This window comes from Pseudohaliea sp., from assembly GCF_040217025.1.
Taxonomy (GTDB): Bacteria; Pseudomonadota; Gammaproteobacteria; order Pseudomonadales; family Halieaceae; genus Pseudohaliea.
On record NZ_JAVJOA010000012.1, the window covers coordinates 57140 to 172482 of the forward strand.

Here is a 115343-nt window from a genome sequence, read left to right on the forward strand (position 1 = left end):
TGGAACCGGTCTTCTCGGTGCCGATGTGAAGGACGGCGCGCACGGTTCAGGCCACCGGGCTGTTCGGGCGGCCGGCGTCAGGCAAGGTGTTCACTGGCGAAAGCTCTCATGCGGAAAAGACTTCCCGGGCGTAGTAGCCCTTGTCGAAGACCCACTGGTACTTGCGGTAGACGAGGGGCTCGAGGTCGGCGGTCAGGTAATCGCGATAGTCGTGGCGCTGCGTGGTGTTGACCGCCTCGGCCTGGAACGGTGAAGCAAAACAGCCCGCGCAGCCGAGCACGATGGACGGGCCCAGCGCCTCCTGGCGCACGACCAGGAGGTTGTCTGGGACGAAACCGTCGACGGTGTAGTAGTCACGGAAGTCGAACCACCAGCGGGATTCGGCCACGAAGGCGGGGAAGTCCCCGGCGAGGGCGAGTACCTGGGCGCGGCCGCTGTCCCAGGCGTGTCCCTTGCGCAGGTAGTGGTAGCGGGAGACCTCCATGGCGTAGGGGTTGCGCACCATCACCAGCACCCGGCGGAAACGCTCCACCCGGTGCGGCAGGCCCTGCTCTTCGAACCAGGCGTCCACCGTCGCGAGGTTCTGGTGCCGTCGCCCGGTGACCACCCGCACGCCGTCGCGCCCGGCGAGGTCACCCTCGTGACCCGCCTGCACCGCGTAGTAGACGGGCGCGCGGAGGCTCCGCGTCAGCGCCTCGCTGACCGCCATGCCCGCCGTTTTCGGGACATGAAGAAACAGCAGTTCATCGTTGAAAACCACGTCGCGGCAACCCCGGGAATCATTGAGCAGCGCCCGGCAGGCAGGCCCCCGGACAAGTCGCGAAGTGTACCACCGGCGCGGAAAGAGCGGCCAGCAGCGGGGACAGCGACGGGGGCGGCGAGTACACTGCGCTCATGGTCGAAGAAGATACCATCGCCGCGATCATCAGCGGTTTCACCACGGACAGGGACCGGTGGCGGGCGGTGCCTGCGTCGGCGTTCGCGGCCAACGGCATCACCGTGGAGGGGGTCCCGGAGCAGGTCGCGCTCTATCTTCGCGACGGCGTTCGCGATGCCCGCGTCACGCTGGTCCCGCCCCCGCCCGGTGAAGGGCGGGCCCGGGTTTTCATCGGCGACAACCTGCGCGGCACGCTGCGGGCGGCGCTGCGCTGCGATGGCAGCACGCTCTACCTGGGCGACAACTGCAGCTTCAACGAACTGACAATCCGCGCGCGCCAGCCCGGCGACCTGGTTGCCTGTGGCAATGACGTCGCGGTGACCGGGCCGGGCACCTGGATTTCCGGCCTGGAAGCGGCCCCGGGGCGGCCGGCCCTGGTCGTCGGCGACTGCTGCCTGCTCGCCGCGGGCGTCACGCTGCGCAACAGCGACGGGCACCCGGTGCTGGACCGCGCAAGCGGCGAGATCACGAATGCCCCGGCCCGTGGGATCGTCATCGAGCCACACGCCTGGCTCGGCGAGCGCAGCGCGGTACTCAAGGACGTTACCATCGGCGCTTTCGCGCGGGTCGGCTTCGGCAGCGTTGTGACGCGGGACCTGCCCCGCTACGCCGTTGCCCAGGGTGTGCCGGCGACGTTCCGCGTGGACAGCGGCCGCTACTGGGCCTGGGACGCGACGGAAACCGGACGGGCGCGGGCCGCCGAATTCCTCGAGCGCTTCCCGCCCGCAGACGACGCACCGGCAGGCAGCTAGCCGACGGCGGCCTCGCGCAGCGGCGGCGGCAGGTCGCGGCGGAGCATGGCTTCCGCCTGCGCGCGGCTGAAATGGGTCGCCAGCCAGTCTCCGTAGTGCGCCATGCGCGGCTCGAGCGCTGCCGTGCACTCGATGATGCCGATGATGGCCTCGGCGACCGCCGGCGCGCTGTCCGCCACCCAGAGGACCTCGTGGGCATCGGGGATACCCTCGGCGCCGACAGGGGTCGTGACCAGCGGCACGTTGTGATGCACCGCCTCGATGACCTTGCCCTTCACTCCGGCACCGTAACGCAGGGGCACAACCGCCAGTCCCACCTGCCGGTAGAGCGCGGCCAGTTCCTCATCGCTCACGTAGCCGTGCACGGTGACCTGCGCCGAGGCCAGCGCCTGTACCTGTTCACCGGGGTTGGAGCCGACGAGATGGACGTGCACGTCCCGGCAGGCCGCGTTCACCAGCGGCAGCACCTCGGTCACCAGCCAGCGGGCGGCGTCCACGTTTGGTGGATGGTTGAAGCCGCCCACGAACAGCAGATGCCGGGGCAGCGACGGCGCATAGTCCGGTAGCGGCCGGTCCGGCAGCGCATAGAGCGGCACCGTGCGCAATACGGAGCCGGGCCGCTCGCGGGCGATCTCGGCGATCTCCACCTCCGAGAAGTAATAGATCCGGTCCACCTGCTCGAACACGGCATATTCGCGCTTGCGCCAGCTGGCGGCCGACTTCTCGAGTTCCGGGTCGGCGAGCACTGCCGCCTCGCGCTGGATGCGCAGGTAGTGCAGGTCGTGGCCGAAGAAGCTGACGGATGGCCGCGGGGACAGCTTCGCGAGGTGGGGCAGGAACTGCTCCGCCACGTGCGGCCGGTGCAGGAAAATCTCGTCGATGTAGGGCGCGTGCTCGGCGAACCAGCCGTCGAGGTTCCGGGCGATGGACTCACCCACCAGCACCTCGATCCCGAGCTGCTGCAGCGCCTGCGTGTACGGCTGGTGCGGGAAGAAGTTCGCGCCCATGAACTGCACCCGGTAGCCCAGGGCCAGCAGCAGCTGCAGGTAGAGGAAGGTCGAGCGCGAGCCGGCGTCCTTGTCGTGGTGCGGCACGTAGTGGTCGATGACCAGTACGCAGCGACGCCGCGACGAACGGTCCCGGGCCCAGGTGACGTGCTCGGCATTCTCGAAGTGCTCCGCGGCCAGCACGGCCTGCCACTTCTCGGCGAACACGGCCTGGTTGCGCACCTGGTGCCGCTTCACCCCGGCGGTGAGGTCCGTCCCGTTGCTCACACCTTCGAAATGGAAGATCCGCGAGGCCGGCTGGTAGACCACGCGATAGCCCGCGGCGCGGACCGCGAAGCACAGGTCAGCGTCCTCGTAGTAGGCGGGAACAAAGCGCTCGTCGAAGCCGCCCAGTTCCTCCCAGAGCGAACGGCGCACGGCCAGGCAGGCGCCGGAGACGTAGTCCACGTCCTTGCGGTAGCTGTAGGCGGGCTTGTCCGGGTCGTCGCCGCGGCCGAAATTCCAGCCGGAGGCGTCGCGCCAGAGAATGCCGCCCGCCTCCTGCAGCTTGCCGTCGCCGAAGAGCAGCATGGGGCCGGCCGCGCCGACGTCAGCCTCCTCGAACACCGCGAGCAGCGGCGCCAGCCAGCCGGCCGTGACGGCCGTATCGTTGTTGAGCAGGAGCACGATGTCGCCGCGGGCCTCCCGCGCCGCCCGGTCGCAATTGCGCAGGAAGCCGACGTTCTCCCCGCGCACCACCGTCACACCCTGCATCCGCTTTTCCAGCGTGGTGGTGAGGTCGGCGGAGCCGTCGTCCGCGACGATGATCTCGACGGGGGTATCGTCCAGGTGATCGTGCAGGGCCTTCAGGCAGTGCGCGGTCACCCGGTAGTCGTTGTACACGGGCACGATGATCGAGACGCGCGGCCGGTCGTGTTCCGGGAAGGCGAGCGTCAGCGTATCGAGGTCCGGGTCCAGGGCTTTCGGGTCGAAAACCAGCCGCTCGCCGGCCTGGTCCGGGAAACGCGCATGAATCCAGACGCGCAGGTCTTCCGGGGAGCTGCGGAAGAACACGCTGGCCGCGCGTTTCAGCCGCGGCCAGCTGAAGCTGCGGGCCGAACCGGCGGGGTTTCGCGCGACGTAGCGCAGCACGTCCGAGGCCATGGCCAGGCGGCTGGGCCGGGCCTCGGGCCCGGGCAGGTCGAAGTCCTGTGCGTGCCCCCGCGCGGCGATGAGCACGTTGTCGTAGCTGGTAGCGGTGCCGTGGCGGCCGGTCAGCAGCTTGTAAACGCGGGACAGCTGGCGCTGGATCCGTCCCAGCGGCGAGGCCTCGAAGGCCTGCAGGTTGCTGTAGGCCTCGCTGAGCGTATAGAACAGGTAATCGGCCTTCTCCTGCAGGGCGTCGTGCGCCGCCTGCAGCTCCGCCCGCTGCTGCTCCAGGGCCCGGTGCTGTCCGGCGAGGGTATCGTAGGCCTCGACCTGCGCGCGGTGCGCGCCCGCGAGGGCCTCGTGGTCGGCTTCCAGTGCCTCGTGCACACCCTGCAGCCGGGCATGGGCGTCGCGCTCCTTGTCGTGGGCGTCCACCAGCGCCGCATAGTCGCGTTCCGTTACCCGCAGCCGCTCCAGCGCGTTGTCCCGCTCGCCGGTGCGCTCCTCGACCAGCACCTCGGCCTCGCGGCGCGCGTTGCCGGTCTCGACGATCTCGGCCAGCGGAGCAAAGGCATCGGCATAGTCCCGGAGCCTGGGCAGCAGCGAAGGCGAGGACGGCGGCATGGCCGCGCGGGGGCCGCCGGCACAGAGGTTCTCGCAGTACTCGGCAAGCAGTGTTTGCTCGTAGGTCTGCAGGGCGCGCTCGGCGGCAGAGAACTGTTCACCGGAGGCCGCGTGCCGGAGCCCGGGCTGGAACAGGTCTTCCGAGGCGGGGGCAGCGAGCGGCACACCGAGCCCGGCGAGCCGCTCGAGCAGCCGCTCCAGCTCCGTGGGGTCGGCCGCGATGGCATCGTAGGAGATGCAGACGTGCGGCCGGTTGGCGAGGGCCTCCAGGGCACAGCGATTGTAGTGCTCCCAGAGCGCCAGGCCGTAGCCCAGCGGGAACGCGTTGCGCCGCCGCAGCGAATCCGCCACCGCGAGGGGGTTGCGGTACACGTAGAGGATAACCGTGTCACTGCCCGCCCAGGCGGGCCAGGTCAGGCAGAGCCGGGGGTCCTTGAGGAAGGCGCCTGCGCCGGCCTCCGCGGACGCCGCTAACGCGTCGTTCACCGCGGCCACCGACGGGCCGCCGCGACCGAGCGGCGCCTCCGGCGGCTGGAACCAGCTGGCGCCGGCCTCCTCGAGGAGCGCGTCGTTGGCCTCGACCAGGTCCCGCCGCTCGTAGAAGCCGAGGGGGTTGTCGGCCTGCGCCGCGAGCATGTCCTCACCACGGCCGGCGTGAAGGCCGGCCGCGTCGAGTACGCGGGCCACCAGCGATGTCCCCGACCGGTGCATGCCGAGGACCAGCACTTGGGGTTCAGTCATCGAGCGGCCCCACCCCTGTCACTGATAGGGCGCGAAGAGTTCCTCCAGCGCGTCGCCATCGACGAAGGCGTCGTCGGTGATGCCGAAGCTTGCCGAGACGGCCTTGGAGGCGAGCTTGCGGTGCTCGGCGATGAGGTCTTCCATGATCGCGCCGCGCACCTCCTCGTAGGGCTTGTAGCCCGACTCACGGATGCCGTCCAGGCGGATGATGTGCACGCCGAACTGCGAATCGGTGACCTCGGAATAACCGCCCACCTCGTCGATGGCGAAGAGCGCCTCCGAATAGGGCGGCGTAATGCCCGGATCGCCGAAGCGGATCCACCTGTCGAGGGACCCGCCGCGCTTCGATGAACCGGGATCACCGGAATACTCTTCCACGTAGTCCTCGAAATCCGCACCGGCGCGCAGTTCTTCCAAGAGGCGCTGCGCCTTCTCGCGCAGCTCCGTCCGGTCCGGGCCGGGCGCCTGGGCCAGCAGGATATGGCTGGAGGCCCGGGTCTCGGGAATGGTGGCGTACTCGTCCTTGTGCGTCTTGTAGCGCTCTTTGGCGAGGGCCTCCAGGTCGGGCAGTTCATAGTTCGCCAGGGCGCGCTTGAAGGCGAACTCCCGCTTGACCTTGTCGAGGCGCGACTGCAGGTCACGGTAGCCGGGATCGTCCGCGCCGACCTTTTCCGCCTCGGCAACCAGCTTGCGGTTGATGACCAGTTCGTTGATCAGGGCAAAGCGATCGCCGCGGTCGCGGGCCGCGGCGTTACGTATCTTGTCGGGCGTGCTCGCGAGGATCTCGGCGAGCTCGTCGTGGGTAATGGTCGCCGGACCGTCGGAGATTACCACCTCGTCGTCGGCGGCGGCGGCCAGGGGGGTGACCAGGGAGCTAATAAGAAGGGCCAGGCAGAAGGCGCCCAGCGTGCCAGGAATCTGCTTCAACATGGGTATCCAGGATCTGTGGTTAATTCAGGACAAAAAAAACCGGCGCCCCGGAAGGGGCGCCGGCTCGTTCACACGAACGTCTGGGCTTAGCTGCCGCTGACGAAGCTGTGTGCCACGATACGGCCGTAGGACGCATCGGGGTTGGCTGCGACGTTACGCTCCCAGGCTGCGAAGCCGATGATGGGCGTGTTGTCGTTGGTAAACGCCGACGAACAGGACATCTGCGCCAGGATCTCATCCGGATCCAGTGCACGCGGAGAACCGTCCGGAGCCGCGCCAGCGCCGACGCCGGTGTCCGTAGCGGGATTCCAGTTGCACAGCTCGCCACCAGCGCTAACCGCGAGAGACAGCCAGCCATAGGGCTGCGCCAGGTCAGCCGAGATGTCGGTGTCAGACGTACCCAGGACGCTGTTGCCGCCGAAGGTAATGACGTTGACTTCCTTGTTCAGGATAACCTGCGGCACCGAGCCGGGCGGGGACGGAGATACTACCAGGTTCTCGTCAGGATCTTCACCCTCAAACTCCTCGCGGTTCCAGGCAGAGATATCAGCCACGACCGGCAGGTCGCGGAAGTCACAGATTACGGGCACCGGCGGATCGCCAGCACTCCAACCGGTCAGGCCCGCCAGGATGTCAGCGCCCTGCGTGTTCGGGTCCAACGCACCGATCACGCTGTCCTTGACGCAAGCCAGGGAGTCAAGGCCGAGAGACGCGATGTAACCCGGGCGATGCAGCATGACGTACTGACCGGGCAGGGTGACAACCCAGTCGAGCGCCGCGCCGTTGGCTTCGTTGGCCGTCCACTCGTTGATCAGCGCAGATACGCCAAGCACGCCACCATCACGAAGTTCGTCAAAACGGCCGCGAACGCCATCTACCGGGGAACCACCATCCAGATCCGGGAAGTCGAACCCGTCAAGGTCGCCCGACAGGTAACCGAACTGCTGGTTGGTGATCGCCGCTTCCTCGAGGAAGCCCTGGATATGTACGGCATTGTCACCAAACTCCACGCCGGACGCGTTGTCGCGGATGAAGTAGGAAACTTTGAGGACGTCATCGGAATCCTCGTAGAAGGACGGCAGTTCGTCGGACGTGCTGTCGTCATCATCCAGATCGAGGATGTCGGTCGCCCACGTGGTCTCGAAGTCCGCCACACCCTGGCGGGTCGGGGTGCCGTCGGCAAAGAAGTTGCCGCGAACCATCTGGCACGACAGCGGCGTGAGGGCCGGGTCGCTGCCTGCACCACTGTGCTTGGCAGTGATAGCAATGGGCTGGGTTTCGCTGACCGTCTGGCCCATGGCGATGATTTCGACGTAACCGGTTTCCGCACCTTCACGGAAGATTTCCGGCATGGTCAGCTTGCCGCCGGAAGTGGCCGGAACCGTACAGGTGGTGTCGTCAGCCGCCCAGGAGATGGCGCCGTTCTCGTCGTCGGACAGGAAGCCCGCGTAGACGTCGTACGGGGACATGACGATGTTGAAGTCGAGGGCGTCCATCGAGTCGCCTGCACGACGGAAGCGGAACTTGACGACCTGCGTCTTGTCGCTGGTGTTGACGATGTGGATACCGGTGATCCAGTCGTCGGCAACCGTGTAGTACGGTACCAGCGCGAGATCGCCCAGCGCGTTGTTGGCAACGGCAGGCTGTGCCGATGCAACGTTAGAGTACCCGGCAGTTGCTGCTGCTACTGCAGCGGCGATGCCCAAGGGCTTAAAGTTGCTTTTCATGAGGAGACTCCTAATGTCTGAAACACACAACCATCTGGTTAATGCTAGCGCTATTATTGCTAGCTGCAGCCAGCTGTCAACCTAACAGCCAAAGCTACAAGTTAGCGCTGAACCACCACTCACCATCAACGTAGACCCACCGCTCATGGATGACTGAGGGCACAGCACCGATTGCTGCCGAAGCTGCCGAGGTATGTTTGACGGGTTTGGACATGACCCTTGCCGCCACACTCGCTACAGCTGCCCGGGCATCATAGGTAAGGAATTCGACACCTGTCAACTGCCAGTCCACCATGTAGGAAAACTTGTGGCGGTACAGGGCCTTGGGAAATACTTCTCGATAGGCGGGTGAAGTATAGGTCCAGGCGGTATCGAAGTCCCGCTGCTCCAGCGCGCGCCAGCGCGCCTCGGCCCGTTCTAGCAGCTGCGCCTTGCGCTCCTCGGTGAGCCGCGGGCCGCCGGCACAGGCGGCCAGGACAGCCACGAGCAGCGCCACGACTGCGCCGCGGAGAACGTTCCTGAGGTTACCTAACATACTAATATTCCTGGGATTTTTTAAAGGCGCGGAGTATACATGAGTCTCCGGCCCGAAGGAACGTCGGCCCGCTCCACAGTGATGCTGCGGGCGCCCATTGGCAGGCTCCATAGTGCCTTCAACGGGGTGGACCGCCCCCTGGCCCATTCCGGTATCGCCCGATCGGCGGCGATTTCCGGCAAAAAGCCACGCTGGGGCGTTTGAGCCTATGATTTATTCCAGCCGATCGGGCCGGGAATAGTACCGAAGATTCTGCGGCTATTTGCTGCCCGAGGAGACGGCAGCGGGCTGCTCTTCAATCAGTTCCATGAAGCGCACCGTGGCACGCATCTCCTCGCTGACCTGCCGCAGTTCGTCCTCGGTGTACAGCGCCCGCGGCGTAATGATGACCAGCAGTTCCGTGCGGCGGTTCTCTATCGACGTCGTGCCGAAGAGCGCACCCACTCCCGGAATATCCCTCAGCAGCGGCACACCGGACGCGCCGGAACTCGCGTTCTCGCGGATGAGTCCACCGAGCACGACCGATTCGGAAGAGCGAACGGCCACCCGGCTGCGGATGGAGCGCTCCAGGAAGGACCGCTGGTCGGTTGCCGAATCCACGGGGCCGACGTCGGTAACGGACTGCTGCACGTCCATGGTGACGAGGCCCCCGGCGTTGACGGACGGGGTCACGATAAGACTCACCCCCGTGTTCTTGAAGTTGATGTTCTGCACGGAGTTGCCGCCGTTGGTGATCGTCGTGCCCTGCAGCACCGGAATCTGGTCCCCCACCTGGATCTCCGCGGTGTGGTTGTCGAGCACCATGACCGATGGCGTGGAGATCACGTTGATCAGGGAATCCTCGCTGAGCGCATTGAGCACCGCGGTGATGTCCTTGGCGCTGTTGGTCACCGTGTAGGAGAAGCCCGGCGCCCGAGCCGTCGGCGCCCCGGACTCACCCACGAGCTGCCCGAAGCCCTCGTAGGCGGCATCCAGCCCCTTGCGGAAAGACCACTCGAGGCCATAGCGAAGCTCGTCCGTGAGCGTCACCTCGAGAATGCTGGCCTCGATGATCACCTGGGTGGCCACCACGTCGAGCTGCTTGAGCGCGGTCTCGATGATCTCGTACTGCTTGCCGGTCGCGTAGAGCATCAGCGCGTTGTTTTCCTCGTCGGCCACGACGCGCACGTTGGCGAGCACATCGTCGTCACCGCCGCCGAGGGCCGCGGCGACCATCTCGCTGGCCCGGTCGCCCCGGGTGCTGCCCGCGGCACTGCCGCTGCCCGAGGTCGTGCTGCCGCTACCGAAGCGGCTGTTGCCGGACCCCGTTCCGCCGATGCCACCGCTACCGCCGCTGCCGCCCCCGCTGCTGCCGCCGCTGATCGACTCCGGCGACATGCCCGGCGCGACGCTGCGGTCCGCTCCGCCGATGCCACCGCGTGTGCCCGCAGTACCCCCGCTGTCCATGACGCTGGTGCCGCTACCGCCAGCGTAGATGCCCTGCAGGAGCTTAGCGAGCCGGTCGGCCGTCGTGTTCTGTACCGGGTAAACGTACAGGCGGCGCTCGAAACGGGCGTCCGGGTTCACGTCCAGCCGCTCTATCCACTGGCCGACCCGCTCCAGGTACTCGGAGCGCGGCGTGACCACGAGGATGCTGTTCAGGCGCTCCACCGGCAGCACGCGCACCAGCCCGATGATGTCGCCCGCCTCGCCGCCGGCGGCAGCCATGAGGTCGTTGATCGCGCCGGCCGTCTCGACGACGTTGGCATTCTCCAGCGGGAAGATGCCCACGGACATGCCCGCCAGCATGTCGACGTCGAAGGTGGAGACGATGTCGAGCCAGCCGGTGAGCTGGGCGCGGGTCCCGGCCAGCATGATCAGGTTGCGCGCGTTGTCGACGCGCACGAAAGCGGACTGGTCCGCGACCGGGCGCAGGATATCCGCCATGGCGGAGGCGCTGATGTACTGCAGCGGCACGATGATGGTGCTGTAGCCGGCGAAATCATCCTGCGCGCTGGTGACCTGCGGCGACAGGCGCACCGCCTGCTGCGAGCCGGTGACCAGGTAGCGGCCGTCCTTGCCGCGGATGAGCAGCGCGTTGTGGGCCTTGAGCAGCGACTCGACGATGCCCAGCAGCTGGTCCCGCGGGATCGGCGTCCGCGTGCGCAGCGTCACCTTGCCCTGCACCGGGTGGTCGACGATGTAGTCGAGCTGGAGGATATCGCCCATGACGGCCTGCACCACTTCCGCGAGGGGCGCCTGCTCGAAGTTGAGGCTCACGTCCTCGCCCACGAAGCGCACCGGAGACTGCGGCTCGGGCAGCCTCACCTGCCGGTCGCTGCCTTTATAGAGCGTGGGCTCGCTGCGCGCCGCCGCGTCGCGCTTCTCCTCCGCCAGGGAACGGGCATCGGCCGACAGCGGTCGCTCGGCGGGACGCGCGGGCGTTTCGCCTGCACCGGCTGCCACGGAGGGCGTCCTGTCCATGCCCGCGCACCCTGCTAGCAGGGCAAAGCACAACACGCCGGGGATGATCTTCAACATGGTCTCTTCCCAATGGTTTGCCGGGACTCGCGTCCCGGCTTGTCATGGCACCTTCTCGAGGACGCCTTGTTCACGACCCGCCCAGGGTCAATCGCTCTTCACCGCCCGCGGCCGCGGGTTCGGGCTCGGCCTGCGCTGCGGCCTGCGCTGCGGGTTCGGTGGGCACCTCGATCACCGCCGGAACCAGCTCCCGGCGGTCGCGCACCCCACCGCTGACGAACGTCGCGCTGTTGCCGTTGACGCGCTCGAGACGCCAGCCCTCGATCTCTTCGCCGACCGCGAGGCGCAGTTCCCGGTTATTGCCGGTGAGGATCACGCCGCCGCTGTCGCCGGAGCCGTAGATACCGCGGACCGTCACATCTTTGAGCCGCGGCGCGGCCGCGCGATTCTCGGCCGCGTCCTGCGCCACGGCCTCGACCGGCGCCACCGCTTCAACCGGCCGGCGCTCCGCCCAGAACAGGGGCCGGCCGACAATGGCCTGCCGCTCCTCGGCGGGCAGGGCGCCGGCGCCCTGCAGCGCGGCCACGCGCACGCTGTCCGGCGCCGGGGCGACGGGCCGGATCGTCGTCGCCATGGCGATCCGCGCCGCAACGTAAACCACCGTCAGCAACAACAGCGCCGCCGTCGCCAGCAGCGCGAGCTCCACCCGCCGCTCCGACCGCAGGGGATCGACGTCTACCCGGTAGCGCGCCAGCAGCCGTATCACTGAAGCCTCCGCAGGGCGAGCACCTCGATCACGGCGGTGACCTCCTGGGGCGCCGGCTCCTTGTTCCCCCGCGCGCGGGTCCGCGATGGAAAGACATCAAGGGAGTCGACCAGGAGCATCGGCCGGAACGCACCCAGGCCGGCGAGGGCGGCATCGAGGGCGGGCATGGGGCCCTTCGCGGTAGCCTTGAGACCCACCAGGTCGAACACGTCATCCTGCCGCGCGGGCAGCACCTGGCTGTTCGACACCTCCAGCCCGGCCTCTGCAAGGACGCGCCGGACCTGCGCCTGGAGCTCCGCTGCGACCGCGGTAGTGTCCTCGGTAGGTGGATAGCCCAGTGCCGCCAGGCGCTGGGAAACCTCGCCAGCCGCGTCGCGCAGCGCCGCTTCGTGCTCGACCAGGCCCTGCAGCCGGGCAATGCGGGGGCGCAGGTCGTCAATGCGCTCGCCGTGGCCGATGCCGACCGCCACGAACTTGAACAGCAGCGACAGGTAGAGATAGACCGGGATCAGCAGCGTAGCGCCGATGATCAGGGTGCTGCGGCGGTTGCTTCGGAGCCAGTTCACGGCCCCTCCCCCGCAGCGATCCCCGCAGCCACGCCCTCGGCGATGCGCAGGTCGAGATAGAACTGGTCCTCGTCGCTGTTGCCCACCCGGCTGATGGCCTGCGGCGCGGTGACCTCGGCATAGGCCGGTTCGGCGGAAAGCGCCTGCATCACGCCCGCGGCATCGGCCGCGCGCCCGCGAATGCGGATCATGTCGCCGCTGGAAGAGAAGTGTGCCACCCAGGCCTCATCACCCAGGAGCCGGGTCAGCCGGGCCAGTTCCCGGTGCGGGCTCGGGTATTGAGCGGTGATCCCGCGGGCCGCGAGCAGCTGCCGGTTGGCATCGGCGATGGCCTCGCGCAGGTCCCGGACCTCGCCGGAGGCGCGCTCCGTCTCCGCGGCCAGCGCCTCGACGCGGGCGAGCTCGAGCTGCTTGCCGAGCGCGTAGCCCCCGGCGAGCAGCAGCAGGAGCACGAGCATCCCCGCGGCCATCAGGCCCACCCGGCGCAGCCGCTGCCGGTAGTGCGCCTCACGGCTCCCCTCGCCGAAGCCTTCCAGTACCACGACCCCCTCGGGGACGTCAGCCCAGATTTCGAGCGCAGCGCGATCCTCCGCTTCCGGCCGGCGCGCAAGCAGGCCGAGCACCGCACTGCGCGAGGCGATGGCCAGGTCGACGGCGAGCCCGCTCTCGCCGCGGCTGGCGAGCCGCCAGCCCCAGGCGGTGTCGTTGGCGGTGAACGGGCTGTGCGCGGCCACCTCCATCGCAAGGGCGGATTGAAGATCGGCTTCCGCCGCCAGGGGCAGCGTCAGGCGTTTGTGGAGCGTGAGCTCCGGCGGCAGGGAGAGAGCACGGCAGGCTGCGGAGGAAGCCTCCGCCGGATCGACCGGCGCACCGGCATGGTAGAGGGTCAGCGAGTCTTTGCGCTCGAGGAGGACGACCTCGTCGAAGCGACGACGCAGCGGCGAGTCCAGACCGAAGACGAGATCGCGCCACGCGGCAACCCAGTGGCGGCCGAGGTTGCGCATGTCGTAACCGAAGAGATACCACTGCTGGTCCGCGATCACGGTGCTACCCCGACCGCGCGTACCGCCTCGACCCGCTGCGTTGCCCAGGGAAAACCGCTGGAAGACCCTCCGCCAAGGGACAGCCAGCGGCGGCGCAGCCAGACGCGCTCACCGGCGGACACGAGCGCGTCGATCCGATAGCTGTTGGCCAGCGCGGGCAGCGCGCCGCGCCCCCCGGGGGCACCCGGGGGGGCGTCGCCCGCGGCGATGCGGCCAGGCGCCTGCGCGGCCACCCAGGCAAGGCCCGCGGCATTCGGCACGCCACCGCCCGCCACGGTGACGAGATCCCGGAGCGAATCGAGTAGCGACCTGGTTACCCCCGGTACCCGCAAAACATCCTCCACGGCATTGAAACCTGCTCCGCCCCCGGTACCCCGGCGGTCACGCTGGCGCCACTCTACCACAGCGCCGGCGAGGTCCTCGGCCTCGCTCCGGGGCAGTTCCCCGTAGCGCTGGAACAGCGCCGCGAGACTCCCCCGGGGGGCACTGGCGAGGTCGAGCAGCGCTGTCGCGGGCACCGCGACCACGGTGACCTCATGGTCACCGAGCCTATAGCTCGAGCGCAGGCCGCCGGCGGCCCGGTTGAAGCGTCCCTCGAGCAGTTCACCGAGGAACAGCCGTATCGCACCGTCGCCGGCGGCTTCCGCCTGTGCCCGGAACAGGTGCGCCTGGGCCAGCCGCGTATCGACGGTCGCCCGGGACACGATGCCCGCCACGAGCAGCGCCATGCCCGCAATGAACCAGACGACCACCGCCAGGGCAACGCCCCGCTCGCCCCGGCCGGCAACGGGCCTCACCGCGCGACCTCCATAACGAGGTCCGGCCAGTAGCGCCCCTGCACCTGCAGGCGAAGCCTGACCCACCCGGGTGGCCCGCGCTGGTCCCAGTCGGTCTGCCAGGGCCCGCCGGCCTCCCGCCGGTAGGCGACCTCGAAGCGATCCACGCCTGACACCAACGTGCGCGACGCCGCTTTATTCCAGCCCTTGAGCGGCGCCTCGCCGGTATCTTCGCGCCAGCGAAGCTCGAGATCGCTTCCTTTCCTGCCGAGGCGCACGAGGTACTGGCCGCCATAGGCCTCGCCGAAAAGCACCACCGCCTTCCAGATGAGGGCACCCTCGGGCGAGAGCTCGAAGACGGCCCGGTCCTGCATGCCACCGCCGAGGCTGAGGCCGCCGGTCGAGCTTCCCTTGACCGTCGATGCGAGGCTGTTGCGAAGAAAGCCGCTCACCGTACGCAGGTCGACCAGCCGGTCCACGCGGGTGTCGAGCGTGGCCTGGGTGTTGCCCAGCGTCCGCAGGCCCGAGACCGTCGCCAGCATGATCAGGGAGAGCACCGCGAGGGCGACCACCGCCTCGACCAGGGTGAAGCCCTGCCCGCGGCGACGGCTCACGGTGCGCGCGTGTCCATGCGCTGGCCCGCCACGACCGAAACCAGGTGCACGCGGCGACGCCGCGACCCCTCGGTCCAGCTCACCGCCACGTCGAGTTCCTGCAGGAGCCCCGGGGCGAGGCGGGAATCCCTCGCGCGCGGCAGCGGGCTCGCGTCCACTGTCCAGGCAAAACCGCCGGCGGTCTCACCGCGACGCCGCAGCCCCGTCTCCGGTACGACCGAGTTGTCGGCGACCAGCGAGCGCGCCAGCTCCACCGCGTAGGCATAGCGCTCGTCCGTGCGAACGTTGCGGGTCGCTGCGCTGCTCGCCTGGTAAAGGGCACCGAGCGCCAGCCCCAGGATCGCCATCGCCACGACCATTTCCAGCAGGGAGAATCCCCGCTGGGCACTGCGCTGAGGAGAATTCATCGTTCAGAAGAGTTCATGGCAACGAGGGATCATGAACTGACTGGGTCACCCGCCCGGTGAGCCAGTCGACCCCGATGGCGACCGTCGCCGAGCCCGGGTTGGCAATGTCGACGCCGCCGCCGCTGGTGCCGCCTTCCGGGTAGAAGCGGATCACGCCCGCGCGGTCGCGATTGACCTCGGCGGCACCGTGTACGGTTACCTGCAGGCCGCCGGGGAGGCGCCGCTCGGTCCCGCCGAGCGCGAGGCGGCGCTCTTCGGGCCAGACAAGCACGTCCCGGGGCTCACCGCTGGTGATCGCCTGCTGCCGTGCCGTCGCGAACAGGGTGACCACGTCGCGCACCGCCTCGCGGGTGCGCATGCCGTCGTAGAAGCGAAAGCCGGAGGGCACCGCCACGGCGAGCACCAGCCCGGCAATGGCCAGGGCCACCAGCAGCTCGACGAGGGTGAAACCCCGCGCGCGCAGGGCGGGGCCCCTATTGCCAGTTGCCGACGTCCGCATCCTCGCCATCGCCGCCGGGAGCGCCGTTCTGGCCGTAGGTGAAAATGTCCACCTCGCCGCGCTCACCGGGATACTTGTAGTGATAGTCCTGGCGCCACGGATCCTGGGGCACGTCGGACTTCAGGTAGGGGCCGTTCCAGCCGGCGGCATTGGCCGGCTTCTCGACCAGCGCGACCAGGCCCTCCCGCGTGCTCGGGTAATGCCCGACATCGAGCTTGTACATCTCCAGCGCCTGCTCGAGGTCGCGGATCTGGATGCGGGCCGTCTTGGTCTTCGCGCCGCCGAGCTGATTGAGCACCTGCGGGCCCACGAGGCTGATGAGCAGGCCGAGGATAGCCAGCACCACCAGCAGTTCCATGAGGGTGAAGCCGCGGGCGCGGCGACGGCCGCCGCGGCGGCGAAAGGCCTGGTTCATGTTGTGTTCCTTCGCTGAAAGATGACTGACAAATGGCATGGGAGTCCCGGGCGCTAGAGCGCGAGATTGTTGACCGAGAGAATGCCCATGAGGATGGCGATGATGATAACCGCAATCACGAACCCCATGAACAGGATGAGTACCGGCTCGAGCAGCGTCAGCGCCCGCTTGACGCTGGACTCCACGTGGTCGTCGAAGACACGCGCCAGCTCGAGCATCATGGCATCGAGGCGGCCGGACTCTTCACCGACCCGCGCCATCTGGATCACCAGCGGCGTGAACAGCGCGCTCTCCTCCAGCGAGGCGGAGACCCGCCTGCCCGACTTCACCGCCGGCGGCAGGGCTCGCAGGGCCTCGCGAACGACCCGGTTGTCGACCGTATCGATGGCAATACCCAGGCTCTGCAGCAGCGGCACACCGCTGCCGAGCAGCGTGCCCAGGGTGCGCGCGAACTTCGCCACCTCGAACTCGAACACCATGCCGCCGAAGAGCGGCAGGCCGAGCAGCCGGCGATGCAGGGCCTCCTCGCCTTCCGGGGTCCTCAGCCAGCGCCAGGCGGCAACGCCGCCAGCGCCGAGCAGGAGCAGGAGCAGCCAGCCCCAGGCGGCGACGAAGTCGGCGAGGCCGAGCACAACCCGGGTAAGCGCCGGCAGCGCCTCGCCCATGTCCTCAAAGAGGGTCTCGAACTGCGGCACGACGAAGACCAGCATCACGGCGATGGACAGCGTGGCCACGACCAGCAGGATCGCCGGGTAGATGAGCGCCGAGATAACGCTGTCGCGGTTGCGCCGGGCGTTTTCCAGCGTCTCGACCAGCCGGTCGAGCACCAGGGACAGCTCGCCGCTCGCTTCCCCGGAGCGCACCATGTTGATGTAGAAGTTGCCGAAGACATCGGCGTGCGGTGCCAGCGCGGCGGACAGGGACTTGCCGCCCTTGACGTCCTTCAGCAGCAGCTCCAGCAGGCCGCGCACCCCAGGCGAGGAGGCCATCTCCAGCAGCACCTTCAGTGCCCGGTCCAACGGCAGGCCGGCGCGCAGCAGCGTGGCCAGTTCGCTGGTCATCGCCAGCACTTCCTTGCGACCGGGGGGTTTGCCGGCGCGCTCACTGCCCGGCGCGGCGGCCCCGGGCTCGAGCTTCAGGAGCGTGAGGCCGCGCTCGCGCAGCTGCCGCGTGGCAAGCTCCGGCGCGTCCGCCTCGATGGTGCCCTCTGCCGCCCGGCCGTCGCGTCCGAGAGCCCTGTAATAGAACTGGGCCATGCGCCGCTCAGGCAGTCGCTGGCTGTTGCAGCGCCGCCGGGCCCGGCTCGGCCATGCTGTCGCCGCTCTGGTCCTGGGTGACCCGCATGACTTCCTCCAGCGAGGTCTGCCCGGCGACCACCTTGCGCAGGCCGTCCTCGTACAGGGTGATCATGCCCTGGCGCCGGGCCGCCGCGTGCAGGGTCGTGGCATCGGCACCGCCCATGATCACCTCGTGCAGCCTGTCGTCGAGGAGGAACAGTTCGTGGATCGCGGTGCGGCCGATATAGCCCGTGTCGCGGCAGTGTTCGCAGCCCCGGGCCTGGTAGACCGTGCGCTGCCCGTCGCGCAGGAAACGCCGCAGCCCGTAGCGCTCGATCGCCGCATCACCCAGCTCCACCGGCACGCGACAGCTCGAGCAAAGGGTACGTACGAGGCGCTGGGCGAGGACGCCATTCACCGAGGAGGTGATCAGGTAGCGCTCGACGCCCATGTCCTCGAGACGGGTGATGGCGCCGGCCGCCGTGTTGGTGTGCAGCGTGGACAGCACCAGGTGGCCGGTGAGCGCCGATTGCACGCCGATCTGCGCCGTTTCCGTGTCGCGCATCTCGCCGATCATGATGATGTCCGGGTCCTGGCGGAGGATCGAGCGCAGCGCGCGGGCAAAGGTGAGATCGATCTGCGACTGCACCTGGATCTGGTTGACGCTGTCGAGCTGGTACTCGACCGGGTCCTCCACGGTGATGATCTTCAGCTGCTCCGCGTCCAGGGAGGCCAGGGACGCATAGAGCGTGGTGGTCTTGCCCGAGCCGGTGGGGCCGGTGACCAGCAGCACGCCGTGGGGACGGGCGAGCAGCGACTGGTAGCGCTCCAGCGTATCCGCGGAAAAGCCCATGTCGGGCAGGCTGAGGCGGATACTCTCGCGGTCCAGCACCCGCATGACGATGCTCTCACCGTGCACCGTGGGGATGGTCGACACGCGCAGGTCCAGCTCGTGGCCCTTGACCCGCTTCATGATGCGGCCGTCCTGGGGCAGGCGGCGCTCGGCGATGTTCATGTGCGCCATCAGCTTGATGCGCGAGGCGATGGCCGGGGCGAGGCTCGCCGGCGGCGGGTCCACCATGTCCTGGAGCACGCCGTCCACCCGGTAACGCAGGTGCAGGCCGTCCTCGAAGGGCTCGATATGGATATCGGAGGCACCGAGGTCCAGGGCCCGGTGCATGAGCTGGTCCACGAGGCGGATTACCGGCGCTTCACTGGCCAGGTCCCGCAGGTGCTCGATGAACTCGTCATCGCTCTGCCCGGCGAAGCTGTCGAGCCCGCCGGCCTCCTCCTCGTCGGGCTCGTCACCGCGCAGGTAACGCTCCAGGGCCCGGGAGACGTCGGACTCCAGCCCCAGCGCCAGCTGTACCGGTCCGCCCAGGGCCATGGCCAGCGCGCGGGCAATGAACGGGTCCTGCGGCACCGCCGCGGCGAAGCGCACGCTGTCGCCCTCGCGGGCCACGGGAACGACCCCATTACTGGCCAGGAAGTCCGCGGACAGGCCATCGACGCGCAGCGGTTCTTCGGGATAGTCGCCCGCGGCCAGGAGGGGCACGTCGAGCTGCTCGGCGAGCGCCTGCGCGCAGTCGAGCTCCGACACCAGGCCGAGCTTGACCAGCACGCGGCCGAGAAGGTCGCCCATCTCGGCCTGTGCCAGCAGCGCGCGCTCGATATCGCGTTCCGATACCTTGCCGCGCTCTATGAGGATTTCGCCGATTTTCTTCATGGCACCAACGTGACGCTAGACGGGGCAACCGCGATGGCAGAACGGCTACTCCATGCCATGGCGATTGCCACCGGGTGTATTCGCCGCTTTACCCTTGGCTATTCACTGTATTGACGGGTGAGGCAGGCAAAACGTTCCCGCGAGTCTAACACAGGGCCCTGCCCGGCCCCGCGGGGCCGGGCGCAGTCAGCCGGGGAACTCGTAGTCCTTGAAGCGGTCGCGCAGGTCGACCTTCTGGATCTTGCCCGTGGCGCCGTGGGGCAGCTCGTCGACGAACTCCACGGCGTCGGGAATCCACCACTTGGCAATGCGGCCCTCGAACCAGCCGAGCATCTCCTCGGCGGTGAGATCCTCGCCCCCGGCCGCCTTGACCACGATCAGCAGCGGGCGCTCGCTCCACTTGGGGTGGTAGCGCCCGATCACCGCCGCTTCCGCGACCTTCGGGTGGTCCGTGGCCGCATTCTCGACATCGATGGAGGAAATCCACTCACCACCGGACTTGATCACGTCCTTGGTGCGATCGGTGATCGCCATGTAGCCCTCGGGATCGATGGTGGCGACATCGCCGGTTTCGAACCAGCCGTCCTCGGCATGCGCATCGGACCCGTCGAGCTTGAAGTAGCTCGAACAGATCCAGGGGCCGCGCACCTTGAGCGAGCCGTAGGCTTCGCCGTCCCAGGGCAGCTCCTTGCCGTCGTCGTCGACGATCTTCATCTCGACGCCGAAGATCGGCCGGCCGGCCTTCTGCCGCAAGCGGGCAAAGGCTTCCGGTTGATACGCCGAACGCGTATCCCAGGAGGCATTGGCGCTGCCGAGCGGGCTCATCTCGGTCATGCCCCAGCCGACGCGGGTCTCGACGCCGTGGCGCTCGAAGGCCTCCATGATCGAGAGCGGGCAGGCGGCGCCACCGACGATCACCTGCTTCAGCGACTCGACGGTCTTGCCGCTCTCGCGCAGGTAGGCGAGGAGGTTGAGCCACACCGTGGGAACCCCGGCGGAGCGCGTCACCTGCTCTTCGTTCATGAGCGTGGTCAGCGTCTCGCCATCACCCATCTTGCTGCCCGGGAAAACAATCTTCGCGCCCACCATCGGCGCCGCGTAGGGCAGGCCCCACGCATTGACGTGGAACATGGGCACGATGGGCAGTACCGCGTCGCTGCGCGACAGGCCCAGGGCATCTGGCATGAGCGTGGCGTAGGCGTGGAGCATCGTGGAGCGGTGCGAGTAGAGCACGCCCTTGGGGTTTCCGGTGGTACCCGAGGTGTAGCAGAGCGCGCAGGCCTGCTTCTCGTCGAGCTCGGGCCAGTCGAACTCGTCCGAGTGACCGTGTACGAGGCGCTCGTAGCAGATGGCACCGGGCAGCGAGGTCTCGGGCATGTGTGCCTCGTCCGTCAGCACGACCCAGTGCTCGACGCCCGGGCACTTGTCGGCGACGGCCTCGACCAGGGGCAGGAAGTCGGCATCGACGAAAACGGCACGGTCCTCGGCGTGGTTGATGATGTAGACGATCTGCTCCGGGAACAGGCGCGGGTTGATCGTGTGGCAGACATAGCCGCTGCAGGCCGCCGCGTAGTAGGTCTCGAAGTGCCGGTAGTCGTTCCACGCCAGGGTGGCGACCCGGTCGCCGCCGGCCAGGCCCCAGCCCGCGATCGCATTGGCGAGCTGGCGGGTGCGGCGGAAGGCGTCGCGGTAGCGGTAGCGATGCCGCGGGTTGTCGCGGGTGACGGAGACGATCTCGCTGTCGCCGTTGACGCGGTCGGCATGTTGCATGATCGAGGTGATCGTCAGCGGCACGTCCATCATCAATCCGTTCATGCTGTTCTCCTTAGTGACGGATGGGTGAGTTCACGGTTGCCCTGCCTCGCCGGCTGGCAGGAGCCGCCAGCGCTCGGCATCGTCCGCGCGGGCCGCGCGTCCCTCCTGCTCCAGTTTTATCAGGTGCGCAGCCATGGACAACTTCGCCCAGCGGTGCAGCGCGGGGTCGACGTCATCGTAGACCACCTTCACCAGCGCATCCGGGTCCGCCTCGCCGAGGCGCTCGAGGCCGCCGACGACCTTGGCCTCGCGCAGCAGCCGGTGGCGCACCAGCCGGTCCACTTCCCGCCGGCTGTCCTCGATCAGGGTGCCGTGCCCTGGCGCGATGACCTGTACCGGGTAGTCGAGCAGCAGCTTCAGCGAGCGGATGTAGGCCGCCATGTCGCCTCCGGGCGGAATGATCACCACCGTGGAGCCCTGCATGATGTGATCGCCGGCGAAGAGCATGCCCTCTTCTTCCAGCAGCAGGCAGAAATGGTTGCTCACGTGCCCCGGCGTATGCAGCGCCAGCAGCGACAGCTCCCCGGTCACCAGCCGCTGCTCGTGGGCGAGCTCGACATCGGGCCGGAAGCTCTCGTCCTGGTGATCGTCGCCGCAGGGCAGCGCGCCATGCACCTCGGCCCCGGTCGCCTCGGCCAGCGCCTGCCAGGCGGGTGAGTGGTCCGGGTGTGTGTGCGTGCAGACGATGTAGCGGATCGGCCCCTCGGCCGCAGCGAGAATAGCATCCACATGGGCCGGCAGCGCCGGGCCCGGGTCCACGACCACCACGGCCTCCCGCCCGAGCAGGTAGCTATTCGTCCCCGGGCCGGTCATGGGCCCGGGGTTCGGCGCGACCAGGCGGGTGACCAGCGGCGACAGGCGCTCCGGCTGTCCAGGCACCAGGGCCATGTCAGGCTTCCAGCAATCCGGGGATCGGCTGCACCGGGTCGACGTCGGCATCGTAGTCCACGCCCGGCACCTCGAAGCCGAAGAGGCGCAGGAACTCCTGCCGGTAGCCGGCGAAGTCCGAGAGCTCGTCCAGGCTGTCGCTGTCGATCCGTTCCCAGAGGTCGGCCACCTCGGCCTGCACGGCCGGGTCGAGCTCCAGCCGGTCGGCCCGCAGCCGGCCCTCGTCATCGAAGTAGGGGGAAGCGCCGTAGAGGGATTCGCTGAACAGGCGGTAGATCTGCTCGATGCAGCCCTCGTGCGTGCCGCGGGCTTTCATCACGCGGAACAGGATCGCGAGGTAGATCGGCATGGCAGGGATCGCCGCGCTGGCCTGCGTGACCACCGCCTTCAGCACGGAAACGCGGGCATCGCCGCCGCGGGGCGCGAGGCGTTCGCGCAGGGCCAGCACCCGCCGGTCGAGGTCCTTCTTGGCGGCGCCGATGGTGCCGTGCCAGTAGATGTCCCAGGTGATCTGCTCGCCGATATAGGTATAGGCCGTGGTCTTGCAGCCATCGGCCAGCACGCCGGCCTCATCGAGGGCCTCGATCCACAGCTGCCAGTCCTCGCCGCCCATGACCGCGACGGTGTTGTCGATCTCTTCCTGCGTGGCGGCCTCGAGGTGGAAGTCCTGGATCTTGCCCTTGTCGGTGTTGATGCCCTTCTGGGTGGTGTCCTTGCCGATGGGCTTCAGCGTGGAGGCGTGCAGTTCGCCGGTCACCGGGTGATTGCGGCGCGGGGCAGCCAGGCTGTAGACGACGAGATCGACGCTGCCGAGGTGCTCGCGGATCGCCGCAATGGCCTGTTCCTTGAGCTCGCTGGAGAAGGCATCGCCGTTGATGCTCCAGGCGCCCAGGCCCGCGGCCTCCGCCTCGGCGTGAAAGGCCGCCGAGTTGTACCAGCCCGCCGTGCCCGGTTTGCGCTCCGTGCCCGCCTTTTCGAAGAAGATCCCGAGCGTGGCCGCACCGGAGCCGAAGGCAGCCGTGACCCGGGAGGCGAGGCCGTAGCCGGTCGAGGCGCCGATGACCAGGACCCGCCTGGGGCCGCTCTCCAGCTGGCCCTGTGCCTCGACGTACTCGACCTGGGCGCGCACGTTGGCGGCGCAGCCGGCCGGGTGGGTAGTGGTGCAGAGAAAGCCCCGGACCTTCGGCTTGATGATCATGCTGTGCCCTCTTGTTCGCGATGGCCTGCGCTGTGACTCGCGCGATAGCTTGCGTGGTCGCAGCCGCAGTGAAATCGGCAAGAGTCTAGCACGCTGGCCGCTAGCGGTGGTCGGGCAGGTTGGTGATCCAGACTGTCTGGTAGGGGACGAGCACCAGCTGTTCCACCCGGGACTGGAAAGGCCGGCCGGAGAGGAGATCCTGCCAGGCGTCGGTGTCGATGAGGTTGATGTCGGCGAGGTTGAGGGTTTGCTCCAGCGCACTCACGTTGCTGATACAGAAAATGCTCTGCCGACGGTCCGCACTCTGGCGCCAGAAGCCGAACAGCTGGGCGCCGAGGTGCAGCGTGAACTGGGTGGCGTTGGGGTGGAAGGCGGCCTGGCGCTGGCGGATCTCCAGCAGTTCCATCAGCGCACGGTAGACCACGCCGTGCTCGCTCGCCGGGTCGGCGAGCGCCTCCTCCAGCGCGGCGAGGTTCCACTGGTGCCGGTTGATGGAGCGCGGGTGCCCGGTCTCTTCGACCCGCTCGTGGTCGTTGTGCGTGGCCAGCAGGCTGTGGATGTAGATCCCGGGGATACCCTCGAGACCGAGCATGATGGCGTGGGCACAGAGAAAACGCGGGATGTTGTGCTCGTCCGGCCCCTCCACGGTGCCCTGCAGCGCATCGAAGAGCGCGATGTTGATCTCGTAGGGCTTGCTCTCGCCGTCCGCCAGCCGGCGGTAGGACACGTGGCCGCCGAAGCGGCGCATGGTTCCGATCAGCGCCTGCAGTTCCTCCTCGGAAAGCAGTCCCTCGGCGGGTCGCAGCCCGATACCGTCGTGGGAGGCAATGAAATTGAAGTAGGCCGTGCCGTGCTGCGGCGGCGGCATGCTCATCATCCACTGCTTGAGGTAGGTGCAGTCGCCGGTAACCAGCGTGTTCAGCAGCAGCGGCGGCAGGGAGAAGTTGTAGACACAGTGCGCCTCGTTGCCGTTGCCGAAGTAGGACAGGTTTTCCTGGTTCGGGATATTGGTCTCGGTGATGAGCATCGCATCTGGACGGGCATGGGACACCAGCGTGCGCAGGAGGCGCACGACCTCGTGGGTTTCGTCGAGGTTCAGGCAGCTCGTGCCGGGCACCTTCCACAGGAAGGCGATGGCATCGAGGCGGAAGATACGCACGCCGTTGTCGAGGTAATGGCGCACGATGCGCACCATTTCGGCGAGCACCCGCGGGTTGCGGAAGTCGAGGTCCACCTGGTCCGGGCTGAAGGTACACCACACGTGCCTGGGGCCGTCCACGGCCTCGACCTCACGCAATAGCGGCGTGGTCCGCGGCCGTACCACCGCGTCCAGGTTGGTGCGAGGGTCCGCGGTGACGAAGAAGTCCCGCCCGGGGTCCCGGTTCTCCAGGAAGTTCCGGAACCACTCGCCGCCCGCCGAGCAGTGATTGATGACCAGGTCTGCCATCAGGTCGTACTTGTCGGCGATGGCCTGGATATCCTCCCAGCCGCCCAGCTCCCCGTTCACGCTCAGGTAGTCGAGCACGGAGAAACCGTCGTCGGAGCTGTAGGGGTAGAAGGGCAGAATGTGGACGCCGGATACGCGCCCCTGCAGGTAGCGGTCGAGGAAATGCTTGAGGGTGCGCAGCGGCGCCTCGTCCGGTGCGAGGATGGACCCGCCATAGCTGAGCACGAGGGCATCGCCCTGGTCCCACTGGTTGACGTGCGCCGGGGGCGCCGGCACGTCGGCCTCGAGGCGCATGATGGCGAGCAGTTCCTGCGCAAGCGCCGAGCAGTCGGGAGCCGGCTCGACCTCCCGGTAGATGAAGGCGAGGTGCTGGGCGACACGCTCGCTGAGCGTCAGCGCCTGGTCGAGACTGCCGGAGCGCATGTCAATGGCTCGCCACCTCCTGGTTATCCAGTTCCACCGCTTCGCTCAGCCGGTCGAGGATATCGGGCATGGCGCTGGTCACCCGGGACCAGCTCGGGATGAAGGGCCGCTCCTTGGGCCGGGCCAGGAAGGCCTCGCCGGCTTTCATGATGTTGTCGGCGAAAAGCTCCACGGCCTTCTCTTCCTGGTGGATGTCGAAATCGAGGCCGTTCATCAGTGCGTCGGTGTTGTAAGTCTCGACGAAGTCGAGGGCGATGCGGTAGTAGGTGGCCTTCACGGAGCGGAAGGTCTCCGGGCTCAGGATCACGCCGCGCGTGGCCAGCTTGCGGAACAGCGCCTTGCAGATATCGATGGACATGCGCGAGAGGCCGTCGCGGTCGTTGTTGGCGGACAGTGTCTGGTGCTTGTGGTCGTAGCTGTCGGCGATGTCCACCTGGCAGAGGCGGTTGTTGGCATAGTTGCGGTACATCTCCGACAGCACACCGATCTCCAGGCCCCAGTCGCTGGGAATGCGCAGGTCCCGGAGCACGTCCCGGCGGAAGGAGAACTCGCCGGCCAGGGGATAGCGGAAGCTGTCCATGTACTCGAGGTATTCGACCTCGCCCACGGTCTTCTTGAGGGCCCGGAGCAGCGGCGTGACCAGCAGCCGGCTGACGCGCCCGTTGATGCGTCCATCCGCGACCCGGGCGTAGAAGCCCTTGCAGAACTCGTAGTTGAACTGCGGGTGCGCCACCGGGTAGATGAGCCGCGCGAGCAGGTCGCGGTCGTAGGTGGTGATATCGCAATCGTGCAGGGCGATAGACTCGGCGCGGGCCGTGGCGAGAATGTAGCCCATGCAGTACCAGACATTGCGCCCCTTGCCCATCTCCCGGGGAGCGAGGTCGAGGGCGCGAAGTTCCTCGTCCAGGGCCATGAGCCGCGGACCGTCGTGCCAGAGAATCCGGTGCTCCTGCGGCAGGCAGGAAAAGAACCGGTGCGCGTGGCGGAACTGCTCCGCGTCGGCCCGGTCCAGGCCGATCACTATCTGGCTGAGATAGGGCACGGCGGCGAGATGCTCGACGATGCCCGGCAGCGCCTCCCCTTCCAGCTCCGAGAACAGCGACGGCAGCAGCAGGCCCAGGGGGCGCTTGCGGGAAAAGGCGAGCAACTCCGCCTCCAGGTCGGCAACCGGGCGCCGGGAGAGGTTGTGCAGGGTGGTGATGATGCCGTTCTGGTAGAAGTCGCCCATGGAGTCGCTAGCTGTCCTGTGTTACCAAACCGTTCTCACACAGCCACTGCGTGACGCCTTCGGCCCAGCCGGCGGGACCCACGGCATCGCTGCACAGAACTCCCTCGCCGCGCCGGACGGGCGGCAGGGGTCGATCCGGTGCCCGCACCAGGAGCGCCGTGGCGGCGCTCTCCAGCATCGGTACATCGTTGGCACCGTCGCCGGCGGCGAGATCCTTAATATGTCGGATGCCGCGGGCCATGGCAAATTGCGCCCGGAGCCAGCGCAGGGCTTCACCCTTGTCCGCCTCGCCGCCAAGACTGTAGAAGCGGCCGCCGCGGCTGACCCGCGCACCGCCGGCCGCGCAGGCCGCCAGGAAAGCCTCGAGCCCCGCCTCGTCGCCGCGCCACTGGACCGGCTCGCTGTATTCGCGGGCGTTGGCCAGCGCAGCCTGGGCCCGGGGCAGGCCGGTCATGGCGGCAATGCCGGCCTCACCAGCGCGGGCGAAATACTCGAACTGCTCCGGGAAGTCGTCCTCGAGGCCCTCGAGGAGCGCGACCCAGCGCGCCCGGGGCGCGGCCAGTTCACGGACCCAGTAGCCCTCGCGCGCGACCGTATCCGCCGGCTGCTCGGGAAAGTACCCCTCGGGGATAAAGACCGCGGCACCGTTTTCCACCACGAAGGGATGCCCATTGGCAAGCCGCCGGCGCAGGGCGACCATCTCGGCGCGGGTCTTGCTCGAGACCAGCAGCAGCGGAATTCCCAGCGCATCCAGCAGATCGATGGCCGGCTGCGCGGCGGCGTGGCTGTAGCTGTCGTGGTCCAGGAGCGTGCCGTCGAGATCCGAGAAGACCAGGAAGGCGCTGCCGTCGGCACGGCTGTCCCCCGCGCCGGACTCCGCGCGACCGGGGGTACGCGGGTGGGCGCGGCGGGGGACGCGATCGGAGACGCTGAAGCGGGTGCTATTCATGGTCGGTTACAGGCCCTCGACGTTGACGATGTGCCGGTCATTGTCGAGGGAGTAGATGACATCCATGCGGTCGGGCAGCTCGGCAAGGCAGTGACGGGTCAGGCGTTCGAAGTACTGCACGAAACGGGCCACCTCTTCATCGCTCATGACGGCCGCACCGGCACCCGCGCGGGCGCGGAGCTTGTGTTCCTGCTCCAGGCGCCAGCGATACACGCAGTCGAAGGAGGGCGCGCGCAGCATCACCCAGCGGTCCACGTCGTTGTAAAGCGGCAGGAAGGCATCCCTGAGCGCCGCGTTGACGTAGCGGCGCCAGCGCCCGTCCGCGTCCTCCGCCGCCTCCAGCGCATTCACGGGCGCCGACAGCGTTTCCGCGGCTTGTGGCCGTGCGCCGAGGCACCAGCCCTCCAGCAGGATCACCGCGACAGGGGCCTCGACGCGGTCCCAGCGCGCGGCCGGCGCGCGGTCATCGCTCGCCTTGTCGAAGCGCGGCACGTGAACCACCGTGGTGCCCCCCTGCCCCACCAGGTGGCTCACCGTCGCGCGAAGCAGATCGATATCGTGGGTGCCGGGGACACCGCGGGTCGCGAGGAGAGGATGAACCGACGCCGCCAGCGCAGCGCGCTCTGCACGGGTGAGATAGAAGTCATCCAGGGAAAGGGCCAGTGCGGACAGGCCGTGCTCCTCGCGCAGGGCCTGCACCAGCCAGGCGCAGCAGGTGCTCTTGCCAGAACCCTGGCTGCCGTTGACGCCGATAAGCAGCGGCCGGCCGCGCTCGCGATGCAGGGCGGCCAGCTGCACGGCCAGGGGCGCGAAATAGCGACCCGCCAGCCCGGCGTAGGCCGGCGGCAGGCGCTCGGCCGCGAGCCAGGCGCGCTCCCAGCCCGCAACGGGGCGATCAGTGGCTTTCACGGCTCCCCTTCCCTTGCCTGTTCTCCCCCCAATGCTACCGCGTCCGGAGACGGAAGCGGGCGGCAGCGCCGAGGAGAGCCCTGACGAAAAGGCTGACGAAAGCGCTACAGCAGAAGACGCCGGATATCGCCGAGCAGCCCCAGCAGCGTTTCCATGAAACGCCCGGCGTCGCCGCCGTTGATCACCCGGTGATCGTAGGACAGGCCCAGGGGCAGCAGGGTGCGCGGCTGGAACGCGCTGCCGTCCCAGACCGGCTGCACGCCGGCACGGCCGACGCCGAGGATACCCACCTCCGGCGTGTTGATGATCGGGGTGAAGCCACGGCCACCGATGCTGCCGAGGCTCGACACCGTGAAGCAACCGCCCTGCATGTCGGCGGGCTTCAGCTTGCGGTCCCGGGCCGCGCCGGCCATGGCGATGACCTCCTCGGCCAGGTCCCAGAGCGACTTGCGGTCGACGTCACGGATCACCGGCACCATCAGCCCCGCCGGCGTGTCCACGGCCATGCCGATGTGCACATAGTCCTTGACAGTCAGCGCATTGCCGCCATCGGAGAGGGAGGCGTTGAACTTCGGGTGGGCGCGCAGCGCCGTCGCACAGGCCTTGAGCAGGAACGGCAGCGGTGTGAGCCGCGTGCCCCGCTCCGCCGCCTCTTCCTTCAGGGACTTGCGGAAGGCTTCGAGCTCGGTGATGTCCGCATCGTCGAACTGGGTGACATGCGGCACGTTCAGCCAGCTGCGCTGCATGTTCGCGGCGGTGAGCTTGTCGAGCTTGCTGCGCTGCTCCACCGAGACCGGGCCAAAGGCCGCGAAATCCACTTCCGGTACAGGCGGCACGCCCGCGCCCGCCGCCGGTGCAGGGCCCTCCTTGAGGGCTTTCTGCACGTACCCCTGGATGTCCTCCTTGAGAATACGGCCCCTGGGGCCGCTGCCGCTCACCTGGCCAAGCTCGACACCGAATTCCCGGGCCAGCTTGCGCACCGCCGGGCCGGCGTAGACGTCCCGCTCCGGTGGCGCAACGGTCGCGGCGGGCGCCCGGGTGGCAGGCCCGTTGTCCTCGGCCTCCGGGGTCGCTGCGGGCTGTGGCCCGGTTTCCTCGTGCTGCCGCGCCTGCTTCTGCCCTTCCGGTTTCTCTTCCGGTTTCTCTATTGGTTTCTCCGCCGCTGATGCGGGTTCGGCCGCAGCGGCCGGCGCCGCGCTGCGCAGCTTCAGCAGCAAATCGCCCTCGCGGACCGTGACGCCGGCCTCCACGAGGATTTCCAACACCTCGCCGGCCGCCGGCGCCGGTACCTCCATGGAGGCCTTGTCGGACTCGAGCACGACGAGGCTGTCGCCCTCCTCGACCCTGTCGCCCACGGCCACAGACACCTCGACGAGGTCGACCGGGTCTTCCGTGCCGATATCCGGGACCGGTACGTCCATGACGGCCCCGCCGCCCTCGCCGTCGGGCGCGGCAGCTGCATCGGACGCGGGGCTATCGCTTCCGGGGTCGCTTTCTTCCGCCTCGCCGGAGCCGGGTGCTTCCGCCTCGCCCGGCGCGGCGCTGCCGCCATCTTCGGCGTCTTCGCCGGGCTCGTCTCCGCCGCCCTCACCTTCGCCGGCGGCGCTTTCCCCGGCGCTGTCGGTCTCGACCCAGGCGATCGGATCACCCTCGGCCAGCTGATCGCCCTCCTTGACCAGCAGTTCCGCCAGGGTGCCCGCCACCGTCGAGGGTATCTCCATGGAGGCTTTGTCCGACTCCAGGACGATGAGCCCCTGCTCCACCTCGATGCGGTCACCGGGCCCTACCAGCAGTTCCACGACCTCCGCGGCCTCGGCGCCGCCGATATCGGGAACGAGTACCTGTTCTTTCGCCACCTGACGCTCCTGGTTCTGGCCGGCCCTCAGGCCAGCATGGGGTCGATCTTGTCCGGGTCGATGCCGAGGTCGCGGCGCGCCTCAGCGACCTTCGCGGGCTCGATCGCGCCGTCCGCAGCGAGCGCGCCCAGGGCCGCGAAGGCGATGAATTCCCGGCTCACCTCGAAGAACTGCCGCAACTTCGCCCGGGTATCGCTGCGGCCGAAGCCGTCGGTGCCGAGCACCGTGTAGGGGCGGGGCATGTAGGCGCGCAGCTGCTCGCCGTAGGGGGTGATGTAATCGGTCGCCAGGACCGCCGGCCCGTCGGCCCCCTCGAGCAGCTGCGTAAGATAGGGCACACGCGGCTCCTGCTCCGGGTGCAGCCGGTTCCAGCGCTTGCAGGCACGGCCCTCGCGGGCCAGCTCGTTGACGCTGGTGACGCTCCAGATGTCGGCGGCCACGCCGTAGTCGTTGGCGAGCAGCTCGGCCGCCGCCTCGACCTCCCGCAGGATCGCGCCCGCCCCCATGAGTTGAACCCGCGGGCCCTCCTCGCGCGGGGAGCGGCGCAGCCGGTACATGCCGCGGATGATGCCCTCTTCCGCGCCGGCCGGCATCTCCGGGTGCGGGTAGTTCTCGTTCATGGTGGTGATGTAGTAGAAGCGGTTTTCCCGCTCCAGGTACATGCGCCGAAGGCCGTCCTGGATGATCACGGCGAGCTCGTAGCTGTAGGTCGGGTCGTAGCTCACGCAGTTGGGGATAGTCTGTGCCTGCAGGTGGCTGTGCCCGTCCTGGTGCTGCAGGCCCTCGCCGTTCAGCGTCGTACGTCCCGAAGTGGCCCCGATGAGGAAGCCCCGCGCCTGGCTGTCGCCGGCCGCCCAGGCCAGGTCGCCGATGCGCTGGAAGCCGAACATGGAATAGAAAACGTAGAACGGCACCATCGGGTAGTCGCTGGTGCTGTAGGACGTGGCCGCCGCGAGCCAGGAAGAGAAGGCCCCGGCCTCGTTGATGCCCTCCTCCAGGATCTGGCCCTTGATGTCCTCCTTGTAGAACATGATCTGGCCCGCATCGTGGGGCGTGTAGCGCTGGCCGACCGAGGAGTAGATCCCGAGCTGCCGGAACATGCCCTCCATGCCGAAGGTGCGGGCCTCGTCGGGCACGATCGGCACCACGCGCTCACCGATGGCCTTGTCCTTGGCAAGGGACGAGAGAATGCGCACGAAGGCCATGGTGGTGGAGATCTTGCGCTCGCCGCTGCCCTTCAGCTGGGACTTGAAGACGTCGAGGTCCGGCACGTCGAGGGCCCGCTCGCCGCGCCGGCGTGCAGGCACGAGCCCGCCGAGGGCCTCGCGGCGCTCGAGCATGTAGCGCATCTCCGGGCTGTCCGGGGCGGGCCGGTAGTAGGGCACGTTGGCCAGCTCGCTGTCGCTGATGGGTATGCCGAAGCGGTCCCGGAAGGCCTTCAGGCCGTCGAGGTCCAGCTTCTTCAGCGAATGGGTCTCGTTATTCGCCTCGCCGGCCTCGCCGGTGCCGTAGCCCTTCACGGTCATCGCCAGGATGACCGTGGGCTTCTCCTGCTGGGCGACGGCGTGCGCGTAAGCGGCGTAGATCTTGTACGGGTCGTGGCCGCCCCGGTTGAGATACATGATCTCCTTGTCGGAGAGATCCTTTACGAGCTCCAGCAGCTCCGGGTACTTGCCGAAGAAGTGCTCCCGGGTATAGGCGCCGCCGTTGTACTTGTAGTTCTGCAGTTCGCCGTCGCAGACCTCGTCCATACGCTTCTGCAAAAGGCCGGTTTCGTCGCGCTCGAGCAGGGGGTCCCACTTGCGGCCCCAGACCACCTTGACCACATCCCAGCCGGCGCCGCGGAAGACACCCTCAAGCTCCTGGATGATCTTGCCGTTGCCGCGCACCGGCCCGTCGAGGCGCTGCAGGTTGCAGTTGACGACAAAAATGAGGTTGCCGAGGCGCTCGCGCCCCGCCAGGGAGATGGCACCCAGGGACTCCGGCTCATCGCATTCGCCGTCGCCGAGGTAGCACCAGACGTTGCGGTCACCGTGGTCAAGGAGCCCCCGGTCCTGCTGGTACTTGAGCAGCCGCGCCTGGTAGATCGCCTGGATAGGGCCGAGGCCCATGGAGACCGTGGGGAACTGCCAGTAATCGGGCATGAGCCAGGGGTGCGGGTAGGAGGACAGGCCGTGGCCGTCTACTTCCCGGCGGAAGTTATCGAGCTGCTCTTCGGTGAGCCGCCCTTCCAGGTAGGAGCGGGCGTACATCCCCGGTGCACTGTGGCCCTGGTAGAACACGAGGTCGCCCGGGTGGTCGCCTTCGGCACCGCGGAAGAAATAGTTGCAGCCGACATCGTAGAGCGTAGCGCTCGAGGAAAAGCTGGAGATATGACCCCCGAGCCCCTCGTCGTTGTCGTTGGCCCGCATGACCATGGCCAGCGCATTCCAGCGCACGAGCGAGCGGATCCGGCGCTCCATGAACAGGTCCCCGGGCATCTGCTTCTGATCGGCCGGTGCGATGGTATTGCGGAAAGGCGTGGTGATGGCCGTCGGCAGCGGGATGCCATCGGCCATGGCCCGCTTCGACAGCTCGTTAATGAGGTAGGTCGCGCGCTCCTCCCCCCGGTATTTCACCACCTCGTCGAAGCTGTCTATCCATTCACGGGTTTCGACGGGGTCAATGTCATCGATCATGGCTGGGGAGGCTCCTGGCGTTGCACTGACATTCGTTGCGGGCCCTCTTTGCAACATGTATAGGTTCTAAAATAGAACCTTGTCGGGCGCGCAATAAAAGCCCGCGGGCACAGTATCCGGCCCGCGCGGCGCAAAGGCTTTTTGATGCTACAGGAAACTCGCGCCTGAAGGAAATAACAATTCCCAATTAGAACTATAGAGTCTAGTCGACCACCCAGGTCGCGTGCCCCACCTTGATCGCCGTCGCGCTTTCGACCCGCCGGCCGGCGGTATCGGGGACAACCCCGCTGGCGCCGGGGGCGATCACCTGCAGCGAGCGCGCCTGTTCCTGGAAGACCTCGCGGAAGTAGGCCGCCCACTCGTCCCGGTCGAAGTCATTGACCGCCGCAGCCAATCGCCCGCGCCCGTCAAAGGCGTACTGGCGCTTGGCTATGGACTGCCAGTAGAACTCCGCCCGCTCGAACAGGTTCTTGTCGGGCTCCTCGATCTCCGCCACCAGGGCTTCCCGGTGGCGCTGGAAACGCGGATCGTCGAGGGACGGCAGCACCTCGTCGAGGAAGGCTTTCATGGCGCCCGTGACGTGCGCGGCATCGTGGCTCGGGGACTGCACCAGCAGCACAAGGCCGGGAACATCGAACTGCGGCCAGGAGAAAGCGCTGACCACGTAGCCGAGTTGCTGCTCCGTGCGCAGCTGCTGGAAGAACCCGGACTTCATCACCTGCGCGGCCAGGGCGGTGCCGGCACGGTCGCGCCAGCTGTCGCCGCCCCCCTGCAGGTACCAGGTGACCACCGCGTCGTCGTGCGGCACGTCGGTCACGAACTGCAGGGACTCGCCGGCGGCGAGGCGCAGGACCTCGAGCGGCGGCATCGCCGGGGCATCGCCTTCCGGCAACAGCTCGTCCAGGGCCCCGGCGAGATCGGCCACGGCCGACTGCGGGTAGTTGCCGTAGAGCAGGGCCTCCGCGCTCGCGCTGTCCCAGAAGGCGCGGGCATAGGCTTCGATGGCAGCGGGGTCGAGCCCCTCCAGCGCCTCGATCAGCGCCGCCTCGCCGTAGTCGCCGTAGAGCAGCGCCTCGCGAAGATCATCGATCACCTGCGACGACGGGCGCTTGGCGACCGCATTCTCCAGGCCGCGGACCAGGTCGGCACGGATGTTCTCGAAGCGGGATGGATCGAAACAAGGGTCCTCGAGGGACTCGAGCAGCCGCTCCAGCAGCACCTGCTGCTTGTCGTTGTAGCCACTGATGCGCAGGCTGACGCCGCGGGCGTGCTTGTAGAGGCTGAAGTCGAGCCCCGCCAGCCGGGCCGGGTAGGTGAACGGGTTGACCGCATCCGTGAGGAGATTCGTGTAGAGCAGGGCCGCGGCGACATCGCTGGCATCACCGACCGCGAGCGGAGAACGGAAGTTCACGTACATCGCCCCGCGGGGGATGCGAAACTCTTCCGCCTGGCGGAACCAGATGCGCGTGCGCGGAGTGTCCAGGGCAATCGTCGGTGTCTCGGGATTGTCCGCCGACATCGGCACCAGCGAGAGGTCCTCCGCGATGAACGCGTTCGGGGCGGGCAGATGCAGGCCGTCTGTCGCCGCCGGCGCCCAGCGGGACGCCAGCGCCGGGCCCTGCTCCACGGCGTAGGGCACCTCATAGTAGGGCGACTCCCGATCCACCGGGACGCCGGGGGCGGTCAACACGACCTGCGCCAGTTCCGGCCGCATGTCCTCCAGGGCTTCCGCGATGAGGCCCGGCGCGAAGCGCTCCATGAGGTACGGGCCCCGAAGGACATCCTCGGGGGCGTAAGTGTGCATGCCGCTCGCCAGGGCGCTGACATAACCGATCGGTTCGCCCTGCTCCCGGAAGCGGAAATCGATGGCCGCCAGCTCCGACTGCTCTTCGTAGAGCCAGCGCTGGGGCCCCTCCTCGCGAAGCATGTCGAGGTAGCTGAACAGGAGCGCCAGCACACGCTCGTGCTCCTCGACACCGCGCTCGGTGAGTGAGACCGTGACGCTGAACAGGGAACCGCCGCGCCAGGACAATCCTTCCCCGGCCGCCAGGCCCTCGGCCAGCCCTTCACGCTTGAGGGCCAGCAGGAGGCTGCCCTCGCCCTCGTGACCGATGAGGTTGCCCAGGTAGGCCATGGGCTTGGCCCGGTACTCGTCACGGTAGTCGGGCACCTGGAAGTTGACCTGCAGCTGCCGGAGCGTCGCCTGTGGCTCTACCGTGACCTTCATGGGCAGGGAGGCCGGCGCAAAGAGTGGCGCGTCCAGCGGCTCAGGCTCGTAGTCGTGGTTGGGCACCTGCGCAAACAGCGGCGCCACCAGCCCCTCGAGCTCGTCGAGGGGCTCGGCACCGAGCACCACCAGGCGCATGGCGTTGGCGGAGTAGTGCTTGCGGTAAAAGGCGAGGAGGTCGTCCCGCACCGGCGCGCCCGGGCGGTCCGCCAGCGACTCGAGGCTGCCAACGGAAAACTGGCTGTAGGGGTGGGCAGGGTTCATGACCGCCTGCAGCACGTCCAGACCGCGCCGCGGGTCGCTTTTCAGCCCCATCTGGTACTCGGCCTGCACGGCGTTCTTCTCCCGGTCCACGTAGACCGCGTCGAAGCGCGGCGCGATGAAGAACTGGGCGAAGCGGTCGAGGCCATCTTCGAGGAAAGGCGCATTGATGTCGAAGAAGTAGTTCGTGTGCTCGAAGCTCGTGTAGGCATTGCGGGAACCGCCGTGCTCCGTGATGTACTGCTCGTATTCGGCGGCGTCCGGGTACTTGTCGGTGCCGAGGAAAAGCATGTGCTCGAGGAAATGGGCCAGCCCCCCGCGCCCCGGCGGGTTGTCGCCGCTGCCGGCCATCACGTCCAGGGATGCCGCGGCCTTCTGGGTGTCCGGGTCCGAGATGAGCAGCGCCTGCAGACCGTTCTCGAGCGTGACCAGGCGATAGGCGTAGTCATCGGCCGGGCTCCGGGCCGGCTCCACATGCTCGCGCACAGGGCTTGCGGCGCAGGCCGCGAGCAGCAAGGACAGCAGCAGGACGGGAAGCGCCGACAGACGCGGCGCAGGTCGCAGGGGCATGTATCAGTCTCCTTGTATGGCTTCCGGTTCCACTTCCCGGGTGGGCCAGGCGTTGATGACCGCCTTGATCAGCGTGGCCAGGGGGATGGCAAAGAAGACCCCCCAGAGGCCCCAGATACCGCCGAAAAACAGCACGGCGATGATGATGGCCACGGGGTGCAGGTTGACCGCCTCGGAAAAAAGCAGCGGCACCAGCACATTGCCATCAAGGATCTGGATGACGATATAGACCGCCATCACCACGTAGAATTCCCCGCCCAGGCCCCACTGGAAGAAGGTGACCATGAGAATCGGGATAGTGATCAGGAAGGCGCCGATATAGGGAATGATCACCGACAGACCGACGAGCAGCGCGAGCAGGGCCGCGTAGTTGAGCCCGAGCCAGGTGAAGGCGACGTAGCTGGCCGCGCCGACGATGATGATCTCCACCATCTTGCCGCGGGCATAGTTCGAGAACTGCACGTTCATCTCCGCCCAGATCCGGGTGAGCAGCGGGCGCCGCGGGGGCAGGAAGCTGGTCAGCCAGTTCGTGATCTGTTGCCGGTCCTTGAGCAGGAAGAACACCATGATGGGTATGAGCACCAGGTAGACCGTCACGGTCAGGAACCCCGGAATGCCGGCCAGGGTGCGGGTCACGAGGCGCTGGCCGAAGCCGGCAACCTCCACCTGCGCCGCGGCCACCACCTGGTTCAGCTGCTCCTGGCTGAACAACTCCGGGTACTGGGCGGGCAGGACCGCGAGCAGCTGGCGCCCCTGCTCGAGCATGCGCGGCACCTCGCCGGCGAGCGCCACGAGCTGGCGCCATACCAGCGGCAACAGGCCGAGGATCACGCCGAAGAAAGCGCCGATGAAGATAATGAAGGCCAGCGTGAAACCCAGCCACTGCGGCAGGCCGGTGCGCTGCAGCACGTTGGCGACGCCCTGCACGAGGTAGGCGAGGACGACGGCGGCGAGCACCGGCGCCATGATATCGCCGATGGTGACGAGCAGCACCGTGCCGACGAGCAGCAGCAGCAGGAGCAGAATGGACTCCTCCTCCTGCAGGTAGCGCCGGTACCACTTCTTGAAGACTTCCATCATGGGAAAGTCGGCTCCCTCAGCACACCGCGGGGCAGCCCCGCAGAAACCCGTTTATCATGCCCGAGCCCGCGGTGGGATGTATACGCCGGAGGCAGGGTGCGGGTCAGTGCGCACCCGCCCCGAGCAGTTCGCGGACCGGGTCCGGGTGGACCTCGGCGAAGCGCTCGCCGCTGTAACGGGCGAAGGCACGGGAATGGTGGTGCTTGTCGTAGAACGCCGGGACGCCGTCCGGGGTTTCCGTCCAGCAGCGCTCCGGCCGCCGCTCGCTGCAGAGCAGGTCGATGCGATCAATGTACAGGTCCGTGATCGCCATGAACGGCTCGAAGAGCCGGTCGCTCGCCGGGTCTGCCTCGAAGTAGTCCAGGTTTTCCGGGCGGCCGCAGGCGGCGCTGACGCCGGTCTCGTTGATGAGGCGGGCGCAGGGGACACGGGTCTTCATGTAGCTGCCGAAGGTCATCACGCGCAGCGCCGGGTTGTGCTCGCGCAGTGCCCGCGTCGCAACCAGGAAGGGCTCTGCGATACGCGAGAACGCCCGGTTCGAGGCCGAGACTGCGACCACGTGAAAGCGCTGCGCTACCGCGGGCGTCATCAACGCCGCGAAGCGCTCGGTGCAGGCCGGGTACTGCGCGCGCACCGTGCCCGCCACCACCCGTAGCCGTCCGCACTTCTCCGTACCGCCGAACAGCACCAGGGCGACCTTGGGGTCATCTTCGTAGATGGCCTGGAGAAAGTTGTAGCCGTCCACCTCGTGCGAATTCCCGAGCACGAGCACCTGGATCGGCGCCCCGGCGCAGGCCCCGTCGGTACCGAGGCGGAGGTTGCAGGCGCTGCGACTATCCAGGAAGCGGCGCTGCTCACCCGCCTCGATTGCCGCGGCGGAGAGCTGCTGCCGCGGGTAGCGCCAGCCCCAGCCGTCGCCCAGCCAGGCGTGCAGCGCAGGGGCCGCCAGCACGGCGACCAGGCCGGCCACGGCGAGGGCAAAGCGGCCATCCGGCAGGCGCGCGGCGGGGCCCGGGTCACCCGCGCGCGAGTAGAAGCGCCGCTCGATGCCGGCATGAAGGAGCCAGGCCAGCAGCAGCATGAGGGCACCGAGTGCCAGCTGCTCGAGCGGCACCAGCGCAGTACCCGTGTGATAGCGGTAAAGCGCCACCACCGGCCAGTGCACGAGGTACAGCGCGTAGGATACCTTGCCCAGCCAGGTGGACAGCGGGTGACGCAGGGCATGGAAGAGCGGGCCCCCGGCCGCCGGCGCTGCGGCGCCGAGCAGTGCCAGCGCCGTACCGACCGTCGGCAGCAGCGCGGCCCACCCGGGGTAGAGCGTATCGCCGTCGAGGCCAAGGACACTCGCCAGCACGAGGAGGAGCCCCAGCGCCAGGGCTCCACGCGCCACGGGGCCCCGGGCACCCAGGCGCACACCCGGGCCGGCAGCAAGCAGGAACGGGACGGCGGCGCCGGTCGCAAACTGGAAGACCCGGAACGGCGACAGGAAGAACGCCGCGGACGCATCGACGCCGGTATACCAGACGGTCACCGCGGCGCTCACGACAGCGAGCCCGCCCAGCGACGCACCCAGCGGCAGGCGCCCGCGCAAGCGCCAGAGCAGGAGCAGCAGCGCCGGCCAGGCCAGGTAGAACTGTTCCTCGACCCCGAGGGACCAGGTATGCAGCAGCGGCTTCAACTCCGAGTCCGCGTCCCAGTACCCGGCCTCGGCATAGAAAACGATATTGGAAACGCTGACCATCGCGGCCAGCGCGGAACGCGCAAAGGGCGCGAAATCATAGGGGTTCAGCAGTAGGGCCGCGGCGGCAAAGGTCGCCGCCACCGTGGCCAGGAGCGGCGGCAGCAGCCGCCGGATGCGCCGCAGGTAGAAGCCGGCCAGGGAGAAATCACCGCGAGCGACGCGGGCCAGGATGAGCTGGGTAATCAGGTAGCCGGAGATTACGAAGAAAACATCGACCCCGACGAACCCCCCGGCGAGCGGCTCGATGCCGAGGTGGAACAGCACCACCGCCATCACGGCGATGGCGCGCAGACCGTCGATTTCCGGGCGGTAGGTCACCCGCCGGCGCCCGGGTGCGACGTGCGTGTCATACCTTGCGCAGGAGGTAGCGGTAGACGCCGTCGCGCTCTTCGCTGAAGAGGAGCTCGTGACCGCTCTGCTCGCAGAAAACGGCGAAATCCCGCACCGAGCCGCTGTCCGTCGCGAGGACCGCCAGCGCCTGCCCGGGGGCGAGCGCATTCAGGGCCCGCTTCGCCTTGAGTAGCGGCATGGGGCAACGCAGGCCGCGCGCGTCAACCTCGCTGTCGGCGGTCTCGAGCATGGGGTGGTGTCCTCCGGTCGCCGCGGTGAACTTTTACCCACGGCGGTCGCCTAAGTCTGCGCGCGGGCCCGTTCACCGATACGGAACGAGCCCGGTCGCGTAGAATACGTCAAGCCGCCCGAGCAGACCATGGGCGCCCGGACACCAGGTTGATCTTCATGCCCCGCCGCCCCCGCCAAGCAATGACTGCAGCCCTGCTCGCGCTGGTGCTCGCGGCCGTGCCCGCGGCCGCCGTCGAGGATCTCAAGCTGCCCAATCTCGGCGAGTCGAGTACCAGCCTTTTCTCGGCGGAGTACGAATACCAGCTGGGCCGGGCCTGGCTGAGGATCTTCCGCGGGCAGGTACCGACCGTGAACGACCCCCTGCTCTTCGACTATCTGGAAGGACTGGTTTTCCGCCTGGTGAACCACAGCCAGCTCAAGGATCGACGGGTCGACCTCGTGATCGTGGACAACCCCACGATCAACGCCTTTGCCGTACCCGGCGGGGTCATCGGCGTGCACAATGGCCTTCTTCTCTACGCCCAGAGTGAAGACGAGCTGGCCACTGTGCTGGCCCACGAGATCGCCCATTTGAGCCAGCGGCACTTCTCCCGGCGCGTGGAGTTCGCGAAGAAGCAGCAGCCGTTGACCCTGGCGACCATGCTGGCCAGCTTCGTGCTGATGGCCGCAGCCGGCGGCGATGCAGGGCTCGCCGCGCTCAGCGCTGCCCAGGCCGCCGCGCAGGACTCCGCGCTGCGCTACAGCCGTGGCAACGAGGCCGAGGCGGACCGGGTAGGCATGCAGACCCTCGTCGCTGCCGGCATGGATCCGCACGCCGCACCGGCGATGTTCGAGCGCATGCTGCAGGCGTCCCGGTACGCGACAGGCAACCGGATTCCGGAGTTCCTGCGCACGCACCCGCTGTCGGAAAGCCGCATCGCCGACACACGCAACCGCGCCCGCCAGTACCCGAAACAGATCCGGACGACGGATCTCACCTACCAGCTGATGCGGGCCCGGGTCATCAACCAGCTGGCAGAGACCCCGGAGGAAGCCATTCGCAAGTTCCGCGGCGAGCTGGATGGCTCACCGCGCTCGCAGACCGCCGCGCGCTATGGCCTCGTCCTCGCCCTGACCGAGGCCGGGCGCACCGACGAGGCCGCCCTGGAGCTGGACACGATCTGGGCTGCCGACCGGGAGCGGCTGGAATACCTCCTGGCCGACGCGGAGATCGACCTCGCCCGCAACCAGCCGGAAAAGGCAGTGAAGAAGCTCTCGGAACGGCTGCTGCTGTCGCCGGGCAACCACCCGCTGGTGATGACCTATGCCCGGGCCCTGCTCAAGAACGAGCAGCCCCATATCGCGGAGCAGGTGCTGGCCGAGCAGAGCAAGCAGCGCCCCGATGACCCCTACCTGTGGTACCTGCTGGCGGAAGTGCAGGGGCTGGCCGGCAACATCGTCGGCCTGCACCAGTCCCGGGCCGAGTACTTCATCCTCAACGGCGTACTCGACGAAGCCGAGAAGCAGCTGCGGTACGCCCTGCGCAGCGTGAAGTCCGACTACACCACCAGCGCCCGTATCAACGAGCGCCTCAAGGATGTGGTCGAGATGAAGGAACAGCTGGGGTCCTAGGGGAACCCCCGGGGCAGTCAGTCCCCCGAGCGGCGGAGCGCCGCAGAGAAGTCGAGCATGCGCCGCAGGGGACGCATGGCGCGCTCGCCGATGACCGGGTCCACGTGTATCTCGTTATCGTCCCGCTCAAAGACCGTGGCGAGGTTGGCAAGCTCGTTCATGGCCATCCAGGGGCAGTGCGCACAGCTGCGGCAGGTTGCGCCCTTGCCGGCCGTCGGCGCGATGATGAACTCCTTCTCCGGCGCCTTCTGCTGGAGCTTGTAGAAAATGCCCTGGTCCGTCGCAACGATGAAGCGCTCGTTGGGCATTTCGGTGGCGGCGTTGATGATCTGCGTGGTGGAACCGACGCGGTCGGCCATCTCCACCACGGCCGCCGGCGACTCCGGGTGCACCAGCACGGCCGCATCCGGGTAGACCTTCTTGAGGTCCGCCAGGCCGCGGGCCTTGAACTCCTCGTGCACGATGCAGGCACCATCCCACATGAGGATGTCGGCGCCGGTCTCCCGCCGCACGTAGTCGCCCAGGTGCTTGTCCGGCGCCCAGAGGATCTTCTTCCCCTCATCGGCGAGATGCTCGGCGACGTTGAGGGCGATGCTGGAGGTGACCACCCAGTCCGCGCGGGCCTTCACGGCAGCCGAGGTGTTGGCGTAAACGACCACCTCCCGGTCCGGGTGGGCGTCGCAGAAGGCCGAGAATTCATCCGCCGGGCAGCCGATATCGAGGGAACAGGTCGCCTCCAGCGTCGGCATGAGCACGCGCTTGTCGGGCGTCAGGATCTTGGCCGTCTCCCCCATAAAGCGGACACCGCAGACCACGAGCGTGCTCGCGGGGTGGTCGTGGCCGAAGCGGGCCATCTCCAGCGAATCGGACACGCAGCCGCCGGTCTCCTCGGCGAGGGCCTGGATTTTCGGCGACGTGTAATAGTGAGCGACTATCACCGCATTGTGCCGCGCCAGGTCGGCCTTGATACGGTCGATGAGACCCGCCTCTTCCTCGGGGGTCAGCTCCTCGGCCTCGGCACGGTCGAGATGCTGCTGCACCTGGAGGCGGATCGCTTCCAGCTTTTCGGATGCAAGGCTCATGGGGGGACATGCCAGTCGTTCGATGGAACCCCCTATTTTACCACACACGCGAGACTCTTCCCTATGGGTTCGCCTGGTTGTAGCGGGCCCTGCGCTAGGCAAGGACAGTCATCGGTGATAGCCTCCCCTGAACGTCTGTCACACGCGCACGACATGACCTCGCAGCCGCAAGCGAAAGTGACACCGGCCACCGCTCAGCCGAAGGCCAAGATTCTCGTCAGCGATGACGACATGAACGTGCGCCTGCTGACCCGCCAGTGCCTCGAGGCAGAGGGCATGACCGTCGTCGAGGCCGCCGACGGTCAGCAAGCCCTGGAAGCCTTCCTCCGCGAGCGGCCCGACCTGATCTTCCTCGACGTCGAGATGCCGGGCCTGTCGGGCCTTGAAGTCTGCCGGCGTATCCGCGAAATGCCCCAGGGGGAGAACATCCCCATCATGATCGTCACCGGCTCCGACGACCGGAAGTCCATCGACGAGGGCTTCGAGGCGGGCGCCACGCAGTACAAGACCAAGCCGGTCAACTGGTCGCTCCTGGGTCGCGAAGTCCAGTACATGCTGCGGGCGAGCAATGCCTTCAACAGCCTGAAGCGCCAGGAAGACCGGCTGTGCTACCTCGCCTACTACGACCCGCTCACCAACCTGCCCAACCGGCGCAGCTTCAACGAGCAGCTGACACGGATTCTCAAACGCGCACAGCGGATGAAGCACAGTGCGGCGCTGCTGTTCATCGACCTCGACAACTTCAAGCGCATCAACGACTCCATCGGCCATGGCCGGGGGGACCGGCTGCTGGTTGAAATCGCCAAGCGCCTGGCGAATGAACTGCGCGAAGACGACGCCATCAACTATTTTTCTGACAGCAATGCGGGCGACGTGGACCCGGGCGACCGCAACACGGAGATCGCCCGCCTCGGTGGGGACGAGTTCACCGTGGTGCTCTCCGACGTGCGCGACATGCGGGATGTAGAGAGCGTGGCGCAACGTGTCATCCAGACGTTGTCGGAGCCGATTTCGCTGCACTCCCACAACCCGGTAGTGACGCCGAGCATCGGCATCGCCATGTATCCCCAGGATGGCCTCGACGCCGACAGCCTGGTGCGCAACGCGGATACCGCCATGTACGCGGCAAAGGCAGACGGCCGCGCCTGCTTCCGCTTCTACAACGAAGAGATGAATGCGCGCTCCGTCGAGCAGCTCAAGCTCGAAGAAGACCTGCGCGAGGCCATGCGCGAAGGGCAGCTCGAACTGCGCTATCAGCCGCAGGTGAACACGCTCACGGGGCGCGTAGTGAGCCTCGAGGCGCTGGTGCGCTGGAAGCACCCGGTCCGCGGCCTGATCTCACCGGGCGACTTCATCCCGGTGGCGGAGCGCACCGGGCAGATCATCGAGCTGGGCGAATGGGTACTTGCGGAGGTGGCCCGGCACTGCACCTACTGGGAGACACTCGGCCTCAACGACTTCCGGGTCTGCGTGAACATTTCACCGCTACAATTCAATCAGCCGAACCTCGTGGAGCGGGTGCGCCACTTCCTCGACCACTCGGGCATCGACCCGGCGCGGCTGGAGCTGGAGCTGACCGAAAGCGCCATCATGACCGATGCCAAGACGAACATCGAGAAACTGCGCCAGCTCAACGAGCTCGGGCTGGATCTCGCGGTGGACGACTTCGGTACCGGCTACTCCTCACTCAGCTATCTCAAGCGCTTTCCCATCAACACGCTGAAGATCGACCAGAGCTTCGTGGCAGACATGTCGAGCCAGGATGGCGTTGCCATCGTCGACGCCATCATCGTCCTTGCCAAGACCCTCAACCTGCGCTCCATCGCGGAGGGCATCGAGACGCGCGACCAGCTTCGCCACCTCGCCGCGCAGCACTGTGACCTGCTGCAGGGCTTCTTCTTCGCCCGTCCGCTCTACCCCGAGGACGTACCCGACGCCCTGCGTACCGACTACGCCCGGGATATCGCCGACGCACTCAGAGATTGATCAACACGCATGAGCGGTAGGACCAGGGGGCTGCTGCGGGCCGTCATTGCTCACGTGCTGTGTATCCTCGCCACTGCGGCCCACGCCAACCCGAACTCCGTGATGCTCCAGGGTGACTCGGCAGCAGCACTTCGCCAGCAGGTCGAGGCTGTCGGCGGCGAGGTGACCCACTTCCTGCCCATCATCGATGCGGTCGGCGCAAAGCTGACGACCGTCCAGGTCGACCAGCTGCGCGACAGCCCCGGCATACAACGCATCATCGACGATCTCGACCGGGAGGAGCCCGAAGCGGCGCCACCTCCCTGCCAGTTGGGTGGGGCCCTCGAACTGATCGTCGACGGGACCTCGGTAAGGTGGCGTCTCTACAACAAGAGCGGGGACGCGGCTCACTTGACGGGTGTCGAGATCACCTGGCCCGCAACACTCGGCAAATTAATGCAGGCAGACCTCGCAGGCGACGCACTGGTCGTCGAGCCGGGGAAGTCGGGCGTGGCCACCACCCTGCGACCGACTGACGGGGCTACAATCCCCGGCGGCACGCGGGCCACGCTGGCGCTAGAATTCTCCCGCCCCTGGCCTGAGGGGAGGCTCTTCCAGCGCGACCTGGAGCTCACCGTCACCTACGATGATAACTGCGATGTCGAGCTGATACCCGGCTACGACGACAACGACGGCGACAGCTACTACAGCACGGTTGCTGGCGCGGACCTGCTCCACCGACACGGCATCACCGGGGCCGGCGTAACCGTGGCCGTGCTGGATTCCGGCCTCTGGGACGACCCCAGGCTTACCCATGACACGCAGGGTAATCCCCGTGTGCTCGCCAGCTACGATGCCATTGCCGGTGAGGAGGTCACCACCGCCTTCGACGAGAGCGGCCATGGCAGCCACATGACCAGCATCCTCGCGCAGAGCCGCGCCATTACCCGGCCCGGCCCTGACCCCGGCGCCTGGCGCGGCGTGGCCCCCGATGCGCGACTCGTGATCGTGAAGGCCTTCAGCAAGGAAGGCCAGGGTGGTCTCCTTGATATCGTCCGCGGCGTACAGTGGATCGTGGACCACCGGGAAGAGTACGGCATCCGCGTGATCAACCTTTCCTTCGCCGCCAAGCCACGATGGCCCTACTGGCAGGACCCCATCAACCAGGCACTCATGCGCGCCTGGGACGCAGGCATCGTCGCGGTCGCAGCGGCAGGCAACGAGGGTCCGGACGCCATGACCATAGGCTCTCCGGGCAACCTGCCCTACCTGATCACCGTCGGCGCCATCACCGACAGCTGGACCGTTGACGATCGCAACGACGACTACTTGCCCGACTTCTCCTCGCGGGGGCCTACGCCGAGCGCCCACATAAAGCCCGATCTCGTGGCCCCCGGCGGGCATATGGCGGGTCTCACCAGGCCGGGATCCACACTGACCGAAGAGTTTCCCGAGTATAAACTGGTAAACGGCGACTTCGTGATGACCGGCACGTCACAGGCCGCCGCGCTCGTATCGGGCCTCGTAGCCCTCCTGCTGCAGGTAGAGCCTCAGCTGACTGCGGACCAAGTGAAGTGCAAGCTGTTGTCCTCTGCCGACCCCGCCATCAACGCCGATGGCCTGCTGAGCTACTCACCCTTCGAGCAGGGAGCCGGCGCCGTCAGCATCCAGCGCGCACTGACCCTCGGTGACAGGGATTGCGGCAACCGGGGCCTGGACCTGCAAGCCGACATGGCCGGTGAAAGCCACTTCGAGGGCCCGGCGATCCTCGCGAAGGATGGGTCCCCCACCCTGCCGGGCCTCGAACGCATGGTCGCCCCTGAGCCGCCAGAGAAGGGCCCCAGCGACAATCGACGTTGGGGGATCAAGGCCCACATCGAGCGGCCGCGCTCCAACCCCGGCGAACCCGACATGCCCGCTGAACCACAAACGCCCTTCGACTGGCACGGCCTCTACCTGGAGGAGAAAGCCCGCGTGGAACAACTTTCCCGCCCGGCAGAATAGCCAGACGCGTTTCGAGGCCCGTCGCTCCAGGAAGTCCACCCCTCACCCCAAGGCAGTTACTCCGCCTCTGCGCTCAGCGCACTCCCCTGATTCAACCGCCCGGATAGCCCCCTACCCCAAAGGGGGTACCCCCCCATCTTCATCAAATCTGACCCCTCCCCTAGAGTCTTTTTAAAAGCGAGAAGAATGATCAGCAAAAGATCACTTCAAGCACCAGGCGCGCGGCGCTGTCGGCACTGGTAAATAGAATTCGATGAAGAAGGTAGGCGTGGGACTATGAAGAAACTGGTAAAAGAGACGGCGTTTGCCCTCCTTGGCGTCGGTATCGTGCTTACACCAGCATTCGTAGCTGCTGAAGAAAGTCAGCAAGCCGGCAGTGTGCGCACCGAGATAGCTAAAGCCATGCTTTACGGCACACACTCAAAGGGTGTTTCCGGCTACAAGTGGAATGCGCAAAGGAATGTGCAAACGCACTCTGACCGAGTCGTGACCACACAGTCTGAGGTTATGAGCAACGTGGCAGGCTACAAGTGGGGTCGAATAGAAGGCCAGGGTGATAGTGCATCAGCCGACAACACTGGGTCTGTCGCTGCCGCCGAAGCTGGCTATAAGTGGGGTATCCGCTCCGACGCCGACCAGGCTGGCTACAAGTGGGGCATCCGCTCCGACGTCGACCAGGCTGGCTACAAGTGGGGTATCCGCTCCGACGCCGACCAAGCTGGCTACAAGTGGGGCATCCGCTCCGACGTCGACCAGGCTGGCTATAAGTGGGGTATCCGCTCCGACGCCGACCAAGCTGGATACAAGTGGGGCATCCGCTAGAGAAGCAATACTTCAGCAAAGGATTCAACCTCTACCAAGGCCAGCGTCTACGACGCTGGCCTTAATCTATTACGACCCCTTCTGATCGATCTGCTAGACTCGCCTAAATAACTGGCGTGTCTGCACGATGTTTCAAAGATCAATTTTAAGCAGGACCACCCTGCTTCTAATCGCCCAACTTTCTCCGCTCTTCGCTCAAACGGCAGAAGAGCTTCCGACCCAGTACGAATTCCAGCTGGCAGAGATTTCAGAGGATCTGACGCAGAGCTCTGTACAAGACATTCTTCAATCAAAGTCAGGTGAGTTGTGGATTGCAACACAGGAAGGCTTAAACCGTTACAACGGCCACACCCTGATCACTCATCGCAACTCACCTTCGGAGCAGGGCACAATTTCTTCAGATGCCATCACGAGCATAACCGAATCATCGGATGGCAGCATTTGGATAGCGACAATAAATGGCGGCCTGAATCGCTTTGATCCGACATCGCGCAAGTTTGAGAGTTTCTTTGCTTCTTCTGCATCTAATAGCCCAATATCGAATGACATCTATTCAGTCTACGCCGATACGCAAGGAGGAATATGGATTGGATATGAGGGTGCGATCAGCCATCTCGACCCCAGAACAATGTCCTACCGACATCTCGTGTATGAGCAGGATCTAGGAAGGTCGCTGGGGCTGGTTACCAGCTTCGCCGAAAATGAGGCCGGTGATATCTGGGTCTCGACCACCGAAGCTGGGCTACTGCAGATCGATAGCCGACTTGAGATAAAGCGCCGGCAGGTCTTGGAGAGCACCGGCACATCAGCCTCTCGCCGCATTCAACCCTCGCAGGTAGCTTTCAATGGAGACGAATTATGGGTCGGAACCCTCAGTAACGGCTTATTCATGCTGGAGACTGGCAGCGGAAAGCTCACCCAATACACCAGTTCGAAGGGCCTGACGCGGCTACCCTCGGATACAGTTTACGATATCTACTTCGATGATCAGTCGAATCTTTGGATTGGCACAAATTCCGGCCTGGCCATACTCAACAGCAAGCGAACTGAGATTCAAATATATAGTAGTGAAGACAGCAATCTGCCAGCTGCCAGAATTACTTCGATAGCCCAAACAAGGGACGGCACATACTGGATAGGCACGTTCTTCGGTCTCTCCAAGGCTAGAAGATCGTACTTCACTAAGTACACAGAAGAGAACTTTGGACTCTCTAATGCCTCTGTGAACGCTTTTGCCATGACAGGAGATGGCAGTATCTGGGTTGGTACTGACGACGGCCTGAATCGACTCACCCCCGAGAGCAATGAGTTCACGTGGTACAACACGTATACAGATCCTGCCCTCTCGGACGACACAGTAATGTCGCTACTCGGTGAGGGAAACACTCTTTGGATTGGCACCTACTCCGGCGGCCTCAACAAGTACGATCTCGAGAAGAATACAATTACTACCTTACGTGCCTCGAACGACACAGAAAGAAAACTGGCTTCTGACGGTATAACTTCACTCCTCCGAACCTCGACCGGTCATTTAATCGTGGGCACTTACCAAGGAGGACTTTCGGTCTTTGAATCGGATGGGGAACATGCAACAGTATATTTACACAATCCAACAGACAGTCAGTCGCTAAGCAGCAACAATGTTCTTGCGCTCCTAGAGGACTCATGGGGAAGAGTTTGGGTCGGCACAGAGAACGGTCTCAATCTCTTCGGCCTTAAATCTCGACAGTTTCAAAGGTATTACGCAGAAAAAGGCAATATAAATAGCCTATCCAGCAACATGGTATGGAGTCTCCACGAGGACAGCAGCGGAAACCTCTGGCTCGGCACCAATGGAGGTGGACTGAACCTTTGGCGAAGGAACGAAATCGAATCCAATAACCCTCAGTTTGAGCACTTTTCCGAGAACATATCGCTCCCGAGCAGCTCAATCTTCGGCATTGAAGAAGATGGGAGTGGCAGCCTCTGGTTAAGTCACAACAAGGGAGTAACGCGCTTCAATCCGTCAACACTCGAAGTACGTCATTTCCGAGAGGTAGATGGCCTGCAAGACTCAGAGTTCAATATGGGTGCGTCATTCAGCGACGGGCAAGGCGGCATCTTCTTCGGCGGACCAAGAGGCTACAACAAGATAATTCCTGCTGCAGTGCCCGCGAAAGCGCCAACACCACAGGTATCCATTGCCGACATACGAGTAATGAACCAACCTGCAGCCCTTGGGAAACCATATAATGACGTAACGCAACTATACCTCGACTACACCGACAGAATGTTCACCGTCGATTTTTTTGCAGCAGACTTCTCCTCACCAGAGAGTATTCGATACGCCTACAAGCTTGAAGGAATATCGCCAGATTGGGTGATCTCAAAGGATGCGAGAAAGGCCTCGTTCACGACACTCCCTGCTGGAGAGTATCGTCTCAAGCTTGCAGCAGCCAATGCTGCAGGCACTTGGAATTGGGACGCCAAAGAAATTGACATAACCGTCGCACCCCCCCCGTGGTTGAGCAGAACTGCATACCTGTTCTACGCAGTGTTAATAACAGCTACTGCACTCGCCCTCATCGCCTCAGTCACATCTCGTGCGAGGCGAGCCGAGGCCCGGCGACTGGAACTTGAAGCCAAAGTAAGAGAACGCACATATGAACTGGAGAAAGCCACCGAGATTGCCGAGCAGGCGAACAAAGCTAAGTCACAGTTCCTGGCCACCATGACTCATGAAATCCGGACTCCGATGCATGGAATTATCGGAATGTCTGAGCTCCTTATTAACTCTAAACTCACCCCGTCACAACGCCGATTTGCTGAAACAGCAAAACAGAGCGGAGAGTCCCTCCTTCAGCTCATAAACGACATTCTTGACCATTCAAAACTGGAAGCGGAGAAAACTGAGATAGAAAACACCAATTTTGATCTTGTTGCTTTGATAGATGAAGTGTGTCGGTTGCAGTCTGAAGTCGCCTACAGAAAGGGAATTCAAGTCTATAATATATGCGATGAATCCGGCCCTCGGCGCTTCATCGGCGACCCCACTCGGATTAGACAGATAGTAACCAACCTTGTCGGGAATGCAATCAAGTTTACGGAGCAGGGCTCTGTACGAGTAAGGCAGAAGATTACAGGCCCGGCTCCCGGCCAAGCTCAATTCGAAGTCACTATAGCTGTTGAAGACGACGGAATTGGCATGGATGAAGAGACCCAGAAGAAAATCTTCGAATCTTACACGCAGGCCGACGCGAGTACGACAAGGCGTTTCGGCGGGTCCGGTTTGGGATTAACTATCTCAAGGAAGTACGCCGAGTTGATGGGAGGCGAAATACGCGTCACATCAAGTATCGATATCGGCTCCACCATCTCTTTAGTCGTTCCACTGGAAGCAGAGAACAGGAACATACCGCACCGCTCCCAGATAATTCCATCTCTCCACTGTACGATAGTCTCTGAGGATGCCCTCACCAGCAAAATGCTTGAGTCACACCTCAGGGCTCTCTCTGTGACGAGCATAGGGCATGCCATCAGTCTTCAGGAGGCTGAAAATGACGAAATCACGCTTCGGTCTTCGCTTGAGTATATCGTTTTTGCCCCGATTAACTATGGGCAGAGAGGCACTTGCCCGAGACATGCCGCGAAGAACAACACTTCTGAAACTGTAGTTTTCTATAGTTACTCTGCCAGCGAGGTAGCGCTAGCATTGGATGAGGGGATGCACGCACTCCATCTTCCCGTAGTCAGCGCAGAAATGGAGATGGCTCTTGTACACAGAGGAACCAACTGTACCGAGGAGACCGAAAGCCGCCCCGGTTCACGTTTGCTGGACGCTTCTGATAGTACTAAGAGAGCTCATGTGCTCGTCGCAGAAGATATGCCAGTCAATCAAATGATTATCGGCGAGTTTCTTCACGCCGCTTCATGCTCATTTGATATCGCTAATAATGGCAAGCAAGCTGTGGAACTATTCTCGACAAGAAAGTACGACCTGGTACTGATGGACTGCCAGATGCCGATCATGGATGGATACGCCGCAACCAAAGAGATCCGATCAACACAGGCTGGGCGAGGGCACACGCCAGTAATCGCGCTCACTGCGGGCGGCAGCAAGGATGACTTAATGGAGTGCAAAGAGGCGGGAATGGACAAAGTCCTTCAAAAGCCGTTCAAGCAGGCCGACATCACCGCAGTGCTTGACGAGTTCACCCAGGAGGATTACATGGAGAATCCTCCGGCTACAAGCAGCGACATTGAATTCGAAGTGGACCCAAGCGTGCACGTGGGCGCACAAGTAGACGAAAATGTCATTAATGGATTGCGGCGCCTCGCGGCGCAAACTTCCAACCCTGAATTAATAAAGCGCCTCTTAGAAGGCTATAGCGAACAAATGAGCAGCAAGCTTGAAGATCTGGTAGCGGAAGAATCTACGGTCGATGCCGAGAAGATTGCCAGTATCGCCCATGCCATAAAGTCAATGAGTGCCAATATGGGTGCTGCGCTCGTAAAGGAGGAAGCCTTCAAGCTTGAGAAAGAGGCCAAGGAGAATAGCATCGCAGACTTTGAGGCGCATCGGGAACGGATCAGCAGTGCTTTCACGTCCTTCATGCAGATTACGAGACACATGCCACTTTAGCAGGGCGCCATTCAAGAACATATGCACTTTATTTCGTGAAAGTACTACTGAATGCTCTACTTATTCTCGTACCTGTTGCAGTTGCCCACGGGGCGTCAGACACGAATACACCTTCGAGCTTCCTAAACACGACCCCTACCGTTCTGCAGAAGGTTTCGGGAATTACTTTCACTGATATCGCACTGCGCCCTAACCTAGACGTATGGGCAGCCAGTCTTGATACGATCGTTCGTTATGATGGGCATGATGTAGCCAACCACCGACTGCCAGGCGTAAGCAGCGCAGGCCTTCCAGTAGCGAGAGTAGCGGAACTTTTTATCGATTCAGCGCAACGTGTATGGGCGGCGGGATTCGATGGAAGAATTTTCCGCTTCAACCCAGATGCCGAGCGGTTTCAGACTGTCCGCTCGATTGATGTGCAGGATAAAGCGGTAACCGAAGCAAAACATGACGGAGAAACTGAGCTATGGTTTGGATTTTCTGACGGGAGTTGTCTCGTTGTTGACATTGAGATGCAGAGTACTCAGAAGAGATGCAAAGGCATGGAGGGGCCAATAGTTGATTTCGCCTTTGATTCGGCATCGACTTTCATCCTATCTGAGCACGGCACTGTCCTTCGTTTTAACGCCGACCCTGCGGCAGGCCCCGAAAGATCAATAAATCATTGTTCCTTTGCAGACAAGAAATTCACTCAAATATCGGCACTTGACAGAGACACAATGTTGCTTGGCACTCTTGGAAATGGCTTGTTCAAGTGTTCGCTACGAGCAGACTTCAGGGAATTGGGCGTTGCAAAGGCTGTTGATTCGGTTTCTCGAAAGACGACCGTTCATGAGATAACAGTGGCTGTAGAGTCAGGGAGGATCTTTGTAGGTACAGACTCTGGTGTTGATGTTCTTGACGCCGAATCCCTTAATCTGCTCTACAGCTCAAAGTTCGCGAGCGATCTGGTTAATACTGAATTCACCGCGCTAGCTCTACAAGGCAATGATACGGTCTGGGCCTCAAGCTTTGCCGGACTCTACAGGCTACATGCTTCTGCTACCGTAGTCACGAAGGATCTGCCCGGCAATCCGACGCCGTCGATAGTGGGTTTCGCTAGCCGAGAAGATCGCGTAGTTGTTGCAGACTACGCCGGTCTTTTCCTTTCCCAGCAGAGGGAGGGAGGAACAGCCCTAGGGAGCAAGATACAACATATGTGTGATATCTCAGGCGGGATTACGGCCGTAACTACCTGGGGGAATAATATTATCTACGGGCTGCGAAGTGGTGGCGTTTTTCAAGTTCCTGTCGAAGCAGGACAGCTGCCCTGCGGCGCATCAACCCTAATCACCAATGTTGGTCCGATAAGCACACTCATATCAACGCGCGACGATCTGCTCATCGGTACGTTCGGCAAGGGCGCGTATAGATTCAATTCCAAGACAGGCCTCAAAGAGATTGAGGCGACGAAGCACAATGACCTCGCCCACAAGAGGGTACTGCACATCGAACAGATAAGAAGCTTAGGCTTCTTACTGCTTACTGAGGGCGGAGTTCTCACAGCACCGAATGAACCTAACACGCAGGCAGCTTTAAATCAGGTTGCTATGCTGCTTGAGGGGACGACCCCCTGGGCGGCATCCACATTCGGGAACACTTTGTGGCTTGCAACTCCCACGAATGGTGTCTTCGCAGTTTCTCTCAAAGATTTTCCCTCTCGAGAGCCAGAAATTACTATTCACCATGTACTTTCTGGAAAGACTGTTCAGGCGGTTGAGGCAATATCGAACACAGAAGCACTTGTTTCTTCAACGACAGATTTATTCAAATTGTCTACCGATGGTTCCGTACAACACGCGCTTAGCTCAGCAGGCAGTACAGCAGTGAGGTTCGACTTTGGGGCGTCATTTAGAGACCAATCGGGCATTTATTTCGGTGGGACTGGTGGATACGCAAGGATTGACCCATCAACTATTCGCCCTCCCCGGACAGCACCCCATCATCACGTTGCTTCTTACGCGATCGGCGGTAGCGAATTTCGACTCTATCGACCTTTGACTCAGGCAGACAAAGTATTGCTCAGTGCGGACAAGCAACGCCTCACGTTTAAACTTGGTTCTCTAGCGCCCTGGGCAGCTCACGACCTTAAACACAGATATCGACTCGAAGGATTCGATTCAGACTGGATACGAGGCAGATTAGAGGATGAGGTCTCCTATACCAATTTGCCTCCAGGAAGCTACGAATTTCAATCCCAGACCAGAACTCGGGGAGGAGAGTGGAACTACTCGACTCTATCACTACAGGTAGAAGTGCTACCGCCGTGGTGGCGTTCTAGTTGGGCATTGATTGTTTACGCGATTTCAGCGATCGGACTGCTCGCGGTGGCGAAGCACTATTACGGAACAATCCTAGTCTCCCGCCGGGCTTCCCAACTAGCCCGCGAGATGACCGCCACTGCAGAACAGGCGATGGAGGACATGCAGGATGAGGTCGAGACGCAGGCACGCCTGCTCGAGAACGTGACCAGCAGGAATGTAGCGACCCTTTCCTGGATCGGGGAGGTTGTGGGTCGGCAGGCTGATACGCTGCCCGACGCCTTGTCTTCAGAAATGGCGAAGGCCTCCCTTGAGCGCATAGAAGCCTTCGTCTGCCTGGAGCATGCCCTGCGGTACCGGGATGACCGCGTGCTGGCAGATCTGCGCAGTTTCACGGACGAGTGCAGTGCGATGTTGTTGTCTCGTCGCAGCCACGGTAGCACGGTCACGCTGATCAACGAGGTCAGCGATACCCTCATCGACGCAGCGCACGCTGCCCGGCTGGCAACGGTAATCTACGAGCTGCTCGCAAATGCGCTGGACCACGCGTTTGTCGGTCGGGAGTATGGCAACTTCCTCCGAGTCGCCCTTGAGCTCACGCCCGAACCTCATGCAGAAGCCATAACGGCGAGCGTCATCGCCGAAGACAACGGAGTAGGCCTGCCCGAGGGCGTTTCGCTGGAAGAATACGAAACTTCCGGCTTCTCACTGGTCCGTGAAGTTACTGCCCACTACGGCGGGCGACTCGCGCACAAGACAACCGGTGGCGGGTCTTCACTGCGCGTCGAACTACCGCTTCCGGAGGACGCTGTAGCCTGAGGCTTGTCAGCGTCCGCTGAACTCCGGGGGCCGCTTTTCCTTCAGGGCCGCAAACCCCTCGGCGAGGTCCTCGGACGCCTCGCATAGCACTGCCAGACGCTTTGCCTCTTCCCGGTCATGTGTTCCCGAGGCGACGTTACCGATGATCTGCTTCATGGCACGCACAGAGAGCGGCGCCAGGCCGGCCAGCTGAGCGGCGTAGGTGGCGACGGTCTGCTCGAGCTGCGCCGGCATAACCAGATGATCGAGGAACCCGATGCGCAGCATCTCGTCGGCGCTCAGGGCTTCCGAGGCAACGAGAATACGCTTGGCCACGCCCGGGCCAAGGCGCTGCACGAACCGCTCAATGCCGCGGACCGGGTAACAGAGACCGATCGATGCCGCCGGCACACGCATGCGCGTGCCCTCGATACCGATCCGGAAATCGCAGCTGAGAGCCAGTTCGACGCCGCCGCCGAAAACATTGCCACTGATCGCGCAGACCGTAGGTATCGCCAGGTCAGCGATGGCATCCGTCATGTCCTGGTAGTCGTCGCCGCGGATCTCGCCAGCGTTGAGTTCCTGCAGCGAGGCGCCTGCGCAGAAGGTCTTGTCCCCTTCCCCGGTGAGCACAAGCACGCGTACGCTGTCGCTCGCCGCCACCTCCGCAACCGCCGAGCGGAGGGCGTCGAGTTCCTTCCGCCCAAGCGCGTTGTGCTTCTCGGGGTTGTTGAGGGTTAGGCGCGCTACATGCTTTTCAATGCTGAACGTGACCGTCTCTGTCATATCCCCTCCTCGCCGGGCGCTGGTATTCTGGCACAAGGACCTGGGGGCCGCCACGGAGGGGCCAGTCGAGTGCCTGGCAAGGAAAGTACCGAGAAGACGCGCTGCTCCTGGTGTGGCGAACACGCCGACTACCGGGCCTACCACGACGAGGAGTGGGGCGTGCCGGTTGCCGATGAGGACCGGCTCTTCGAGTTCCTGATCCTCGAGGGCGCGCAGGCGGGCCTGTCGTGGCTGACGATCCTCCGCAAGCGGGAGGGTTACCGCCGGGTCTTCGAGGGTTTCGACCGGGAGCGGCTGGCCCGCTGGACCGAAGCGGACCTGGCGTACGCGGCGGAAACCACCGACATCGTCCGCAACCGCCTCAAGATCAAGGCGGTGGTGACCAACGCCCGGGCGGCCATCGCCCTGGCGGAGAGCGGGCCCGGGCTCTCGCCGTTCCTCTGGAGCTTTGTCGATGGCCGGCCGGTACAGAACCATTGGCAACGGCACGAGGACGTTCCCGCGGAAACGCCCCTGTCGCAGCAACTCAGCCGGGAGCTGAAGCGTCGCGGCTTCGCTTTCGTCGGCCCGACAATCTGTTACGCGTTCATGCAGGCTGTCGGCATCGTCAACGACCACCTCGTAGACTGTTTCCGCCACGAGGACTGTCGCCGGCTGGGAGCCAGCTCTACCGGTCCTGGCGGAGGCCGCTCCTAGACAGGAACAAATAAAATACTTAAAGTTGGAATTTCCAACTATTGAGTCAAGCCACTGCGGGAGCAGCGCCGGCGCAGCATGAGTAGCAGCGAGTCATCCACCTCTCGCGCCCAGCCCTTCAACCGGCAGGCGCAGCACGACGCCAAGCGCACCGCGATCCTCTCCGAAGCAGCCCGTCTCTTCAATGGCAAAGGCTCCCGCGCGACGACGCTGCAGGATATCGCCGCGAGCCTCGGCCTCACCAAGACCAGCCTCTACTACTACGTGCGCACCAAGGAAGAGCTGATCTACCAGTGCTACCTGGCGACGCTGCAACGCCAGCACCAGGCCCTCGGTGAACTGGAAGCGCGGACCCGGGTACCCGTCGAGCGAATCGTGGGCTTTCTGAAGCGGCAGTTCGACCAGTGGCAGGACGCCCGTCGCGGCCGCGACGTGCACCTTGCGGCGCTCCTCGAGATCGCATCGCTCAACGATGAGCATCGGGGTGCGATTGAAGGCGCCTACATCGACCTTTTCAAGCGTCTCCGCGGCTACTTGCGGGACGGCATGGCGGACGGGTCGCTGCGCGACGGCGACAGCACCTCCATGACCCGCGCCATCATCGGCTGCCTGGACTGGGTATTCCACTGGTTGCACAGTGTTCCGGAAGACGGCGTCGCGGCCGCGGCGGAGCAGGCCGCGGATCTGCTGCTGCACGGACTGTACGCCGGGCCGGGCTGCTACCACAGCGCCATCGCACCGGCCGACGTCGACAGCGGGGTCACCACCAGCGGTTTCGACCGCGACGAGCAGAACCGCCTGAAACAGGAAGCGTTCTACAAGGCGGGCACCTGGCTGTTCAACAAGAAGGGGTTCAATGGCGCCTCTCTCGACGAGATCGCCGAGTACCTGAACGTCTCCAAGGGAGCTTTCTACTACCACATCCGCAACAAGGAAGACCTGCTCTACAACTGCTACAACCACTCTCTCTCGATCGTCGAGCGCGTGTACCGGGAGGCCGAGCACGCGGGCAGCACCGGCATCGAGAAGATCGACTATGCGAGTCGGCGCACGTTCCTGATCCAGAACTCGGACCTCGGTCCCCTTATCCGCTACAACACGATCACGGCCCTCCCCACGGACAGACGGCTTGAGGTGCTTGCCCGCACGGACGCAGCAAACAACCATTTCCTCGACTTTCTTGCCCAGGGAGTGACGGACGGCAGCATCCGTGCGGTAGATCCGCTGGTAGCGAGAAACCTGCTCGCCGGTGCCATCAACGCCTCCATGGACATCTCTCTGTGGCGTCGCGTCGACAACATCGACGATGCCGCGCGGGACTATTTCGACGTTTTCTTCAACGGGCTCCTCCGGCGCGAGCCCGCGCATGCATTGGAATGACTATGGACCAGGGACCCTTCGACCGGCTTCTCGACTACCTGGAGGTACAGCGGGTGGACCGCTACCTGTTCACCGGGCAGAGCCCGGCCCGGCCGCGCCGCATCTTCGGTGGCCAGGTACTGGCGCAATCGCTGAACGCGGCGCTGCGCTCGGTCGACGAAGCGCTCGAGGCGCACAGCATGCACGCATACTTCCTGCGCCCCGGGGACCCGTCCCGGCAGATCGTTTTCGAGGTGGACCCGATCCGCGATGGGCGCAGCTTCGCCACGCGCCGGGTGGTCGCCAAGCAGGATGGGCGTGCCATCTTCAACACGGCCATTTCCTTCCAGCGCGGCGAGGCAGGCCTGGAGCACCAGGCCAGCCCGGTGACGGTAACACCACCCGAAGAACTGGAGTCAGACTACGACTTCTGGCTGCGGAAGCATGAGGCGAACCCGGACCGCTACCCCGCGCCCCTGGCCCAGGCCATCGAGCGCCGGGTGGTGAACCGGCGCGATTACGACAACCCGCAGCCACAGGAACCGGTGCAGCATAGCTGGTTCCGCGCCACTGGCGAGGTCGGCGACGACCCGCGCCGACACCAGGTCCTGCTCGCTTTCATTTCGGACCTCGCGCTGCTCGGCGCGTCCCTGCTGCCTCACCCCTACACGGCCCAGAGCCCGGGCATGCAGATCGCGAGCCTGGATCATGCACTCTGGTTCCACCGGCCCGCACGCGCCGACGAATATCTTCTCTACGCCATGGACAGCCCCAACGCCAGCGGCGGGCGAGGCTTCTGCCGTGGACAGTTCTTCACGCGAGACGGGCGGCTGGTCGCTTCCACCGCCCAGGAGGCCCTCATCCGGCGGCGCGCGGAATCTGCAGGCTAGTGACTTGTCCGGCTAATTGACGACAGTCTCGAGTTCGGCGCCCAGGCGCACGACCTCCAGGCTGCCGCCCGGCAGGATCGCGATCTCATGCACGGAGCCGTTGTCCGGCCAGAAAGCCAATACATCGTCCTGCCCCCGGGCATGGGCGACTACCGCATTGATCACCAGGAAGTGCGTAAAGATGACCGCCGGCCGGTCAAGGCCGGCAAGCGCATCGAGCAAGCCCTGGCGCCAGGCCAGCACCTCCCGGTGATGGCAGGCAGACCAGCGCTCGCGCAGGAAGCCCCGCAGCCAGTCGCGCCTTTCCGCCAGGGGCACCGGTGCCGGTATTTCCCGGAAGTCAGGCGCCAGGCCCGCTTCACGACCTGCGCGCGCGGCGAGCGGCGCCGCGGTTTCCCGGGCCCGTGCCTTGGGGCTGGTGAGAATGGCGTAGTCGCCGGACACACCGAGAGCCAGCAACTCCGCTGCCGCCCGCTCCGCCTGCTGCCGCCCCAGGGCGGACAGCCCCGGGTCATCCTCTTCTCCCCAGTGCGCCGCAGCTTCACCGTGGCGCACGAGGAAACAGCGGGTGCCCGCTGCCATCAGCGGTAGGTCACCAGGTCTTCGTCGCGCTGCCGGCCGAGCACGCGCAGGAAGGAGCAATCGTTGAAGTAGGACAGGGAGACCCGCTCGCCGCTGTAGAACAGCTGTGTCACGGAGCAGTTGAAGACCGGCTCGTAGAATTTGTAGGCGTGGCTGCCATCTAGGCCCAGCACGTCGGCAACGATGGTGGCAATTGTGCCCCCGGAGGTGAACACGGCCACGGTCCTGCCCGCGCCCTCCCGCGCCATCAGGTCCTTCATCGCCGCGCGCACGCCGCCCGAGTAATCGGCCCAGCTCTGGATCTGCGGCACATCACAGGCATCGGAGACCCAGTAGTTGAACACGGCATCGATGACTTTCTGGTAATCCTTTGAGGACCTGAGGCCCCGGTTCACCACAGCCTGCAGGCGCTCGTTACCCTCTAGCACGATGGGCAGCAAGTGCTCCAGGTGCTCGTCATTGCGCACCTCGTCGAAGCGCGAATCCTCCGTGAGCACTACTTCTCCCGGCTGGGCCAGCAGTACCCGCTCCGCCGTGTGCCGCTGGCGTCTCAGGCCACCGCAGTAGGCGCTGTCGAGAACGATACCGTGGTCGCGGAAGTACTCGCCCACGCGCTCCGCCTGGCGCACACCGAGCTCCGAAAGCCGGTCATAGTCATCCGTGCCAAAGGACGCCTGTCCATGGCGCACCAGGTAGATCGTAGCCATCAGCCGGCCCTTTTCAGTTTAGTGCCCTTCCGCGGGAAACTCAGTCGCCGCCGGTACGGGTAGAAAGTGGTGATTACGCCGTTGTGGATCTGCCGCTGCAGGCGCCACCAGAACTCCACGTCGTAGAGGTCGCTGTGGCGCGCGTCAAAGGCTTTCCGGGCGCGCTGGTTGCCGGAGAAGAAAAGACGAAACTCCTCCGGGAAGACGTCGTTAGGGCCCACGGAATACCAGGGCTGTCCGGACAATTCCTCTTCTTCCGTGCGCGGCTCCGGTATGCGGCGGAAATTGCACTCGGTGAGCGGCATGATCTCGTCGTAGTCGTAGAAAACCACACGACCATGGCGGGTCACGCCGAAGTTCTTCAGCAGCATGTCGCCGGGAAAGATATTCGCCGCTGCTAGCTGCTTGATGGCGTTGCCGTACTCGTCCATCACGTCGTCTACCTGCTCGTCCGTCGCGTGCTGCAGATAGAGATTGAGCGGGTCCATGCGCCGCTCGACGTACACGTGATTGAGGATCAGGGCGCGACCGCGCTCCTCGATCTGCGAGGGTGCTTCGCGGTAGAGCTCCTCCATGAGCTCATCGGAGAACTGGTCCCGGGCGAACACCAGCTTGCGGAACTCCTGCGTATCGGCCATCCGCCCGGCGCGATCCCAGCGCTTCACCAGCTGGTACTTGTGCATGACCTCTTCCCGGGTCACCTCCTTCGGTGCGGTAAAGCGGTCCTTGATCACCTTGAACACGTACTCGTAGGACGGCATGGTGAAAACGAGCATGACCATGCCCTTGATCCCCGGGGCGATGGAGAACTTGTCCGAGGTGTTCTGCATATGCCGCACGGCGGTGCGGTGGTACACGGTCTTCCCGTGCTTGTAGTGCCCGATGGCACTGTAGACTTCCGAGATCGGCTTGGCCGGCATGAGCTGCTTCAGGAACAGCACGTACTGGGACGGGATCGATGCATCGACCATGAAGTAGCTGCGGGTGAAACTGAAGATCACGCTCACCCGGTCTGCACCGAAAAGTACCGTGTCGACATACACCGCGCCCCGCTCGTTGTGACGCACGGGCAGGGCAAAGGGCATCTGCTCCTCGCCAGCGAAAATGCGCCCCACGATGTACGCGCTCTTGTTGCGGAAGAAGTGATGCTCCAGCACCTCCAGGCGCAGCGGCCCGGCCTCGAGGTTTATACGCGGGGGCACCAGCACCTCGTCGATCACGTCCACGATGAAGCCGACATCCCGGTCCCGGTCTTCCCAGGGGACGTTGAAACGGTAGTCGTCCAGGAGCTTCGTGAAAGCGGCGCGGAAGTCCTCCGTGACGGGATAGCGGCGCAGCACCTTGCTCATGTCCGACGGCGGCATGTCGCCCTGCGGTGAGAACACGAACGCGTAGTCGTCCCGGATCTCCGCGTGGTCCAACACCTTGCAGAACACGGAGTTGAAGAAGGTCTCGGCGATTTCGAAGTTGTTGTGGCCGCGGATCAGTTCCGCATAGACGGGTTTGGCCTGGCGCCAGAAATCCAGGTTCTCGAGCTGGTCGCCGGCTACCAGCTTCACATAATCGAGAACGGCCCCGATTTTCGTCTTGTAGAGATCGATGCGGTCCCGGGAACCCTGCTGCACTCCGTGCCAGTCCGCGTTCTCGAAGCGGGTCCGGGCGGCGAGGGTGATGTTCTGGAAGTCGGCGAAGTAGGATTCGAAACCGTTGAGGATGATGCGCGCGAAGCGCTCCTTGCGTTCCATGGCGTTTCCGGGCGCTGGCAGAAGGCCTCAGATTGTAGGGTTGCCAAAGCGGCGGCGCAATTTGCGCATGCCCCCGAGCCAGCGGTCGTAGTCCTGCGCCTTGCGCTGCCGGTACTCCTCGACCTGCGGGTGCGGCAGGATCAGGAAACGCTCCTCCGCCAGCCCCGCGAGTACCGCCTGCGCCACCTCTGCGGGGGAGATAACGCCGTCGACGCCGGCAGTGCCACCGCCTTCCACGGAAGCGATCATCTGCGTGTCCACCGCCTGCGGGCACAGGCAGGCAACCTTGATGCCGTCATCGCCATGGGTGATGGCCAGCGCCTCCGCAAAGCCGATGGCCGCGTGCTTGGTTGTGGAGTAGGCCGCATCGCCCACCTGGTTGAGCAGGCCGGCGGCCGATGCCGTGTTGAGGAAATAGCCCTCGCCACGCTCGATCATTGCCGGCAGGCAGGCCCGCGCCGCGTAGACGTGCGCCATTACGTGGATTTCCCACATGGCCTGCCAGGTCGCGTTCGGCGCGGAGGTGGCGTACCAGGGTTCACCGTCGCCGGCGATGATGCCCGCGTTGCTGCAGAAGAGGTCGATGTGGCCGTGACGCCCTTCCACGTCTTCGACAAGCGCCTTGACAGCGTCCTCGTCGCGCACGTCCAGACCATGGCCCTCGCCACCGATCGCCGCGGCCACGGCTTCGGCCGCCGCCGCGTCGAGGTCAGCTGCGATGACCGCCTTTGCCCCGGCGCCTGCAAAAGCCTCGCAGAGCGCCTTGCCGATGCCGTTGCCGCCACCGGTGACGACGACGATCCGGTCCCTGATATCCATGGCGCCCCCGGACGGCCTAGGCCGCGTCCCTGCCGTAGCTCAGGGCGTTGAAACAGCCCTGGTGATAGTCCCCGTTGCCGAAGGTCGCGTTGATCATCATCAGCCGCTTGGCGTAATGGCCGATGTCCAGCTCGTCCGTGATACCCATCCCGCCGTGGAGCTGGATGGCCTCGCCATAAATATGCTTTCCGGCCTTGTCGATCATCACCTTGAGCGCGTGGATATTCCTGGCAGGGTCCTCGTCGTCCTTTTCCAGGGCGCAGACCGCACGGTACAGCAGCGACTTTGCCTGTTCGTAGGACATGAAGGTGTCGACCATGCGGTGTTGCAGGGCCTGGAAGCTGCCGATCGGCACCCCGAATTGCTCCCGGGTCCGGGTGTACTCCAGGGTCTTCGCGTTCAGCTGGCCCATTATGCCGAGCGCCTCGGCGCCGAGGGCCACGCAGGCCTCGTGGATCACCGCCTGCATCAGCGACAGGCCCTCGTCGACGGCACCGACGACATCGCTCGCGCCCACGGTCACGTCGCGCAGTACGACGTTGGCGACGCGCTGACCGTCCATGAGCCGGTAATCGACAAGCTCCACGCCCGGCGCATTGGCCGGCACGAGAAACAGGGTGATGCCGTGGTCGTCGGTCTGCTCGCCGGCGGTACGTGCCGAGACGATCAGCGTGTCGGCATTGGCGCCGTTGAACACCACGACCTTCTCGCCGTGCAGCAGGTAATCGTCCCCGTTCCGCGTGGCGGTAGTCTTGACGTCGGCCAGCTCGAAGCGGCTCTGGCGCTCGAGGTAGGCGAAGGCGCCGAGACAGCTGCCCTCGATGATGCGCGGGATGAAGTCGGACTGCTGGGCCTCGCTGCCGCCGTGCCGCAGGAGGCCGCCGAACAACACGACGGTAGCCAGGTACGGCTCGACCACGAGCCCCCTGCCGAATTCCTCCATCATGACCATGAGGTCCACCGCCCCGCCGCCGAAGCCGCCGAACTCCTCGGCAAAGGGCACGGACAGCCAGCCCAGCTCGGCAAAGGTATCCCAGTTCTCTTTGCTCATCCCGGCATCCGAGGCGACGATCCTGCGGCGCGTGTCGAAGTCGTAGTCGTCCTGGATAAAGCGCGCGACGCTGTCGCGCAGCATCACCTGCTCGTCGGAAAAGTCGAAATTCATGTCGCTTACCTCGTGGCGGCTGTCAGAGGCCCAGAACGGCCTTGGCAATGATGTTCTTCTGCACTTCGTTCGAACCACCGTAGATGGTGGCGGCCCGGCCGTACATAAAGGCCTGGCGGGCATCGCTGCCGAAACTGTGGCCAAGCACCTCGGGGGAAAGTTCCGTGGGCAGCACTCCCTGGTAGTAGCCGGCCAGTTCCATGCGCAGTTCCTGGATGGCCTGCTGGATTTCCGTGCCCTTGATCTTCAAGAGCGACGACTCGGCACCCGGCGCACCACCGGCGGCCACGGACGCGAGCACCCGCAACTCCGTGTACTCGAGGGCCATCAGCTCGATCTCGATATCCGACAGGCGCTGCTGGAACAGCGGGTCGTCGATGAGGAAGCGGCCTCCGTTCTCTTCGCGAGCGGCGAAATCGCGCACCTCTGCCAGCGCGCGCTTGGAATCAGCGACCCCGGCGATGGACGTGCGCTCGTGGGCAAGCAGCGCCTTGGCGTAAGTCCAGCCCTTGTCCTCTTCGCCGATCAGGTTGGAAACGGGTACGCGGACGTTGTTGAACTCCACCTCGTTCAGGCTGTGGTGATTGTCGATAGAGACGATCGGGTTCACCTTGATGCCCGGCGAATGCATGTCGATGAGCAGGAAGGAGATGCCGTTCTGCTTCTTGCCCTCGCTGCTCGTGCGCACGAGGCAGAAGATCCAGTCCGCGTACTGCGCATAGGTGGTCCAGATCTTGGCGCCATTGACCACGTAGTCGTCGCCATCGCGCTCCGCCCGGGTTTTCAGGGAGGCGAGGTCGGAGCCGGCCCCCGGTTCCGAGTACCCCTGGCACCACCAGTCTTCGCTACGCAGGATGCGGGGCAGGAAGCGCTCTTTCTGCTCGTCGTTGCCGAAGGTGTAGATCACTGGGCCGACCATCTTCAGTCCGAAGGGGACCACGTCGCGAACGCCCGAGGCAGCCCGCTCGGTCTCGTAGATGAAGTTCTGGGTGGGCGTCCACTCCGCGCCACCGTGGCCCTTCGGCCAGTTCGGGGCAATCCAGCCCTTCTCGTAGAGGCGGCGCTGCCAGTCGATCACGGCCTCACGGAACGTGGCCTTGTCGGAAAGACGGGCCTGCAGTTCGTCGTCGTAGGCCTCTGTGAAAAAGGCGCGGACCTCATCCCGGAAGGCGAGGTCTTCGGCGGAAAAGCTGGTATCCACGGTCGTTCTCCTTGGTTACCGGTTACCTGGGTTAACCAGAAAGCTGGCCCCCGAGATTTTGACTTTCGAGTATGTTTTTCCTCGGCCGAGTACTCTAGCGGGAGTAGGAAAGTGAAACAAGCGTGTTCTGGTGACGCTTTTCAGCTGCAACCGGCGGGCTTTGCGGGCTCCGCCCGCACGATGGCGCAGGGCCCAAAGGGCACCCCGCCCCCGGGGACGCCCGGGCAATTCGCCGCGATCAGTACAGAAGGCTGTAGAGCTTGCGCTGGAACTCGGCGGCAAGCGGGTCGCCCTTACCGAGGGAGGCGATGGTGTCCAGGTAGGCTTTCTTAGTTGCGCCGTCGTTGTGGTCCAGCTGCCGCTGGAGGATGACGAACAGCGCTTCCAGGCCCTCGCGGAACTGGCCGGTGTCGGTGTAATGCACCGCCAGCTGCGCGCGCAGGTCCAGGTTGTCCGGGTCGGCCTCGAGCTGCTCTTCCAGGGCCGTCACCTCCGGCGACTTCGCCGACTCGCGGCGGATCGCCAGCTGCGCCCGGCACTGTTCGTACGCGGCGTCCTGGTCGACCATCCTGACCGCATCGAGCACCTGCTCGGCCTCATCGAGGCGATAGCCCTCGATCAGCGCATGGGCGTAGACCATCGCGACCTCGTGCTCGCGGCCGGAGGCCTCGTAGGCCGGCCGCAGCAACGCAATGGCAGCGCTGGCGTCGCCGGCCTGGAGCTTCTCCGCCGCCTCGGCGAGCACGCCCTCGAAAGGAGACGGGAGATATTTCTGCAGGAGTTCGCGCACCGCCGCCTCCGGCTGGGCGCCGGCGAAGCCGTCCACGGGCTGACCGCGCTGCATCACCAGTACCGTCGGCAGGCTGCGCACGCCGAACTGCTGCGCGATCATCTGCTGGCTGTCGGCGTTCACCCGGGCCAGCAGGAAGGCGCCGCGGTACTCGTCGGCAAGGCGCTCAAGTACCGGCATGAGCGTCTTGCAGGGCTCGCACCAGTCCGCCCAGAAATCGATGACCACGGGCCGCTTGTGCGACTCGTCGATGAGGTAGTGTGCGGCGTTGCTCTCGTCGATGTCGACGACGTTGCCGCCTGCCGCCGGTGCCTGGTCGATCACGCTGATTCCTCCTTCGGCCGCAGGCCGAGCACGTCCTGCATGTCATAGAGGCCCGGGGGCTGTGCCGCCAGCCAGGCGGCGGCGCGCAGGGCGCCCCGGGCAAAGGCCAGCCGGCTGCTGGCCTTGTGGGTAATCTCGATCCGCTCACCGTCGCCGGCAAAGAGTACGGTGTGGTCACCGACGATATCCCCGCCGCGGATGGTGCTGAAACCGATGCTGCCGGCCCGGCGGGCGCCGGTCTGACCCTCCCGGTGATACACCGCGTCCTCGCGCAGGTCGCGGCCGAGGGCGGCGGCGGCCTCCTGGCCGAGACTGAGCGCCGTCCCGGAGGGTGCATCCACCTTGTGCCGGTGGTGCGCCTCGATCACCTCCACGTCGACCTCGTCGCCGAGAACGCGGGCAGCTTCCGCCACCAGGCGGAAGCAGAGGTTCACGCCGGTGCTGAAGTTGGAGGCCTTGCAGATGGGGATGTCGGCGGCGGCGGCGTCAATCTGTGCCAGCTCGTCGGGGCTGAAGCCCGTGGTGCCGATGACCAGGGCCCTGCCGCGGGCACGGCAGGCCGCGACGTTGGCGAGGGTTGCCGCTACGGAGCTGAAATCCACCAGCACGTCCGCGGCCGCGAGCGCGCTGTCGACATCGCTGCCCACAAAGATACCGTTAGCGCCGGTACCGCCGAGCTCACCGGCATCCGCGCCGAGCAGGCTGCTTCCCGGGCGCTCCAGGGCCGCGGCGAGCACCATGCCGTCGCCGGCCAGCTGGAGCGCCTGCACCAGCGTCTGTCCCATGCGCCCGCCGGCGCCGGTGATGCCGATACGCAGGCTCATGGCTTCATGTCGTCAAAAAAACGCCTGACGCCCTCGAAGAAGCTCGTCTGCCGCGGCGACTGGGCGTTGCCGCCCTGCCCCAGGCTCTCCTCGAACTTGCGCAGGAGCTCCTTCTGTTCCTTGTTGAGGTTGACCGGGGTCTCGACCACGGCGCGGCAGAGCAGGTCGCCCACGCCGCCACCCCGCACCGGTTGCACGCCCTTGCCGCGCAGGCGGAAGAGCTTGCCGGTCTGCGTCTCCGGCGGGATCTTGAGCTTGACGCGCCCGTCGAGGGTCGGCACTTCCAGTTCGCCACCGAGGGCAGCGTCGACGAAGGTGATGGGAATCTCGCAATAGAGGTTCTTGCCGTCGCGCTCGAAGATCGGGTGCTGCTTGACCGAGATCTGCACAAACAGGTCCCCGGCCGGCCCGCCCTCGGGCCCGGCTTCGCCCTCGCCAGAAAGACGGATGCGGTCGCCGGTGTCCACGCCCGGCGGCACCTTCACCGACAGCGTCTTGGTCTTCTCTACCCGGCCCTGGCCCCGGCAGCTCGTGCAGGGGTCGGAGATGAGCGTGCCGCGACCGCGGCAGGTCGGGCAGGTCTGCTGCACCTGGAAGAAGCCCTGCTGCATGCGCACCTGGCCGATGCCGCCGCAGGTGCCGCAGGTCGTCGGCGAAGTGCCCTTCTTCGCGCCGGTGCCGTTGCAGGTGCTGCAGGAGACAAGCGTCGGCACGCGGATCTCCACCGTGGTGCCCCGCACAGCCTGCTCGAGGGTGATATCCAGGGTGTAGCGCAGGTCGGCGCCGCGCTGCGGCCCGCCGCGGGCGCGACCACCGCCGCCGAAAATGTCGCCGAAAACGTCGCCGAAGATGTCGCTGAAGCTGCCGCCGCCGAAGCCGCCGGCACCGCCACCCATGGACTGGTCGACGCCCGCGTGGCCGAACTGGTCGTAGGCCGCGCGCTTCTCACTGTCCGTGAGCACGTCGTAGGCCTCGGTGGCCTCCTTGAACTTGTCGTCCGCGTCCGGATCGTCGGGATTGCGATCCGGATGGTACTTCATGGCTACCCGGCGGTAGGCCTTCTTGATGTCCTTTTCATCGGCGCCGCGGCTGACGCCGAGCACCTCGTAGTAATCCCGCTTTGCCATATCCCGTCCCGCAAATGCCCCTCGCTCGGAAACGACAACGCGGGAAACAGAGTCCCGCGCCAGGAGGGGGCGTCACGCGGGGCCCCGCGGGCCCCGCAAAAGCGCCAGTTTACTTCTTGTCGTCGTCGACTTCCTCAAACTCCGCGTCGACGGCCTCGTCACCGCTGGCGGCACTCTCACCGGCATCGGCAGCGCCCTGCGCGCCGGCCGCGCCCCCGGCATTCTCGGCCTGGGCGGCGTACATCTTCTGCGCCACGGGGCCCGTCGCCTCGGTGAGCTTGTTCGCCGCCGCGTCGATGGCGTCCTTGTCGTCGCCTTGCACCGCCTCCTCGGCTTCCGTGATGGCGGCCTCGATGGCGGCCTTCTCTTCGCCGGTCGCGTGGTCACCGCCCTCCTCCAGCGTCTTGCGGGCCGCGTGGATGAGGCCTTCGGTGCTGTTGCGCGCCGTGATCAGTTCCTCGAACTTCTTGTCGGCTTCGGCGTTGGCTTCGGCATCGGCCACCATCTTCTCGATCTCGTCCTCGGAGAGGCCGCCGGAGGCAGTGATTCGGATCGACTGCTCCTTGCCGGTGGCCTTGTCCTTGGCAGAGACGTTGAGAATGCCGTTGGCGTCGAGGTCGAAGGTGACCTCGACCTGCGGCATGCCCCGCGGCGCCGGCGGGATGTCGGCGAGGTCGAAGCGCCCCAGGGACTTGTTCTGGGCAGCCTGCTTGCGCTCGCCCTGCACCACGTGAATGGTCACGGCCGTCTGGTTGTCTTCCGCCGTGGAGAACACCTGCGACTTCTTCGTCGGGATCGTGGTGTTCTTCTCGATCAGCGGCGTGGCCACGCCACCCATGGTCTCGATACCCAGGGTCAGCGGCGTCACGTCCAGCAGCAGTACGTCCTTCACGTCACCGGAGAGGACCGCACCCTGGATGGCCGCGCCCATGGCAACCGCCTCGTCCGGGTTTACGTCCCGGCGCGGGTCCTTGCCGAAGTACTCGGCGACCTGCTTCTGTACCAGCGGCATGCGCGTCTGACCGCCCACGAGGATGACGTCGTTGATCTCGCTGGGGGACAGGCCGGCGTCTTTCAGGGCAACCTTCACCGGCTCCATGGAGCGCGTGACGAGGTCTTCCACCAGGGACTCGAGCTTGGAGCGCGACAGCTTCACCACCAGGTGCTTCGGCCCGGAGGCGTCGGCGGTGATGTAGGGGAGGTTGACCTCCGTCTGCTGCGAGCTGGACAGCTCGATCTTGGCCTTCTCGGCCGCTTCCTTCAGGCGCTGCAGGGCCAGCGGATCGTTGTGCAGGTCGATGCCGCTTTCCTTCTTGAATTCCGCCGCCAGGTAGTCGATGAGGCGCAGGTCGAAGTCCTCACCGCCGAGGAAGGTATCACCGTTGGTGGACAGCACCTCGAACTGGTGCTCCCCGTCCACCTCGGCAATCTCGATGATGGAGATATCGAAGGTACCGCCGCCGAGGTCATACACCGCGATCGTGCGGTCGCCCTGGGCCTTGTCCATGCCGTAGGCGAGGGCAGCGGCCGTCGGCTCGTTGATGATGCGCTTGACCTCGAGGCCGGCGATCTTGCCGGCGTCCTTAGTGGCCTGGCGCTGGGAGTCGTTGAAGTAGGCCGGGACGGTGATGACCGCCTCGGTCACGGGCTCGCCGAGATACTCCTCGGCCGTCTTCTTCATCTTGCGCAGCACTTCGGCAGACACCTGCGGAGGCGCCATTTTCTCGCCCTTGGCGGCAACCCAGGCGTCGCCGTTGTCCGCGGCGACGATCTCGTACGGAACCATCTTGATGTCTTTCTGGACGACATCGTCCTTGAACTTGCGGCCGATGAGGCGCTTCACCGCGAACAGGGTGTTCCTCGGGTTGGTTACGGCCTGGCGCTTGGCGCTCTGCCCCACCAGGATTTCGCCGTCTTCCGTGTACGCGACGATGGAGGGCGTGGTGCGGTCGCCCTCGGCGTTCTCGATCACCCGGGTCTTGTCACCTTCCATGACAGCCACGCAGCTGTTGGTGGTACCCAGGTCGATTCCAATGATCTTGCCCATGTCAAATCTCCTCTCGGGTCGCGCCGGCGACCCGCTGTTTCGCTAACTGATTTCTATATTGGCCCTGAGCCGCAGAATTCAAGGGCACGGGGACCGGGCCTGTCAGGCCCCGGAATCCCCCGCCGCGGCCTTGCTCACCATCACCATGGCGGGCCGCACGAGACGTCCGTTCAGGGTGTAGCCTTTCTGCATGACGGCGACCACGGTATTCGGCTCAACGTCCGGGTTCTCGACGCTGCTCATGGCCTGGTGGAACTGGGGATCGAAGGGCTCCCCGGCGGGGTCCACGGGCTCGATGTTGAACTTGCCCAGGGCGTTCAGGAAGCTTTTCAGGGTCAGCTCGACGCCCTCCGCAATAGGACGAATCTGCTCGTCGTCGCCCGAGGCGGACTCGAGAGCGCGCTCGAGGTTGTCCACCACCGGCAGGAGTTCGCTGCAGAAGCGCTCCAGCGCGTATTTCCGCGCCCGCTCGACATCCTGCTCCGCACGCCGGCGGGTGTTCTGCAGCTCGGCCTGGGCGCGCAGGACCTGGTCGCGCGCCTCCGCGAGTTCGGCGGCCAGTGCCGCGTCCTCGTCACCGGCCTCCGCCGCAGCGCCATCTTCTCCGGCGTTTACCGCATCGCTGTCACCGGCTGCAGCCTCGGCGGCCCCTCCGGTTTCCCGCTCAGCTTCCTGAGCGGCTTTCGGCCCGGCGTCCTGCTCGGCTTCCGGCCTGCCGTCCTGCGCGGCTACATCCGGCGGCATCTGCGGTTCCTGCTCCTTGTCAGACACGCGCTCCCTCCCTTGCGTCATGGCTTGCGATGGAGGGTTCATTGGGGCGCCGCCGCGCATTTCAAGGCCGTCCTTTTCGAGGCCGGGCTTTGCGCGGGCGGGCGCCAGGGGGCATCGCCTGCCCCCGACGCGCGGCGCGGGCCGCTCGCCGGCGCGGAGAGCTAGCGGGCGAGCGCCGAGGAGAGCATGCGCGAGGTCACGTCGACGATCGGGATCACCCGGTCGTAGGCCATGCGTGTCGGGCCGATGACGCCGAGCACGCCCAGGGGCCGGCGGCCGTCGCCGTAGGGCGCGGTAATCACGCTGAAGTCGCCGAACACCTCGTAGCCCGCCTCCTCGCCGATGAAGATCTGCACCCCGTCGGCGCGGGTGCAACGCTCGAGCAGGTGAAGAAGGTCCTTCTTGCGCTCGAAGACCTCGAACAGTTCCCGCAGCTTGTCGACATCCTCGGCGCTGGCGCTGTCGAGCAGGTGCGCCTCGCCGGCCACGAGGCAGTCCTCGTCGCGCTCTTCCGGGTCGAGGGCCTGGCTGGCAAGATCCAGCGTCGCCGTCAGGTAGTCGTCGATGCGGCTGCGCGCCTCGCGCATCTCGCCGAGAATCTGCACCTTGACCCGGTCCAGGGGCTGGCCCCCGAAGCGCTGATTGACCAGGGCCGCCGCCGTGCGCAGTTCCTCGTCGGAGAAATCCCGCGCGGTGTGGATAATGCGGTTCTGCACCTCGCGCTCGTTGACCACGAGGATCACCAGCACGCGCCGGTCCGACAGCGGTAGGAACTCCACCTGCCGAAGCTGCTGTGCGTCCTGCCGGGGCACGGTGACGATACCGGCTTGGGAGGTGATGGCAGACAGCAGTGAGGAGGCGCTCTGCACCAGGTCCGTCGAGCTCTTGTCCGGGTTCAGGGCGGAGCGGAGGATATCGACAGAGGCCTCGTCGAGGGCCTGGACCTCGAGCAGGCTGTCAACGAAAAAGCGGTACCCCAGCGCCGTGGGCACGCGCCCGGCACTGGTGTGGGGGGAGTGCAGGTATCCGCGCTCCTCCAGGTCCGACATGACATTGCGGATCGTGGCAGCGCTGACCGGCAGCCCCGCCTCTTCCTGCAGCGTCCGCGACCCCACCGGCTGGCCGTCGCGGATATGCCGCTGCACCAGCACCTTGAGGAGCGTTCGCGCCCTGTCCGAAATTTCCTCGCGCACGGCCATTACGTCGCTTTCGATGCTCGTCTTGTATCACAGCGGGGGGTGCGCGCAAAGCGGCGGCCGGCGCCGATGTTTCCCGCGAGCCGATGTCTGCGGTATAACAGCCTGTCACCCTTGAGGGCGCACCGATTCCATGCTGGTACACCTGGGCATACGCAATTACACGGTGGTCGAGGCTCTCGAGGTGGAGCTCGGGCCGGGCATGACTGCGATTACCGGGGAGACCGGTGCCGGCAAGTCCATCATGCTCGACGCCCTGGGCCTATGCCTCGGCGACCGCGCCGACCCCAGGGCCATCCGCCCGGGCTGCGAGCGCGCCGAGGTGACCGCCACCTTCGACCTCGGCGACCTCCCCGCCGCCCGCGCCTGGCTCGCCGAGCGCGAACTGCCCGCAGAGGAATGCATCCTGCGCCGGGTCATCGCCGGCGACCGTTCCCGGGCCTGGATCAACGGCAGCCCGGCCACACTGCAGCAGTGCGCGGAACTAGGGCGACACCTCGCCGACATCCACAGCCAGCACGCCCACCAGTCCCTGCTGCGGCGCGAGGTCCAGCGGGGCCTGCTGGACAGCTACGCGGGCGCAGGCAAGGCCGCAGCCCACGTCGCGGCCCTCGCCCGGGAGTGGCAGGAGACCCGCGACGCCCTCGAGGCCCTGCGCGGCGCCGGTGACGAGGGTGAAGCGCGGCGGCAGCTGCTCGAATACCAGGTCCGCGAACTCGATGAGCTGGCCCTGGGCGACGACGAGATCGCCACCCTGGAGGCCGAGGAGAAACAGCTGGCGGGCGCCGAGGACATCCTCGCCAGCGCCGGCGAAGCCCGGGAGCTCTGCGAGCAGCTGGAGGCCACGGCGCAGCGTGCGCGGCGGCTGATCGATGCCGGCCAGCACCCGGGCGCCGGCCTCGACAATGCGCGAGAGATGCTGGAGTCGGCCGCCATTCAGGCGGGCGAGGCGCAGTCGGACCTCGAACATTACCTCGACGCGATCGAGATCAACCCGGAACGGCTCGCGGCGACCCAGCAACGCCTGGAGCAGATCTACGCGGTGGCCCGGAAGCACCGGGTGCAGCCGGAGGCGCTGCGCGAGGAGCATGCCACGCTCGCCGCCGAGCTGGCGAAGCTGAGCGGCGGCGAGGCCCAGGCCGAGGCCCTGGCCGCACGCCAGCGCGAGCTGGAGAAGGCCTGGGAGGAAGCCGCCGCGGGGCTGACGACGGCCCGGCGCAAGGCGGCGAAGAAACTCGTGCGCGAGACCAGCAAATCCCTGGACAGCCTGGCCATGGGCCAGTGCAGCTTCGAGGTCAGGCTGGCACCGCGGGAGGCACGCACTCCGCACCCAGCGGGGGCGGAGGCGGTCGAGCTGTTGATTGCCACCAACCCGGGCGCCGCACCCCAGCCCCTGGCCCGCATCGCCTCCGGCGGCGAGCTCTCACGCATCAGCCTGGCCATCCAGGTGGTGACCGCCAGCGCCACCACGGTACCGACGATGGTCTTCGACGAGGTCGATGTCGGCATCGGCGGTGCCGTTGCGGAGGTCGTCGGCCGCCTGCTGCGGCGCCTGGCCGGCGGGGCACAGGTGCTCTGCGTGACTCACCTGCCGCAGGTCGCGGCCCAGGCGCACCGTCAGCTCAAGGTCAGCAAGGAAGGCGACCGCAAAGCGGTACGCACGGCGCTGGCCGTGCTGGACGACAACGGCCGGGTCGAGGAAGTGGCGCGGATGCTCGGCGGTGTGAAGGTGACCGAGCAGACCCTGGCCCACGCGCGGGAAATGCTGGAAGAGGCGGCAGCGGGCTGACGCTGCCGGCAGGGCTAGGTCGGGACCCGGTAAAGGTCAGTTCCCGCCCTGCCCCTTTTTGCGCACGTAGAGGACCAGGGAGTGGTCCACCAGTTCGTAACCGTGCGCATCGGCGATCTGCTGCTGCCGCTCTTCGATGACCTCGTCGTGGAACTCGATCACCTCGTTCGTATCGACGCAGACCATGTGGTCATGGTGCTCGCCCTTGGCCAGCTCGAACACCGAGTGACCGGTCTCGAAGTTGTGCCGGGTCACGAGCCCGGCGGATTCAAACTGCGTAAGCACCCGGTAGACCGTGGCGAGACCCACATCGTCGCCGGCGTCGAGCAGCGCGCGGTAGACATCTTCCGCGCTCATGTGCTGCGAGCTCGCTTCCGCGGCATCGAGAATCTGCAGGATTTTCACGCGCGGCAGCGTGACTTTCAGGCCGGCGTTGCGCAGCTCCTGGTTTTCTTGAGCCATGTCGGGGGTTCTCTGGTCTGACGCGTGCCGGTATGATGCCACCCTTGATTTCCGAGGGAAAGCACCGCCCCATGCGCGTCCTCATCGCCACCCTGCTCCTGCTCTCCGTCGCCGCCTGTGGCTTTGTCGGCTTCCCCGGCGTGTACAAGATCAACATCGAGCAGGGCAACATCATCACCCAGGACATCATCGACCAGCTCGAGCCCGGCATGAGCCGCCGGCAGGTCCGCTTCATCCTGGGCACGCCGCTCGTGGAGGATACCTTCGACCAGGACCGCTGGGACTATCCCTACGAGATCAAGCTCGGTGACGAGATCATCCGCAAGGCCATGGTCACGGTCTACTTCGACGGCGACCGGCTGGTCGACGTGAAAGGGGATTACCTGCCGGCCTGGGCCGCGGGCGCTGGAGAGAACGCAACGGGGACCGCAGAGGCTCCCGCCGCGGACGCGAGCTAGGGCTCCCCGCCCCCGTCAGTCTCTTTCTCGCTCTCTTCGCCGGCACGACGGGCCTTCGCCTTTTCCGCCCGCGCCTTGCGCGCGGCTTTCGGGTCGGCCTTGAGGGGCCGGTAGATCTCCACCCGGTCCCCGGGCTTAAGCGCCTGCTGGGGCGGCACGGCCTGGCCGAAAATGCCGAGACTCGTCCCCGCATCGATCACCAAACCCGGAAATTCCTGCTCGATGCCCGACTGCTGTGCGGCCTCCAGGGCCGTCGTGCCCGCGGTCACCTCGAGCGGAACGATCAGCTGGCGCTCGGGCAGCGCGTAGGCCACCTCGACGGCAAACAGCTCACCCTCACTCATCCATAAAGCTGCCTGGCGCGGCGTACGACCGCGTCCACGAGGTTGTTGGTCACCCGGTCGAAGAGTCGACCTGCGGCGGCCCCGAGCAGGCTCGAGCGCACGGCGAAGTCGAGCTCCAGGGTCACCTTGCAGGCGGCGTCGCCGAGCGCCTGGAAGTGCCAGCGGCCGGCAAAGCGCTCGAAGGGTCCCTCCTTCAACTCGAGGACGATGCTCTCCGGTGCGAGCAGCCGGTTGCGGGTGGTGAAGCTCTGGGCAATGCCGCCGCGGGAAAGGTCGAGGCGCGCCTCCATGCTGGCATCGTCCCGGTGCAGCACCTGCGCGCCCACACAGCCTTCCAGGTACTGCGGGTAGGCCTCGACATCGTTGACGAGGTCGAACAGCTGGCGCTGGGTGTAGGGCAACAGGGCGCTTCGGTTGATGGCGGGCATGCTGCGGTCCGTAGCTTCGGGGCGCCGGTCAGGGGCCCGACACGGCGAGCCAGAACCATACGATAAGCAGCCCCAGCGGGGCAACAAAGCGCAGTTGCAGCAGCCAGGCGCGAAAGAAATGGTCCGACTCGCGGTACAGCACCCGGCGCAGGAACGCCGGGTCCACGCACCAGCCGACGAAGGTCGCCGCGGCGAGCGCACCGAGGGGAATCAGCCAGGCGGTCGTAGCCTGCTCGAGCAGCGGCAGCAGGCCCGCAAGCGGCGAGTCGGGGACGAGGGAGAAGGCGACTGCGAGCGCCAGCAGCCAGGCGGCAAGGCCGGCGGCGAGCGCGCCCTGCCAGCGCCGCCAGCGCAGGCGCTGGCAGAGCGTGGCCACGGCCGGCTCCAGCAGCGCGACCGCCGTACCCAGGGCGGCCAGCGCTACAAGCAGGAAGAACAGCATGCCGTAGGCATCGCCCTCGCGCAGGTTGCCGAAGGCATAAGGCAGGCTGACAAAAAGCAGTCCGGGCCCCATATCGGGGGCAATGTTGTTCGCAAAAACGACCGGGAAGATGGCCACGCCCGCGGCGAGTGCCGCCGCGCAGTCGAACACCGCGACGGCGAGCACGGAGCGGCCGAGGGGCAGCCGTGGCGGGGCGTAGCTGCCGTAGCTGATGCCCACGCCCAACCCCACCCCGAGCGTAAACAGCGCCTGGCCGAAGGCGACGAAGAGGGCTTCATCGTGGAAATCCAGCGGCTGCGTGGAAAAGAGAAAGGCCTGGGCGGCCGCCAGGTCGCCGTGGACGAGGGCAAAGTCGATGAGGAGCCAGAACAGCGCCATGATCGACGGCACCAGCAACCAGGCCAGGGCTCCGAGGCCGCGGCGCACGCCCGCCGCGGAAACGGCAATGGCCACCGCAAGAAACAGTGACTGCCAGGCCAGCATGCGCCAGGGGGCGGCGAGCAGGCCGTCGAGGAAGCCGCTCACGTCCCGCGGGCTGGCCGCGGCGAAGGTACCCCGCGCCAGGTGCCAGGCGTAGGTCAGGGACCAACCGCCCACCACCGCGCCGTAGCCCAGCACGGCCAGGGCCGTGACCGCTGCGAGCAAACCCCACGCGCCCCAGCCGGCGCCGAGGCGCGCCTGCCGTGCCGCCGAGGCCCAGGCCATGGGTGGCGCGGCACGGCCGAGGCTGCCGATGGCCACCTCGGCGATCACCACGGGCACCGCCATCAGCAGCAGCCCGGCGAGGTAGGCCAGGAGGAACGGCGTGCCACCGTGGCTGCCCAGCAGGTAGGCAAAGCGCCAGAGATTGCCGAGACCGACCGCCGCCCCCGCCAGGGCAAACACAAAGGTCGAGCGCGAGTGCCAGGCTCCTGGAGGGTCGGTAAGCTGCACGGTGGCGGTGGAACTCCTTGTTCGCAGGGTTGGCCGGCAGGGTCGCTAGCGTCGGGCCCGGACAGCCTGCCGCCGGGGCCCGCCGGTGAAAAGAGCAACATTCACGTTCCCCCACCGGGGGCGCTACGTATAATGCCGCCCCATGTCAAAAAAGAAACGCAAAACGCCCGATAATGTCATTGTCCAGAACAAGCGCGCCCGCTTCGACTACGAGTTCCTCGAGACCTTCGAGGCCGGCATCGCCCTGGAGGGCTGGGAAGTGAAGGCGCTTCGCGCCGGCAAGGTACAGCTCACCGACTCCTATGTCCTCATGAAGGACGGTGAGGCCTTCCTGCTGGGCTCGCAGATCACGCCGCTGGATACCACGTCCGCGCACACGGTGGCGGACCCGGCCCGCACCCGCAAACTGCTGCTGCACAAGAAGGAACTGGCGAAGATCCTGGCCGCTACGGCGCAGAAGGGGCAGACCTGCGTGTGCACGCAGCTCTACTGGAAGAAGCATCTCGTCAAGGCGCGCGTTGCCCTGGCCCGCGGCAAGCAGACCCACGACAAGCGGGATACTTCCAAGGAGCGCGACTGGAACCGGCAGAAGCAGCGCATCCTGCGCGACACCGTCAAGCAGTGAGCGGCACCCGGCCCGCGCCGGGTGCCGCCCGTGAGGTCAGGGCAGCGCTGCGATCCAGCCGCTGTTTTCCATCCACTTCTTGCGCAGCGCCATGAGCAGGCCGGTGCGCTCGTAGGCGTCGAGGTAGTTATCGACGAGGCCGGCAAACTGCGCGTCCCCGGCGTTCACGGCGATGCCCAGGGGTTCGACCGTGAGCGGCTCGTCCAGGGTGACCAGGTCGGCATCGGGGTGACGCATGACCGCGAGCAGGCAGGTGGGCATGTCCGCCACGAGCCCCGAGACCTCGCCGGCCTGGATCATGGCCACGGCACTGGCGTAGTCGTCCACCTCGACGAGCTCGGCGTTCGGTGCTGCCTCGCGCACGAAGGTCGCGCTGGTGGAGTTGGCCAGCGCCGCGAGCTTGACGTCCTGGCTGGCGAGGTCGCCCGTGGCAAAGCGCTCTACCACGTCGCCGCGGGTGAGGATGGACTTCCCGGAGAGCATGTACGGGCCGACGAAGGTGGCGTCGACGGCGCGCTCGGGGGTAATCGCCATGCCGGAGATGACCAGGTCGACCTCGCCCTCCTCCAGCGCGCCCATGAGCTCACCGAAGGGCATCTTCTCGATCCGCAGGTCGACGCGCATGGCGTTGGCGAGGGCCCGGGCGAGGTCCACGTCGAGGCCCATGAAGTTGCCCTCGCGGTTGACCGCGTTCATGGGCGGCTGGTCGCCGGACATGCCGACTACCAGGGTGCGGCTCTCGAGGACGCGCTCCAGGGCCGCGTCGTCTGCCCGGGCAGCACCGGCGCCCAGGGCAAAGGCCAGGCACAGCGCGGCCATGGCCGCGGCGAAAAAAGGACGAATCATTGACTATCTCCTCGTTGACGGGGGGTTCCCCGGGTTGTAGCAGTCATTTATAGCTGTGAACTGTGACGCTCTTGCGATGGTGCTTTAGGCGGCGCTCTGCAGGGCGCCGCGACCGGCGCGGACCAGCCGGCCGGGCCGGGCGCCGGTGAGCCGGTCGTCGGTCACGACGGTCTCTCCGGCGACGATGATCGCACGGTAACCCGCGGCATCCTGCAACAGCCGCTGACCACCCGCCGGTAGGTCCTGCACCATGCGCGGGGCGAACAAACGCAGACGCTCGTAGTCGATCACGTTGATGTTGGCCTTGAGGCCCGGGCGCAGCCGGCCGCGGTCGTTGAGCCCGGCGTAGTCGGCGATGTCCGCCGTGAGCCGGCGCACGGCGTCGGCCAGCGGCAGCCGCGCGCCCCGATCGCGGTCCCGCGTCCAGTAGCTCAGCAGGTAGGTGGGAAAGCTCGAGTCGCAGATCGTGCCCACGTGCGCGCCGCCGTCCGACAGGCCCATGATCGACAGCGGGTGCTGCATCATCGTGTGCAGGTTGTCGAAGCTCATCTCCGTGTAGTTGTAGATCGGGAAGTAAAGAAGCGCCCTGCCCTCGTCCTCCAGGAGCAGGTCGTAGATCATCTCGAGGGCGGGGATGCCGCGCTCCTCGGCCATGTGCAGCAACGAGGTCTCGGCGGTCTGCTCGTAGTCCGGGTTGTCGCCGAGCAGGAAGGTCTTGCTGGCGACGTAGTCGATGGCGGCCATGAGCGCATCGACGATCGGCGGCACCGGCGTGCCGTCACCCGCCAGTTTCTCGCTTTCCTCTCCGAGGAGCCGGCGCTTGAAGGCCGGGTCGCGCATGCGCGCCACGCGCTCGCCAAGCGGTAGCTGGCTGATGGCCTTGTAGCTCGGGAAGCCGATAAAGGGGTGGAAGGTGCACTGCAGCCCGGTGATCACGCCGATGCCCCGGGGCGCCACCTGCAGGCGGATATCGAGGCCGTTGGCATGGGCCTGCTCTGCGCGTTCGATGATTCTCAGCCACTGGTCCGGGGCGAAGTCCCGCTGCATCAGCGACAGGGAGAAGGGCCGGCCACCGGCGCCGCGGGCAAAGGCCTCGAGAATATCGAACTCGCGGTCGAAGGCATCGCCCTCCCGCTCGAGATCGAAGTCGTTGACGGCCTGCAGCACGCCGTGGTCGAGACCCTGGAAGGCGGCGGCGATGCCCGCGAGCTCCTCGGCGGTAGCCTCGGAGGACGGGGTCCACTCCCCGTCGGCGCTGCGGTGCACGTCGGAACGGCCGGTGGAAAAGCCGATGGCGCCGGCCTCTAGCGCCTCCCGAGTCAGCCGGCGCATCGCGTCGATGTCTTCCGGCGTGGCGGCCTCGTTGAACACCGCCCGCTCACCCATGACGTAGACCCGCAGCGGGTCATGCGTGACCTGCACGGCAAAATCGATGGCGTGCGGCTTGCGCTCCAGCGCGTCGAGGTAGTCAGGCAGGCTCTCCCAGTCCCAGCTCATCCCCTCGGTCAGGGCGATGCCGGGGATGTCCTCCACGCCCTCCATCAGGCGCACGAGCCTGTCCCGGTCCTCGCGGCGCACCGGCGCGAAACCGACACCGCAGCTGCCCATGACCACGGTGCTGACGCCATGATTGATGCTGGGGCGGAGCTCCGGGTCCCAGGACACCTGGCCGTCGTAGTGAGTGTGCAGGTCGATGAAGCCCGGCGTGACGATATGGCCGCCTGCGTCCAGCGTTTCCCGGGCTTCGCCGGGGCAGTCACCCACGGCGACGATGACGCCGTCGCGCACCGCGATATCCGCCTGCCGCGGCTCTCCGCCATCGCCGTCGTAGACCGTACCGCCGGTGATTTTGAGGTCGTAGACCATGGCCTGCTCCCGGATCGTTATCGTTATACCGAACCGGAGTGTAGGAGCGGCGCCCGTCAGCGTCCAGCCGGCGGCCTCCGCGCGGCCCCTCTCAGAAGTTGTACCGAAGCTGGCCGATGACTTCCCGTGGCGTGCCCGGGAAATGGCCCGTGCGGTCGATGAAACCGCTCACCGCATAGGTCTCGTCGAGCAGGTTGCGGACATTGAGCTGGAAGGTGATGCGCTCCCAGGTCGTCGTCCAGCTGGCGTCGAAGATCGTGTAGGGCTTCACCCGCTGGCCACTGAAGCTGAACTGCTCGCTCACGTAATCCGCGCCCAGGGCAACCGCCGAGTTGATGGACGGGATCGCATAACGCGCCCAGATGCCGAACTGGTGTTCCGGCGCATTCACGAAGCGCTGGCCGTCACCAAAGGTATTGCCGATGCTGTCGTTTTCGACCCCTTCCACGACCCGCGTATCGTTGTAGGCGTAGTTGGCGGTCATGGTCAGTCGCTCCGTCAGATCCCCCACGAGCGTGAGTTCCACGCCCTCGCTCTCCACCTCGCCGAGGTTCAGGAGCGCCGGCTCGCCGTCATCGGGGCCGACATCGGCAGGGTTCGCCTGTGCCACGTCCTCCTTGGTGATCTGGTAGAGCGCCGCCGTGGTCATGATGGCACCACCCGCCCATTCCTGCTTCCAGCCCAGCTCGTGCTGGATTCCCCGCTCCGGATCGAGCGCCGCGCCCTCCGAGGAAACGAATTCCTGGCTGCGCAGGGAAGTGGGATTGAAGCTCTCCGAGTAGTTGTAATAGAGCGTCGTGTTATCCAGGGGCTGGTAGATCAGTCCCGCGCGCGGTGCGATGTTGTCATCGGAGAATTCGAAGCCGCTGGCCTTGTCGCGATCGCTGAAGTCGTCGTAGCGCAGGCCAAGCAGCAGATGCCAGTGCTCGCCGAAGGACAGGTAGTCCTGCACGTAGAGTCCGTAGCGCTCCGTTTCCGCGCCATCGGTGTTGAGGTCCGTCAGGCGGTAGCTGGCGGGGTCCGTCTCCCCGTACTTGGGGTTGAACACGTTGAGGTCGCGGACGTTGTCGGCCTCGTAGCGGGCGCGCAGGTAATCGTACTCCGTCTCCACGTCGAACCAGTCGCCGCCGAAGAGGAACTTGTGCCCGACGCCACCGGTGGCAAACTCCCAGGTGAAATCCGTGGTCAGGCTGACCTCTTCGTTGGCGCGGAACTGATCGCGGAACTCCCGGCGGATGACCCCATCGTCGACGTTGGCGACGCCATCGCCATTCGCATCTACCCAGCCCCGGGGCTCGTGATACTCCTGGCCGCGCTCGTTGTCGAGGTAGCGCAAGGTGCTCCGGACTGAGAAACCGCTGCCGAAATCGTGTTCCAGGATCGCCTGGAAGACCTGTGCCTCGAGGTCCTGGAAATCGCTCGCCTCGTTGGTGTTGAACTCGCGGCTGACAATGAAATCGCCGCTGTCATCGGCGAGCACACCACGCAGCCGGTTACCGCCGAGATCCTGGTCGATGTAGTCCATCATCGCAGTCAGGCGGGTGTCCGGCGTCAGCTGAAACAGCAGGCCGGCATTCACCTGCAGGTTGGCGGAATCGGCGTTATTGCGGAAGCTGTCCTGCTCCTCGTAGAAAGCGGCCACCCGGTAGGCGACCCGGTCGCTGAGCCCGCCGCGGGAATCCAGCGCCGCCCCCATGAGGGAGAAGTTGCCGCCGGTCACCATCAGCTCATGCTCTTCCTCGAAGGTGGGCTTCTTGGTGACATAATTGATCATGCCGCCCGGCTCGCCGCCGCCGTAGAGCGCTGCCGACGGCCCCTTGAGCACCTCGACACGCTCGATGTTGTAGATCTGCGGCACGCTGAAGCCGGAGAAGGGATCCCCGCGCACACCGTCGTAGAACACGTTGCTGTCGTCGCGAAAACCGCGAAAGGTGATGCCGGAATAGGAGAATTCGCTGACCCCCGCAATCGAGCGGTAGAGGTCAGTGATGTCGCGCGCCGCCTGGTCGATGATGAGCTGCTCGGGCAGCACCTGCGCCGACTGCGGCAGGTCCATGACATCGAGATCCAGCTTGGAGCCCACCGAAGTGCGCTTTTCGAGGTAGAACGCCTGCGCGCGCCCGGTGACCAGCACCTCCTCCAGCGCCGGTTCCTGGGCTGCCGCGCTTGCGCTGACGAGGACTGCGACTACCCCGCCGACCCTTGCAAACCCCCTGTTCAACGTCACACCCTCCCTTTTTTCAATTGCGAATGAGTATGCGTATCATTTACTATAAAATCAAGAAGCAAAGTGAACTAGTTGCTGTCTTCTGCAGTAATGTCGTTGATAACGCGGTCTGTTCGCTTGCGCCTTGTCGGGCCTGCCGACCGCAAGTCAGCCCGCAGCGGGCGCTCAATAGGCGCCGAAGCACCTGAGGAGAAACGCATGGCAGCCGTCGAAGCGGCCACAGTGACCTGGGTACACCACTGGAACGATCGCCTGTTCAGTTTCGCAACCGAGCGCAACCCTGCCTTCCGTTTCGAGAACGGCCATTTCACGATGGTCGGCATCGAGGTGGACAACAAGCCCGCCATGCGGGCCTACAGCATCGCGAGCGCGAACTACGAGGACCACCTCGAGTTCCTCAGCATCAAGGTGCCCGACGGGCTGCTAACCTCGCGGCTGCAGCACATCCAGGCCGGCGATACCGTGCTGCTGGGCAAGAAACCCGTGGGCTCGCTGGTGCTCACCGACCTGCACCCGGGCCGCAACCTCTACCTGTTCGCCACCGGCACCGGCCTCGCCCCCTTCATGGCCATCGTCCGCGACCCCGATGCCTACGCTCGCTACGACCACGTCGTCCTCGTCCACGGCGTCCGCCAGGTCAGCGACCTGGCGTATCGCGATTACCTGGCCAAGGAACTGCCCGAGCATCCCTACCTCGGTGAGGTTGTCCGGGAGAAATTCCGCTACTACCCGACGGTGACCCGCGAGCCCTTCGAGCACCAGGGCCGCATCACCGACCTCATCGCCAGCGGCCGGCTTACGGGCGACCTGGGGCTGCCCCCGCTCGACCCGGCGAGCGACCGGGCCATGATCTGCGGCAGCATCGCCATGCTGGAAGACCTGTCCCGGCTGCTGGATGAGCGCGGCTTCTCCGTCTCGCCCAGCCAGGGCACCGCCGGCGACTACGTCATCGAACGGGCGTTCGTCGGCTAGCCGCGCCCCCTCACCAGTTCGCCCGCAGCGTCACACCGATATTGCGCCCAGGCCGGGTAAAGCGCTCGGGGTTGTTGGGCGCACCGCTGTTGACCTCAGCAATCCCCGCCGTGTCGGCCCAGCGCAGGTAGGTTTCGTCGAGTAGATTGAACACGCCGATGTCCAGCTGCAGGTTGTCGCGCAGGTCGACGTGAGCGAGCAGATCGAGGACATGGTAGCTGTCCGAGGCCACCCGGGGACCGTCGATATCGTCCCGGTCCTTTTCCGCCGCGTAAGTCCAGACCAGTTCCGCCTCCCAGCGCGCCTGCACCGGCGCCCAGCGCAGTCCGAGCACGGCGTTGAAGGGATCGACCGTGTTCACGGGCACGCCGTTCTCGGCCTCGCCCTCGGCCCAGGCCGCCGCCGTCTCCAGCGTCAGGGCCGCAAGAGCCGGCGTCAGCGCGCCAAGGTTCAGCCGGCCGCGGAACTCCAGCCCCTGGATTTCGACGCCGCCGCGGTTGACGGACTGGAATGTCAGCAGGCCGTCGCTGGGGTCGATGCCGCCGGTGGCGAGGAAGGCCGGCGCCAGCGCATTGGCCTCGATGAAATTGTCGTAGTCCGTGCGGAACGCCGCGAACTGTGCCTGTCCCCAATCGCTGTTAAGGCGCAGTCCGATTTCCAGGCCCTCGCTGGTCTCGCTCTCGAGGTTGGGCGCGGTAATCGACTTGTAGCCACCAAGGAAGTTCGAAAAGCCCACATTGACGTCGTCATAAGGCGGTGCGCGGAAGCCCTCGCTGTAGCGCGCCCAGCCTGACACCGCGTCCGTGAAACGGTAGAGCGCGCCCAGCTTCAACGTCAGGTCACTATCGTCATAGTCTTCCGGCGGCGCGACACCCGGGTTGCCCTCGAAATAGAGGCCATCCGCCGAGACATCGGCGGTATAGTCGTCGTAGCGCAGGCCCGGCGTTACCCGCAGGCGGCCATCCAGCATGACGATTTCATCCTGCAGGAAGAACGCCCGGTTCTCTACCTCGGTATTCGGAAAATCACGCGTCGGCAGGGGGTTGAACTCGAATTGCGTGACCCCGGTCAGCACGTCGACCGTCGAGCCGTCGCGGATGTTCTCGTTCTCCGTGCGGTACCAGTCGATGCCCGCGGTCACCGTATGCCGCATGCCGCCGAAGGCGAGTGTCCGGGTGCCCTGGGCGAAGAGCCCCTGGATCTCCTGCTCGAAGGTCGAGAAGCGTTCGCGCTGCAGGGACCGGAAACCCGGCGCTGTCTGGTCTTCGAAGGTGGCCTGGAAGGTATCCGACGCTTGCCGGTAGATCGTGACACGCGCCGAATCCACCAGGCCACCGGCGTTGTCGTAGCGGTACTCCAGGCTATAGCGCTCGCGCTCCCGCTCGTCGCTCGAGAAGCGGCTATCGGTGACCGTGCCGCGCGCTATCGTCCCGAAATCCGACAGCAGCGTGCTGTCGACGGTACTCTCGAAGCGCTCCAGGCCGAGAATCAGCTCGTGGCCCTCGGCGGGCATGAACGCGAGCTTGGCGCCCAGGGTTTCCGTGTCAATGGACTGCGGGTCCGCTTCGCTGCGCTCCGGGCCGTTGCCGCCGATGCTGCCGCCGGTCTCGGTCTCGTCACCGGTGCGGTAGGTGTAGTTGATGAGCCCGGCGAAGCGGTCGCTGCCGTAGGCCCCCGTCACCGCGCCGATGTAGCTGTTGTCCTCGCTGGAGTAGCCGGTCTTCAGGCCGAGGTAGGCCGGGTCGCCATCGGCCAGGTAATCCCTCGGCGAACGGGTAGTGATGGCGACCACCCCGCCCAACGCGTCGCTACCGTAGAGCGTCGACACCGGGCCCCGTGCAATCTCCACCCGCGAGACCGTGTCTACATCCACGAAGTCGCGCCGTGCCGACAGGAACGGTCCGAAGGAGAACTCCTCCGGCATGCGGATGCCATCGACCATGGTCAGCACCCGGTTGCCGCCCACGCCGCGGATGGTGAACCCCTCCAGGCCGAAGCGGCTGCCCGTGCCGCCCACACTCACGCCGGGCTCGTAGCGCACGAGATCCTGGATGTCCCTGACGATCTGCCGCTCGATATCCTCGCGGCCGTAGACGGAAATGGTCGCCTCCACCTCGTCGAGGGTGCGCTCCGTGCGGGTACCGACGACGGTGACCGTTTCGAGGGAGGGCAGCAGCTGGCGCCCCTCCTCGTTGCTGTCGGCCACCGCGTACGCGGTGGCCAGAGGCGCGAGGACAACGCCCAGGCAGGACCAGCGGCGGCGGGCGGGGGGTGACGGGTAGGGCACGGCAAACCTCCATTCTCATGCGTAAATGCGAATCATACGCATTTGATTAAAGGTTACCATTCCGAGGCTGTCAAGCCCGGGGGTGGAGGCCTGCCGTCACCGGGTTGTCCTTGTCCATTTTTTGCGTATGATTCTCATTCTTTTTCAGGAGTCCCACACGCGTTGCCAGTTCCTGCCGCCAACCCGCGCACGAGCCGCCCGCGGCCGCGAACGCTGCGCAAGCGTCTCTATGGCTGGCACAGCTGGGCCGGATTCCAGCTGGCCCTGCTCAGCTTCATCGTCCTGCTGTCCGGTACCCTCGCGGTGCTGGGGGATGAAATCGATTGGCTGCTGGACGAGAACCGGCGCATCGAAGCTTTCGAGGGTCGGCCCGCCTGGTCTGCCATGTACGCCACAGTTCGCGACCGCTACCCGGGCCGGCCGGTGCAGATGCTGTCGCTCGGCGAACTGCCGACCATGGCCGCCCAGGCACGGATCCGCCTCGAGGACGGCCGGCCGCGGCGCCTGTTCCTCGACCCGGCCAGCGGCGCGGTGCTCGGCGAGGGGCACTGGTTATCCGTGCAGCGCGTGCTGCGGGACTTCCATCGCTATCTGTTCATCATTCCGTCGGGACTGGGGCTACCGCTGGTCACGGTGGTTGCCCTGGTCCTCGCCGTGCAACTGGCGACGGGGCTGGTGACCGTCCGCAAGTGGGGCTCGGGACTGGTCACCCTGCGCGCAAACCGCGGCCTGCGCGTGTTCCTCGGTGACCTGCACCGAAGCACCGGCCTGTGGTCAACGTGGTTCACCGCCCTCATGGTCGTCACCAGCCTCTGGTACTTCGCGGAATGGGTAATTCATTCCGGCGGCGGCCGCGCCGCCGCCCCCATGGCCGCCGTGTCCGCCCCGGCGGGGCCGGCGGCGCGGCTGCGACCGCTCGGCGACTACGTGGCTGCCGCGGAGCGCGCCTACCCCGGCTTTGAGCCCCGGAGCATTCTTTTCCCGGACGAACGCCGGGCACAGCTGATCATAACGGGGCGCGGCGGCGACTGGCTGGTCAGGGACCGCGCCGCCCGCGTTACCGTCGATGCGCGGGACGCCCGGGTCCTGGCGGTGCAGCAGCCCGGATCACTCACCACCCTCGAATACCTGGCCGATCTCGCCGACCCGTGGCACTTCGGCGACGTGGGCGGCCTGGCCACGAAGCTGCTGTGGTTCGTCTTCGGCCTCGTGCTCACGGGGCTCTCGGCAACCGGCGTGTGGCTGACCTGGCGCCGGACACGCGCCGGTCCCTCGCGCTGGCATGCGCTATCCGGGGGCATGCTCCTGGTTGCCGCGGTTTTCGGTACCGGCTACGTGACCCGCTATCTCGGCTGACTGCCCGCTCCGGCACCCGCCGGGTCGTGGTCCCGGGCCATTCAGTAGCGCACCCCGGGCGGCACGCTGTAGTTCTCCAGCACCTGCACGTAGTTCGCGCGGGCGTAGGCCGCCGGGTCCGGCGCATGCTGGCAGCTGAGGCTGCCCTTGAGCTGGGTCACCGAGTCGTACTCGCGCTCCTCCAGCCAGCGCCCGAGGGCGTCGAGCATGGCGGCCAGGGCCACGGGGCCCTCGCGCAGCAGCACGCTGCAAAGGTGAACCACATCGGCGCCGGCGAGCAGCGCCTTGAGGGCATCGTCGGCACTGTGGAAACCGCCGGTGACGGCGATCCCGCAGCGCGTGTGGCCGCGCAGCATGGCCGTCCAGCGCACGCGCAGAAGCGCTTCTTCTGCCGTGGAGAGTGCGAGGCGCGGGACCACCCCGAGGGTCTCGAGATCGATGTCCGGCTGGTAGAAGCGGTTGAACAGGGCCACGCCGCGCACGCCCTCCCGCTCCAGGCCCTGCACGAGGTGCAGGGGCGCGGTGAACTGCGACGATAGCTTCACGGCCACCGGCAGGTCCACCGCGGCCACCAGGCTCCGAGCGACGGCGAGGTAGCGCGCCTCCACGCTGGCGGCCGTATCCGAGGGATCCCCGGCGAGGTAGTAGATGTTCAGCTCCAGCGCATCGGCCCCCGCCTCCGCCAGCGCCGCGGCGTGGCCGAGCCAGCCCCCATCGGTGGTGCCGTTCAGGCTGGCAATGACCGGGATCTCCAGCGACTCCTTGAGCCGTCGCAGCCGCTCGAGGTAGGTCTCCTCGGTGCCCTGGAAACGGGCCGGCAGGGGCCGGAAGCTGTCGGCTTCCCCGTGCCCGATACCCTGGTCGTCGAGGAAGCGCGTGAGCCGCTCTTCCTCGGCGATGATCGTTTCCTCGAACAGTGACGGCAGAACGATGGCTGCCGCGCCCGCGTCTTCGAGGCGCCGGGCGCTGTCGAGGTCGCCGGTAAGCGGCGACGAGGACGGTACCAGCGGGTTCTTGAGGGGTAGGCCGAGATAGGCGCTGCTCAGGTCTGCCATGTCACTCGCCCTCCTTCCCGGCGCCGTGTGTCGCGTCACTACCTTCCACCTGCTTGCGCCGCTGCGCCTTTGCCGCGCTCAGCGTCTCCCCCTCGTTCCACTCCAGGGCGGCCAGCTGCCGGTAGTGCTCGAAGCGGGTGTCGATGTCCCGCTGGGCCTGTTCCGCGAAGGCCTCGGCATCCTCCGGATGGCTGTGCCAGAGCATGCTGAAGCGGGTCTCCGATTCCATGTACTGCCGGTAGGGGACGCTGGGCGCCTTCGAGTCCAGCTGCAGCGGGTTCTGGCCCTTGGCCAGGCGCTCCGGGTTGAACCGGAACAGGGGCCAGTGGCCGCTCTTCACCGCGAGGTCCTGCTGGCGGTGGTTGTTTGACAGGTCAACGCCGTGGGCGATACACGGGCTGAAGGCGATGATCAACGAGGGCCCCGGGTGCGCCTCGGCCTCGAGGAAGGCCTTCAGCGTCTGCGTGTCCTTGGCGCCGTAGGCGACGTGGGCCACGTACACGTCCGGGTACTCCATGGCGAGCAGGGCGAGGTCCTTCTTCGCCACCGCCTTGCCCCCGGCGGAGAACTTGGCCACGGCCCCCCGCGGCGTCGCCTTGGAGGTCTGGCCACCGGTGTTGGAGTAGACCTCCGTGTCCAGCACCAGGATATTGACGTCCTGGCCGGAGGCGAGCACGTGATCGACACCGCCGAAGCCGATGTCGTAGGCCCAGCCGTCGCCGCCCACGCACCAGACCGACTTGCGGCAGAGGTTCTCCGCCAGCTCCGCGAGGTTTGCCGCGGCCTCGCCGTCGAGGCGAGCCAGAGCCTCGCGCAGGGTGGCGACGCGCTGGCGCTGCTCGAAGATGCCCGCCTCGTCGCTTTCGTCCGCGTCGAGGATCGCGTCCACCAGGACCGGGTCCAGCCGGTCCCGCAAGGCGCTAAGCAGCTCCCGTGCATGCACGGCCTGCTGGTCGATGGCCATGCGCATGCCGAGGCCGAACTCCGCGTTGTCCTCGAACAGCGAGTTGTTCCAGGCCGGGCCGCGCCCTTCCGCGTTGGCTTTCCAGGGCGTGGTCGGCAGGTTGCCGCCGTAAATGGACGAGCAGCCGGTGGCGTTGGCAATCACCATACGGTCGCCGAAGAGCTGGCTTGCGAGCTTGAGGTACGGCGTCTCGCCGCAGCCCACGCAGGCGCCGGAGAACTCGAACAGCGGCTCCAGCACCATGGCGCCGGGAATGGTCCCGGTCTTCAGCGCCGGCCGCGGGTACTCGGGCAGGCCGGTGAAGAAGGTCCAGTTGTCCCGCTCATCGTCCCGGAGCGGCGCCTGCGGCGCCATGTTCAGGGCCTTGTGGCTGGCGTTGGACTTGTCCCGGATCGGGCAGATATCCACGCAGAGCGTGCAGCCGGTGCAGTCCTCCGGAGCCACCTGGTAGCTCATGAGCGTGCCGTCCGGATAATCCTTGCTGCGGGTGGGTTCGGCCTTGAAGGTCGGCGGAGCATCCTCCAGGAGCCGGGCGTCGAAGACCTTGGCGCGGATCGCCGCGTGCGGGCAGACCAGCGCGCACTTGCCGCACTGGGTGCAGAGGTCCGCATCCCACACCGGGATCTCCAGCGCGAGGTTGCGCTTCTCGAGCGCCGCGGTACCCACCGGGAAGCTGCCGTCGTCGGGCATGGCGCTCACCGGGATCAGGTCGCCCTGGCCGGCCATGATCCGGCGGGTGACCCGGGCGACGAAGCTGTCGTCCTCTGCCGTTTCCAGCGCAGGCGCCGTGGACGCCACCTCGCCCGCGGGCACCTCGTGCAGCCCGGCCAGGGTGGCGTCGATGGCAGCGAAGTTCACCTCGACGATGCGCCGGCCGCGGCGCCCGTAGGTTTTCTCGACCGCGCTCTTGATAGCGCTGATGGCCTCGTCCCGCGGCAGCACGCCGGAAATGGCGAAAAAGCAGGTCTGCATGATCGTGTTGATGCGCTTGCCGAGGCCGCAGTCGGCCGCCACCTGGTAGGCGTCTATGCAATACAGCGACAACCCCTTTTCGATGACCTGTGCCTGCACTTCGGCCGACAGGCTTTCCCAGAAGCGCTCCGGCGGCTCCGGCGAATTCACCAGGAACACGGCCCCGGGTGCGGCGCAGGACAGCATGTCGACGCTGCCGAGGAAGTTCGGCTGGTGGCAGCCGACGAAGTCCGCGCTGTCGTTCTCGATGAGGTAGCTGGAACGGATCGGCCGAGGCCCGAAGCGCAGGTGCGAGACGGTGGTGGCGCCGGATTTTTTCGAGTCGTAAACGAAGTAGCCCTGGGCGTGGAGCGCCGTGGCCTCGCCGATGATCTTGATGCTGTTCTTGTTCGCGCCCACGGTGCCGTCGCTGCCGAGGCCGTAGAAAAGTGCCTGGAAACAGCCGTCGTGCGCATCGGTGCGGAAGCCATCGTCCCAGCACAGGCTGGTGCCGCTCACGTCGTCGTGAATGCCGACCGTGAAGCCATCGGCCGGCGTTTCCTTCACGAGTTCGTCTAGCACCGCCTTCACCATGCCCGGGGTAAATTCCTTGGAAGACAGGCCATAGCGGCCGCCGACCACCCTGGGCAGGGCCGGGAAACGCCGTTCGCCCATGGCGTCGCGGGCCAGCGCCGTGACCACGTCCTTGTACAGCGGCTCACCGTCCGCACCCGGCTCCTTGGTCCGGTCGAGCACGGCAATGGCCCGGGTCGAGGCCGGCAGTGCGGCCAGCAGCGCCTGCGCGTCGAAGGGCCGGTAGAGGCGGACCTTGAGCACCCCTACGGGTTCACCCTGGCGGACGAGGTAATCGACCGTCTCCTCGGCGGCTTCGGCACCGGAGCCCATGAGCACGAGCACCCGCTCCGCCGCAGGGTCGCCGACATAGTCAAAGAGCCGGTACTGGCGACCGGTGAGTGCCGCGAAGGCGTCCATGGTTTCCTGCACCAGGCCCGGGAATACGGTGTAGTAGGGATTCACCGTCTCCCGCGCCTGGAAATACACATCGGGGTTCTGCGAGCTGCCGCGCAGCACCGGGTGCTCCGGCGACAGGGCCCGGCGGCGGTGGGCATGTACGGCCGCCTCATCGATCAGGGCACGCACCGTCTCCTCGGACACCGCGGCCAGCTTGGCCACCTCGTGCGAGGTGCGGAAGCCGTCGAAGAAGTGCAGCACCGGGACGCGGCCGCGGAGCGTCGCCGCCTGGGCGATCAGCGCCATGTCCTGCACTTCCTGCGGGCAATTCGCGGCCAGCATGGCGAAACCGGTACTGCGCGCCGACATCACGTCGCTGTGGTCACCGAAGATCGACAGCGCCTGGCAGGCCAGGGAGCGCGCGGCGATGTGAAATACCGTCGGCGACAGCTCGCCCGCGATCTTGTACATGTTCGGCAGCATCAGGAGCAGGCCCTGGGACGCCGTGAAGGTGGTGGTCAGCGCACCGACCTGGAGCGCGCCGTGGATCGCGCCGGCGGCGCCGGCCTCGCTCTGCATCTCCACCACCCGGGGCACGCTGCCCCAGAGGTTCTGCCGCCCCTGCGCCGACCACTCGTCGGACCACTCGCCCATCGGCGAGGCCGGCGTGATCGGGTAGATGGCGATGACTTCGTTGGTGAGGTGGGCGATACGGGCCGCCGCCTCGTTACCATCGATCGTGAGGGTGTCCGCGGCGTGCATGGCCGCCTCCCGGAACTGCGAATGAGGCCTCCTATGCTCCTCCCGCAGCCGAGACCGGGGCATTGACCTCGGTCAGTAATCGGGGCAATCGGCGCTGGCGCCTCAACCCGCCCGGGGGACGAGCGCCAGCTGGCGGGACTGGGCGACGAAATGCCCTGCCGAATCCCACAGTTCGCCGTCTTCTTCCATCAGACCGCCGGCGACGAAGCGCGTGCTGAAGCGGCAGCGCAGCCAGCCCGGCGCGGGGATCGCGCGCAGGTGGGCGGTGAGTTCGACCGTGGGGGTCCAGCTCACGGGCAGGTTGGCGTTGAAGATCGTCGGCGGGAAGGCATCGAGAGCGAAGAGCAGCGCGGAGCTGTCCAGGGGCTCCTCGTCCAGCAGCCGGAACCAGCCGCGGAACAGGGGGCGGCCCGAGGGCTTGCCGGCCTTGAAACCGGCATCTTCGGGGTGCAGACGGAGATCGATGCGGTCCATCATCGCCGGCGGAAAGCCCTCGGGGGCGGCACGAACCCGCGGGCACTCGTCCGGCGGCGGCAGCTCCGGGGGCTGCTCCTCGATGCGCGCGGGCCCCTCGAGAGCACCGAGGTCGCCGAAGCCGCCGAGCAGGCGCAGCAGCGGTTTCTCGGCGCTTTCCAGGGTCGCCGACAGCGTCGCGAAGCGGCGCCCTTCCTTGATGGTCTCGCAGTCGATGGTCAGGGGCCCCGGGCGCCCTGGCGACAGGAAATGCGCGCTCAGGGTGACCGGGTGCGGCCGCCCGGACGCTGCCGTCATCGCCCGCGCCGCGATCGCCAGCAGGTAACCCCCGTTGGCATTGCCGACGACGTCCCAGCCCTCGCAGAGCGTGGCGCCGTAGCGCCTCCCGGTAATCGCCTCGACGGCGGTGTCGGCGTGGAATCCCATGGGCTTCGGTCCTTGGCAGGGCGGGCAGGAGAGCGCAAAGTAGGTTTTTTTACCGGCGCGGTCAACGCGGATCCGGAGCGTTCCCTGGCCTCCCTCCGGCGTTCAACCAGGCAAAGCGACCACGCTGGCCCAGGCACGCGAGCCCAGGAAAGGAGGCACCATGCAACCAGGGACCGTTCTCTCGTTCTGGTTCGAAGAATTGGAGCCGCGCGCGCGGTTCCGCCGTTCAGACGCGGTCGATAGCGCCATCCGGGACCGGTTTCTCGCCACCCACGGGGCGGCGGCCGCCGGCGAGCTCTGGCGCTGGCGGCAGACACCCGCCGGGCGCTGCGCGGAGATCATCGTGCTCGACCAGTTCTCCCGGAACCTCTTCCGCGACAGCCCCCGCGCCTATGCCCAGGACGGCATGGCTCTGGCGCTGGCTCAGGAGGCCGTCGCCAGCGGCGACGACCTGCGCATGGACCAGGACCAGCGCTACTTCACCTACATGCCCTACATGCACTCGGAATCACTCGCCGTACACGAGGAGGCCCTGCGCCTGTTTACGGCCCTCGGCAACGCGACGGCGCTCCACTACGAGCAGCGGCACCGGGAGGAAATCGAGCGCTTCGGCCGCTACCCGGGGCGCAATGCGGCGCTAGGCCGCGAAAGCACGGAGGCCGAGACCGCCTGGCTGGCAGACGGCGGCGGCTTCTGAGCGGATCGCGTTGCCGGGCAGGACGCTGACCGGCCTCAGGGTCTATACTCGGGGCCCTCCCGCCAACGACAGAGGAGTGAAATCATGGGTCTTCGCATCAACGACACCATCCCCAACCTGACCGTAGAGACGGACCAGGGCAGTTTCAGCCTGCATGACTTCGTCGGCGACAGCTGGACGATCCTGTTCAGCCACCCCAAGGACTTCACCCCGGTGTGCACCACCGAGTTCGGCGCCGTCTCCACGCTCGCGGCCGAGTGGGAGAAGCGCGGCACGAAGGTCATCGGCCTGTCCGTGGACGGGGTCGAGGAGCACAAGCAGTGGAAGGCCGACATCGAGAACTTCTGCGGCGCCCCCGCGGGTTTCCCGATCATCGCCGATGCAAATCTCGAGGTCTCGAAAGCCTTCGACATGCTGCCCGCGGATGCCTACCTGCCCGACGGCCGCACCGCCGCGGACTCGGCCAGCGTGCGCTCGGTGTTCATCATCAGCCCGGACAAGAAGCTGCAGCTGTCCATGACCTACCCCATGAGCGTCGGTCGCAACTTCGCCGAGGTGCTGCGCGCCCTCGACGCGCTGCAGGCCACCTACGGGAACCCCATCGCCACACCGGCGAACTGGGAACACGGCCAGGACGTGATCGTCGCCCTGTCCCTCGATGACGACGCCGCGAAGGCGAAGTTCGGCGAGATCGAGATCCGACTGCCCTACCTGCGCACCACGAAGATGCCGCAGTAAGTGTCCAGCGACCCCGCGCGGGCGTCGGGCGCGGCCAGCGCGCCGCCCCCCACGCCCTTAATCGCGCCCCGGTGACCGGGCGCCCCACGGAGTAATCCGGAGGCCAACGTGACCCACGCCACTGCAAAGAACAGCCTCAATACCCTGACTGACCTGCAGGTCGGCAATCGCAGCTACGGCTACCACAGCCTGCCCCGCGCGGCCCGTCAGCTCGGCGATCTCGAGAAGCTGCCGTTCTCCCTGAAGGTCCTGCTCGAGAACCTGCTGCGCCACGAGGATGACGAGACGGTCAGTCGCGCCCACCTCGACGCCATGGCCGCCTGGCTCGACTACAACCGCTCGGACACGGAAATCCAGTTCCGCCCGGCGCGCGTGCTGATGCAGGATTTCACCGGCGTGCCCGCCATCGTGGACCTGGCGGCCATGCGTGACGCCCTCGCCACCGCCGGCGGCGACCCGGCGAAGATCAACCCGATCTCCCCGGTGGACCTGGTCATCGACCACTCGGTCATGGTGGACCAGTACGGCTCGCCCACGGCCTTTGCCGACAACGTGGCCATCGAGATGCAGCGCAACCGGGAGCGTTACGAGTTCCTGCGCTGGGGCCAGCAGGCCTTCAACAACTTCCGGGTGGTGCCGCCCGGCACCGGCATCTGCCACCAGGTCAACCTCGAGTACCTCGCGCGCACCGTGTGGAGCGACGACCGGGACGGCAACCTCATGGCCTTCCCGGACACGCTGGTCGGCACGGACTCCCACACCACCATGATCAATGGCCTCGGCGTCCTCGGCTGGGGCGTGGGCGGCATCGAGGCCGAGGCGGCCATGCTCGGCCAGCCGGTCTCGATGCTGATTCCCGAGGTCGTCGGCTTCCGCATCAGCGGCAAGCTGCGCGAGGGGATCACCGCGACGGACCTGGTACTCACGGTCACCGAGATGCTGCGCAAGCACGGCGTGGTCGGCAAGTTCGTCGAGTTCTTCGGCGACGGCCTCGCCGAGATGCCGGTGGCAGACCGCGCCACCATCGCCAACATGGCGCCGGAATACGGCGCCACCTGCGGTTTCTTCCCGGTGGACGAGCAGACCCTGGCCTACCTGGAGCTCACCGGCCGCGACGCCGACCAGGTCGCCCTCGTGGAGGCCTATTGCAAGGCGCAGGGGCTTTGGCGGGAGCCGGGGCACGAGCCGTCCTACTCCAGCCTCCTGGACCTCGACATGGGCGACGTGGAAGCGAGCCTGGCGGGGCCGAAGCGGCCCCAGGATCGCGTCGGCCTCGGCCAGGTGCGCAGCACCTTCGAGCTGCTCATGGAGCAGGGCGAGGGCGCACCCGACCAGGACGCCGCCCGCCTCGAGGGCGAGGGCGGCCAGGGCGCCGTGGGCATCGACACCAGCTACCTGCATGCGAGCAGCCAGGTGTGCGAGCTCGCCGGAGAGGCGATGCACCTGAACCCCGGGGCGGTGGTGATCGCCGCGATCACGTCCTGCACCAACACGTCCAACCCCAGCGTGATGATGGCGGCCGGCCTGCTGGCACAGAAGGCGGTGGCGCGCGGGCTCGCGGTCAAGCCCTGGGTGAAGACCTCCCTCGCCCCCGGCTCCCGCGTGGTGACCGAGTACCTCGCCGCCAGCGGCCTCCAGGAAGCGCTGGACCAGCTAGGCTTCAACCTCGTCGGCTACGGCTGTACCACCTGCATCGGCAACTCGGGGCCTCTGCTGGAGCCGATCGAGAAAGCCATCGTCACCGGCGACCTGACGGTCTCCTCCGTGCTCTCGGGCAACCGCAACTTCGAGGGCCGGGTCCACCCGCTGGTGAAGGCGAACTGGCTGGCGTCGCCGCCCCTGGTGGTCGCCTACGCGCTGGCCGGCAACGTGCGCCTCGACATCAGCAAGGACCCGATCGCCGAGGATGCCGACGGCAAGCCCGTGTACCTGGCTGACCTGTGGCCGACCCAGGCCGAGGTCGCCGAGGCGGTGGCCCGCGTGAGCACCGCCATGTTCAAGGAGGAGTACGCCTCGGTCTTCGACGGCGATGCCACCTGGCGGGCCATCAGCGTGCCGGACAGCAAGACCTACCACTGGTCCGACACCTCGACCTACATCCAGCACCCGCCCTATTTCCAGGGCATGGCGCCGGAACCCGAGGCCCTTGCGGACGTCGATGGCGCGCGCATTCTTGCCCTGCTCGGCGACAGCGTGACCACGGACCATATCTCGCCGGCCGGCTCCTTCAGCGCCGACAGCCCCGCGGGCCGCTACCTGGTGGAGCGCGGCATCCACAAGCCCGACTTCAACTCCTACGGCTCCCGCCGCGGCAACCACGAGGTGATGATGCGCGGCACCTTCGCCAACGTGCGCATCAGCAACGAGATGCTCGACGGCGTCGAGGGCGGATACACGCGGCACGTGCCCAGCGGCGAGCAGCTGCCGATCTACGATGCCGCCATGCGCTACGCGGAGGAAGGCACGCCGCTCATCGTGGTGGCCGGGCGCGAGTACGGCACCGGCTCCAGCCGCGACTGGGCGGCCAAGGGCACCCTGCTGCTGGGCGTGCGGGCGGTCATCGCGGAATCCTTCGAGCGCATCCACCGCTCCAACCTCATCGGCATGGGCGTGCTGCCGCTGCAGTTCGGGGAAGGCGAAAGCCGCAAGTCCCTCGCCCTTACCGGGGAAGAGACCCTGTCGCTGCGCGGCATCGCCGGCGGTGTCTCACCGGGGCAGACGGTCACGCTCGAAGTCAGCTACCCCGACGGCAGCACCCGCTCTTGCGAGCTCAAGGCGCGCATCGACACCGCCAACGAGGCCAGCTACTACGCCGGCGGCGGCATCCTGCACTACGTGCTGCGGCAGCTGATGGCGGGCTGATCGCTCAGGGCGGGGGGACGGCCTGGGCGGCGAGCTCCGGGATCCGGTCCGCCGCCCAGCTTCCCCGCACCCGCTCCGCACAGCCGGCCACTACGCTCTCCTCCACCGTCTCCGGGGCGCCAGGCTCCAGCGGGTCGAAGTGGAAGATGTACAGGCGCGAGGCAAACTCGGCAAAGGGCAGCGAGGACTCCCCGTAGCGCTCGCCGTGGCCGGCAGTACTGACCACCACCCCCTCGCCCCAGTCCTGGCCACCGTCGTTGTTCGGGTTGAAGAAGTACACGCGCATCTCCTCCTCCTGGTCCAGGGCGACGCGGAGGATCGTGATCGCGTGCCAGCCGATGAAACGCGCGGCGCTGTCGGTTACCGCGATGCCCGCCGGCTGCGGGTGAATGAGCGGCTGGTTGCCGTTGTAGTAGGGGTGGTAGCAGGCGAAGAAGTGGCGCAGGAAGTCCTCGAGGGCCGCCAGCTTGCCCGTGGCCACGTCCACGTTGATGCGAAAGCCGCGGCCGGCCCACCAGCCATGGAACTCCGGGTTCACCCAGCGGTGCGGGTCCTCCGCGCGGCCGACGCAGCGCTGCATCATCTGCGCGTAGATGTGGTCCAGGTGGGGGACCACCAGCAGCGATACCGGGTCCAGGTCGAAGCCGAGGAGCGGCGAGAGCACGGTGCCGCCGCCCCGGGAGGAAATCGCGTCGCCCTCGAAATGCATGATGATCTCGTCGTCCCGCGCTGCCCAGGCCACCAGCTGCAGCAGGTAGTCCGGCTCGGCGTAGGACCACATGGACAGGGCCCGGGCCGACTGGCAGGTCGGGTTATTGCCCTGGCCGATGCCGAGCGGCTGGCCGAGCACGGCGAGCACCCCGGCGAGGAGCTGCTGCTCCGGCGCCGGCGTGTCGCCGTAGGTCTGCAGGAGTCGCTCCCGCGCCGCAGGCGCGAGCACCAGGCGGAGCTGGCGCCAGAGCGCCGGCGCGACCGGCGGCTGGTACAGGATGCCCCGCTCCAGCAGCAGGGCCAGGCCGTAGAGCGCCTGGCAGCTCTGCGGGTGGATAGCCGCCTCCACCAGCGCGTGAACCAGCCCCTGGTAGCAGAGCAGGCAGTCGCGGCCCGTGCTCGACAGGCCCAGCACATCCGGCAGCAGCGAGCCCTGGTTGCTGTCCAGGAGGTGCCGCACCGCAACCGCGTGGTAGGGCGAGACGAGCCCGGTGTCATGCATGGAGCGCGCGAGCCCGCGGACCTCCCCCTGCAGGGCGACGGCGTCCATGGCCGCCAGCCGCTCCGCGTAGCCGGCGACACCCGGGTCCTCGCTACAGGCGCGGGTCGGCCCGTAGAGGCTGCTCACGAGCCGCTCGGCGCCGCGGCCGCTGCCGCCGAGATCAATAGCCGGGTCCTGCAAGCAGCGGGCGATCTGCGTGATCATCTCCCGCACCGGCTCCACCCGGATGGGCCGCTGCTCGAGGATCCGCCAGATCTCCGCGATGAGCTGGTCGATCACCTGCTCGAAACCGAGGCGTTCGACGATGAAGGCGAGCGATCGCCGCGCGATCGCCGCCAGGCGCTCGCCCTGCTGCCGCTCCGCCTCGCCGGCGATCCCGAACAGGATCGACAGGCTCAGCGCGACGACCCGCACGAGGTGGCTGTGGGCCGCCGCCGGCGTCAGCGGCAGTTGCGTGTAGCTGCCCTCGGCAATCGCCAGGAAGCGGAGCTCGCTGAGCACCTCGATCACTACCGTTGCGGCATCGGGGCTGGTGAGCGCCTGGCGGGCGAGGGCCGGTACGAGCCGGTCCGGCTGATCCCAGTCCGAGCCGCGGAAGATACCCGCCTCCACGAGCGCCGCTATGCGCTCATGGAGGAGCTCGAGCCCCCCCTCCTCGGCCAGGATCTGCCGGGCGGCGTCGAGGGCCCGGGGAACCTTCGCGCCATGGGTCACCCGGCTGGCGCCACGCAGTGCCTCCAGCGCGCCGTCCAGGCGCTCTGCCCGAAGTGCCAGCCGCTGCGCCGTCTCGTCTACAAGGCTGCTGTTTTCAACCATCGGCTGCCTCGCCGGGCCGGCGCCGACCCGCGTGCTCACACATAGAAATCCAACTCTTCCTGCGCCTTGAGCAGGTCGCGCAGCTTGTAGGGGTCCTCGCCCTGGAAGTAAACGAGCCCCCAGTGCGTGCCGAACGCCGTGCGCTTGGTCACGGTCTCCTCCATGGGCGGCGTGAGCTCGTGCGACTCGAAGTAGGGATGATCCTCCGTTTCCGGGGGCATCTCCAGCCGGCTGACCACGCGGCGGCGCGGATAGACACCGAAGCAGCCGGCGTAGGTCTTCGCGTCGACCACCTCCTTGGGGAAGAAAGCAGCGATCTCCTCGGCCGTCGCCTTCGGATCGAAGGCGAGGATCAGGCCCTGGTAGGCATTGAAGCCGTAGGCCCGCTCGAGCAGTTCGAAGACCTTGAAGCCCGGCGGCCGGTAGGCGACCTCGCCGAAGTACATGGTGCCGTCGCTGGTCACGAAGTATTCCGGGTGCAAGAAGCCGAAGTCGATGTCGAAGGTCTTGATTAGCAGCTCGATCTGCTGGCGGATCTGGTCGCGGTACTGCTCGAGGTCCGGCGTGGCGGGCACGAACACCGAGTAACCGAGGGTCACGTACTCCGAGATGTTGAGAAAGGCGATCTTGCCGTCGTGGATCCACGCCTCCACCGCGAACTCCCAGCCGTCGAGGTGCGACTCCATGAGCACGGGGAACTCTTCCTCCGGGATCGTATCCACTTCGTCCGGGGTGCGGATCACGCGGTGGCCGAGGCAGCCCGCCTTGTCGAAGGCCTTGAGGTGAATCGGGTCGTTCGGGTCGCCGTCGAGCTTGAGCAGCGTCTGGTTCACGCGCTTCAGGAAGCGGATAACGTCGTCCTTGTCGTGGGCTTCCTCGAAGATGCCGACGCGGATACCGCCGAGCTGGGCGCGCCGCTTCATCAGGGCCTTGTCGCGCAGCAGCATGGCCTGGCCGAACAGCCGCGGCTTGTCCAGGAGCACGGAGTTGATCGCACCGGCCCACTCCACCGTTTCCTCGAACAGGGGGATGGCCACGTCGACACCCATGTCCTTGAGGGTCTGGGCGATTTCCACGGAGCGGTCGTTCAGGCGTTCGAAATTCCAGGGCAGGTAGGGGATGTCGTGGGTCTGGCAGTACTCCTCGGCCCAGTCCGGGGCGACCACGACGTAGCGGCGATCGAACTGCTCCGCTGCCTCGATGGCATTCAGGCTCCAGCCCAGCAGGGCGACATAGCCTTTTTCGGGGTTGTAGTTCTCGGGGTTCAGGCTCTTCTTGTCATCGGACATGAGTCCTCCAGGGTGTGACTGAACCACCCACCCTAACGAGCGGGGGCGCAGATGCCAAATCCTCCACCCGGGGAGCGCTGGAAAATGGCCCGGCTTCGACTACGGTTATTAAGGCCATTTTCCGAGGAGCGCCACCATGACCCTGTTGCTCTTTCTCATCACTGCTCTCGTTCTCATTTACCGCGCCACGGACGCCAACCAGGCCCGCATCGCGATCGTCGTCGCCACCGGTCTCGGCGTGCTGCTGGACGGTATCGGCACCTTCACGCTGGTCCTCGCCGCGGTTCTCATCGGCGTCGCGCTCCTGCTCATGCAGCCCAACCCGCTGCGCGAGCGGTTCCTCAGCCGCCCGCTGCTGGGCCGCATCCGCAGCATGCTGCCGAAGCTCTCGGACACCGAGGCGCAGGCGCTGGAATCCGGCTCCGTGGACTGGGACGGCGAGCTCTTCTCCGGCAGCCCGGACTGGGACAAGCTGCTCAACGCGCGGCCCGCGCAGCTGAGCGAGGATGAACAGGCCTTCGTCGACGGTCCGGTGGAGGAGCTCTGCGCCATGCTCGACGACTGGGCCATGGTCCACGAGGACTTCGACCTGCCCGCGCCGGTTTGGGAGCGGATCAAGGCGGACGGCTTCCTCGGGCTGATGATTCCCGAAGCCTACGGCGGCAAGGGTTTCTCGCACACGGCCCACTCGGAAACGGTGATGAAGCTGTCCACGCGCAGCGTCTCCGCCGCCGTCACCGTGATGGTGCCGAACTCCCTCGGCCCGGGCGAACTGCTCCTCGAGTACGGCACCGACGAGCAGAAAGACCATTACCTGCCGCGCCTGGCACGGGGTGAGGAAATCCCCTGCTTCGCCCTCACCTCGCCGGTCGCCGGCTCCGACGCCGGCGCCATCCCGGACAAGGGCATCGTCTGCCGCGGCCAGTGGCAGGGCGAGGAGGTGCTCGGCCTCAGCGTCACCTGGAACAAGCGCTATATCACCCTGGCGCCGGTGGCGACGCTGATCGGCCTCGCCATCAAGGTCTACGACCCGGACCGGCTCCTCGGCGGCGACGAGGTCGTGGGCGTGACCTGTGTGCTGGTGCCCCGGGACCTCGACGGTGTGCACGCCGGCGCGCGCCACCTGCCCATGAATACGGTGTTCATGAACGGGCCCACCTGGGGCAACGATGTCTTCATCCCCCTGGAGCAGGTCATCGGCGGCCGCGAGGGCATCGGCAAGGGCTGGACCATGCTTCTCGAGTGCCTGTCCATCGGCCGCTCCATCTCCCTGCCGGCCCTCGGCACCGGCGCCGGCAAGCTCGCGAGCCTCGCCACCGGCGCCTACGCCTACACCCGAGAGCAGTTCGGCCGCTCCATCAGCGAGTTCGAGGGCGTTCAGGAAGCGCTGGAACCGCTGGCGGGCCACGCCTACCAGATGAACGCGGCGCGGCTGCTCACCGTCGGCATGCTCGACCGCGGCGTGCGTCCCTCCGTGCCCTCTGCGCTGCTCAAGTATCGCAACACGGACCTCATGCGCCGGGCCATCAACCACGCCATGGACGTGGTCGCCGGCCGCGGCGTCATCACCGGGCCGCGGAACTTCCTCGCACGCGCCTACCAGGCCGTGCCCATCGCGATCACCGTGGAGGGAGCCAACATCCTGACCCGCAGCCTCATGGTCTTCGGCCAGGGGGCGATCCGCTGCCACCCTTACATCACCCGGGAAATCGAGGCCGCGAGGGGCAGCGACAGCGTGCGCGGGGCCCGGGCCTTCGACGGGGTCTTCTATCGACACATGGGGCACACCGTCCGCAACGGCCTGCGCGCCCTGCTCCTGGGCTACGCCGGCGGCAGGCTCGAACGCGTGCCCTTCAAGGCGGACCTCGAGCGCTACTATCGCCAGCTGGCACGCTTCTCGGCGGCCTTCGCCCTGCTCACCGACGTCACCCTGCTTTCCGTCGGCGGCGGCCTGAAGGCGCGACAGCGCCTGTCCGGGCGCATGGCCGACAGCCTGGTGGCCCTCTACTACGCCTCGGCGGTGATCAAGTTCTGGCACGACCAGGGCTACCCGCCGGAGCAGAAGCCGCTGGTGGAATGGTGCCTGCAGCGCAACCTGGCGGACCTGCAGGACGCGCTGCGCGGCGCCGTGGACAACTTCCCCGTGCCCGCCCTGCGCCGCCCGCTGCGCTGGCTGGTGTTCCCGCCGGGGCACACGCGCCTCTCGGGCCCCGACGATACCCTTGGCCGCACCGTAGCCGCTGCCATCGTCGAGGACACACCGCTGCGCGATACCCTCGCCGCCGGCTGCTACCGCAACGAGAATCCCGACGACTCGCTGGGCCGCGTGCTGAACGCCTATCGCCTCGCCCGGGAAACGGCGCACATCCGCGACCGGCTGCACGCCGCGATCCGCAAGCGCGACGAGGACGAGCTCGACGGCATCGCCCTGCTCATGGGCCACCAGCGCGCGGAGCTGGTGAACTGGGCTGTGGGCGAAGGCATCGTGAAAGAGGAGGAGCGCGAACCGCTGCTGGCGGCGCTGACCGCCCTCTACGACGTGCTTCGCGTGGATGCCTTCGACCCGGACGGCCTGCGCGAACTCGCGCAGGCGGCCAAGGGCAAGCGCCGCGTGGTCGAGCGCCCGGCACCGCAGGAGCCGCTCGAAGAACCGGAACCCTACCCGGAGACCGGCAGCTATGCGGTCGAGGAGCGCACGACCGACGCGGACGCTGCCGAGGACGAGGAGAGCCGCGATCCGACCTCCTGAACCGCGGCAGCCCGCCTATTTCCAGGCGCCAAGGATGGCGCCCATGGCGGTCATGGTCACGACCCAGTAACCGCCGTTGACCAGCAGGTAGGCCCAGGGACGACGCTCGAAGAGCGCGACCACGCCGATAGCGAAGAACAACCAGCCGAAGCCCGTGAGGAAGCCGTACAGGGCACCGGAGGCCAGGGTTACCCCGGGCGCCGCGAGAAACATGGCCAGGCAGAAGGCCATGACCAGCAGGAACAGGAAGGCGAGCCCGAAGATCATCGCCTTGTTGCCGCCGGCGACCGTGGCATCGTCGAGACCGGCCGCGCGCTGCCAGGCAGCGCCGAAGAGCGCGGGCGCGTACCATGCGCCGCCGATGACGAAGCCGACCAGTGCCGCGACGACCACGGCGGGCAGATTGATGACGCTCGGATCCATGACCGTCCCCCCTCGCTTGTTATGGTTGTACGGGAAGCGTTGGCCAGCAGGGCCGCGCGGTCAAGAGCCATTCATCGCAGCACGGACTCATCCTGCCGCAGGGGCCGGCCCGGCACCCTTGCCGTGCCTGCCTACTCCCCGACGGACGTCTCGTCAGGGGCGGCCTCGATGCGCGTGCCGGGATTGAACTCGTCACTGAAAATCTGCCAGAAGGCCAGGAACAGCACGGCAATGAGCGGGCCGATGACAAAGCCGTTGATGCCGACCAGCGAAATGCCGCCGAGAGTGGACAGGAGGACCATCCAGTCCGGGAGCTTGGTGTCCCGGCCGACCAGGATCGGCCGCAGGATGTTGTCGGCAAGGCCGATGACCAGCACGCCGTAGGCAATGAGCACCGTCGCCGAGACGAGTTCGCCAATCGCGTACAGGTAGAGCGCGGCGGGCAACCAGACCACCCCGGCGCCGACGACCGGGATCAGGGAGAGCACGGTCATCACCACCCCCCAGAGGAGCGGGCCGGGCAGGCCGAGGATCCAGAAAATCAGCCCGCCCAGCGTCCCCTGGACGATCGCCACCAGCAGGTTGCCCTTCACGGTGGCGCGGGCCACCTCGGCAAACTTCTGGAACAGGTGCCGTTCGCGCTCGTCGCCGAGGGGCAGCGCATGGATGAGCTTCTCGACCAGGGCCCGGCCGTCGCGGAGCAGGAAGAAGGCGACGTAGAGCATGAGCGCCAGCTGCAGCATGAAACCGAAGGCCCCCTGGCCGAAGGCGAGCGCGTTGCGTGCCAGGAACTGGCTCGCGGTCACCGCCGCCTGCGCCGCATTCTCCCGCGCGGTGGTCATGTCGATATCCAGGCGCTCCAGGAGCGCCTGGACACCCGGGAAGGCCGCGCGGATCTTTTCGAGGTAGACGCCGGGCTGGAGCTGGCCCGCCTCGATCTTCTCGAACAGCGCCAACCCCTGCTGCAGGAAGGAGATCAGCAGGAAGAGTACCGGCAGTACGACCAGCACGACACAGGCCAGCAGCGTGACCAGGGCGATCGTGTTCGGCCGCTCGCCCCAGCGCCGGGACAGCCAGACCTGCACCGGGTGAAACAGCACCGCGATGATCGCGGCCCAGAGCATCGGCGCCAGGAACGGCCACAGCAGCAGGCCGAAGAGCAGCGTGACCGCCACCAGCAGGCTGAGGAAGGCCATGTGTTCGAGCTTCTCGCTCACCGAGGGCTCCGGAAGACAGGATCGAGGCGACATTATGCAGTGCCCGGCGGACCCTCGGCCACCGCTGCCGTCGGGCCTGCCGGGGAACTCGTGGTGCTACCGCCGGTCGAAGCTGATGACGGCGGGGCATGGCCGATGTGTTATGCTTGCGCCGGAACCTGGGGGCGATACGGATTCGACGGCAGTAACGAACCCTGAGGTGCATGCCGTGAGGGCAGCCAATCACGTAAATCCAAAGCTGCAAACCAATAGTTGCCAACGACGACAACTACGAGGTAGCGCTGGCCGCGTAAGCGGTCCATCGTGACCCTCATCTGGTGGCTTCGGCCCCAGCGGTCTTTAGCAAGGTGCCAGTACCGCGCTACTGACTGTCATAGAGAACTGGATCGCAGCCGGGCTCGCCCCGGGTCAGGCTGCTAAACATTAGCGGGGCTCGCCGACCACGTCCTGCCCGTCGGGCTGTGGAAGGCTAAAGCAATAGACGGAACCTAAGCATGTAGAGCCGAAGGCGGAGTACTGGCGGACGCGGGTTCAACTCCCGCCGCCTCCACCAAACGAATAAGGGGTGGCCCGACAGGGTCGCCCCTTTTGCGTTTGGTGAGACAGGCAAAGAACTGAAGCCGCGGCAAGGGACCGCATGGCGGAGGCAGAGCAATTGGCCGGTCGCTACATACTTATGGGCTCTGGTGACCACCGGCCGTCTTCAGCGCCTCCCGGAGGCGCGGCACCGCGAAGTCGAGGAAGCAGCGCATCTTGAGCGGCATCTGGCCGCGCGATACATGTACCAGGTGAACGGGCTGAAGTCCCGGCTCGTAGTCTTCGAGTACGGTCTGCAGCGCACCGTTTGCGAGTCCCCGGGCGGCCTGGTAGTGAAGCAGGCGCGCGACACCAACACCCTGGATGGCTGCCTCGGCGACAGCCTCGGTACTCGACAACGACAGGCGCGATGCCACCGGTACCTCGATGACCGCGGAGCCGCCCGGCACCCGGTAGCGCCACGAGGGCGACAGGATCGGGGCATCTACGGTAACGCAGGGCAGGCGCCGCAGGTCGTCCGGTCGTTCCGGACTGCCGTGCTCCGCGAGCAGCGCAGGGCTCGCACAGGTCACCGTGCGCATCTCCCCCACCTGCGTCGCGATCATGGTGCTGTCGGGCAATTGGCTGATGCGGACGGCAAGGTCGACGTGGTCCTCGACGATGTCGACGTTGCGATCGGTGAAGGACAGTCGGACGTTGATGGCCGGCCAGGTCGCCAGGAACTGAGCCACCAGCGGAAGTACGTGCAGACGGCCGAACATGACCGGCGCGGTGAGCGTGAGTTCGCCGCGAGGGGTGGTGTACTCGCCGGCCGCTTCGCGCTCGGCGTGCTCGACGTCCTCCAGGATGCGGCGCGCGGCGGCCACGTAGGCGGCGCCGACATCCGTCAGGGTAAGCTTGCGGGTGGTCCGGATCAGCAGGCGCGCGCCGAGGAGCTTCTCAAGATCGGAAACCTTGCGGCTGAGCGTGGCCAGAGGCACGTGCAGGCGGCGGGCAGCGGCCGACAGGCTGCCCTCCTCGGTGACCGTCACGAGCATCGCCATGGCTTCGAACCGGTCCATCGATTCTTCCATTTTCTGGAAAGGACGTTCTTGATTGTAGCGTATTCTCTTTATTTCCGGCTAGCGACATCATGGTCTCTACCGGGTCATGCCGACCCGACAAGCAATGGAGAAAGCCATGACACGCCTCAACATCCCCACCATCGAGAACGCCCCCGAAGCCACTCGCGCCACGCTCGACGCGGTCGAGAAACAGCTCGGCACGGTGCCCAACCTGTTCCGCCTGATCGCCAACAGCCCGGCTGCCCTCACCGCCTTTACCGGCCTGCAGGGCGCGCTCAGCCAGGCGCTCGACGTCAAGACGCGCGAGCGCATCGCGCTGGCCGTGGCGCAGGTCAATGGTTGCGACTACTGCCTGTCGGCGCACACCTATCTCGGGCTGAACCTCGCGAAGCTGGGTGCGGAAGAGATCGCGCTCAACCGGCGCGGCCACTCGGCGGACACCAGGGCGGACGCCGCGGTGCAGTTCGCGGCAACGGTCGCGCGCGACCGTGGCCACGTCGCCGATGACGCCATTGATGCCGTGCGCAACGCCGGCTTCAGCGATGCGCAGATCGTCGAGATCGTCGCGCTGGTCGCCGAGAACACCTTCACCAATTACCTCAACGAGGTCGCTCGCACCGAGATCGATTTTCCCGTCGTCCTCGCAGCCGACGCCGCCTGAGCCTCGCGGGGCCGGGACTACCTCCCGGCCCCGCGCTATCCCACCCACAGCGACGACAGGAGCACGGATATGTCCACGGGATTTCTGGCTATCGCGATCACTCCGAGCGTGCGCGCGGTACAGGCCGAGATGGGCAGCGAGGAACTTTGGCGGAAGCACACCGCGCACCGCGCTACCGATCGTTTCACCGACCGCGAGGCAGCTTTCATCGCCGCGCGCGACAGCTTCTACCTCGCCACCGTGTCGGAAACCGGCTGGCCGTACGTCCAGCACCGCGGCGGACCGCCCGGCTTCCTCAGGTGTATCGACGAGCGCACGCTCGCCTTCGCCGACTTCCGAGGCAACCGCCAGTACATCAGCGCGGGCAATGCCACCGCAAACAACCGGGCCTGCCTGTTCCTTGTGGATTACCCTGGGAGGGCGCGACTCAAGATCTACGCAAGGATGGAACTGATCCCGCTGGACGCCGATCCGACGCTCACTGCCGAGGTCGTCGTGCCCGACTACCGGGCGAGACCCGAACGGATTATCGTGCTCCGACTCGAGAGCTTCGACTGGAACTGCCCGCAGCACATTACGCCCCGTTTAAGCGAAGCGGAGGTCGCGGAGCGGCTGCGCCCGCTGCAGGATCGCCTGGCCGAGCTGGAAGCCGAAAATGCTGCGTTGCGCGCACGTCCGTGAATCAGGAGTCCATTGCCTGTAGCGGGGGCATCCCGCGCTCAGCAATCGAAACTATTGCTATCAGCTGCGTTGCAACTAGCTGCGCCATCACCAGGCTGCCCCGCCCGGGCCAAGGTCCGGGGGACCTCGCCCAACAGCAGGAGCAGTGACCAGCATTATCGCGGATCCAGCCTGATTCAGGCTGCCTCGGAGGAAGCACCCTGCAGGCGCTCCACCAGCGCGGGGATCTCGCTGAAGGCCTCACGCCTTGAAGCGGCGTGACGTTCATCGCCGAACTCCTGATACTCGATGGCGATGGAATCAAAGCTCTCGGCGCCGAGGTAACGCGAGCAGGTGCGAAGATGCGGCAACAGGTGATTGTGCGCCGCATTCTGGCCACCGGGCTCAAAACCGAACTCACCCCAGGAAGCCAATACCACGACCTGCTTGCCTGAGAGCAACGGCTCCAGGGGCTTGTCCCCTCGAGCGAGGTCGAAGCTGAAGGTCCGGTCAATGCGGACAATCTGGTCAAACCAGGCCTTGAGCGCCGCGGGCATGCCGTAGTTATACATGGGCGCGCCAATCAGTATAAGGTCTGCCGCTTCAACCTCGTCAATCAACTCATCGGATAAGGTCAGCACCTCACGCTGGGCTGCACTGCGGTCCTCACCGGCGAAGGCGGCGGCAATCCAGGCCTCGCTCACCGCAGGCGGCGGCGCCTGACCCACATCCCGCCCGGTCACACGGGCGCCTGGCTCGCGGTACATCCATTGGGCGACAAAGGCATCTGTCATTTGCCGGGTCAGGGAGCGCTCCTGGCGGGCGCTGGCGTCGATCCGAAGCAGTTGAGTCATGAGTTGTTCTCCGCTGTAGCTATAAATGAATAATGGTTAGTCAATGGTGTGTCAGATGAATTATTCACCCTTCAAAAGCTGCATGACAAAGGAGTAAATTCCACTAATAGATGAGCTGCATTCAGGTATAAATGTTCGCACGATTGCCACCGCTGCCCGCACTTCGCGCCTTTGAGGCGGCGGCACGGCTGGGCAGCTTCAAGGCGGCCGCCGACGAACTCTTCGTCACGCCTACGGCGATCTCGCACCAGATACGGTCCCTGGAATCGACCCTCGGTATGGGCCTGTTCGAGCGCAGAACGCGCAGCGTGGCATTGACGGAGGTCGGCCGTGCCCTGGCACCGGCACTGACCCGGGGTTTCCTGGAAATCCGCTCAGGCCTTGAGAACGCGCTCGACCAGGTAACGGTGATTCACCTCTCCACCACAGCGGCCTTCGCGACGCTGCGGCTGGTGCCGGAGCTACCCAGGTTCTACGAGCGTGAGCCCGAAATCCGGGTGAAGATTGACACCTCAACGCAACGGGTGGACCTGCACCGCGAGCGGGGCACCGACCTCGTCATCCGCTATAGCGCCCATCCGCAGGCGGGGCTGGCTGAGCTGCCGCTGATGGCGGAGCACTTTATTGCCATGGCGGCACCATCCCTGGTCGGAACGGACATCGCGAGGGACGGCATACTGCTGGCGACAAGCTGGCAACAGCCGGTGCTGGGCGATGTGAACTGGGCCCGCTGGTTCGAGGTCGCCGGGTTGCCCGCCTTCGAGGAGAGCCGGCTCGTTACCTTCGACGAGGAACTCTACGTATTGCAGGCGGCTATTGCGGGCCGAGGTATTGCGCTGGCGAGCTCTGTGCTGGCGGCGGACCTCCTGGCCCGGGGCCTGCTGCAACCCCTTGACTGTGCAGTGGCGTTGCCCGGCGCGAGTTACCGAGCGCTGGCGCTACCCAGGACCATGGAAAACCGAAAGATCCGTACCTTCGTGGAGTGGCTGAAGGACACCTTTGGCAGCGAGGTCAGCGCCGAGCCGCAAGCGGCTGCCGTCACCCACCGGAAGCCGCAACCACCGTCTTGAGCTCCCGCTGCCAGGCGGCCAGCGTCGCGTCGAAATCTTCCCCGTTCTCCTGCATCAGGGCTGCAAACTGGTTGCGGTAGGTAAGCCCGAGGTTGACCCCGTTCAGCGTGAGATTCTGGGCTGCCCAGGAATCGCCATCCTCGGCAAGGGCGAAGACCGCCTCATAGCGTCCGCCGGAGTCGGGGGCCATGAGCGCAGTCACCTGGGCCCTGCCCTTCACCTCCCTGACCGAGACAATAGCCAGCTCGTAGTCATCGAACGCGGCCAGGGCCTGCACAATCAGGCCGGCAAAGGAGCGCTGCAACGCCGCCTGGAAGCGCGTGATCTCCTCAACCCCGAGCGTAGAGCGGTACCTGCCGAGAACACCGGCCGAGATACGCTCCACATCGAGAGCAGCGGCAAGCAGCGCCTCTGTGGCAAGCAGCGCCTCTGTCGAGGGTGACACTTCGTCCGTTGATGCTCCGGTAGCGACGAGATCACTGACAAGCACCGTCACGAACCCGGCGGGGTCCACAGGCTCAGCGTCGGCATGCAACACCGAGACAATAAGAAACAGCAACGCGAGGGTGCTGCATGCAAGAATCCTCATAAGGTCCTCCCAGTTGGGCGATGGAAAAGCATCAGGAGCGCAGGCAGTAGCATGAGATTCGCGACGAGGGCGAGCAGCATCGCGAGCGCAGCCAGGCACCCGAAGTACGCCGTTGGTACGAACCGCGACAGCAGAAGCACCGAGAAACCGGCCATCACCGTCGCGGAGGTAAAATAGAGGGCCTGACCGGTAGTCCTGTGGCTCATCAGGACCGCCTGCCTGACCGAGCTTCCTCGCTGTAGCTGCGAGCGGTATCGGTGCAGGAAGTGGATGGCATCATCGACACCGATGCCGATGACGATCGCCGCAATGGTGATGGTCATGACATCCAGTGGAATCGCCAGAAAGCCCATGAAGGCGAGCACGAGGCCCGCCGCCAGCAGATTCGGCAAAAGGCCGATCACTGCCAACTTCCACGAGCGCAGCAGTAACGTGAACATGGTCAGCGTGGCCAGGAGCACGAATCCCAGCGTGGAAAACTGGGATTCGAAGAACAACTTGAGCATGTTGTTGAACAGGATTCCGATACCCGTAATATGGAAGTTGGCGCGCTCGATCCCCAGTTCTTCAACGGCGTGGCGCTCGATGCGGGAGATCAATGCTGAAAGCTCATAATCGGTAGCCGTCTCACGCAGGCGCGCGGAGATGCGGAGCTGCCCGGCGGCCGGCGAGGCCAGAGGATCGATCAGGCTGCGGCGAACGTCTTCGGGGATGGCGCCGAGCACGCCACTGAGAGCGACGTAGGAAAGTGGCTGGTTGTCGTTGAAACCCCGGGCCACCCGCTCGAAGCTGCTGACTGACAGCGTCTTGCCGATCGCGTCCTGCGAATCCAGGAACGCCTGCAGCCGCTCGACGATGCGAAGCTTTTCCGGTGTGAACCAGAACCGTTCTGGATAGGGGTCGGGCCCCGAGCCGTCGGAAAACGGGTCATCGAAAGGGTCGGCGAAGGCGTCCTCATCGTGACTCGCAGTGGACGTGAAAGCGTCAAACTGAAGGATGATGTCGAGTGGCACCGTACCACCCAGCTCCCGGTCGATCACCTCGAGTCCCTGGCGGATTTCCGTATCCCCCCGGAAGTACTTGGCCAGCTTGTTGCCGAGGGTCAGCTCCGACGCACCATGGACAGCGGCCACGGCGAGTACGATGCCGAGAACGACTATGGTTCTGCTGCGAGTGGTCGAAAGGCGCGCAAAAATCTCGCTGAGCCGCGGCGTTCCGTGATGCTTGCCGGGCAGCTTCTTACCAGGCAGCAGTACGAGAATGCTCGCAAAGAAGCTGTAAGTGACAACCAGCGATACGACGATGCCGACACACATCATCCAGCCAAAGGTGCGAATGGGGACAATATCACTCACTACGAGCGAGCCGAACGCAACCACCGTGGTCAGCGCCGTAAACACGCAGGGCGCCAGCTTGTCCTTCATTGTCTCGAAGGCGAGATCACAGGCCAGCATGTCCGACGCCCTCCCCGCGAGCTCGCGAAACGACGCGATGAGGTGGACCGTAAAGGAGACGGTCGTGATCGTGAGCAGTGCCACAAAGTTTGCCGACACAGCGGTCACGGGCTGACCCAGCGCAGCGATGACACCCATCGTCAGCCACACGGTCACCAGGGAAGTGCCCAGGGGGATAAACACCCACCTTAGCTCGCGGAAGAAGAAAAACAGCGCCACGGCAATCAGCGCGAGCACAGCGGCACCGAAACCCAGCATGTCGCTGCGAACGAACCGGACCATATCGGACGCCACCAGGGGTACGCCCCCGAGATAGATCTCCGCCTCGCCTTCATGGCTTTCCCGGATACTGCGTATCCCGGCGATGGTCGCCGCCAGTTCCTGCTGCGCGGTCTCCCTGGCCTCGGTCAAGGCAGCCCGGGCAAGCGCCCGTGCGTCGCCATCCCCTGCCGGATCGCTGGCGACGGCCTCCATGCGCACCCGGGCGTCGCGCAGGGTCTCGGATTCGTTCAGATTGACGACGATTGCCGCGAGACTGCCCTCGACGTTGACAAGCAACTCGCTGAAGACAGGGCTGTTCAGCAGTTCGTCGCGGGCGAGCGCGAAGTCGACATCGGTCGACCGCAGGGTACGAAACCCCTCGGCCAGCTCCGACAGGGGCACCGGTGGACTTCGCAGCAGGGGTGCATCCAGGAGCGATTGGACGCTGGCTACGGCTGCCAGCGCCTCCAGTTCACGCACCAGCCCGTCCACGAGCTTCACGCCGGCGCTGGAGAAGAGGTCTCTGGCCAGGGGACGAACAGTGACGATCAACGCAGGGGCCTGGGAGAAGCGCTCCGAAACCTCTTCGAAGAACAGAAGGTCCGGGTCGCCACGAGCGATCAGCGAATCTGAAGATGCGTCGAAGCGAAAATACTTGATCTGCGTTCCGGCGAGCAGGCAGAGGACGAACACAACGGCGAGTATCAGGATCGGCTGTTCGATGCAGCGCCGGTATCGAAGAGCGAGAATCGAGCGAAGGTCGAGGATCGACGATGCGCTTTTCATGGGCTAGAGCACTTCCGAAAGGAATGGATCATCGACGATCTGCCCGTCATTGATCCGATACGCCCGGTTCTGAAGGAAAGCATCGCGGAGGAACAGGTAACGATCGCCCTGCAGCAGACGCTCGGCTCCGAGGTAATCCGACCTTGTCTTGATGATCCAGAGTGCAGCAGTGACATTGCGTGCCGCGCGGCTGTCAAAATAGGAAGGGGGCCAGCCGTAGATTCCCGCGATATCACCGATACCGTCTCGGGCAGTGCTCGGCCCCCAGAACGGCACCATCAGGAACGGGCCTGGCGGCACGCCCCACACAGCCAGGGTCTGACCGAAGTCCTCGCGGTGCTTTTCGAGCCCGGCGGCGGTCGCCACATCGAAAAGACCTGCCACCCCGACCGTGGTGTTGACGACGAAGCGGGCGAGGTCACTGGCAAACAGCCCGGGCTTGCCCTGCAGTAGCTGGTTCACCGAGGTCCAGGGTTCCTGAAGATTGCCAAGAAAATTGGAGAGCCCCGCCTGCGCGAAGGCCGGTACCACGGCCCTGTAGCCCCCGGCGATCGGTTTCAGGACGGCACTGTCCGCCGCGTCGTTGAACTTCAGAACCCCGCGGTTGAACGGCTCGTAGGGGTCGCCCGATGTCGCGCAGCCTGCAAGCAGGAGAAGCACACCGAGAGCGAAGCAGCGAATCACGGCGCTCAGACCAAAGGGCGCACGAACGTCATCGGTGACTGCGCAGCGAGGATGTTGAACCGAAAGCAACGTCGGTCTCCCCTAGTGCCGGGCCGGGCGCGTCAGACGGTCGAAGGACAGCAGGCCACCACCCCAGATGAAGATCTGCAGCAGGAGGATGCCCCAGATGTAATGCAGGTTGAGCGCCGCGGGCGCCAGCTCTTCCAGGCTGACCACTGCAACGGCATTGACGATGAACAGACCCGCGGCCGCGAAGCGACTGGCAAACCCGGCCAGCAGTAGAATGGGTAAAGCAATCTCACCCGCCGTAGCCAGCCAGGCAGCCACGTCAAAAGGCAGCAGGGGGACGCTGTACTCGTACTCAAACAGGAAGAGCGTAGTCTCCCAGTCGCGGAGTTTCGTGAGCCCTGAGGCGAAGAAGACCCACGCCACGTAGAAACGTGCTGCCGCCTGGGCGAGAAAGGCCCCGTTCACAAGCGGCTCTGACAAGCGATAGTAGCCCCGGGCCAGTGACTGAAAGGTGAGTTGCATGATGTGCCTCCTAGATCAGGTAGAAACGGTGGATGATGTTGAATTCGATGGCCTGTTCCAGCCACGCAGGAAAGTCGAACCCCTCGCTCGTCAGCTCATCGAGCAGACTGCCGATGGGGCGACCCGCACGTAGCCCAAGCAGGAACGCGTAGTCCACGGGGTCGATGTACCGCTGCTCTACCCGGAACTCGGGCCGGTAGACGAGCATCGGACGGGGAGTTCCGGCGACCTTGAGGTTCGCACCGGAAGCGGCCGGGGCCGCATGCCAGTCAAAAATTTCGACCAGCGGGAAGACGGAGCTGATCACACCCACGTGCCGTGCGAGGGCGATCCCGACCTCATCGATGGGATGAGCTTCGAGCAACGATGCCGTAGAGGCATCGAAACGATTGTCAGCCGCCCGGTCGGCTCGATGACGCAGCCAATCGAGTTCAGCAACCGGCGCGACAAAGGGAAACTGCTCTCCTTTCGCGGAGTTCCCGATCAGACGCGGGAATTGGTCGCCCCACTCCCCCCAGTCACCCCTATCGGGCGGGTGAAGCGCCAGCAGTTCTCCTGCCAGCGCCGCGAAGGCCGTCTGACCCAGCACACGCTGCACCGTTGGGTAGGTCACGCTGAGGGCAGCTGTGGCGACGGCCAGCAGGTTCCGGCGGTAAACGTCGATGCCCTGCCCCCGCTTCATAGGACCACCCCGCGCCGCAGCATCGAAGATCAGCGTCACCAGCCGGGACTGCTGCTCGGCCAATGACAGCTCGCGGCTGTTCATCTTTCTCATCAGAAGTTACCCCGAGCAGCCGGATCAGCGCTGCCGATGTGCCGGGCGCGCTGCGCCTGCTCCTGCAGCACAGTCCACTCGGGCAGGTCCTGGTCCCACTCGACCAGTGTGGGAACCATGCCCAGGCGCCAAAGGGCGTAGTCGTATACCTGCCAGGCCGCTTCCGATACCGGCGCGCTGTGGTCGTCGATCGCGAGCTCTCCGCGCTGCACGGGTGAATACCCGGCCAGGTGAATCTCACCGACAGCCGCGCCGGGAATCTCGTCGAGCCAGGACTTCGCAGCCTCGATCGGGCTTGGACTGTCCTGGTTATGGGCGTTTACAAGCAGGTTGTTGATATCGACCAGCAGCAGGCAACCGGTGCGCTCAACGAGGCGACAGAGAAACTCTGCTTCACCGTAGTCAGGCTCCGCCTCATCGAGATAAGAGGTGACGTTTTCTACCAGAAGCGGTCTGCCGATAGCCTGCTGAACACGGTCAATGTTGACTTCCAGCACGGCAAGGGATTCGGCCGTTCGCGCAAGGGGTAGCAGGTCACCGGCATGCACCGGCCGGCCGTCGATATCCACCCAGCTGAAGCAGAGATGATCGGAGACAAGCAGAGGATCGAAGCGCGCAACCAGCTCGGCGAGCTTCGCCACTGCTTGCTCGGACGTACCGACCGCCGAGCCGAGGCCCAGGGCCGTGCAATGCAAGCTGATGTCATAGAGTTCGCGGGCGTGCTCCAGCACGGCGAGTCTTGCACCGCCATCGACAAAGAAGTTCTCCGCATGGACCTCGACGAAGTCGACATCGGCCTCGCCGGAAAGAGCCGCCTCGTAATGCGGATGCCGCAGCCCGACGCCCACCAGCGGTGCTGTTGTCCGGCTGTTTCCTGCTTCCGCGTTCATTGTCCTGTGCACCTTGTTCAGCTAGAAGGCGTAGCGGCTACTGGCGGTCTCAGCCGAGGGCACGGCAACCAGGCGATTACCGATGATTTCCACCTCGTCACCGATGAACCAGGTTGCCTTTGGCGAGCGCACGGTAACTTCCTTTCCGTCCGCTTTTCTGACCCGGTACGCCGTATCGCCGACGCCGATCGCTTCCTGGCTCTTGTCGCCCAGCACCCAGCCGAGTCCGCCCCCGATCAAGGCACCTACCGGGCCACCAGTGACGGCTCCTCCCAGGAGGAATCCCGAAATACCGACCGCAGTTTTTGCCGGTGCGGTATCGATCACGTGTCCGGTGACGGTGTCTGCAGCCGCAGTCGCCGACGCCAGCAATGCGGCCATGAAGGCCACTTTCTTTAGCTGTTCCATGTTTACTTGCCTCTTCGTCTGGACAGAGGCGCCGATGGCGCCTCGTGGTTCAAGGTGATGTTTATGGCCAGGCCTAGCCTTTCTTTTTGCTGGCCTCGTAACGCGCCTTGGCTTCTGTCTTGAGCATCCCGCCCAGATCCTCGCAGGTGCCCTTGTCCACCAGTTTCCATTCGCCAGGGTCCTTATCGACCGTGGACTGGCCGGCGCAGGAATGGGTTCCGGCCAGGTTGCCGCAATCGTTCTGGCCGATGCCGGCGATGCCGTAACACTTCTCCTTGCCGGCCGCGCTTACGGGTGCGACCACCAGGGTGGAGAGGGCTGCCGCCAGGGCGGCGCTTGCAATCAGTTTCTTGTCCATAACTGTCTATTCCTTCAGCTGTGTCTTAAAAAAGGGCCCCGAAGGTCCTGGGGAGGGGCTCAGGGGAAGGAGCTTGGAGTCTCACACCTCTCCCGTAGAACGGA

At 65.9% G+C, this 115343-nt stretch carries 91 protein-coding genes and 1 other RNA gene (1 of these 92 cut by a window edge); 23 read left to right on the forward strand and 69 right to left on the reverse strand.

Annotation, left to right across the window (positions count from 1 at the left end):
- Both RKE50_RS17250 and RKE50_RS17255 read right to left on the reverse strand, forming a co-directional pair.
- Positions 1-43: the 5' portion of a hypothetical protein gene (locus RKE50_RS17250; protein ID WP_350038574.1), read on the reverse strand. Its footprint begins 989 nt before the window's first position; the window shows 43 of its 1032 coding nt (coding positions 1-43); its start codon is at positions 41-43; its stop codon lies beyond the left edge, outside the window.
- A gap of 63 nt (positions 44-106) precedes the next feature.
- Entirely contained in the window at positions 107-760 is a 654-nt protein-coding gene (locus RKE50_RS17255; RefSeq protein ID WP_350038576.1) for a hypothetical protein, read from the reverse strand.
- Positions 761-894: 134 nt separating this feature from the next.
- Between RKE50_RS17255 and RKE50_RS17260 the strand changes: the two genes are divergently transcribed.
- A complete protein-coding gene (locus RKE50_RS17260; RefSeq protein WP_350038578.1) occupies positions 895-1689 on the forward strand; it encodes an acyltransferase in 795 nt (264 codons plus the stop codon).
- Here the strand turns inward: RKE50_RS17260 and RKE50_RS17265 are convergent.
- The 28 genes from RKE50_RS17265 to RKE50_RS17400 all read right to left on the reverse strand — a co-directional run bounded on the left by RKE50_RS17265 (position 1686) and on the right by RKE50_RS17400 (position 38780).
- Complete coding sequence (locus RKE50_RS17265; protein ID WP_350038580.1) at positions 1686-5189, reverse strand: glycosyltransferase; 3504 nt, start codon at positions 5187-5189, stop codon at positions 1686-1688. The two genes, RKE50_RS17260 and RKE50_RS17265, sit on opposite strands and share 4 nt — an antisense overlap.
- A gap of 18 nt (positions 5190-5207) precedes the next feature.
- A complete protein-coding gene (locus RKE50_RS17270; protein ID WP_350038582.1) occupies positions 5208-6119 on the reverse strand; it encodes a peptidylprolyl isomerase in 912 nt (303 codons plus the stop codon).
- Positions 6120-6205: 86 nt separating this feature from the next.
- Positions 6206-7846, reverse strand: a complete 1641-nt coding sequence (locus tag RKE50_RS17275) for a hypothetical protein (protein WP_350038583.1) — start codon at positions 7844-7846, stop codon at positions 6206-6208.
- A gap of 94 nt (positions 7847-7940) precedes the next feature.
- Positions 7941-8381, reverse strand: coding sequence for a hypothetical protein (locus tag RKE50_RS17280; RefSeq protein WP_350038584.1), 441 nt, complete (start codon positions 8379-8381; stop codon positions 7941-7943).
- Between the two features lie 258 nt (positions 8382-8639).
- A complete protein-coding gene (gspD, locus tag RKE50_RS17285) occupies positions 8640-10901 on the reverse strand; it encodes a type II secretion system secretin GspD (protein WP_350038585.1) in 2262 nt (753 codons plus the stop codon).
- Between the two features lie 70 nt (positions 10902-10971).
- Positions 10972-11607 carry a hypothetical protein gene (locus tag RKE50_RS17290; RefSeq protein ID WP_350038587.1) on the reverse strand — a complete coding sequence of 212 codons (636 nt, stop codon included), beginning with the start codon at positions 11605-11607 and terminating at the stop codon, positions 10972-10974.
- Positions 11604-12173, reverse strand: coding sequence for a type II secretion system protein GspM (gene gspM / locus RKE50_RS17295; RefSeq protein WP_350038589.1), 570 nt, complete (start codon positions 12171-12173; stop codon positions 11604-11606). The genes RKE50_RS17290 and gspM overlap by 4 nt, the downstream gene beginning before the upstream one ends.
- Positions 12170-13216, reverse strand: coding sequence for a PilN domain-containing protein (locus RKE50_RS17300; protein WP_350038591.1), 1047 nt, complete (start codon positions 13214-13216; stop codon positions 12170-12172). Before RKE50_RS17300 ends, gspM begins: the two co-directional genes overlap by 4 nt.
- The gene (locus RKE50_RS17305; protein ID WP_350038593.1) at positions 13213-14013 is read right to left on the reverse strand and encodes a hypothetical protein; all 801 of its coding nucleotides are present in this window, start codon (positions 14011-14013) and stop codon (positions 13213-13215) included. The genes RKE50_RS17300 and RKE50_RS17305 overlap by 4 nt, the downstream gene beginning before the upstream one ends.
- Complete coding sequence (locus RKE50_RS17310; protein WP_350038595.1) at positions 14010-14606, reverse strand: PulJ/GspJ family protein; 597 nt, start codon at positions 14604-14606, stop codon at positions 14010-14012. Before RKE50_RS17310 ends, RKE50_RS17305 begins: the two co-directional genes overlap by 4 nt.
- A complete protein-coding gene (locus RKE50_RS17315) occupies positions 14603-15013 on the reverse strand; it encodes a type II secretion system protein (protein ID WP_350038597.1) in 411 nt (136 codons plus the stop codon). Before RKE50_RS17315 ends, RKE50_RS17310 begins: the two co-directional genes overlap by 4 nt.
- A gap of 13 nt (positions 15014-15026) precedes the next feature.
- Positions 15027-15512 (reverse strand): prepilin-type N-terminal cleavage/methylation domain-containing protein, encoded by a 486-nt coding sequence (locus RKE50_RS17320; RefSeq protein WP_350038599.1) that lies wholly within the window; start codon positions 15510-15512, stop codon positions 15027-15029.
- Positions 15487-15927 carry a type II secretion system major pseudopilin GspG gene (gspG, locus tag RKE50_RS17325; protein ID WP_350038601.1) on the reverse strand — a complete coding sequence of 147 codons (441 nt, stop codon included), beginning with the start codon at positions 15925-15927 and terminating at the stop codon, positions 15487-15489. The genes RKE50_RS17320 and gspG overlap by 26 nt, the downstream gene beginning before the upstream one ends.
- Positions 15928-15980: 53 nt before the next feature.
- Entirely contained in the window at positions 15981-17183 is a 1203-nt protein-coding gene (locus RKE50_RS17330; protein WP_350038603.1) for a type II secretion system F family protein, read from the reverse strand.
- Between the two features lie 7 nt (positions 17184-17190).
- The gene (locus RKE50_RS17335; protein ID WP_350038605.1) at positions 17191-18930 is read right to left on the reverse strand and encodes a GspE/PulE family protein; all 1740 of its coding nucleotides are present in this window, start codon (positions 18928-18930) and stop codon (positions 17191-17193) included.
- Between the two features lie 186 nt (positions 18931-19116).
- Entirely contained in the window at positions 19117-20745 is a 1629-nt protein-coding gene (locus RKE50_RS17340; protein WP_350038607.1) for a 3-(methylthio)propionyl-CoA ligase, read from the reverse strand.
- Between the two features lie 30 nt (positions 20746-20775).
- Positions 20776-21633 carry an MBL fold metallo-hydrolase gene (locus tag RKE50_RS17345; RefSeq protein WP_350038609.1) on the reverse strand — a complete coding sequence of 286 codons (858 nt, stop codon included), beginning with the start codon at positions 21631-21633 and terminating at the stop codon, positions 20776-20778.
- A gap of 1 nt (position 21634) precedes the next feature.
- On the reverse strand, positions 21635-22831 hold the full coding sequence (gene fabV, locus RKE50_RS17350; RefSeq protein ID WP_350038611.1) for an enoyl-ACP reductase FabV: 1197 nt from the start codon (positions 22829-22831) through the stop codon (positions 21635-21637).
- 100 nt (positions 22832-22931) lie between these two features.
- Positions 22932-24701, reverse strand: a complete 1770-nt coding sequence (locus tag RKE50_RS17355) for a sugar phosphorylase (RefSeq protein WP_350038613.1) — start codon at positions 24699-24701, stop codon at positions 22932-22934.
- A 1-nt stretch (position 24702) separates the two neighbouring features.
- Positions 24703-25929: a glycosyltransferase family protein gene (locus tag RKE50_RS17360; RefSeq protein ID WP_350038615.1), complete on the reverse strand. Its 1227-nt coding sequence runs from the start codon at positions 25927-25929 to the stop codon at positions 24703-24705.
- Positions 25930-25936: 7 nt separating this feature from the next.
- Positions 25937-26878, reverse strand: a complete 942-nt coding sequence (locus tag RKE50_RS17365) for an HAD-IIB family hydrolase (RefSeq protein ID WP_350038617.1) — start codon at positions 26876-26878, stop codon at positions 25937-25939.
- 6 nt (positions 26879-26884) lie between these two features.
- The gene (locus RKE50_RS17370; protein WP_350038619.1) at positions 26885-27787 is read right to left on the reverse strand and encodes a hypothetical protein; all 903 of its coding nucleotides are present in this window, start codon (positions 27785-27787) and stop codon (positions 26885-26887) included.
- A 104-nt stretch (positions 27788-27891) separates the two neighbouring features.
- The gene (aceF, locus tag RKE50_RS17375; protein ID WP_350038621.1) at positions 27892-29643 is read right to left on the reverse strand and encodes a dihydrolipoyllysine-residue acetyltransferase; all 1752 of its coding nucleotides are present in this window, start codon (positions 29641-29643) and stop codon (positions 27892-27894) included.
- Between the two features lie 26 nt (positions 29644-29669).
- On the reverse strand, positions 29670-32321 hold the full coding sequence (gene aceE, locus RKE50_RS17380) for a pyruvate dehydrogenase (acetyl-transferring), homodimeric type (RefSeq protein WP_350038623.1): 2652 nt from the start codon (positions 32319-32321) through the stop codon (positions 29670-29672).
- A 202-nt stretch (positions 32322-32523) separates the two neighbouring features.
- A complete protein-coding gene (locus tag RKE50_RS17385; RefSeq protein ID WP_350038625.1) occupies positions 32524-35379 on the reverse strand; it encodes an insulinase family protein in 2856 nt (951 codons plus the stop codon).
- Between the two features lie 3 nt (positions 35380-35382).
- A complete protein-coding gene (locus RKE50_RS17390; protein WP_350038627.1) occupies positions 35383-36459 on the reverse strand; it encodes an AI-2E family transporter in 1077 nt (358 codons plus the stop codon).
- Between the two features lie 103 nt (positions 36460-36562).
- Entirely contained in the window at positions 36563-38518 is a 1956-nt protein-coding gene (locus RKE50_RS17395) for an acyltransferase family protein (RefSeq protein ID WP_350038629.1), read from the reverse strand.
- Positions 38519-38546: 28 nt separating this feature from the next.
- The gene (locus RKE50_RS17400) at positions 38547-38780 is read right to left on the reverse strand and encodes a sulfurtransferase TusA family protein (protein ID WP_350038631.1); all 234 of its coding nucleotides are present in this window, start codon (positions 38778-38780) and stop codon (positions 38547-38549) included.
- Positions 38781-38962: 182 nt separating this feature from the next.
- Between RKE50_RS17400 and RKE50_RS17405 the strand changes: the two genes are divergently transcribed.
- A complete protein-coding gene (locus RKE50_RS17405) occupies positions 38963-40393 on the forward strand; it encodes a M48 family metalloprotease (RefSeq protein WP_350038633.1) in 1431 nt (476 codons plus the stop codon).
- 17 nt (positions 40394-40410) lie between these two features.
- On the opposite strand, the gene nadA is transcribed toward RKE50_RS17405, so the two are convergent.
- A complete protein-coding gene (nadA, locus tag RKE50_RS17410) occupies positions 40411-41475 on the reverse strand; it encodes a quinolinate synthase NadA (RefSeq protein ID WP_350038635.1) in 1065 nt (354 codons plus the stop codon).
- Between the two features lie 177 nt (positions 41476-41652).
- Between nadA and RKE50_RS17415 the strand changes: the two genes are divergently transcribed.
- The 5 genes from RKE50_RS17415 to RKE50_RS17435 all read left to right on the forward strand — a co-directional run bounded on the left by RKE50_RS17415 (position 41653) and on the right by RKE50_RS17435 (position 54006).
- Positions 41653-43461 (forward strand): two-component system response regulator, encoded by a 1809-nt coding sequence (locus RKE50_RS17415; protein WP_350038637.1) that lies wholly within the window; start codon positions 41653-41655, stop codon positions 43459-43461.
- 9 nt (positions 43462-43470) lie between these two features.
- Positions 43471-45444 carry a S8 family peptidase gene (locus tag RKE50_RS17420; protein WP_350038638.1) on the forward strand — a complete coding sequence of 658 codons (1974 nt, stop codon included), beginning with the start codon at positions 43471-43473 and terminating at the stop codon, positions 45442-45444.
- A 276-nt stretch (positions 45445-45720) separates the two neighbouring features.
- Positions 45721-46266: a hypothetical protein gene (locus RKE50_RS17425; protein WP_350038640.1), complete on the forward strand. Its 546-nt coding sequence runs from the start codon at positions 45721-45723 to the stop codon at positions 46264-46266.
- A 127-nt stretch (positions 46267-46393) separates the two neighbouring features.
- On the forward strand, positions 46394-50887 hold the full coding sequence (locus RKE50_RS17430; protein ID WP_350038642.1) for a two-component regulator propeller domain-containing protein: 4494 nt from the start codon (positions 46394-46396) through the stop codon (positions 50885-50887).
- Between the two features lie 35 nt (positions 50888-50922).
- The gene (locus RKE50_RS17435) at positions 50923-54006 is read left to right on the forward strand and encodes a triple tyrosine motif-containing protein (RefSeq protein WP_350038644.1); all 3084 of its coding nucleotides are present in this window, start codon (positions 50923-50925) and stop codon (positions 54004-54006) included.
- A 6-nt stretch (positions 54007-54012) separates the two neighbouring features.
- Here the strand turns inward: RKE50_RS17435 and RKE50_RS17440 are convergent, their stop codons facing one another.
- Complete coding sequence (locus RKE50_RS17440) at positions 54013-54771, reverse strand: enoyl-CoA hydratase/isomerase family protein (protein ID WP_350038646.1); 759 nt, start codon at positions 54769-54771, stop codon at positions 54013-54015.
- 69 nt (positions 54772-54840) lie between these two features.
- On the opposite strand from RKE50_RS17440, the gene RKE50_RS17445 reads away from it, so the two are divergent.
- The 3 genes from RKE50_RS17445 (at position 54841) to RKE50_RS17455 (ending at position 57716) form a co-directional block, all read left to right on the forward strand.
- Positions 54841-55467, forward strand: a complete 627-nt coding sequence (locus RKE50_RS17445; protein WP_350038648.1) for a DNA-3-methyladenine glycosylase I — start codon at positions 54841-54843, stop codon at positions 55465-55467.
- A gap of 78 nt (positions 55468-55545) precedes the next feature.
- Complete coding sequence (locus tag RKE50_RS17450; protein ID WP_350038649.1) at positions 55546-56847, forward strand: TetR/AcrR family transcriptional regulator; 1302 nt, start codon at positions 55546-55548, stop codon at positions 56845-56847.
- Between the two features lie 2 nt (positions 56848-56849).
- Entirely contained in the window at positions 56850-57716 is an 867-nt protein-coding gene (locus tag RKE50_RS17455; RefSeq protein ID WP_350038651.1) for an acyl-CoA thioesterase, read from the forward strand.
- Between the two features lie 12 nt (positions 57717-57728).
- Here the strand turns inward: RKE50_RS17455 and RKE50_RS17460 are convergent, their stop codons facing one another.
- The 12 genes from RKE50_RS17460 to hrcA all read right to left on the reverse strand — a co-directional run bounded on the left by RKE50_RS17460 (position 57729) and on the right by hrcA (position 71011).
- Positions 57729-58298 (reverse strand): histidine phosphatase family protein, encoded by a 570-nt coding sequence (locus RKE50_RS17460; RefSeq protein ID WP_350038653.1) that lies wholly within the window; start codon positions 58296-58298, stop codon positions 57729-57731.
- On the reverse strand, positions 58298-59005 hold the full coding sequence (locus RKE50_RS17465; RefSeq protein WP_350038655.1) for a histidine phosphatase family protein: 708 nt from the start codon (positions 59003-59005) through the stop codon (positions 58298-58300). Before RKE50_RS17465 ends, RKE50_RS17460 begins: the two co-directional genes overlap by 1 nt.
- On the reverse strand, positions 59005-60750 hold the full coding sequence (aceK, locus tag RKE50_RS17470; RefSeq protein WP_350038657.1) for a bifunctional isocitrate dehydrogenase kinase/phosphatase: 1746 nt from the start codon (positions 60748-60750) through the stop codon (positions 59005-59007). The genes RKE50_RS17465 and aceK overlap by 1 nt, the downstream gene beginning before the upstream one ends.
- A 27-nt stretch (positions 60751-60777) precedes the next feature.
- Positions 60778-61569, reverse strand: coding sequence for an SDR family oxidoreductase (locus RKE50_RS17475; RefSeq protein WP_350038658.1), 792 nt, complete (start codon positions 61567-61569; stop codon positions 60778-60780).
- Positions 61570-61585: 16 nt separating this feature from the next.
- The gene (locus tag RKE50_RS17480; RefSeq protein WP_350038660.1) at positions 61586-62734 is read right to left on the reverse strand and encodes an acyl-CoA dehydrogenase family protein; all 1149 of its coding nucleotides are present in this window, start codon (positions 62732-62734) and stop codon (positions 61586-61588) included.
- Positions 62735-62756: 22 nt separating this feature from the next.
- Positions 62757-63935: an acyl-CoA dehydrogenase family protein gene (locus RKE50_RS17485; RefSeq protein ID WP_350038661.1), complete on the reverse strand. Its 1179-nt coding sequence runs from the start codon at positions 63933-63935 to the stop codon at positions 62757-62759.
- A gap of 238 nt (positions 63936-64173) precedes the next feature.
- The gene (trxA, locus tag RKE50_RS17490; RefSeq protein ID WP_350038663.1) at positions 64174-65049 is read right to left on the reverse strand and encodes a thioredoxin; all 876 of its coding nucleotides are present in this window, start codon (positions 65047-65049) and stop codon (positions 64174-64176) included.
- Positions 65046-65873 (reverse strand): 4-hydroxy-tetrahydrodipicolinate reductase, encoded by an 828-nt coding sequence (gene dapB / locus RKE50_RS17495; protein WP_350038665.1) that lies wholly within the window; start codon positions 65871-65873, stop codon positions 65046-65048. The genes trxA and dapB overlap by 4 nt, the downstream gene beginning before the upstream one ends.
- Positions 65870-67000, reverse strand: coding sequence for a molecular chaperone DnaJ (gene dnaJ / locus RKE50_RS17500; protein ID WP_350038667.1), 1131 nt, complete (start codon positions 66998-67000; stop codon positions 65870-65872). Before dnaJ ends, dapB begins: the two co-directional genes overlap by 4 nt.
- 109 nt (positions 67001-67109) lie before the next feature.
- Positions 67110-69047: a molecular chaperone DnaK gene (gene dnaK / locus RKE50_RS17505; RefSeq protein WP_350038669.1), complete on the reverse strand. Its 1938-nt coding sequence runs from the start codon at positions 69045-69047 to the stop codon at positions 67110-67112.
- A gap of 102 nt (positions 69048-69149) precedes the next feature.
- A complete protein-coding gene (grpE, locus tag RKE50_RS17510) occupies positions 69150-69791 on the reverse strand; it encodes a nucleotide exchange factor GrpE (RefSeq protein ID WP_502937902.1) in 642 nt (213 codons plus the stop codon).
- 188 nt (positions 69792-69979) lie between these two features.
- Positions 69980-71011: a heat-inducible transcriptional repressor HrcA gene (gene hrcA, locus RKE50_RS17515; protein ID WP_350038673.1), complete on the reverse strand. Its 1032-nt coding sequence runs from the start codon at positions 71009-71011 to the stop codon at positions 69980-69982.
- Positions 71012-71147: 136 nt separating this feature from the next.
- Here hrcA and recN point away from each other — a divergent pair, with 136 nt between their 5' ends.
- Entirely contained in the window at positions 71148-72803 is a 1656-nt protein-coding gene (recN, locus tag RKE50_RS17520; protein WP_350038675.1) for a DNA repair protein RecN, read from the forward strand.
- Between the two features lie 36 nt (positions 72804-72839).
- Here recN and fur read toward each other — a convergent pair whose 3' ends face one another.
- The gene (gene fur / locus RKE50_RS17525; protein ID WP_350038677.1) at positions 72840-73265 is read right to left on the reverse strand and encodes a ferric iron uptake transcriptional regulator; all 426 of its coding nucleotides are present in this window, start codon (positions 73263-73265) and stop codon (positions 72840-72842) included.
- A gap of 71 nt (positions 73266-73336) precedes the next feature.
- On the opposite strand from fur, the gene RKE50_RS17530 reads away from it, so the two are divergent.
- A complete protein-coding gene (locus tag RKE50_RS17530) occupies positions 73337-73723 on the forward strand; it encodes an outer membrane protein assembly factor BamE (RefSeq protein WP_350038679.1) in 387 nt (128 codons plus the stop codon).
- Here RKE50_RS17530 and RKE50_RS17535 read toward each other — a convergent pair.
- The 3 genes from RKE50_RS17535 to RKE50_RS17545 are packed head-to-tail and all read right to left on the reverse strand — an operon-like array spanning position 73720 to position 75870.
- Complete coding sequence (locus tag RKE50_RS17535) at positions 73720-74067, reverse strand: RnfH family protein (protein WP_350038681.1); 348 nt, start codon at positions 74065-74067, stop codon at positions 73720-73722. The two genes, RKE50_RS17530 and RKE50_RS17535, sit on opposite strands and share 4 nt — an antisense overlap.
- The gene (locus RKE50_RS17540; RefSeq protein ID WP_350038683.1) at positions 74064-74495 is read right to left on the reverse strand and encodes a type II toxin-antitoxin system RatA family toxin; all 432 of its coding nucleotides are present in this window, start codon (positions 74493-74495) and stop codon (positions 74064-74066) included. The genes RKE50_RS17535 and RKE50_RS17540 overlap by 4 nt, the downstream gene beginning before the upstream one ends.
- 28 nt (positions 74496-74523) lie before the next feature.
- On the reverse strand, positions 74524-75870 hold the full coding sequence (locus RKE50_RS17545) for a sodium-dependent transporter (RefSeq protein ID WP_350038685.1): 1347 nt from the start codon (positions 75868-75870) through the stop codon (positions 74524-74526).
- Positions 75871-76012: 142 nt separating this feature from the next.
- Between RKE50_RS17545 and smpB the strand changes: the two genes are divergently transcribed.
- A complete protein-coding gene (smpB, locus tag RKE50_RS17550; protein WP_350038687.1) occupies positions 76013-76495 on the forward strand; it encodes an SsrA-binding protein SmpB in 483 nt (160 codons plus the stop codon).
- Positions 76496-76531: 36 nt separating this feature from the next.
- Here smpB and RKE50_RS17555 read toward each other — a convergent pair whose 3' ends face one another.
- The 3 genes from RKE50_RS17555 to RKE50_RS17565 all read right to left on the reverse strand — a co-directional run bounded on the left by RKE50_RS17555 (position 76532) and on the right by RKE50_RS17565 (position 81428).
- The gene (locus RKE50_RS17555) at positions 76532-77341 is read right to left on the reverse strand and encodes a transporter substrate-binding domain-containing protein (RefSeq protein WP_350038689.1); all 810 of its coding nucleotides are present in this window, start codon (positions 77339-77341) and stop codon (positions 76532-76534) included.
- Positions 77342-77425: 84 nt separating this feature from the next.
- Positions 77426-79207: an N-acyl-D-amino-acid deacylase family protein gene (locus tag RKE50_RS17560; protein WP_350038691.1), complete on the reverse strand. Its 1782-nt coding sequence runs from the start codon at positions 79205-79207 to the stop codon at positions 77426-77428.
- Between the two features lie 91 nt (positions 79208-79298).
- Positions 79299-81428 (reverse strand): TonB-dependent siderophore receptor, encoded by a 2130-nt coding sequence (locus RKE50_RS17565; protein WP_350038693.1) that lies wholly within the window; start codon positions 81426-81428, stop codon positions 79299-79301.
- 204 nt (positions 81429-81632) lie between these two features.
- On the opposite strand from RKE50_RS17565, the gene RKE50_RS17570 reads away from it, so the two are divergent.
- A complete protein-coding gene (locus RKE50_RS17570; RefSeq protein ID WP_350038695.1) occupies positions 81633-82406 on the forward strand; it encodes a ferredoxin--NADP reductase in 774 nt (257 codons plus the stop codon).
- Positions 82407-82416: 10 nt separating this feature from the next.
- On the opposite strand, the gene RKE50_RS17575 is transcribed toward RKE50_RS17570, so the two are convergent.
- Complete coding sequence (locus RKE50_RS17575) at positions 82417-84693, reverse strand: TonB-dependent hemoglobin/transferrin/lactoferrin family receptor (protein WP_350038697.1); 2277 nt, start codon at positions 84691-84693, stop codon at positions 82417-82419.
- A 162-nt stretch (positions 84694-84855) separates the two neighbouring features.
- Here RKE50_RS17575 and RKE50_RS17580 point away from each other — a divergent pair, with 162 nt between their 5' ends.
- Positions 84856-86049, forward strand: a complete 1194-nt coding sequence (locus RKE50_RS17580) for a PepSY-associated TM helix domain-containing protein (protein ID WP_350038699.1) — start codon at positions 84856-84858, stop codon at positions 86047-86049.
- A 41-nt stretch (positions 86050-86090) separates the two neighbouring features.
- Here RKE50_RS17580 and RKE50_RS17585 read toward each other — a convergent pair whose 3' ends face one another.
- The 3 genes from RKE50_RS17585 to RKE50_RS17595 form a co-directional block, all read right to left on the reverse strand.
- A complete protein-coding gene (locus tag RKE50_RS17585) occupies positions 86091-87104 on the reverse strand; it encodes a dihydroorotate dehydrogenase-like protein (RefSeq protein WP_350038701.1) in 1014 nt (337 codons plus the stop codon).
- Position 87105: 1 nt separating this feature from the next.
- Complete coding sequence (nifJ, locus tag RKE50_RS17590) at positions 87106-90753, reverse strand: pyruvate:ferredoxin (flavodoxin) oxidoreductase (RefSeq protein ID WP_350038703.1); 3648 nt, start codon at positions 90751-90753, stop codon at positions 87106-87108.
- Between the two features lie 102 nt (positions 90754-90855).
- Positions 90856-91653 (reverse strand): thioesterase family protein, encoded by a 798-nt coding sequence (locus RKE50_RS17595; protein ID WP_350038705.1) that lies wholly within the window; start codon positions 91651-91653, stop codon positions 90856-90858.
- A 160-nt stretch (positions 91654-91813) separates the two neighbouring features.
- Between RKE50_RS17595 and RKE50_RS17600 the strand changes: the two genes are divergently transcribed.
- From RKE50_RS17600 to acnA, 3 genes are all read left to right on the forward strand, one after another.
- Positions 91814-92350, forward strand: coding sequence for a DUF924 family protein (locus RKE50_RS17600; RefSeq protein WP_350038707.1), 537 nt, complete (start codon positions 91814-91816; stop codon positions 92348-92350).
- 84 nt (positions 92351-92434) lie between these two features.
- Complete coding sequence (locus RKE50_RS17605; protein ID WP_350038710.1) at positions 92435-93088, forward strand: peroxiredoxin; 654 nt, start codon at positions 92435-92437, stop codon at positions 93086-93088.
- 108 nt (positions 93089-93196) lie between these two features.
- The gene (gene acnA, locus RKE50_RS17610) at positions 93197-95950 is read left to right on the forward strand and encodes an aconitate hydratase AcnA (protein ID WP_350038712.1); all 2754 of its coding nucleotides are present in this window, start codon (positions 93197-93199) and stop codon (positions 95948-95950) included.
- Between the two features lie 4 nt (positions 95951-95954).
- On the opposite strand, the gene RKE50_RS17615 is transcribed toward acnA, so the two are convergent.
- Positions 95955-97979: a hypothetical protein gene (locus tag RKE50_RS17615; protein ID WP_350038714.1), complete on the reverse strand. Its 2025-nt coding sequence runs from the start codon at positions 97977-97979 to the stop codon at positions 95955-95957.
- Positions 97980-98014: 35 nt separating this feature from the next.
- On the reverse strand, positions 98015-99268 hold the full coding sequence (locus RKE50_RS17620; RefSeq protein ID WP_350038716.1) for an ATP-grasp domain-containing protein: 1254 nt from the start codon (positions 99266-99268) through the stop codon (positions 98015-98017).
- Positions 99269-99404: 136 nt separating this feature from the next.
- Here RKE50_RS17620 and RKE50_RS17625 point away from each other — a divergent pair, with 136 nt between their 5' ends.
- Entirely contained in the window at positions 99405-102017 is a 2613-nt protein-coding gene (locus RKE50_RS17625; RefSeq protein WP_350038718.1) for an acyl-CoA dehydrogenase, read from the forward strand.
- A gap of 15 nt (positions 102018-102032) precedes the next feature.
- Here RKE50_RS17625 and RKE50_RS17630 read toward each other — a convergent pair whose 3' ends face one another.
- A complete protein-coding gene (locus RKE50_RS17630; protein WP_350038720.1) occupies positions 102033-102440 on the reverse strand; it encodes a DUF1761 domain-containing protein in 408 nt (135 codons plus the stop codon).
- Between the two features lie 131 nt (positions 102441-102571).
- A complete protein-coding gene (locus tag RKE50_RS17635) occupies positions 102572-103657 on the reverse strand; it encodes an AI-2E family transporter (protein ID WP_350038722.1) in 1086 nt (361 codons plus the stop codon).
- A 160-nt stretch (positions 103658-103817) separates the two neighbouring features.
- Here RKE50_RS17635 and ssrA point away from each other — a divergent pair.
- Positions 103818-104210, forward strand: a transfer-messenger RNA (tmRNA) gene (ssrA, locus tag RKE50_RS17640).
- A gap of 121 nt (positions 104211-104331) precedes the next feature.
- On the opposite strand, the gene RKE50_RS17645 is transcribed toward ssrA, so the two are convergent.
- The gene (locus tag RKE50_RS17645; protein ID WP_350038724.1) at positions 104332-105255 is read right to left on the reverse strand and encodes a LysR family transcriptional regulator; all 924 of its coding nucleotides are present in this window, start codon (positions 105253-105255) and stop codon (positions 104332-104334) included.
- Positions 105256-105373: 118 nt separating this feature from the next.
- Here RKE50_RS17645 and RKE50_RS17650 point away from each other — a divergent pair, with 118 nt between their 5' ends.
- Complete coding sequence (locus tag RKE50_RS17650; protein WP_350038726.1) at positions 105374-105919, forward strand: carboxymuconolactone decarboxylase family protein; 546 nt, start codon at positions 105374-105376, stop codon at positions 105917-105919.
- 69 nt (positions 105920-105988) lie between these two features.
- Positions 105989-106600 carry a pyridoxamine 5'-phosphate oxidase family protein gene (locus RKE50_RS17655; protein WP_350038728.1) on the forward strand — a complete coding sequence of 204 codons (612 nt, stop codon included), beginning with the start codon at positions 105989-105991 and terminating at the stop codon, positions 106598-106600.
- A 176-nt stretch (positions 106601-106776) separates the two neighbouring features.
- Here the strand turns inward: RKE50_RS17655 and RKE50_RS17660 are convergent, their stop codons facing one another.
- On the reverse strand, positions 106777-107433 hold the full coding sequence (locus tag RKE50_RS17660) for an FMN-dependent NADH-azoreductase (protein ID WP_350038729.1): 657 nt from the start codon (positions 107431-107433) through the stop codon (positions 106777-106779).
- A gap of 131 nt (positions 107434-107564) precedes the next feature.
- Here RKE50_RS17660 and RKE50_RS17665 point away from each other — a divergent pair, with 131 nt between their 5' ends.
- Positions 107565-108503, forward strand: a complete 939-nt coding sequence (locus RKE50_RS17665; protein ID WP_350038731.1) for a LysR family transcriptional regulator — start codon at positions 107565-107567, stop codon at positions 108501-108503.
- Here RKE50_RS17665 and RKE50_RS17670 read toward each other — a convergent pair.
- The 8 genes from RKE50_RS17670 to RKE50_RS17705 all read right to left on the reverse strand — a co-directional run bounded on the left by RKE50_RS17670 (position 108472) and on the right by RKE50_RS17705 (position 115239).
- On the reverse strand, positions 108472-109092 hold the full coding sequence (locus RKE50_RS17670; RefSeq protein ID WP_350038733.1) for an MlaC/ttg2D family ABC transporter substrate-binding protein: 621 nt from the start codon (positions 109090-109092) through the stop codon (positions 108472-108474). The two genes, RKE50_RS17665 and RKE50_RS17670, sit on opposite strands and share 32 nt — an antisense overlap.
- Entirely contained in the window at positions 109089-111593 is a 2505-nt protein-coding gene (locus RKE50_RS17675) for an efflux RND transporter permease subunit (protein ID WP_350038735.1), read from the reverse strand. Before RKE50_RS17675 ends, RKE50_RS17670 begins: the two co-directional genes overlap by 4 nt.
- 3 nt (positions 111594-111596) lie before the next feature.
- Complete coding sequence (locus RKE50_RS17680) at positions 111597-112346, reverse strand: MlaA family lipoprotein (RefSeq protein ID WP_350038737.1); 750 nt, start codon at positions 112344-112346, stop codon at positions 111597-111599.
- A 12-nt stretch (positions 112347-112358) separates the two neighbouring features.
- Positions 112359-112808 carry a DoxX family protein gene (locus tag RKE50_RS17685; protein WP_350038739.1) on the reverse strand — a complete coding sequence of 150 codons (450 nt, stop codon included), beginning with the start codon at positions 112806-112808 and terminating at the stop codon, positions 112359-112361.
- Between the two features lie 10 nt (positions 112809-112818).
- Positions 112819-113583: an HvfC/BufC family peptide modification chaperone gene (locus RKE50_RS17690; protein ID WP_350038741.1), complete on the reverse strand. Its 765-nt coding sequence runs from the start codon at positions 113581-113583 to the stop codon at positions 112819-112821.
- Positions 113583-114473: an MbnB/TglH/ChrH family RiPP precursor modification enzyme gene (locus tag RKE50_RS17695; RefSeq protein WP_350038743.1), complete on the reverse strand. Its 891-nt coding sequence runs from the start codon at positions 114471-114473 to the stop codon at positions 113583-113585. Before RKE50_RS17695 ends, RKE50_RS17690 begins: the two co-directional genes overlap by 1 nt.
- A gap of 21 nt (positions 114474-114494) precedes the next feature.
- A complete protein-coding gene (locus RKE50_RS17700) occupies positions 114495-114881 on the reverse strand; it encodes a hypothetical protein (RefSeq protein ID WP_350038745.1) in 387 nt (128 codons plus the stop codon).
- Positions 114882-114954: 73 nt separating this feature from the next.
- Positions 114955-115239: a BufA1 family periplasmic bufferin-type metallophore gene (locus RKE50_RS17705; protein ID WP_350038747.1), complete on the reverse strand. Its 285-nt coding sequence runs from the start codon at positions 115237-115239 to the stop codon at positions 114955-114957.
- Between the last annotated feature and the right edge of the window lie 104 nt (positions 115240-115343).

Coding starts and splice junctions, on each gene's coding strand:
- smpB (WP_350038687.1), top strand. CDS start 76,013: ATGTCAAAAAAGAAACGCAAAACGCCCGATAATGTCATTGTCCAGAAC.
- RKE50_RS17345 (WP_350038609.1), bottom strand. CDS start 21,633: ATGGCCCTGGTGCCTGGACAGCCGGAGCGCCTGTCGCCGCTGGTCACC.
- RKE50_RS17695 (WP_350038743.1), bottom strand. CDS start 114,473: ATGAACGCGGAAGCAGGAAACAGCCGGACAACAGCACCGCTGGTGGGC.
- RKE50_RS17315 (WP_350038597.1), bottom strand. CDS start 15,013: ATGAATTCTCCTCAGCGCAGTGCCCAGCGGGGATTCTCCCTGCTGGAA.
- RKE50_RS17455 (WP_350038651.1), top strand. CDS start 56,850: ATGGACCAGGGACCCTTCGACCGGCTTCTCGACTACCTGGAGGTACAG.
- fabV (WP_350038611.1), bottom strand. CDS start 22,831: ATGATCATCAAGCCGAAGGTCCGGGGCTTTCTCTGCACCACTACCCAC.
- RKE50_RS17595 (WP_350038705.1), bottom strand. CDS start 91,653: ATGGGATTCCACGCCGACACCGCCGTCGAGGCGATTACCGGGAGGCGC.
- RKE50_RS17665 (WP_350038731.1), top strand. CDS start 107,565: ATGTTCGCACGATTGCCACCGCTGCCCGCACTTCGCGCCTTTGAGGCG.
- RKE50_RS17320 (WP_350038599.1), bottom strand. CDS start 15,512: ATGCGGACGTCGGCAACTGGCAATAGGGGCCCCGCCCTGCGCGCGCGG.
- dapB (WP_350038665.1), bottom strand. CDS start 65,873: ATGAGCCTGCGTATCGGCATCACCGGCGCCGGCGGGCGCATGGGACAG.
- RKE50_RS17600 (WP_350038707.1), top strand. CDS start 91,814: ATGCAACCAGGGACCGTTCTCTCGTTCTGGTTCGAAGAATTGGAGCCG.
- RKE50_RS17430 (WP_350038642.1), top strand. CDS start 46,394: ATGTTTCAAAGATCAATTTTAAGCAGGACCACCCTGCTTCTAATCGCC.
- nifJ (WP_350038703.1), bottom strand. CDS start 90,753: ATGCACGCCGCGGACACCCTCACGATCGATGGTAACGAGGCGGCGGCC.
- RKE50_RS17685 (WP_350038739.1), bottom strand. CDS start 112,808: ATGCAACTCACCTTTCAGTCACTGGCCCGGGGCTACTATCGCTTGTCA.
- RKE50_RS17700 (WP_350038745.1), bottom strand. CDS start 114,881: ATGGAACAGCTAAAGAAAGTGGCCTTCATGGCCGCATTGCTGGCGTCG.
- RKE50_RS17675 (WP_350038735.1), bottom strand. CDS start 111,593: ATGAAAAGCGCATCGTCGATCCTCGACCTTCGCTCGATTCTCGCTCTT.
- dnaJ (WP_350038667.1), bottom strand. CDS start 67,000: ATGGCAAAGCGGGATTACTACGAGGTGCTCGGCGTCAGCCGCGGCGCC.
- RKE50_RS17630 (WP_350038720.1), bottom strand. CDS start 102,440: ATGGATCCGAGCGTCATCAATCTGCCCGCCGTGGTCGTCGCGGCACTG.
- RKE50_RS17555 (WP_350038689.1), bottom strand. CDS start 77,341: ATGATTCGTCCTTTTTTCGCCGCGGCCATGGCCGCGCTGTGCCTGGCC.
- gspG (WP_350038601.1), bottom strand. CDS start 15,927: ATGAACCAGGCCTTTCGCCGCCGCGGCGGCCGTCGCCGCGCCCGCGGC.
- RKE50_RS17460 (WP_350038653.1), bottom strand. CDS start 58,298: ATGGCAGCGGGCACCCGCTGTTTCCTCGTGCGCCACGGTGAAGCTGCG.
- RKE50_RS17625 (WP_350038718.1), top strand. CDS start 99,405: ATGACCCTGTTGCTCTTTCTCATCACTGCTCTCGTTCTCATTTACCGC.
- RKE50_RS17270 (WP_350038582.1), bottom strand. CDS start 6,119: ATGTTGAAGCAGATTCCTGGCACGCTGGGCGCCTTCTGCCTGGCCCTT.
- RKE50_RS17420 (WP_350038638.1), top strand. CDS start 43,471: ATGAGCGGTAGGACCAGGGGGCTGCTGCGGGCCGTCATTGCTCACGTG.
- RKE50_RS17265 (WP_350038580.1), bottom strand. CDS start 5,189: ATGACTGAACCCCAAGTGCTGGTCCTCGGCATGCACCGGTCGGGGACA.
- RKE50_RS17405 (WP_350038633.1), top strand. CDS start 38,963: ATGACTGCAGCCCTGCTCGCGCTGGTGCTCGCGGCCGTGCCCGCGGCC.
- fur (WP_350038677.1), bottom strand. CDS start 73,265: ATGGCTCAAGAAAACCAGGAGCTGCGCAACGCCGGCCTGAAAGTCACG.
- RKE50_RS17260 (WP_350038578.1), top strand. CDS start 895: ATGGTCGAAGAAGATACCATCGCCGCGATCATCAGCGGTTTCACCACG.
- recN (WP_350038675.1), top strand. CDS start 71,148: ATGCTGGTACACCTGGGCATACGCAATTACACGGTGGTCGAGGCTCTC.
- RKE50_RS17425 (WP_350038640.1), top strand. CDS start 45,721: ATGAAGAAACTGGTAAAAGAGACGGCGTTTGCCCTCCTTGGCGTCGGT.
- gspD (WP_350038585.1), bottom strand. CDS start 10,901: ATGTTGAAGATCATCCCCGGCGTGTTGTGCTTTGCCCTGCTAGCAGGG.
- RKE50_RS17365 (WP_350038617.1), bottom strand. CDS start 26,878: ATGAATAGCACCCGCTTCAGCGTCTCCGATCGCGTCCCCCGCCGCGCC.
- RKE50_RS17340 (WP_350038607.1), bottom strand. CDS start 20,745: ATGAACGGATTGATGATGGACGTGCCGCTGACGATCACCTCGATCATG.
- RKE50_RS17390 (WP_350038627.1), bottom strand. CDS start 36,459: ATGATGGAAGTCTTCAAGAAGTGGTACCGGCGCTACCTGCAGGAGGAG.
- RKE50_RS17585 (WP_350038701.1), bottom strand. CDS start 87,104: ATGGCAGACCTGAGCAGCGCCTATCTCGGCCTACCCCTCAAGAACCCG.
- RKE50_RS17650 (WP_350038726.1), top strand. CDS start 105,374: ATGACACGCCTCAACATCCCCACCATCGAGAACGCCCCCGAAGCCACT.
- RKE50_RS17570 (WP_350038695.1), top strand. CDS start 81,633: ATGGCAGCCGTCGAAGCGGCCACAGTGACCTGGGTACACCACTGGAAC.
- RKE50_RS17385 (WP_350038625.1), bottom strand. CDS start 35,379: ATGCCCCTGCGACCTGCGCCGCGTCTGTCGGCGCTTCCCGTCCTGCTG.
- RKE50_RS17475 (WP_350038658.1), bottom strand. CDS start 61,569: ATGGATATCAGGGACCGGATCGTCGTCGTCACCGGTGGCGGCAACGGC.
- RKE50_RS17690 (WP_350038741.1), bottom strand. CDS start 113,583: ATGAGAAAGATGAACAGCCGCGAGCTGTCATTGGCCGAGCAGCAGTCC.
- RKE50_RS17530 (WP_350038679.1), top strand. CDS start 73,337: ATGCGCGTCCTCATCGCCACCCTGCTCCTGCTCTCCGTCGCCGCCTGT.
- RKE50_RS17360 (WP_350038615.1), bottom strand. CDS start 25,929: ATGGGCGACTTCTACCAGAACGGCATCATCACCACCCTGCACAACCTC.
- RKE50_RS17660 (WP_350038729.1), bottom strand. CDS start 107,433: ATGACTCAACTGCTTCGGATCGACGCCAGCGCCCGCCAGGAGCGCTCC.
- RKE50_RS17535 (WP_350038681.1), bottom strand. CDS start 74,067: ATGAGTGAGGGTGAGCTGTTTGCCGTCGAGGTGGCCTACGCGCTGCCC.
- RKE50_RS17465 (WP_350038655.1), bottom strand. CDS start 59,005: ATGGCTACGATCTACCTGGTGCGCCATGGACAGGCGTCCTTTGGCACG.
- RKE50_RS17480 (WP_350038660.1), bottom strand. CDS start 62,734: ATGAATTTCGACTTTTCCGACGAGCAGGTGATGCTGCGCGACAGCGTC.
- RKE50_RS17330 (WP_350038603.1), bottom strand. CDS start 17,183: ATGGCCCAGTTCTATTACAGGGCTCTCGGACGCGACGGCCGGGCGGCA.
- RKE50_RS17275 (WP_350038583.1), bottom strand. CDS start 7,846: ATGAAAAGCAACTTTAAGCCCTTGGGCATCGCCGCTGCAGTAGCAGCA.
- nadA (WP_350038635.1), bottom strand. CDS start 41,475: ATGAGCCTTGCATCCGAAAAGCTGGAAGCGATCCGCCTCCAGGTGCAG.
- RKE50_RS17280 (WP_350038584.1), bottom strand. CDS start 8,381: ATGTTAGGTAACCTCAGGAACGTTCTCCGCGGCGCAGTCGTGGCGCTG.
- RKE50_RS17620 (WP_350038716.1), bottom strand. CDS start 99,268: ATGTCCGATGACAAGAAGAGCCTGAACCCCGAGAACTACAACCCCGAA.
- RKE50_RS17560 (WP_350038691.1), bottom strand. CDS start 79,207: ATGGTCTACGACCTCAAAATCACCGGCGGTACGGTCTACGACGGCGAT.
- RKE50_RS17615 (WP_350038714.1), bottom strand. CDS start 97,979: ATGGTTGAAAACAGCAGCCTTGTAGACGAGACGGCGCAGCGGCTGGCA.
- aceK (WP_350038657.1), bottom strand. CDS start 60,750: ATGGAACGCAAGGAGCGCTTCGCGCGCATCATCCTCAACGGTTTCGAA.
- dnaK (WP_350038669.1), bottom strand. CDS start 69,047: ATGGGCAAGATCATTGGAATCGACCTGGGTACCACCAACAGCTGCGTG.
- RKE50_RS17655 (WP_350038728.1), top strand. CDS start 105,989: ATGTCCACGGGATTTCTGGCTATCGCGATCACTCCGAGCGTGCGCGCG.
- RKE50_RS17450 (WP_350038649.1), top strand. CDS start 55,546: ATGAGTAGCAGCGAGTCATCCACCTCTCGCGCCCAGCCCTTCAACCGG.
- grpE (WP_502937902.1), bottom strand. CDS start 69,791: ATGCCGCCGGATGTAGCCGCGCAGGACGGCAGGCCGGAAGCCGAGCAG.
- RKE50_RS17440 (WP_350038646.1), bottom strand. CDS start 54,771: ATGACAGAGACGGTCACGTTCAGCATTGAAAAGCATGTAGCGCGCCTA.
- RKE50_RS17645 (WP_350038724.1), bottom strand. CDS start 105,255: ATGGACCGGTTCGAAGCCATGGCGATGCTCGTGACGGTCACCGAGGAG.
- RKE50_RS17705 (WP_350038747.1), bottom strand. CDS start 115,239: ATGGACAAGAAACTGATTGCAAGCGCCGCCCTGGCGGCAGCCCTCTCC.
- RKE50_RS17335 (WP_350038605.1), bottom strand. CDS start 18,930: ATGAAGAAAATCGGCGAAATCCTCATAGAGCGCGGCAAGGTATCGGAA.
- RKE50_RS17605 (WP_350038710.1), top strand. CDS start 92,435: ATGGGTCTTCGCATCAACGACACCATCCCCAACCTGACCGTAGAGACG.
- RKE50_RS17355 (WP_350038613.1), bottom strand. CDS start 24,701: ATGCGCTCCGGCAGTCTCGACCAGGCGCTGACGCTCAGCGAGCGTGTC.
- RKE50_RS17540 (WP_350038683.1), bottom strand. CDS start 74,495: ATGCCCGCCATCAACCGAAGCGCCCTGTTGCCCTACACCCAGCGCCAG.
- RKE50_RS17400 (WP_350038631.1), bottom strand. CDS start 38,780: ATGCTCGAGACCGCCGACAGCGAGGTTGACGCGCGCGGCCTGCGTTGC.
- RKE50_RS17670 (WP_350038733.1), bottom strand. CDS start 109,092: ATGAGGATTCTTGCATGCAGCACCCTCGCGTTGCTGTTTCTTATTGTC.
- aceE (WP_350038623.1), bottom strand. CDS start 32,321: ATGATCGATGACATTGACCCCGTCGAAACCCGTGAATGGATAGACAGC.